Source organism: Polyangium sp. y55x31 (assembly GCF_029946505.1).
Classification (GTDB): Bacteria; Myxococcota_A; Polyangia; order Polyangiales; family Polyangiaceae; genus Polyangium.
Genome location: NZ_JARZHG010000019.1, coordinates 115343 through 202662 on the forward strand (window position 1 = coordinate 115343; position 87320 = coordinate 202662).

Annotated in this window: 70 protein-coding genes; 31 read left to right on the forward strand and 39 right to left on the reverse strand. The window is 67.9% G+C overall.

Annotation, left to right across the window (positions count from 1 at the left end; all coding sequences use genetic code 11):
• Positions 1–398 precede the first annotated feature (398 nt).
• The 3 genes from QHF84_RS29080 (at position 399) to QHF84_RS29090 (ending at position 4073) form a co-directional block, all read left to right on the forward strand.
• On the forward strand, positions 399–1049 hold the full coding sequence (locus QHF84_RS29080; RefSeq protein WP_281316700.1) for a hypothetical protein: 651 nt from the start codon (positions 399–401) through the stop codon (positions 1047–1049).
• 100 nt (positions 1050–1149) lie between these two features.
• The gene (locus QHF84_RS29085) at positions 1150–1941 is read left to right on the forward strand and encodes an ABC transporter ATP-binding protein (RefSeq protein WP_281316701.1); all 792 of its coding nucleotides are present in this window, start codon (positions 1150–1152) and stop codon (positions 1939–1941) included.
• Positions 1938–4073 carry an ABC transporter permease subunit/CPBP intramembrane protease gene (locus QHF84_RS29090; protein ID WP_281316702.1) on the forward strand — a complete coding sequence of 712 codons (2136 nt, stop codon included), beginning with the start codon at positions 1938–1940 and terminating at the stop codon, positions 4071–4073. The genes QHF84_RS29085 and QHF84_RS29090 overlap by 4 nt, the downstream gene beginning before the upstream one ends.
• A gap of 9 nt (positions 4074–4082) precedes the next feature.
• Here QHF84_RS29090 and QHF84_RS29095 read toward each other — a convergent pair whose 3' ends face one another.
• Positions 4083–4982, reverse strand: coding sequence for a bile acid:sodium symporter family protein (locus QHF84_RS29095; RefSeq protein WP_281316703.1), 900 nt, complete (start codon positions 4980–4982; stop codon positions 4083–4085).
• Positions 4983–5095: 113 nt separating this feature from the next.
• On the opposite strand from QHF84_RS29095, the gene QHF84_RS29100 reads away from it, so the two are divergent.
• Entirely contained in the window at positions 5096–6070 is a 975-nt protein-coding gene (locus QHF84_RS29100) for a PAS domain-containing protein (RefSeq protein WP_281316704.1), read from the forward strand.
• Between the two features lie 161 nt (positions 6071–6231).
• Positions 6232–8112, forward strand: coding sequence for an ATP-binding protein (locus QHF84_RS29105; protein WP_281316705.1), 1881 nt, complete (start codon positions 6232–6234; stop codon positions 8110–8112).
• A gap of 110 nt (positions 8113–8222) precedes the next feature.
• Here QHF84_RS29105 and QHF84_RS29110 read toward each other — a convergent pair whose 3' ends face one another.
• On the reverse strand, positions 8223–9428 hold the full coding sequence (locus QHF84_RS29110; protein WP_281316706.1) for a cytochrome P450: 1206 nt from the start codon (positions 9426–9428) through the stop codon (positions 8223–8225).
• A gap of 250 nt (positions 9429–9678) precedes the next feature.
• Between QHF84_RS29110 and QHF84_RS29115 the strand changes: the two genes are divergently transcribed.
• Positions 9679–10809: a sterol desaturase family protein gene (locus QHF84_RS29115; protein ID WP_281316707.1), complete on the forward strand. Its 1131-nt coding sequence runs from the start codon at positions 9679–9681 to the stop codon at positions 10807–10809.
• Here the strand turns inward: QHF84_RS29115 and QHF84_RS29120 are convergent.
• The 4 genes from QHF84_RS29120 to QHF84_RS29135 form a co-directional block, all read right to left on the reverse strand.
• Positions 10790–11809: a radical SAM protein gene (locus tag QHF84_RS29120; RefSeq protein WP_281316708.1), complete on the reverse strand. Its 1020-nt coding sequence runs from the start codon at positions 11807–11809 to the stop codon at positions 10790–10792. The genes QHF84_RS29115 and QHF84_RS29120 overlap by 20 nt on opposite strands.
• The gene (locus tag QHF84_RS29125) at positions 11806–13182 is read right to left on the reverse strand and encodes an aminotransferase class III-fold pyridoxal phosphate-dependent enzyme (protein WP_281316709.1); all 1377 of its coding nucleotides are present in this window, start codon (positions 13180–13182) and stop codon (positions 11806–11808) included. Before QHF84_RS29125 ends, QHF84_RS29120 begins: the two co-directional genes overlap by 4 nt.
• A gap of 46 nt (positions 13183–13228) precedes the next feature.
• Positions 13229–14176 carry a bestrophin family ion channel gene (locus QHF84_RS29130; RefSeq protein ID WP_281316710.1) on the reverse strand — a complete coding sequence of 316 codons (948 nt, stop codon included), beginning with the start codon at positions 14174–14176 and terminating at the stop codon, positions 13229–13231.
• A 62-nt stretch (positions 14177–14238) separates the two neighbouring features.
• Entirely contained in the window at positions 14239–14577 is a 339-nt protein-coding gene (locus QHF84_RS29135) for a hypothetical protein (protein WP_281316711.1), read from the reverse strand.
• Between the two features lie 108 nt (positions 14578–14685).
• On the opposite strand from QHF84_RS29135, the gene QHF84_RS29140 reads away from it, so the two are divergent.
• Positions 14686–15468, forward strand: a complete 783-nt coding sequence (locus QHF84_RS29140) for a YkgJ family cysteine cluster protein (protein ID WP_281316712.1) — start codon at positions 14686–14688, stop codon at positions 15466–15468.
• On the opposite strand, the gene QHF84_RS29145 is transcribed toward QHF84_RS29140, so the two are convergent.
• Complete coding sequence (locus QHF84_RS29145; protein ID WP_281316713.1) at positions 15448–16518, reverse strand: alpha/beta hydrolase; 1071 nt, start codon at positions 16516–16518, stop codon at positions 15448–15450. The two genes, QHF84_RS29140 and QHF84_RS29145, sit on opposite strands and share 21 nt — an antisense overlap.
• 102 nt (positions 16519–16620) lie before the next feature.
• Here QHF84_RS29145 and QHF84_RS29150 point away from each other — a divergent pair, with 102 nt between their 5' ends.
• Positions 16621–18195: a thioredoxin family protein gene (locus QHF84_RS29150; RefSeq protein ID WP_281316714.1), complete on the forward strand. Its 1575-nt coding sequence runs from the start codon at positions 16621–16623 to the stop codon at positions 18193–18195.
• A gap of 18 nt (positions 18196–18213) precedes the next feature.
• Here the strand turns inward: QHF84_RS29150 and QHF84_RS29155 are convergent, their stop codons facing one another.
• The 3 genes from QHF84_RS29155 to QHF84_RS29165 all read right to left on the reverse strand — a co-directional run bounded on the left by QHF84_RS29155 (position 18214) and on the right by QHF84_RS29165 (position 23740).
• Positions 18214–19365 (reverse strand): DVUA0089 family protein, encoded by a 1152-nt coding sequence (locus tag QHF84_RS29155; RefSeq protein WP_281316715.1) that lies wholly within the window; start codon positions 19363–19365, stop codon positions 18214–18216.
• Complete coding sequence (locus tag QHF84_RS29160; RefSeq protein ID WP_281316716.1) at positions 19362–22685, reverse strand: vWA domain-containing protein; 3324 nt, start codon at positions 22683–22685, stop codon at positions 19362–19364. Before QHF84_RS29160 ends, QHF84_RS29155 begins: the two co-directional genes overlap by 4 nt.
• A 188-nt stretch (positions 22686–22873) precedes the next feature.
• The gene (locus QHF84_RS29165; protein ID WP_281316717.1) at positions 22874–23740 is read right to left on the reverse strand and encodes an NAD-dependent protein deacetylase; all 867 of its coding nucleotides are present in this window, start codon (positions 23738–23740) and stop codon (positions 22874–22876) included.
• A gap of 70 nt (positions 23741–23810) precedes the next feature.
• Here QHF84_RS29165 and QHF84_RS29170 point away from each other — a divergent pair, with 70 nt between their 5' ends.
• Entirely contained in the window at positions 23811–24143 is a 333-nt protein-coding gene (locus tag QHF84_RS29170) for an ATP-dependent Clp protease adaptor ClpS (protein ID WP_281316718.1), read from the forward strand.
• A gap of 9 nt (positions 24144–24152) precedes the next feature.
• On the opposite strand, the gene QHF84_RS29175 is transcribed toward QHF84_RS29170, so the two are convergent.
• From QHF84_RS29175 to tssI, 4 genes are all read right to left on the reverse strand, one after another.
• The gene (locus QHF84_RS29175) at positions 24153–24944 is read right to left on the reverse strand and encodes an alpha/beta hydrolase (protein WP_348652891.1); all 792 of its coding nucleotides are present in this window, start codon (positions 24942–24944) and stop codon (positions 24153–24155) included.
• 68 nt (positions 24945–25012) lie between these two features.
• A complete protein-coding gene (locus tag QHF84_RS29180; protein ID WP_281316720.1) occupies positions 25013–26089 on the reverse strand; it encodes a PAAR domain-containing protein in 1077 nt (358 codons plus the stop codon).
• A gap of 8 nt (positions 26090–26097) precedes the next feature.
• Positions 26098–26544: a DUF1795 domain-containing protein gene (locus QHF84_RS29185; protein ID WP_281316721.1), complete on the reverse strand. Its 447-nt coding sequence runs from the start codon at positions 26542–26544 to the stop codon at positions 26098–26100.
• A 15-nt stretch (positions 26545–26559) separates the two neighbouring features.
• Positions 26560–30438: a type VI secretion system tip protein TssI/VgrG gene (tssI, locus tag QHF84_RS29190; RefSeq protein ID WP_281316722.1), complete on the reverse strand. Its 3879-nt coding sequence runs from the start codon at positions 30436–30438 to the stop codon at positions 26560–26562.
• A 71-nt stretch (positions 30439–30509) separates the two neighbouring features.
• On the opposite strand from tssI, the gene QHF84_RS29195 reads away from it, so the two are divergent.
• From QHF84_RS29195 to QHF84_RS29205, 3 genes are read left to right on the forward strand one after another with little or no spacing between them, the layout of a single operon-like run.
• The gene (locus QHF84_RS29195) at positions 30510–32141 is read left to right on the forward strand and encodes a hypothetical protein (protein WP_281316723.1); all 1632 of its coding nucleotides are present in this window, start codon (positions 30510–30512) and stop codon (positions 32139–32141) included.
• An 11-nt stretch (positions 32142–32152) separates the two neighbouring features.
• Complete coding sequence (locus QHF84_RS29200) at positions 32153–32785, forward strand: glutathione S-transferase family protein (protein ID WP_281316724.1); 633 nt, start codon at positions 32153–32155, stop codon at positions 32783–32785.
• A gap of 13 nt (positions 32786–32798) precedes the next feature.
• Positions 32799–33218: a DUF1801 domain-containing protein gene (locus QHF84_RS29205; RefSeq protein ID WP_281316725.1), complete on the forward strand. Its 420-nt coding sequence runs from the start codon at positions 32799–32801 to the stop codon at positions 33216–33218.
• Between the two features lie 58 nt (positions 33219–33276).
• Here the strand turns inward: QHF84_RS29205 and QHF84_RS29210 are convergent, their stop codons facing one another.
• The 8 genes from QHF84_RS29210 to QHF84_RS29245 all read right to left on the reverse strand — a co-directional run bounded on the left by QHF84_RS29210 (position 33277) and on the right by QHF84_RS29245 (position 41989).
• Positions 33277–34197, reverse strand: coding sequence for a glycoside hydrolase family protein (locus QHF84_RS29210; protein WP_281316726.1), 921 nt, complete (start codon positions 34195–34197; stop codon positions 33277–33279).
• A gap of 36 nt (positions 34198–34233) precedes the next feature.
• Entirely contained in the window at positions 34234–35295 is a 1062-nt protein-coding gene (locus tag QHF84_RS29215) for a hypothetical protein (protein ID WP_281316727.1), read from the reverse strand.
• Entirely contained in the window at positions 35292–36413 is a 1122-nt protein-coding gene (locus tag QHF84_RS29220) for a FecR domain-containing protein (protein WP_281316728.1), read from the reverse strand. The genes QHF84_RS29215 and QHF84_RS29220 overlap by 4 nt, the downstream gene beginning before the upstream one ends.
• Complete coding sequence (locus tag QHF84_RS29225; RefSeq protein ID WP_281316729.1) at positions 36410–36991, reverse strand: RNA polymerase sigma factor; 582 nt, start codon at positions 36989–36991, stop codon at positions 36410–36412. The genes QHF84_RS29220 and QHF84_RS29225 overlap by 4 nt, the downstream gene beginning before the upstream one ends.
• Before the next feature lie 103 nt (positions 36992–37094).
• Positions 37095–38438, reverse strand: coding sequence for a DUF2403 domain-containing lipoprotein (locus tag QHF84_RS29230; RefSeq protein WP_281316730.1), 1344 nt, complete (start codon positions 38436–38438; stop codon positions 37095–37097).
• Between the two features lie 11 nt (positions 38439–38449).
• Positions 38450–39796 (reverse strand): hypothetical protein, encoded by a 1347-nt coding sequence (locus QHF84_RS29235; RefSeq protein WP_281316731.1) that lies wholly within the window; start codon positions 39794–39796, stop codon positions 38450–38452.
• A gap of 34 nt (positions 39797–39830) precedes the next feature.
• On the reverse strand, positions 39831–40742 hold the full coding sequence (locus QHF84_RS29240; RefSeq protein ID WP_281316732.1) for a glycoside hydrolase family protein: 912 nt from the start codon (positions 40740–40742) through the stop codon (positions 39831–39833).
• An 8-nt stretch (positions 40743–40750) separates the two neighbouring features.
• Complete coding sequence (locus QHF84_RS29245) at positions 40751–41989, reverse strand: DUF2403 domain-containing lipoprotein (protein WP_281316733.1); 1239 nt, start codon at positions 41987–41989, stop codon at positions 40751–40753.
• Positions 41990–42547: 558 nt separating this feature from the next.
• Here QHF84_RS29245 and QHF84_RS29250 point away from each other — a divergent pair.
• The 3 genes from QHF84_RS29250 to QHF84_RS29260 are packed head-to-tail and all read left to right on the forward strand — an operon-like array spanning position 42548 to position 49027.
• Entirely contained in the window at positions 42548–43276 is a 729-nt protein-coding gene (locus QHF84_RS29250; RefSeq protein ID WP_281316734.1) for a hypothetical protein, read from the forward strand.
• Positions 43277–43292: 16 nt separating this feature from the next.
• Positions 43293–46427: a serine/threonine-protein kinase gene (locus QHF84_RS29255; protein WP_281316735.1), complete on the forward strand. Its 3135-nt coding sequence runs from the start codon at positions 43293–43295 to the stop codon at positions 46425–46427.
• Positions 46428–46483: 56 nt separating this feature from the next.
• The gene (locus QHF84_RS29260; protein WP_281316736.1) at positions 46484–49027 is read left to right on the forward strand and encodes a DUF2169 domain-containing protein; all 2544 of its coding nucleotides are present in this window, start codon (positions 46484–46486) and stop codon (positions 49025–49027) included.
• Between the two features lie 106 nt (positions 49028–49133).
• Here QHF84_RS29260 and QHF84_RS29265 read toward each other — a convergent pair whose 3' ends face one another.
• The gene (locus QHF84_RS29265) at positions 49134–49532 is read right to left on the reverse strand and encodes a hypothetical protein (RefSeq protein WP_281316737.1); all 399 of its coding nucleotides are present in this window, start codon (positions 49530–49532) and stop codon (positions 49134–49136) included.
• 332 nt (positions 49533–49864) lie between these two features.
• On the opposite strand from QHF84_RS29265, the gene QHF84_RS29270 reads away from it, so the two are divergent.
• The 5 genes from QHF84_RS29270 (at position 49865) to QHF84_RS29290 (ending at position 55417) form a co-directional block, all read left to right on the forward strand.
• Positions 49865–50437, forward strand: a complete 573-nt coding sequence (locus tag QHF84_RS29270) for a hypothetical protein (protein ID WP_281316738.1) — start codon at positions 49865–49867, stop codon at positions 50435–50437.
• A gap of 37 nt (positions 50438–50474) precedes the next feature.
• Positions 50475–51686, forward strand: coding sequence for a heparan-alpha-glucosaminide N-acetyltransferase domain-containing protein (locus QHF84_RS29275; RefSeq protein WP_281316739.1), 1212 nt, complete (start codon positions 50475–50477; stop codon positions 51684–51686).
• 21 nt (positions 51687–51707) lie between these two features.
• A complete protein-coding gene (locus QHF84_RS29280; protein WP_281316740.1) occupies positions 51708–52544 on the forward strand; it encodes a lysophospholipid acyltransferase family protein in 837 nt (278 codons plus the stop codon).
• A gap of 302 nt (positions 52545–52846) precedes the next feature.
• Positions 52847–53509, forward strand: a complete 663-nt coding sequence (locus QHF84_RS29285; RefSeq protein WP_281316741.1) for a hypothetical protein — start codon at positions 52847–52849, stop codon at positions 53507–53509.
• A 222-nt stretch (positions 53510–53731) separates the two neighbouring features.
• Entirely contained in the window at positions 53732–55417 is a 1686-nt protein-coding gene (locus QHF84_RS29290) for a hypothetical protein (RefSeq protein ID WP_281316742.1), read from the forward strand.
• Between the two features lie 578 nt (positions 55418–55995).
• Here the strand turns inward: QHF84_RS29290 and QHF84_RS29295 are convergent.
• The 5 genes from QHF84_RS29295 to QHF84_RS29315 all read right to left on the reverse strand — a co-directional run bounded on the left by QHF84_RS29295 (position 55996) and on the right by QHF84_RS29315 (position 61873).
• On the reverse strand, positions 55996–56907 hold the full coding sequence (locus QHF84_RS29295; RefSeq protein WP_281316743.1) for a metallophosphoesterase: 912 nt from the start codon (positions 56905–56907) through the stop codon (positions 55996–55998).
• 312 nt (positions 56908–57219) lie between these two features.
• Positions 57220–58725, reverse strand: coding sequence for an aldehyde dehydrogenase family protein (locus tag QHF84_RS29300; RefSeq protein WP_281316744.1), 1506 nt, complete (start codon positions 58723–58725; stop codon positions 57220–57222).
• 45 nt (positions 58726–58770) lie between these two features.
• A complete protein-coding gene (locus tag QHF84_RS29305; RefSeq protein WP_281316745.1) occupies positions 58771–59505 on the reverse strand; it encodes an SDR family oxidoreductase in 735 nt (244 codons plus the stop codon).
• Positions 59506–59617: 112 nt separating this feature from the next.
• The gene (locus QHF84_RS29310) at positions 59618–59938 is read right to left on the reverse strand and encodes an antibiotic biosynthesis monooxygenase (protein WP_281316746.1); all 321 of its coding nucleotides are present in this window, start codon (positions 59936–59938) and stop codon (positions 59618–59620) included.
• Positions 59939–60316: 378 nt separating this feature from the next.
• Positions 60317–61873, reverse strand: a complete 1557-nt coding sequence (locus tag QHF84_RS29315) for an ATP-binding protein (RefSeq protein ID WP_281316747.1) — start codon at positions 61871–61873, stop codon at positions 60317–60319.
• A gap of 194 nt (positions 61874–62067) precedes the next feature.
• On the opposite strand from QHF84_RS29315, the gene QHF84_RS29320 reads away from it, so the two are divergent.
• Positions 62068–62448 (forward strand): response regulator, encoded by a 381-nt coding sequence (locus tag QHF84_RS29320; protein WP_281316748.1) that lies wholly within the window; start codon positions 62068–62070, stop codon positions 62446–62448.
• Positions 62449–62454: 6 nt separating this feature from the next.
• Here the strand turns inward: QHF84_RS29320 and QHF84_RS29325 are convergent, their stop codons facing one another.
• The 5 genes from QHF84_RS29325 to QHF84_RS29345 form a co-directional block, all read right to left on the reverse strand.
• Positions 62455–63066: a response regulator gene (locus QHF84_RS29325; protein WP_348652887.1), complete on the reverse strand. Its 612-nt coding sequence runs from the start codon at positions 63064–63066 to the stop codon at positions 62455–62457.
• A 584-nt stretch (positions 63067–63650) separates the two neighbouring features.
• Entirely contained in the window at positions 63651–64064 is a 414-nt protein-coding gene (locus QHF84_RS29330; RefSeq protein ID WP_281316750.1) for a PQQ-binding-like beta-propeller repeat protein, read from the reverse strand.
• Between the two features lie 6 nt (positions 64065–64070).
• Positions 64071–64352, reverse strand: a complete 282-nt coding sequence (locus QHF84_RS50290) for a PQQ-binding-like beta-propeller repeat protein (protein ID WP_348652888.1) — start codon at positions 64350–64352, stop codon at positions 64071–64073.
• Entirely contained in the window at positions 64276–64881 is a 606-nt protein-coding gene (locus QHF84_RS29340; protein ID WP_281316752.1) for a hypothetical protein, read from the reverse strand. Before QHF84_RS29340 ends, QHF84_RS50290 begins: the two co-directional genes overlap by 77 nt.
• A 159-nt stretch (positions 64882–65040) precedes the next feature.
• Positions 65041–65826 carry a PQQ-binding-like beta-propeller repeat protein gene (locus QHF84_RS29345; RefSeq protein WP_281316753.1) on the reverse strand — a complete coding sequence of 262 codons (786 nt, stop codon included), beginning with the start codon at positions 65824–65826 and terminating at the stop codon, positions 65041–65043.
• 620 nt (positions 65827–66446) lie between these two features.
• Between QHF84_RS29345 and metG the strand changes: the two genes are divergently transcribed.
• Positions 66447–68516 carry a methionine--tRNA ligase gene (gene metG / locus QHF84_RS29350; RefSeq protein ID WP_281316754.1) on the forward strand — a complete coding sequence of 690 codons (2070 nt, stop codon included), beginning with the start codon at positions 66447–66449 and terminating at the stop codon, positions 68514–68516.
• 33 nt (positions 68517–68549) lie between these two features.
• Here metG and QHF84_RS29355 read toward each other — a convergent pair whose 3' ends face one another.
• The 5 genes from QHF84_RS29355 to QHF84_RS29375 all read right to left on the reverse strand — a co-directional run bounded on the left by QHF84_RS29355 (position 68550) and on the right by QHF84_RS29375 (position 75060).
• Positions 68550–69068, reverse strand: a complete 519-nt coding sequence (locus QHF84_RS29355; RefSeq protein WP_281316755.1) for an HIT domain-containing protein — start codon at positions 69066–69068, stop codon at positions 68550–68552.
• A gap of 8 nt (positions 69069–69076) precedes the next feature.
• Positions 69077–70240: a hypothetical protein gene (locus QHF84_RS29360; protein ID WP_281316756.1), complete on the reverse strand. Its 1164-nt coding sequence runs from the start codon at positions 70238–70240 to the stop codon at positions 69077–69079.
• A 46-nt stretch (positions 70241–70286) separates the two neighbouring features.
• Positions 70287–72098 carry an IgGFc-binding protein gene (locus QHF84_RS29365; RefSeq protein WP_281316757.1) on the reverse strand — a complete coding sequence of 604 codons (1812 nt, stop codon included), beginning with the start codon at positions 72096–72098 and terminating at the stop codon, positions 70287–70289.
• Positions 72099–72198: 100 nt separating this feature from the next.
• Positions 72199–72834, reverse strand: a complete 636-nt coding sequence (locus tag QHF84_RS29370) for a YkgJ family cysteine cluster protein (RefSeq protein ID WP_281316758.1) — start codon at positions 72832–72834, stop codon at positions 72199–72201.
• Positions 72835–72876: 42 nt separating this feature from the next.
• On the reverse strand, positions 72877–75060 hold the full coding sequence (locus QHF84_RS29375) for a M4 family metallopeptidase (protein WP_281316759.1): 2184 nt from the start codon (positions 75058–75060) through the stop codon (positions 72877–72879).
• Positions 75061–75332: 272 nt separating this feature from the next.
• Here QHF84_RS29375 and QHF84_RS29380 point away from each other — a divergent pair, with 272 nt between their 5' ends.
• The 6 genes from QHF84_RS29380 to QHF84_RS29405 all read left to right on the forward strand — a co-directional run bounded on the left by QHF84_RS29380 (position 75333) and on the right by QHF84_RS29405 (position 81412).
• Positions 75333–76436, forward strand: coding sequence for a hypothetical protein (locus QHF84_RS29380; RefSeq protein ID WP_281316760.1), 1104 nt, complete (start codon positions 75333–75335; stop codon positions 76434–76436).
• 48 nt (positions 76437–76484) lie between these two features.
• The gene (locus QHF84_RS29385; RefSeq protein ID WP_281316761.1) at positions 76485–78845 is read left to right on the forward strand and encodes a VCBS repeat-containing protein; all 2361 of its coding nucleotides are present in this window, start codon (positions 76485–76487) and stop codon (positions 78843–78845) included.
• Positions 78846–78894: 49 nt separating this feature from the next.
• A complete protein-coding gene (locus QHF84_RS29390) occupies positions 78895–79659 on the forward strand; it encodes a DUF6065 family protein (protein WP_281316762.1) in 765 nt (254 codons plus the stop codon).
• A complete protein-coding gene (locus QHF84_RS29395; RefSeq protein ID WP_281316763.1) occupies positions 79656–79931 on the forward strand; it encodes a hypothetical protein in 276 nt (91 codons plus the stop codon). Before QHF84_RS29390 ends, QHF84_RS29395 begins: the two co-directional genes overlap by 4 nt.
• A 68-nt stretch (positions 79932–79999) precedes the next feature.
• A complete protein-coding gene (locus tag QHF84_RS29400; RefSeq protein WP_281316764.1) occupies positions 80000–80254 on the forward strand; it encodes a hypothetical protein in 255 nt (84 codons plus the stop codon).
• Between the two features lie 54 nt (positions 80255–80308).
• Positions 80309–81412, forward strand: a complete 1104-nt coding sequence (locus QHF84_RS29405; RefSeq protein WP_281316765.1) for a sterol desaturase family protein — start codon at positions 80309–80311, stop codon at positions 81410–81412.
• A 114-nt stretch (positions 81413–81526) separates the two neighbouring features.
• On the opposite strand, the gene QHF84_RS29410 is transcribed toward QHF84_RS29405, so the two are convergent.
• Positions 81527–81868 (reverse strand): hypothetical protein, encoded by a 342-nt coding sequence (locus QHF84_RS29410; protein WP_281316766.1) that lies wholly within the window; start codon positions 81866–81868, stop codon positions 81527–81529.
• Between the two features lie 312 nt (positions 81869–82180).
• Between QHF84_RS29410 and QHF84_RS29415 the strand changes: the two genes are divergently transcribed.
• The 3 genes from QHF84_RS29415 to QHF84_RS29425 all read left to right on the forward strand — a co-directional run bounded on the left by QHF84_RS29415 (position 82181) and on the right by QHF84_RS29425 (position 87032).
• Positions 82181–83866 (forward strand): serine/threonine protein kinase, encoded by a 1686-nt coding sequence (locus tag QHF84_RS29415; protein ID WP_281316767.1) that lies wholly within the window; start codon positions 82181–82183, stop codon positions 83864–83866.
• A 371-nt stretch (positions 83867–84237) separates the two neighbouring features.
• A complete protein-coding gene (locus QHF84_RS29420) occupies positions 84238–86706 on the forward strand; it encodes a sodium-translocating pyrophosphatase (RefSeq protein WP_281316768.1) in 2469 nt (822 codons plus the stop codon).
• Positions 86707–86825: 119 nt separating this feature from the next.
• The gene (locus QHF84_RS29425) at positions 86826–87032 is read left to right on the forward strand and encodes a hypothetical protein (RefSeq protein ID WP_281316769.1); all 207 of its coding nucleotides are present in this window, start codon (positions 86826–86828) and stop codon (positions 87030–87032) included.
• The last annotated feature ends 288 nt before the right edge of the window (positions 87033–87320 follow it).

Consider the following 87320-nt stretch of genomic DNA (forward strand, 5'->3'; position numbering starts at 1 on the left):
GAACCACGGGAGCGGCCGGGTTCGTCGTGAACGTACGGCAACCCCCCGCGGAGGTGTTTCACGTACATGGACCCGCGGCCGAGGGAAAACTCATCGGTCCTCCGTGACGAAATCGTGCGTCCCGAAACTGTGGTTCCGCGCACTCCGTCCGGGCAGCCTCGGAAGCGAGGACGTTCCGTGACCACGTCGCCCGCCTTGGCGAGCTAGTTCTCTCCACTTCCAAGCGGGGCGAGACGGGCGCGCCAGCCCGTTGACGCGGCTGCGATTTCGTGTTGGAATGGTCGGAATCGGCCGGCCACGAATTCGGAGATGAGAGCCCGAGGATGTCTCGCGCTCTTCTCGTGACTGGTCGTGGGTTCCTCATCGAATCGCGCCGCGTCTGCGGCGGGGAGAACGTCATGAGCAAGAGCTTTTTCGCGCAGCCTGCGGCCTGCGCCGTCATGCTTTTCTTGGGCCTCGGCGTGCAGGCTTGCGTGGTCGAGCCTTCGGAAGAAATGTCCGATTCCGACGGCGCCGTCGGGACGCCGGTGCCGCACGACGGCCTGCAGCCGCTCGGCCTGGTGGCCGAGAAACTCCTCTGTGTGTACACGTGGCCCACAGGCACGTTCCAGGCCGCGTGTGACGAGGCGTGCTACAGCGGCGGATATTGCCCGCCCGGATACGCGTGCGGCACGAACAATGGTCAACCGTGGTGCTGGCCCGATGCGCCGCCGCCTCCTCCGCCGCCCACGGGAGGTGGGGGGAACACGCCTCCGAAATATTGCGACATCCCGCCGGGGATCCTCGATTTCCTCGGCAAGTTGTGCGGGGCGATCCCGATAAGCCAGTGCGAGCAGGCGATCACCATCATCAACGCCTACACGTCGGCGGATTGCAACAAGAACCAGGCCCTCGAAGTCTGCACGGCCGAGATGCAGGACTGCGCCGAGTTCCCCGACAACTGCCTCGCGGCCTGCACGGTCTGCTGCGAAGCGCTCTCCTCGGTCGCCAACAACTCCGGCGGCGCCCACTTCATCTGCCCGTCCGCCTGCGCGCAGGCCGGTTGGTGAACCCCGGGGCGCGCTTGCCCCCGTCCCCGCCTCCGCGCTCTCGAGCCCGCGCGCCTCGACCCCGTTGAACTGCCGCGCGGTCGCTGCCAGAGTCCTCCCGATGTCCCCGGAACCCTCCGCCACGGACGCCGCCCTCGCCGCCGAGGGCCTCGTCAAGCATTACGGCGCCACGATCGCCGTCGCCGGCCTCGATCTCGTGGTTCGTCCCGGCGAGGTCGTAGGCCTCCTCGGTCCGAACGGCGCGGGCAAGACGACCGCGCTGCGCATGCTCGCCGGCATCCTCCGGCCCACCGAGGGGCGCGTCCGCATCGGCGGCATCGACATGGCCGAGCGCCCCCTCGAAGCCAAAGCCCTGATCGGGTTCCTCTCCGGCGACACGCAGCTCTACCAGCGCCTCTCTCCGCGCGAGACGCTGCAATATTTCGGCCGCCTCCACGGCCTCTCCGAGGCGCGCCTCGCCGCGCGCATCGACGACCTCGTGCGGGACCTCGAAATGGCCTCGTTCGCCGATCGCCCCTCGGCCACCCTCTCCGCCGGACAAAAGCAGCGCGCGAACATCGCGCGCGCCTTCCTCCATGAGCCCTCCGTCCTCATCCTCGACGAGCCCACGAATGCCCTCGACGTCCTCTCCGGCCGATTCATCGTCGAATCCATCCGCAAAGAGCGCGCGAAGGGCCGCGCCATTCTTTTCTCCACGCACATCATGAGCGAAGCCGAATACCTCTGCGATCGGATCGCCCTCATTCACGAAGGCCGCATCGTCGACGAGGGCGAGGTCCCGGCCCTCTGCGCGCGCGCCGGCGGCGCGAACAACCTCACGGATGCATTCCTCTACCACGTCGAGCGTGGCGCCCCCCGCGCGGACGGCGCTGCTTCCGGAGGTGCGGCGTGAGGCTCTCCATCGTCCTCGTCATTCTGCGCAAGGAGCTCGTCGAGACGCTCCGGGATCGCCGCACGTTCGTGAGCCTCGTCCTCCTGCCGATGCTGCTCTATCCGCTCTTCGCGCTCCTCATGAGCCGGATGGCGGGTGCGGAAATGGATGCGCTCGAAGCGCGACCCTCGAAGATCGCCGTCTGGGGCGAGCTCTCCCCCGACGTCTCCGCGGCGCTCGCGACCGACGAGAACAAACTCGAAATCCTGCCCTGGCACGGCGCCCCCGAGGCGCTCCGCCGGGACCTCGAAGCCGGCGCCATTCCGCCGCCCACGCCCGCGCCCCCGCGCCCGCCCGGGCCGCCCCGCAAAGGCCCCGGCGCCGAGGCGAACGCGGACACGAAAAAAGGCGACGCTGACCGCCCCGACGTTGCGGTCGCCCTCGCCGCCCGCGCGCTCGTCGGCGCCCGCGAGGCGCACGCCGTGCTCGTCCCCTGGCGGGGTTTTTCCGAGGACGTCCGCGCCGGCAAGGCCGCCCGCGTCACCATCTATTACGACTCGGTCTGGGGCAACTCCGATTTCGCGGCCGACCGCCTCGATTACGCGCTCGCGCGCGCTCGCGACGGCCTGCTCGTCTCGCGCGAGGGCGAAAAAGGTTTGCCCAAGGGGTTCACGTCGGGCCTCGAGGTCGTCTCGCGCAACGTCGCGCCGGACGAGCGGCGGGTCGGCAAGGTCCTCGGCACGCTCATGCCGATGATGCTGATCCTCATGTCGCTGCTCGGCGGCTTTCTCCGCGCGGCCGACATGACCGCCGGCGAAAAGGAGCGCGGCACCATGCAGACGCTCCTCTGCGCGCCGCTCTTGCCGATCGAAATCATCACCGGAAAATTCCTCGCTGTCTTCGTCGTCTCCCTCGTCACGGCCCTCGTCAACGTCGCGAGCCTCGGCCTCACGCTCCGCCGCATCCTCCCCGGCGAAATGGACGTGCCCTTTTCGGCCCACGCGCTCACCTTCGCGCTCCTCGTCCCGGTCACGCTCACCTTCTCGGCGCTTTTTCTGGCCATCGCGGCCTTCGCCCGCGATTTCAAGGACGCGCAGAACCTGCTCACGCCCGTTTATCTGCCCGTCATGCTCCTCTCGATGCTCACGTCCTTGCCCGGGATGGAGCTCTCCGTCGCCACGTCCCTCGTGCCGCTCCTCAATGTCGCGCTCCTCATCAAGGCGATTTACCTCGGCGACGTCGCGCCCGATCTCGTCCTCTTCACGCTCGGCTCGTCCACCTTGTTCGCCGCGCTCACGCTCGTCTTTGCCGCGCGTGTCTTCGAGCGCGAGGACGTCCTGCTCGGCGGCCGCGGCTCCTTTCGCGCCGTCTTCACGTTCGAGCGGCAAAAAGGCGGGATCCCGAGCCTCGGGTTTTCCCTCGGTGCTTTCGCCGTCATCTTCGTCGTGATGTTTTACGCGAGCGTCCTCCTCGAAAAGACCACGAACAAGACCGCGCAGCTCGCCGGCACCCAGCTCGGCCTGTTTTTCCTGCCCGCCCTCGCCGCCATTGCCGCGTCGGGCGCCTCGATGCGCGAGACCCTCGGCCTGCGTATGCCGCGCCCGCGCGCCCTCGTCGGCGCCGTCCTTGCGGGCCTCTCCGGGGGCGCCGCCGTCAGCGCGCTCGCGACCCGCCTCGTGCCCGTCCCCCGCGAGTTCGCGGACAAACTTGGCGACGCGCTCCTGCTCGACGGCCAGCCCCTCTGGGTGCTGCTGATCGTCATTGCCGTCCTGCCTGCGCTCTGCGAGGAGACGCTCTTCCGCGGGCTCCTTTTCTCGGGCCTCTCGCGCGCCGGATTCGCCGTCGCGCTCATCGCGTCGTCCTTGCTCTTCGGCCTCGCGCACGGCTCGATTTACCGATTGCTCCCCACGTTTTCGCTCGGTCTGTTGCTCGGTTACGCCCGGCACGAGACGCGATCGCTCCTGCCCGGCATCGTCGTGCACGGGATCAACAATGCCCTCGCCATCACGATCCTCGCCGTGCGGCCGGCGTGGCTGGAGAAGCTCTTGCAAACCGATCAGGTGCCCGTCGGGCTCGGGGCCGCCGCGGCGCTGGTGCTCGCGCTCGGCATCTATCTCATGCGCGAGCCGCGCGAGGCCAAGACGCGCGCCTGAATCGCGGGCTCACGCCGTCTTCGGCTGCTCGGCGGGCGCCGCGTCTTCCGCGTTTCCGCGCGCCACGAAACTCCCGAAGGCGGCGGCCGTGAAGAACATGATCAGGCTGTAGATGGCCGGCGGAATGGCCATCGTCGAGTTGTTGAGCAGCGTGGGCGCCGAGGCGATGGCGATCGCCAGCGTCCCGTTGTGAATGCCGATCTCCATCCCGATCGCGGTCGCCTGCCGCTTCGGCAGCCGCACGAGCAGGGGGACGAGATACCCGATCCCCATGCTGACCAGGTTGAACACGAGCGCGGCCAGGCCCACCTGCCGGAACGACGTCAAAAGGTTCGCCCGCTCCTTGAGCACGGCCGCGGCGATGATGAGCACGAGGAACACGGCCGAGGTGATCTTCACCGGCTTCTGCAGCCGCTCCGAGGCGGCCGGGCGTTTCGCGCGGATCAGCATCCCGATCCCCACGGGCACGAGCACCACGGCGAAGACCTGGATCACCTTGTCGAATTGCAAGGGAATGCTCTTTTCGGTCCCGAGCAACGCCACGAGCGACATGTTCACGATGAACGGCAGCGTGAACAGGCTGAGGAGGGAGTTCGTCGCGGTCAGCGTGACGTTCAGCGCGACGTCGCCTTTCGCGAGGTGGCTGAAGAGGTTCGCCGTCGCGCCGCCCGGCGAGGCGGCGAGCAGCATGAGCCCCACGGCGAGCTCGGGCGGCAGGCCGAAGCCCTTCGCGATGCCGTAGCAGGCGAGCGGGAGCAGCACCGTCTGGCAGAAGAGCCCCACGAACACGGCCCGCGGATACACCACGACGCGGCGAAAATCCTCGAGCGTGAGCCCGAGCCCGAGGCCCAGCATGATGATGCCGAGCGCGAGCGGCATGAACACGGCCGTGAAGACATTCGATTGCATGGTGATACGAGAGGGTGTCACGAAAACCACCATCGACTCAACGAAGGAGTGCTGCGAAGACGCCGGCGCCTTGCGTTTCGGCCCCGGTTGTAGGAATACACGTAGGGGGAACCATGGGAGACCAACGAACGGCGGGAGGCGCGGGCGTCGACGTCGTGGCGCTCGAGGCGGAGATCGCGGCGCTGCGGCGCGAAAACGCCTCGCTGCGCGCGCAGGTCGTCGCGCTGGAGGGAGCGCTCATGGACGTGCGCGTCGAGGCGCCGCCGACCCGGATGACGACGATGCGCGCCGCCGTGGCCGAGCGCGCCGACAGCGAGCGGAGGCGCCTCCTCCACGCGGTGATCGACCATTCGCCGAGCATCGTCTTCGTGAAGGACCCGGAGGGCCGGTACCTCCTCGTGAATCGTGAAGCCGAGCGTCGCTTCAGCCTGTCACGAAAGGATCTGCTCGGCCGGAGCGACGCCGATTTCTTCCCGCCGGAGGCCACGCGGGCCATGCGCGAGAAGGACGAGGAGGCCGTTCGCCGGGGTGAGCCCATTCAATTCGAGGAGACGATCGTATTCGCGGGCGAACTCCGGCATTTCTTGACGCTCAAGTTCCCCATCCTGAACAGCTACGGCGCGCTCATGGGCGTCTGCGGCATCGCCACGGACATCACCGAGCAAAAGCGCAAGGAGGAGGAGCGCTTGCTCCTGCGCGAGCAGGTGATCTCCGCGCAGGAAGAAGCGCTCCGCGAGCTCTCCACGCCCCTCGTCCCGATCGCCGACGGCGTCGTGGCCATGCCGATCATCGGCAGCGTCGATCAGGCGCGCGTCGAGCGGATCATGACCACGCTCCTCGACGGAATCGGCCATCACGGCGCGCACACCGTGATCCTCGACGTCACGGGCGTGCGCACCGTGGACGCGAACGTCGCGAGCGCTTTCGTCTCGGTGGCCCGCGCGGCGCGGCTCCTCGGCGCGCGCGTGGTCGTCACGGGCGTGCGGCCCGAGGTCGCGCGGACGCTCATCGAGATCGGCACCGATCTCGAGGGAATCGTCATGCGGGGCAATCTGCAGAGCGGCATTGCGTTCGCGCTCCGCCGTTAGCACACAGGTCCGCTCGCAGCGGCTCGCCCGACCCGACCTTGCGGCGGCCGGCGGCCCGTTTCCTCCCGCGCTCCCTCGTCGAGCCCCCTCGGCGGGCAGGAACCACACAGGTCGGCAATGGCACCCTTCTTGGTTGCCTCCCGTCGCGTCGCGGCAATCAAGTGAAAATCGAGACCCAACGTGCGGACTGGCTGCTCTTCCTGATCATGCTCGTGCCGATCGGTCTGAGCACGTGGTTTGGTTTGTCCCAGGTCGACGCGATTCACCGCCGCCAGGCCGCGACGACCGTACAGACGGTGCTCGCAGCGACCCGCGAGGGCCTGGTGACCTGGGAGCGGCACGTGGAGGCCACAGCGAAAACATGGGCGGGCGAGGCCGGCGTGCGGCGCGCGGTCCTCGCGCAGTCGGAGCGCCGGAGCAGCGGCGGGGCGCTCCACGAGGGCCCGTACCTCGGCGAGCTGCGGCGCTTGCTGCGGGATGCCGTCCAGCAGAAGCAGTACATGGGCTTCGACATCATCGCCCCGGATGGCATTGATATCGCTTCCGATCACGGCGATGCCGTCGCGACGAACATGCTGAGCCGCCTGGATCCGGAAACCATCACCGCCGCGCTTCGTGGCTCGACCGTCACCGGAGCGCCCTTCCTCATGCGCGACCAAAACCTCGAGGTCGACGTCCCGACGATGCTGGTCGCGACGCCCGTGCGTGACGAGGACGGGGCGATCGTGGCGGCGCTCGTCTTCCGTATCGATCCCGCCGGAGAATTCTCGCGCATCACGCAGTCGGGCCGGGTCGGCGAGACGGGTGAGACGTATGCATTCGACCGTCATGCGCGCCTCGCGACCGAGAGCCGGTTCGAGCCGCTCCTCCGCGACATCGGATTGCTCGCGGCCGGCCAGCACTCGAGCCACGTGATCGAGCTGCGTGATCCGGGCGGCAACATGCTCCGCGGCTTCCGCTCCGATGTACCCCGCTCGGAGCAGCCCTTGACGAAAATGGCCATGAGCGCCATCACCGGGAAATCTGGGCTCGACGTCGACGGCTATCGCGATTATCGGGGCGTGGAGGTGATCGGGGCCTGGGTATGGGATCCGGAGCTCGAGCTCGGGATCGCGACCGAGCTCGACAAGGCCGAGGCTTACGGCGCCCTCACCGCGACGCGCAAGGTCGTCCTGTGCACGTTCCTCGTCGGACTCGGCATTACGCTCGCGCTGACCCTCATTTTGCAGCGGCGCGCGCAGGCCCTCGCCTGCAGCTTGGCTCGGGAGCGGGAGCTCCGGACCGAGCTCGAGGAGCGCATCGGCCGTCTCCAGCGCGTGGAGGGCGAGCTCGAGAGCGCGGTTCACGCGCGCGAAGAGTTCTTGCGGTTCGCGTCGCACGAGCTCCGCACGCCGCTCACGAGCCTGCGACTCCTTTACGAATACATGCTTCGAGCCCGCCCCGAGGACGCGACGCCCGTGATGAGCCCGGCGGACGTCGGCCGATTCTTGAAGGTCTCCACGCGCGAGCTTCGCCGGATGACGCAGGTCATCAACAACATGTTCGTCCTGTCGAGCGTCGCCGCGGGCAACGCGGTGCTGAACCTCGAGCGCGTGGAGATCGACGAGCTCGTACGGAACGTCGTGCGGAAGATGCAGGCGGAGCTCGCTGCCGAGGGGTGCACCGCGGAAATCCAGAGCGAGGGCCCCGTGTACGGCCACTGGGATCGGACGCACCTCGAGCAGGTCTTCGTGAACCTCCTGTCGAATGCGGCGCGATTCGGCGGCAAACAGCCGATCACGATATCGATCGGCCGGGAGCCGGGCTTCGCGGTCGTCTCGGTGCGGGATCGCGGCGTCGGCATCGCGCCGGAGGAGCAGGAGAGGATCTTCATGCCATTCCGGCGGAGGCAGGACGCGCACGCCGGGCTTGGCGCGGGGCTCTTCGTTTGCCGCGCGATCGTCGAAGCGCACAAGGGCACGATCTCCGTCTCGAGCGCGGAAGGAAAGGGCACGACCTTCTGCGTGAAGCTCCCGCTGCCGCCCGGCAGCGACCAGGTCTAGCCCCGAGGGAGACGCCTCGCGTCCCCCTCTCGTCCGGGCAAAGCCCGGCCGATTCACCCCCGAGGCGAGCTCGCGTCGCGACCTCGCAGAGCGCCGAGCTGTTCGGCGCTCTAGAACGTGATGGGCAATCGCTTCTTCGCGTGCAAGAGGAGCAGCATCGAGCTTGGTTCGAGGCTCTCGCGCGGGACGGCCAGTTTCATTTTCGGCAGGCGCCGGAGCAGCGTCTCCACGGCGATGACCGCTTCGAGCCGCGCGAGCGGCGCGCCGAGGCAGAAATGGATCCCGTAACCGAACGCGATGTGCTTGTTCGGCTTTCGCCCCACGTCGAAGCGATCGGCGTCCGGGAAGCGTGCTTCGTCGTGATCGGCCGAGAGCAGCGACGCCAGCACGAGCTCGTTTTTCCGGATCGTCACCCCGCCGATCTCCACGTCCTCCAGCGCGAAGCGATACGTCGTCGTCTCCACCGGCCCGCAATAACGCAGCATCTCCTCCACGGCTGATTCGAGGAGCGACGGATCGGCGACGAGGCGCTCGCGCTCCTCGGGGTGATCCATCAGCGCGAGCATTCCATTCGTGATCAGATTGACCGTGGTCTCGTGGCCTGCGACGAGCAGGAGGAAGAGCATGCCCACGAGCTCGTGTGTGCTCAAACGATCGCCGCCTTCCTCGGCCGCCACGAGTCCGCTCACGAGGTCGTCCCTCGGCTCGACCCTGCGGCGCTCGATGAGCGCCATGAAGTACTGGAAGAACTCGAATCCGACGGCGCGGAGGTGCGCGAGCTGCTCCTCGGTGTCCGCGGGCGTGAAGAGCGTCGTCGTCCAGCGCCGGAAATCGTCCTGATCGGCGGCCGGCACGCCGAGCAGCTCGGCGATGACCGTGACGGGCAGGGGATACGAGAACTGCGAGACGAGGTCCATTCCGCTCGGATCACGCGCGAGGGCGGCCGAGACGAGGTTCTCTGCAATCGTGGAGATGCGGCCGCGCAGGCCCTCGATGATTTGCGGCGTGAAGGCCTTGGCCACGAGGGAGCGAAGCCGCGTGTGGTCCGGCGGATCGGCGCTCAGCATGTGCTTGCCGAGCGCCTCGAACTCGCTCGATACGTGCAGACGCTCCCGCTCCTCGGGAGACCATTTGGTGAAGTCCTTGCCGAAGCGAGGATCTCGCAGCATGTCCGAGCAATCGGCGTATCGCGTGAGGAGCCAGAACGGCGTCTTGCGATAGGGCTCGAGGATTTGCGAGATGGGCTCTTCGGCCCGGAGGCGCTTGTAGATGGGGTGGGGGTCCTTGCGGCCCTCCAGCGTGAACAAGGGGTGCATGGGGGACCCATGGTAGGGGCGCGTGAATGCGCGCGGCAAGGGCGCGTGGTGTGCCCGCAAGCTGCCAGAAGTGTGACGTCTGGGACGCTAGACTCTCCGAGCGACCTTGCTTATGCCTGGCAGCTTGAAAAAGGTGCTCCCATGGTAATGCGTTCTTCTCGTATCGTATGACCCAGGCTTCGCCGCGTCGACGATCGATGCACGGAACCACGCCCTTTACGCCCCGGGCGCGGTTCCGTAGTCTCGGCGCATGGGCCGCCTCGAGACGAATGGGTACTACGCGCTCGGGGTACCCTTCTACCTCGCCATCATCGCCCTGGAGATCGCGCTCTCGCGCCGCAAGGGAAAACGCGTCTACGGGTTCGCCGACACGCTCGGGAGCTTCTCGGCGGGGCTCGGTGAGATCGTCCTCGGCCTCTTCCTCGGCCCGCTGCTCCTCGGCCTCTACGATTTCGCCTACGATAGGCTCGCCCTCGTGCGCTGGCCCGAGGGCTCGATCGTCCCCTGGGTCCTCGCGTTCGCGCTCGGCGACCTCGGGTATTACTGGTACCACCGCGCCGGCCATTCCGTGGCCGTGCTCTGGGCCGTCCACGGCGTCCACCACCAGTCCGAGCATTTCAACGTGTCGGTCGCCACGCGCCACCCCTGGTTCTCGGACACGTACGCGTTCATCTTCTACGCGCCCATCCCCATGCTCGGCGTCCCGCCGCTGCATTTCTTCGTGGCGATCTCGATCATCTCCTTTTACGCGCTCACCGTCCATTCGCGCGTCTTCCAGAGGCCGGGCCTCTGGTTTCTGGTCACGCCGGCGACGCACATCGTCCATCATTCGAGAAACCCGCGGTACTTGAACAAGAACTTCGGCGCGATGTTCACGGTGTGGGACCGGATGTTCGGCACGCACGTGGAGGTCGATCCGGCCGATCCGCCCGCCCTCGGCACGACGTTCGGCTACCAGACGCACGACGGCGCGCGGGCGCAATGGGTGTTTTTCCGCGACCTCCTTGCGGTTGTCCGGCAGGCGAAGACGTTCGGCGACAAGGTCCGGACCTTCGTCCGTCACCCCGGCTGGACCCCCGAGGGCATCACCTTCCCGCGCCACGCGCCCGCGCGACCCGACGCGGTCATTCCTACGCGCACGAAGGTTTATGCGGCGCTCGCGTTCGCCGCGACGCTCGCATTCGCGCTCTACCTGCTCTGGCTGCGTGATCGGCATCCGTTCTGGCAGCTCGCGGCCGGGGCGCTCGTCGTCCTCTGGGGCCTGTCCACGATCGGCGGCCTGCTCGACGGACGCGACGGCGCGGCGAAGCGCGAGGGCGTGCGGGTCGCCGCGACGGCCGCGCTCGGCCTCGCCATCGCCTTCAGCTCGTCCGCATCCTAGTGCTCAGATCGAAGAGGCTCCGCGCCGAGCCGCCATTGCCGAGGGCCTGGTTGATCCCGCGGCAAGCCGTCCAGCATTGCTGGCACCCTGCGATCTCGGCCTGCTTCTCCTGCAAGCGCCGATGGAGCTCGCCGAGGCTCGCCTCCCGCACGTTGCCCACGCTCTCGTCGATCCGCTCGATGCAAGGCGAGACGTTGCCCACGTGATCGATGTTGAACCCCGTCTTGCCCGCGCTGCACGTGGGCATCTCGCGCTGCGCGAGGAAGGCGTCGATGCGCGCGAAATAATCGCGGAAGTAGCGGAGATGCGGATACTTCTCCCAGAGCGCGAGCACGTGCGCCGACACGCCCACGGGCGGCAGTTTGTCGGGGCCCTCCTTGCCGCGGCGATACCCCGCGATGCTGAGGAGCGTGAGCTGATGGCCGACCCCGCGCGCCTCGCTTTGCCGGAGCAGCGCCTCCAGATCACGCCAGTTGTCCTCCATCAGCACCGTCATCACGTGCACCTGTTTGCCCCCGCGCGGCGCCGTGTCGCGAAGGAGATCGACCGCCCTCCAGGCGCGATCCGTGGTCCCCGCGAGCCTGCGTTTCCCGTCGTGCCGGCTCGCCTCGGGGTAATCGATGCTCACGTTGCCGTGCACGAGCCCCGCGTCCCAGAGCGCCTTCGCCTTCTCCTCCGTCACGAACCAGCCGTTCGTGAACAACGCGGTGATGTGTTTCTCCGAGAGGATCCGGACGATCTCCACGATGTCGGGCCGCGCGAGCGGCTCGCCGCCCTCGATCGAGAGGACGAACGTGCCGAGCTCGGCGAGCTCGTCCGCGATACGCCGGTATTCGGCGAGCGAGAGCTCCTGCTTCGGCGGCGCGGGGTTCGGCCAGAAATCGCAGAAGCTGCATTCCATGTTGCAGCGATTCGTGACCTGGATCAGGCAGGAAAACGGGCGTTTGCGGAGGAGCGTCGTGGCGAACGCGGCCTCTTTTTTCCACGTGGCGAAGCTCATCCGAACCTCCATCCGCCGGCGAACTGCTGGCCGAGCCGCGTCGTCGCGTCGCGCACGATCGGGCCGACCTCGCGGTATTCGTCGAGCAGCGCGCCGATCCGATCCACGACGCGGTCGATCTCGGCGTCCGTCACCGTGAGCGGCGGTTCGAGCTTGAGCACGTTCCACTGCTGGCTCGCGGGCTGCGCGACGATGCCGTCTTCGAGCAGCCGCACGGCCAGCCATTGCCCGAAGATGCGGCGCGAGACCGCCTCCACGAGGCCCGGCAAGGCCCGGTGCAAGAGCCCGCCCTTCTCGGTCGGCCCGAGTTCGATCCCCACGAAGAGCCCGCGGCCCCGCACCTCGCGCACGAGCGGGTGCTCGCCGATGCGCGCGCGGAGCGCAGAGATCATCCGCTCGCCTTTGTCCCGGCTCGCGTGGACGAGCCCATCTTCTTCGAGGATTTCGAGGATCGCCCCGGCCGTGCGGCAAGCGAAGGCATTGCCCGCGTACGTCGAGCCGTGCAGATCGAAGCGCTCCGCCGTGCCGAACGCGCGCTTGCACAGATCGGGCGTCGTGAGCGTCGCGGAGATCGGCACCATTCCGCCGCCGAGGGCCTTGCCGAGCACGAGGACGTCCGGGAAAAACCCTTCGGCCTCGCAAGCGAAGAGCGAGCCCGTCCGACCCATGCCGGTCTGCACCTCGTCGAGGACGAGCAGCGCGCCGCGCTTCTTGCAGAGCTCCTGCGCGGCGCGAAGGTAGCCTTTCGGCGGCACGATCATGCCGCCCTCGGCCTGGATCGGCTCGACGAGGAACGCGGCGGCGCGGGTTTTTCCGAGGGCGTCGTCGAGCGCGTCGAGATCCCCGAACGGGACCTCCTGGCACGCGGGCAAGAGCGGCTCGAAGAGCTCGCGCATGCGCGGGATGCCGGACGTCGACAGCGTGCCGAGGTTCAGCCCGTGATACCCATTCTTGCAATAGAGGAGCGTCTTCTTCCCGGTCGCTGCGCGCGCGAGCTTGAGCGCGGCTTCCACGGCCTCGGCGCCGGTGCACGAGAAGAGGCACATGGTGAGCGGCCCCGCGCGGCGCGCGAGCTCGGCCGCGAGCTCGGCCGCGTGCACCGGCGGGCCGACGTGCACCAGGTTCGGCACGTCGTCGGCGAGGAACGCGGCCATTTTCGCCCGGAGCTTCGGGTGGTTGTGCCCGAGGCTCTCCGCGCCGAAGCCCGAGAGGAAATCGAGATATTCGCGCCCCTCGTGGTCCCAGAGCACGCTTCCGCTCGCGCGGACGAAGACGCGGCCGTAACCGAAGGCGCCGAGGAGTTTCACGAAGGCGGGATTGATGTGCTCCGCGTACTTCGCGACGGCAGGGTGGGAGGAGGGCGAGGAGGGCATCCGCGGACGATTGTCGCCCCCGGACGCGCGGAGAAGCAAGCGCCGATCAGGTCAGGAGGCCAGCCTTCGGCTTGAGCAGGGGCGGCAGATCCGTCTCGCCGAGCCGCTGCCGGAGGTTCACCTCGATCATGCGCGAGAGGCCCGAGAGCGGCAGATCGTTCGCGTCCGTGCCGAAGGGATTTTCGATCTCGTCGCCGATCGCGTCGAGGCCGTAGAACGCATACGCCACGATCCCCACCACCACCGGCGCGAACACCCCGACCGTCTTCACGAGCCCGAACGGGAGCGCGAAGCAATAAATGGCCACGAGCTGGTGAATGAGCGAGGTGTACGAGAGCGGGATCGGCGTGCTCTTGATGCGTTCGCAGCCGCCCTGGAGGTCCGTGAGGACCGTGAGGCTCTGCTCCAGCACGGACAGGTGGTAGGGGTGGATCCAGCCGCGTTGCCAGGCGTCACGCAGGCGGAAGGCGGCCGATTGGAGGATCGCGGTGGGCCGATTGAGCTCGCCTCGCAATGCATCGATCTCGGTCGCCGCGAGGAACGGCTCGAGCTCTTCCAGCCGATCCTGATCCCGGAGGTGCAGCCGGAGCGCGTGGGTGTAGCCGATGATCCGGTAGACCATCTCCCGGCGGAACGCCGCGACAGCCTCGCTCTCCGTGGTGCGATCGGCCGGCTCGTTCACGAGCGTGAGGATCTGCCGCGTGATCGAGCGGGTCGTGTTGACGAGGCCGCCCCAGAGCTTGCGGCCCTCCCAGAAGCGGTCGTAGCTCGTGTTGTTCCGGAAGCCGAGGAAGATGCTGAGTGCGAGGCCGATCAGCGTGAACGGGATCGTCGTGAGGTCCGGGTGGAAAAAACCGTAGTTCAGATCGGACACGGTCACCACGACGGCGAGCAGCGTGGTGAGCGCCATGCGGCCTCGGATCCGCTGCAGCGCCGTCCCGCGGTACTTGAGGAGCAGGCGCAGCCAGGAGTAGCGTCTTTCCGCAACCATCATGGGGCACGATCCCGAACGAGGCGGCGGGCCTTAGCACGATGCCGTTGGAGCACCAACGGCAATCAGGCGTGCCCGAGCGGACGGGCGGCGGCGAGGAGCGCGTCGTCGATGAGCCGCTTCTCGGAAGCGTGGAGGGCGGCGCGCAAGGCCGAGACGCGGCCCGGGAGCTCGTCGAGAACGGGCGGGAGCTTGTCCGCGGGGCCGAGCTCGCGCAGAGATGCCTCCGCCGCGTCGAGCCGCGCGCGCGCCGCGGCGTGCGCCTGCTCCGCGGCCCCGAAGAGCGGCATCTGCCAGGTCGAGCCGGCCGCTTTCTCCGCGCGGCCGAGCCAGACCTTGGCGGCGTCGAGGTGCTGCCCGGCGTCCCGGAGCGCCGAGATGATCGCGTCGAGGTAATGGGTCATGGCAGCAGGACCTCGGGCCAGTCTACACGGGAAGTAGGGGCCGCGCTCGCCCGCCGCAGATTCTGCCTGACTTGGCGCAGCACGCGTGGTGCTGATATCCCCTGCTCCATGACGGACGAACGGCGCTCCTTGCCGCTCGCGCGCCCGAGCCGGTATTCGCCCGAGATCTTCATCGGCATCGCGGAAGGCGAGAGCCAGGCGCTCGCGCCACTCGTCGCGGAGGGGCCGGATCGCGCGATGGAAGCCGCCCGGATCGCGAGCGAGCGCGCCGAGGCGCTCACGTCGGCCGCACACGCGCACGAGCCGCCCGACGCGCCGATCGCATGTCGTCGAGGCTGCTCGACGTGTTGCCAGGCCAAGGTGCTCGTCGTGGCGCCCGAGGTCCTCCGCATCGCCGCGCACCTCCGGGCCACGCGTTCGCCCGAGGAGCTCGCGGATTTGCTCGCCCGCGTGCAGGTGGCCGACGCCCGGACGCGTGGGCTCTCGCGCGCCGTGCGGGCCGAGGCGCGCGTGTCCTGTCCGCTGCTCGACGCGGAGGGCGGCTGCGGCGTGCATGCGGTGCGGCCGCTCGTGTGTCGGAGCTGGACGTCCTACGACGCAGGCGCTTGCGAGCGTTACTGGGAGGCGCCGGCCGGAAAGCAGACGCCGCCGCAATGGCCGATCGGCTACGAGCTCGCGCAGGCCGTGCTCGCGGGGCTCGGCAAAGCGTGCTTCGACGCGGGCCGGGACGGGACGCCGCTGGAGCTCATCGCGGCGCTCCGGATCACGCTCGAAAGGCCCACGGCGGGCGAGCGCTGGCACAAGCGGCTGCCCGTGTTCTCGGCGGCGAAGGACGCCGAATGGGTCGAGACGAACGTGCGAGCGGGTTCCTCAGGAAAAACCGTTCCGTAGCGCCGCAGAAGCTTCGCGGATGATGCGCGAGGTCTCCTCGCGGCAAGCGGGCGCGGCGCCGCCCATGAGCACGAAGCCGTGGATCATCGATTCGTGGCAGACAGCGCGCGCGGGGATGCCCGCGGCCGTGAGGCGCTCGACGTACGCGGCGCCCTCGTCCCGCAGGGGATCGAAGCCCGCCGTGAACACGAGCGCAGGCGGCGCGCCCTCGACGCTCGGCGCGAGCAGCGGCGAGGCGTCGGGATGGCGGCGCACCGCGGGATCGGGGCCGAAATAATGCTCGTGATACCAGTCGAGCATCCGCTTCGTGAGCATCCAGCCGTTCGCGTAGACCGCGTGCGAGCGGTGCGCGCAGGTCGCGTCGAGCGCGGGATAGACGAGCACCTGCAGCGCGGGTCGATACGCCTCGCCGCGCGTCTTCAGCGAGACGACCGCGGAGAGGTTGCCGCCGGCGCTGTCGCCCATGACGGCCATGCGCGCCGGATCTATGCCGAAATCGGCCGCGCGCGCGGCGACGTCGCGGAAGGCGGCGACGGCGTCGTCCACGGCCGCGGGGAAGCGGTGCTCGGGCGCGAGGCGGTAGTCGACGGCGATGACGCGCACGCGGCCCTCGACGGCGAGCTGCCGGCAAAACGTGTCGTGCGTGTCGAGGTCGCCCGTGACGAACCCGCCGCCGTGATAGAAGACCACACACGGCGAAGGCGCGGCGAGGCCCTCGGGCACGTACCTCCGGGCCGGGATCGGCCCGGCGTCGCCGCGCAGGCGCTCTTCCGCAACGGAGACGCCTTCGAGGCGCGGGATCTCCACCATGCACACGGACTCGGCCATCCGCGCGCGGGCCACGGGCGGCGCGAAGCCGCGGAGGTCGCTCGATTTCAGGACGTCGTCGAGCGCGAGCATCAGCGCGACGTCCGGATCGACGGTGCAGCCCTCGACAGGCCGCGCGCGGAAGCCGAGGAGGCGCGAGGAAATTCCTTTCGAGCTGCGAATGGCGTCCGCGAGGGTACGGGCGACCTTGACGCGGGCGCGTGCCAGCGGAGAGAGGAGCATCGCGGGCGATGGTAGCGGCGGTCGTGGCGGCTGTCATCCGGGGCCGAGCGTGGACGCGCTCTCCGGCCCGCGATAGGCTCCGTTCGGGATCGGACGAACGTCATGCGAGACGGCCGCGCTGCGCTTCGAGGTGCTCTGTTCATCGCGCTCGCGCTCGTTGCAGGTTGCAGCAAGCGCGAACCCGCGCGGGAAGAGCGTCCCGCGGCCGTGACGACGCCGCCTCATTCCCTTCCGGGCCCGTGGGCCGATCTCACCCCCGACCGTGCGTTCGTCCGGGCACGCGCCGAGGGCAAACTCGTGTTTCTGTACTGGGGCGCGGCGTGGTGCCCGCCGTGCAACGATCTGAAGTCGGAGGTGTTTTCGAAGCCGCGTTTCGCCGAGATGATGCGTGATTTCGTGCCTGTCCACCTCGACGGCGACATGGAGGACGCGCAACGCGCGGGCGAGGCGCTCTCCGTGTCGAGTTATCCGACGATCCTGGTCCTCGGACCCGATCGCGACGAGCTCTTGCGCTTGAACGGCAGCGTCGACATCGACGAGCTCGATCGCGCGCTCGGCGCGGTGCGCGGCAAGGCGCAGAGCTTCCGGGCGGCGGCCGCGCGCCTCGACGAGGGCAAGCCGAGCGCGGAGGATTGCAGCACGCTCGCCCACGCGGCGTGGGAGCTCCTGCCCGAGGAGACGTGGAGCCGGACGCGAATCCTCACGACGTTGCGCAAGGCGATCGATGTTTGTCCTTCCAGCATGAACCGCGAGCGCGCCCTGCTCGCGGGCACGCTGCTCGGCCTCGCCTCGTCGTATCGACGGGATCCGACGCTCGCCGAGGCAATACGCGCCGTCGAGGCGAGCGCTCCTTCGTACCTCGATCTCATTTTCTCGAACGCCGAGACCACGTGGGCCGCGCGCGCGCTCGTCAATCACAGGGCCGAAGCCCTCGCGGCTTGGCTCGCCGCGGACCCCAAGGACGCGGCTTACCTCTCGTGGAAAGCGAAATGGCTCGCGGCGGCGTCTTCGCTCCGGGCTCGCGAGGGCGCATCCGTCGACATCCGGCTCGCGGCCGTGGGGCCCTCGATCGATTTCTTCCGGCACGAAAACCCCGGTGGCGCCGTGCCCGAGTCGCTCCGGGCCGACGTCCTCGCCGCCGCCCTGCGCGCCGATCGCGAGGCGAAGACGTCCGGGGAGCGATATTCGGTGATCTCGACGGCGTCGTACCTCCTCAGGCGCGTGGGCGCGCACGACGAAGCCCGGAACATGCTGAAGGCGGAGGCCGAGCGGTCGGACACGCCGCATTACTGGTACTCGATGCTCTCGGCGCTCGAAAAGGAGCTCGGGCGTATCGAGGAGGCGCGGGCCTATTCGCAAAAAGCCTGCGAGGGCGCGGGCGGGCGCGCGACGCGGCTCCAGTGGATCACGAACGACATCCTGTTCCACGCCGAGCTCGAAGGCCCGCCGCCGCGCGCCTACCTCCTCGCCCAGGCCGAGGCGTTTTACGAGCTCGCGTTCTCGCTCCCGGACGGGTTTCAGGGGCGAAACCGGACACGCGCCGAGCAAGTGAAATCCGCGCTCGCCGCGCTGAAGGACGACCCTGAATTCGCGAAGCTCGTGTCGCGTCTCCGCGATCGGTGCGCGTCGCTCCCAGGGGACGGCGCCGAGCGCTGCCGGGTTTGCCTGCCGCGCTGACGCCCTCGTCGGAAGAACCTACTGAATGACGATCTGAAGGCCGTACGGGCTCGGGTTCGCGGCGAGGGAGCCGCCGCGCATGCGCACGAAATACGTGCCCGCCGCGAGGTTCATCGCGAGCGCCGATCCGCAGTTGCCGACGATGTCGTCGCCCGTGGCGAGCACGGTCGTCCCGTCGGGCGCGAGGATGTCGACGATCGTGTCGAGTGTCTTCGCGGCGCAGGCATTCGTGCCTTGATCGGTCGTGGTCGCCGTGAGGCTCGCCGCCGGCGCGTCGAGGACCACGGACACCACGTCGACGTCCCCGAGCGGCGTGAGCACGCCGTTCCACGGCTCCGAAAAGGCGTTGGCCGCCCCCGGGGTGTCGTTGGGCTCGGTCTCCGTGATTTCGATCGTGCAGGTCGGGCTGCACCCGTCGCCCGCCGCCGTATTGCCGTCGTCGCAAGCCTCGGCGGGCGTCTTCTGCCCGTCGCCGCAGACATCGACGACCTGGTCGATGCGCAATCGATACAAGAACGTGGGGCTCGACGCGGCGGGCGAGGCCACGACACGCGCGAAATAGGACCCGGGCGCGAGGCTCGGCAGGACGGCGCGCGAGCACGCTCCTTCCCCGGCGTCGTCGTCGCTCGCGAGGACCGTCGTCCCGTCCGCCTCGCGGACCTCGAGGATCGTGTCGATCGCGCCCGTGGCGCAACCACCGTCGCCGACGTCGAGGATACGCGCGATCACGCTCGTATTCGCGGCGGCGACCGTGAAGGAGACGAAATCGACGTCGCCCTCGGGGCTCATCTTCGCAGGAAAGGGGTCCTTGTAAGGGGTCGCCTGGGCTGACGTGTCGTTCGGCTCGATTTCACCGAGCTCCACGGTGCATTGCGACGAGCAACCGTCGCCGGCGTCGGTGTTTCCGTCGTCGCACTCCTCGCCGGGATCGAGCGCGTCATCGCCACAGACGGGCGCGGGTTTGCCACCGGCGCCGCCTTGTCCACCGGCGCCGCCCTGCCCGCCGAGGCCGCCTTCGCCGCCTTGACCGCCTTCTCCACCCGCGCCCCCCGGCCCCGCGCCGGACGAGCTGCTCGATGCCGTATTGCTGCGCGGCGGGAGGCCCGCGCCCTCGCTGCAGGCAGCGAGGGCCGTCCCGACGAGACCAAGCACGAGGATCGTTCGTTTCATTCGGATTCCGGGCAGGAGTAGCTGAGGTCCCAGCTCTTCACGATGGCCGCCGCGCTCTTGTTCGTCGCGGGGTTCAAGGTGATCGAGAGCTCGAGGTGGCTCTGCCGGGCGTCACCCGCGCCCAGTTTGTCGTAGAGGGAGATCGGGCACGGCGCCGGACCGCCCATCGGGCAAACCTGCGTGTCGGGCGAGGCCTTCGCGGTCGCGAGGGGCTTGTACGTCGCGCCGGCGAGGCCCGCCAGCGTGGTCGCCGTGCGCGCCTTCCAGACGACGTTCGTATCGGCGGCCGTGAGCGTATCGTACGCGAGGAAGCCCCATTGCACCGTGGTTCCCTGCGGACAAACCGCCTCGTATTTGTACGTGAACGTCGCGGGATCGTACCCGCCGGGGCAGCCGAGATCGACGGAGAGCTTGGCGCCTGCGTCGTTCAAGACCGTCTGGCAGGTCGAGGGGCAAAGCTTGAGCTGGGCCGGATTCGCCGGGTCGTCGTAATACCAGCCCGACCCGCACGCCGCCCCGGAGGCCACGTTGCCGAGGACCACCGGCGCGCCCGAGGTCGGCGTGAAGGTGACCTTCGCGGCGCTCGGATCGTAAACGCCGCCGCTCGGGACCACGAAATCGCAGGAGAGCGTATCCCCCTTGATCTGGATCAGCGCCGAGAGCAGCTCGTTCTCGACGTTGCCGCCGGGCGCAACGAAAAAGCCCTTTTTCGTGCCGCCCTTCGTCGCGATCTGGTTCATGAACGCCTGGTTCGCGCCCTGGATGCCGATCGCGTACGTCTTGATGCCCTTCGTCGAGAACGCATTGCCCGCGATGTCGGAGATGTCCGCCTCGTTCTCGTTGCAGCCGACGGGATCGCCGTCGGTCGCGAAGACGACGATGGCGTCCTCGTTCGGGTTCGCGTTCTTGTAATTGATGGCCCATTGCGTCGCGCCCGAGAGCGCGGGGTACATGGGCGTGTTGCCGTTCGGCGATTTCGCGTTCAGGGCGTCGACGAGCTTCTTTTCCTGAGCATCGGCCGGCGCCGATTGGAGCGTCAGGATGCCGACGTCGACGAGCGGCGACCGGCAGGCCGTGGCGCTGCAGAGCGAATCGTTGCAGCCCGAGACCGGCGCGTTGTCGGGCCAGAACCGGAGCGCGACGCCGAGGCCGGCTGAGCCGGGATCCTGGAAGAATTTCTTGAGCGCCTTCACGGTCGCCGACCAGCGCGTCTCGCCGCCGCCGATGTCCGTGGTCATCGAGCCCGAGCGGTCGAGCGCGACGAACATGTTCACGCGCTTGACCGTCGCGGTCGTCGTATTCGAGCAGCTCGGCGCGCCGCAGGCGACGTTCGGCGCGAACGACGCCCAGTTGTCGAGGCACTGGCATTCGGCGAGCTGCGTGTAGCCGCCGTAGCTCGGCGGGTTCACCATGATCTCGCGCTTCGCCGAGCCGAGGCCGCAGCTCGCGGCCGGGACGTTGATGCATTTGCCGGGCGGGATGGCGCTCGGCGTCGTGCAGCTCCCGATGCCGGAGAGCGCCTGGTTCGGGGTGCATTTTCCGAACTGGCCGGAGCCCGCCGCGTAATGGATGAGCTTCACGCCCGCCGGGACCGTGGCGTTTCCGTGATTGCACACCGGCACCGACCCGCTGCAGGGGACGCCGATCGAAAGGTCGTAGCCGGCGCACTCCGGATCGGTTTGTCCGGGGAGCCATGGCACGCAGTCGCCCTTGACCGGGCAGCCCTGCCCGCACAGCGTCTTCACGCGGTCGACGCAGAGGTTCGTCCAGGCGACGTTGCAACAATCGGGCAGCTCCTGGCAGATCGTGGCGACGCACGAGTCGCACGCCGGATTGAGCTTCTCGCCCGAGTCGCACTTGTTGTGCGAGCAAGGCGGATCCTGGTAGCACTTCGCGCCGCAGACGCTGTCGACCATGCCCACGCAGGCGGAGTCCCACGCGAACGGCCCGCACGATTTGCCGCAGACGCTGCCGACCTTGTTCACGCACTCCGCGGTCCAGCTCGCCGGATCGCAGGATTTGCCGCACAAGGCGGGGACCTTGTCGACGCACCGCTGCGTCCAGCCCGCGGTGCACGAGTTGCCGCAGACGGTCGTGACCTTGTCCACGCAGGACGACGTCCATTTCGGCGAAGGGCACTTGTCGTTCTGCTGGCAGACCGAGGCGACGAGGTTCACGCAGGACGACGTCCAGCTCCCGCTGCAGCAGCTCGGCTGCGCGGCGCACACCGCGGCGACGCACGGATCACAGGCTGCCGCGAGCTTCGAGCCCGTGGAGCAATAGTCGTGCGCGCAGGCGACCGTGCCGGGCGTGAAATCGCAGCACTTCGGCTCGGCGGCGCAAATCTCGGCCACGCACGAATGGCACCCCGGGACGAGCGGGTTGCCCGTCGAGCAATACCCGTGCGAGCACGTGCCGGTCGTGCCCAGGTTGCAGCATTTCGGATCGTCGGCGCAGACGGCCGTCGCGCACGGATCACAGTTGGTCGTGAGCGAGCCGCCCGTCTTGCAATAGTCGTGGCCGCAGGAGCCCCACGACGGCAGGCCACAGCACTTCGGATCGGCGCCGCAGATCGCGGTGACGCACGGATCGCAGCCGTCCGTGAGCTTCGCGCCGACCTCGCAGTAATCGTGCGCGCACGTCCCGCCGTACGTCGTCTCGCAGCACGTCGGGTCGATGGCGCAGATCTCGTCCACGCAAGGGTCGCAGCCATACCCGAGCGGGTCGCCGACGGCGCATTTGTTGTGGTTGCACGTGCCGAACACCGGCGCCGAGCAGTATTGATTGAACTGGCAGTCCACGCCCTCGTCGCAAGGCTGGCCCACGCCCTGCGCGACGAGGTCCGCCGGATAATTGCCGAGATCACCCGTCTGCCACGAAAAAATGGGCGTCTGCGCGAACGGCTTCAGACCCCCGGGCGGATCCTCGTCGAAGACCTGGCAAGAAGGATCACAAGGGTTGTTCGCGCAATTCGCGAGGACATTGCTGCCCGGAGGGGCGGGCTTTTCGCTGGAGGCGCCGCCCGGGGCGAAGGAAGCCTTGTCCTCCTGACACGGACCCCACTTGCCATTGCTGCAGACGTGGACGCCCTTGAAGCACGACTTCACGCCGTTGTGCTCGCCGAGCTCGACCGTACACGTCTTCTTCTGGCCCTCCTGGCAAAGCGCCGGCGCGCCGCCCGAGCCGCCGTCGCCCCCGGTTCCGCCTTCGCCCCCCGTGCCCCCCGCGCCATTGTCGCCGCCCACCGACGCGTCCGAGCCCCGCGGCGGCAGATCGTCAGCCCCCTGGCTGCAGGCCAGGAGCAGAATGAAAAAAGGCACCACGAAAAGGGGGAGTAACCCCCGGAATGACGGGGTTCTCGCCGGTCCGGAACCATAAGCCATGACTGAGCGCCTCCAGTGCCAACCTTCCATGATGCATGAAGGCTGTCTGGGATCAAGGCGTTTTGGTCACTGGATTTACCGGGCCCGGTTTTTGGCATTACCAGCGCGTCGCGTCGCGCGGGCCCTCACGCGCCGAGCATCGCCGCGAGCGCGGGCAAAAGCTCGCCGAGGCGTGCGTCCACACGCACGGCCGCGTGTTCGTCGCCGCGCGTCGAACCGAGGTTCACGATGGCCACGGGCACGCCCCGCTCGCTCGCGCGACGCACGAATCGATAGCCGGAGTACACCGTGAGCGACGAGCCCACGACGAGCAGCGCCTCGGCCTCGTCGAAGAGCGCCCACGCGGCCTCGGTGACGCGCGGCGGCACGTTCTCGCCGAAAAAGACGACGTCGGGCTTGAGCGTGCCGCCGCAGCCCAGACAAACCGGGACGTGGAAATCGGCGAAGGCGTCGTGATCGAGGTCGGCGTCGCCGTCGGGCGCGAGGGCCGTGCCCCACCGATAGAACGAAGGGTTCTCCGCAATCAGGCGCTCCTGCAAAGCGGCGCGCGGCTCGATCACGCCGCAGCCGAGGCAACGAACGCGGGCGAGCGCGCCGTGCAGCTCGACCACGCGTTCGCTGCCCGCGGCCTGGTGCAGTCCGTCGACGTTTTGCGTGATCGTGCCCGCGAGCCGGCCCGCCCGTTCGAGCGCGGCGAGCGCGACGTGCGCCGGGTTCGGCCGGGCCGCCGCGATCCGCGGCCAGCCGTTCATGCTGCGCGCCCAGTAGCGCGCCCGCGAGGCAGGCTCGTGCAGGAACTGGCGGGCTTGCATGGGATTGCGGGCGCGGCGTGCGGTCTCGGGGCCTCGATAATCGGGGATGCCCGACTCCGTGCTCATGCCCGCGCCGGCGAGCGCGACGATACGGCGGCCGTCGAGCAGACGAGCGAGGCTCGACGCGGAGGCGAGGTCGTTCGCTTCGGGGCTGGAAGACGCGGAGAGCGACGAGGTCACGCCCGAGCGTAGCGCACGCAGTCCAGCGAGGCTTGTGGAGGGCGGGCGCGCGGATAAGATCCTCGCTCGCATGGCGAACGACCCGAAGCGAAGGCGCGACGATACGGATTCCGACCTCGCCGTGGAGCAAAAGCGCAAGGTCGAAAAGGCGAAGCGCTGGCAGGTCGTCTTCCACAACGACAACTACACGACGAAATGGTTCGTGGTCGACGTGCTCGTCCGCTTCTTCCACATGGATGAGACGTCGGCGCTGAGCTTCATGCTCGTCGTGCACACCACGGGCCGCGGCGTGGCCGGCGTCTACACGAAGGACGTCGCCGAGACGAAGGCGAAGCTCGTGCAGGAGCACGCGCGCGAGTACGGGATGCCGCTGCGGCTCACGGTCGAGCCCGACGACGAATGAAGGGCGCGCTCAGGGAGCGTCGTCGCGTTTTCCGGCCAAGAACGGGATGGCCTCGGCTTCGACCTCGTCGAAGAGCCAGAGATCGTTGTGGTGCGCGCCCGCGATGGGCATGAACCGGCCGCGCGGGAGGCGCGCGGCGAGCGTCTTGCCGTGATCCACGGGGATGAGCTCGTCGTCGGTGCCGTGCACGACGAGGACGGGCACGTTCACGTTCGAGGCCCGCGCGGCGGAGTCGAATCGGTGCTGCAAGAGGAGCCGCACCGGCAAGAACGGGAAGATGCGCGCGCCCACGTCGGGCAGTGACGTGAAGGGGCAGAGGAGCAGGACGCGCACGCCATGGCCTCGCGCGGCCATCTCCGTCGCCACGCCCGTGCCGAGTGATTGTCCCGCGAGCACGAGGTCGGTCCGCAGGATGCCCCGGTGCTCGACGAGGTGCCCGATCCCGCGCTCGGCCGCATCGAAGATCGCTCGTTCGCTCGGCTCGCCGAGCCCGCGCGCGAGCCCGTAGCCGGGATACTCGATCGCCGCGAACCCCGCGCCGGCGCGGGCAAAGAGATCCGCGAGCCATGCGCTGTCGGCGATCTGCTCGCCGTTTCCGTGGAAATACACGACCACGGGCCCACGCGCCGGGGGCGGCCGGAACAACATGGGCGTGCCGCCGTCGATCCGTATGAGCTCAAAATTTCCGGCGGGCGTGCGTCCGACCGTGGGCGCGGGGAAGACGATGCGGCTCTGGGACGCGTAGACGAACCAGCAGACGAGGAGGTACACGACGACGATCGCCCCGAGGACGACGGCCATCACGCGACGCGCCCGGTGTTTTCTGGCTGGACGAGCGACATCGGTCCCCTCGGCCACGGAAGGCGCGCCTATTTTCCGCCGCCGAAGAGGAGCGCGCCGCCGAGGATCGATTCGAGCGCGCCGCCCACGGAGCCCACGAGATCCCCGACCTTGCCGAGCGCCGCGCCCGCCGCGCCCGCGACCTTGTCCACCGCGGCGCCCGCCTTGTCGGCCGCCTTCTCCGCGGCGCCGAGGGCCGTTCCGAGCGTCTTGTCGACCGCGCCCGTGGCTTTGTCGAGCGTGCCCGTCACGGCGACCGTGGCCTTGTCGATCGTGCCCGTGACCGCGCCCGTGGCTTTATCGAGCGCCTTTTCGTACTTCGCCTCGGCCTTGTCGAGCGTCGTGCCGATCGCGCCCGTCACCTTGTCGATGGCCGCGTTGACCTTCGTGTCGACCTTGTCGAGCGCGGCGTTCGCCTTGCCCTGGGCCTTGTCGAGCGCCTTGTCGACCTTTGCCTGCGCCTTGTCGAGCGTCTTCGACACCGCGCCCGTGACCTTGTCGGCCGCCGCCGAGACCTTCTCCGCGCCCTCGACGAGCGCCGCACCGAGCTCGTTCATCCGCTCGATCGCGCCCGTCTTCGTGAGCACCGCGCCGAGCACGACCGCGCCGAGCGAGCCCGCGAGATCGGAAAGCGTTACCGGCTTCGGCGCCGCGGCCGCGCCGCCCACGACGACGGTCTTCACCCCGTCGCAGACCGTGGCCCCGCAGCTCGTCTTGTCGCCGACCCGCACGAGCTGCATGCCGTGCACGAGCACACTCGGGCTTCCCGCGACGATGGGCTGCGCGACGTGCGGCCCGCACGGCTGGGGCAGGGAAGGGGCGAGCACGGCCATCTGCCCCGGCCCGAGCATCACATCCTGCGCGCCCGTGGCCACCACGCCCGTCGTGAGGATGGGGACCATGTCCACGATCGAGATCATCGTCCCGGCGGGCGCCGCTCCAATGCCTGCGCCGAGGCTCGCGGCGCCCGCGCCACCGAGCCCCGCCGGGCCCACGACCTCGCTGCCGAGCGTCGCCGCGACCATCGCCTGGCTCGGCGTGACGAGCGGCATGGCCGCGTGCGCGAGCCTCGAACCGACCTTCGCCGCGAGATGACCCGTGCTCATTTACGCCCTCACGTCTCCTCCCCCGGGCGGGGGAAACGCACCGTGGACAGGATCCGATCGAAGAGCGGGTTCATTTGATCCGCGTCGACCTTGGCCGCGGTCGCATTGAAGCAAAAGACCGTGCGCCGCCGCCCGAGCGCCATCGCGAGCCTCTGCTCGAGCTCGCCCGACTGCGCGCGCCAGGTGAAATGCAGCTCGATCCCCGGCTGCCCGCCGAGCGTGCGCTCCTTCCGCTCCTTGAGCTCGAACCCTTCGAGGCGCTTGCCGAGCTCCGCGAGCTGTTTGTCCGCGTAGGACACGAGTGTCTCCTCGGGGGAGAGCACGTCGCGGGTCATGACCACGTTCGGCGCCGTGGTTTGTCCGGGCCGCGGGGTGGCGGCGAACGCCACCATCGTGCGGTCCTCCCAGTGGCGGGGTACGTCGAAGGAGACGTCTCGGCTCTCGTATCGCGACATTCGCTATTTCTCTCCTCAGATGACCGCCGCGCGCTTCACGAAGGCCTCGGCGAGCTCGCCCCAGGGCCGCTCGTAGACCACGTATCCCTTCTTCGTGAGGGTGTGAACGAACGCGTCGCTCGATGAAAACCCGTTCATCTGCGCCTCGACGAGGTTCGCCTCGAGCTCGGCGCCCGAGACCGGCATCGCGCCCTGCGTCTTCATCACGAAGAGCTGACCTTCGCCGGGGCTCTGCAGGATCGTCGCGCCCTTCGAACCACCGTTGATGGCCGAAGCGACGTCGTCGCCCGTGAAACCACCGGCGCGCGAGAAGACCTGCCCGAGGGATCCGCCGTCCGGCGCGGCGCCCTGGCCGAGGCTCATCTGCGGGCCCGAAAGCGCATTCGAGCCGTTCCCGCCGAACGCGTTTTGCAGCGCGCCCTTCACGTCGCCGAGCGCGCCCTGGCCCTCTCCCTGGGCCGCGCCGAGCGCGTCCTTCGTGCCCTCGGCGGCGTCCTTGCCCTGGCCCTTGAGCTCGCCCCAGAAGTCTTCGGCCTCGTTCTTGAGGTCGCCCCAGGCGTCCTTGGCGTCGCCCTTGATGTCCTTCCAGGCGTCCTTCGCCTCCTGGCCCGCCTGCTTGAACTCGTCCTTCGTCTGGTTCCAGGTCTCCTTCGCCTCGGTCTTGGTCTGTTTCCAGGCCTCCTTGGCGTCCTCGACGGTCTGCTTGGCGTCGGCCTTGGTCTGGTTCCAGGTCTCTTTCGCGTCGGCTTTGGTCTGCTTCCAGGTCTCCTTGGCCTCTTCCCAGGTCTGTTTGGCTTCGGCCTTGGTCTGGTTCCAGGTCTCCTTCGCGTCGGTCTTGATCTCGTTCCACGCGGCCTTCGTCTCGGCGACGAACTCCTTCGGGATGGCCTTGATGTCGGCGACCATCTCCTTCGCGTCCGCGATGGTCTGCTTGACCGTCTCCTTCGCGCTTTCGATCTGGCCCTTCACCTCATCGACGACGGCCTTGGCCTGGCCCTTGATCTCCTCGACCTTGGCCTTGGCCTGGGCCTTCCACTCCTCGACCTTGCCCTTCCACTCCTGGACCTTCTGCTTGACCTCTTCCTTGGCGCCTTCGATCCGGGCCTTGAGCTCCTGCACGCGGGCCTTCGCGGCCTCGACCTGCGTCTTGGCCATCTCGATGATCTCGCCCGCCTGCTTCTTCATCTCCTGGAAGCGCTCGACGGCCTGATCTTTGAGCGCGATCACGCGCTCCTTGATCTCCTGGACCTTGGCCTTGGCCTGCTCCTTGATGTCGTTGATGCGGCCCTTGATCTCCTCGATCTTGGCCAAGGCCAGCTCCTTAACAGCCTCGATGCGGCCCTTGATCTCGTCGATCTTGGCCTGCACCCGCGCCTTGGCCTCGGAGAACTTCTCCTTCACCTCGGCCACCTTGCCGAGCACGGCCGCCTTCGCCGCTTCGAGCTTGCCCTTGAACTCCTCGACGATCGCCACGGCGCGCGCCTTGGCCTCTTCGAGTTTGCCGCGGAGCTCCTGGATCTTGGCCTGCACCTGCGCCTTCGCGGCTTCGAGCTTGGCTTTCACCTCCTCGAACTTCGCGATGGCCATCTGCTTCGCGGCTTCTGCCCGCGCACGCAGATCCTCGACCGCGCCGCGGATCTTCTCCTGCACGTCGCCCGCGATCTCGCCGGCCCGCGCGCGGATCTGATCGATGCGCTCCTGGAGTTTTTTCTGTTCGAGCGCCACGCGATCGAGGATGTCGTCGACGATCACGCCCGGCACGTTGAGGACCTTGTCGATCGCCGCCTGGAGCTGCTCGTTGATGGCCTCGGGCACCATCAGATAACCCGGCGCATCCGCGATCGAGGCGGGCGGCTCTTCGAGCAGGCGCCGGAGCGCGCCCTCGACGGCCTGTTCGTCGAAGCCGCCCGGGATCTCGTCGAAGACCTTCGCCGAGAGCGCCTTCGCCGCGTTGTTCACGGCCTCGGGGAACGAGAGATCGGCGAGGTTGATCTCGGCCGCGCCGAGGGACATCGGCACGGGCGAGCTCGCGCCCGCGGTGTTGAGCAGGACGTTCGGCGCGCCGTCGATGTGCACCTCGCGCCCCGCGAGCCCCGCGAGCCCACCGGCGCTCACCTTGATGCTGCCGCTCGCGTCGAGGAAGATGTCGCCGCCCGCGAGCGTGAGCGAGGCCTTGCCCGTCGAGAGCACGACCCGATCGTTCGAGAGCGATGCACCGGTCTCGCCGACCTGGATGTGGCACTCGCCGCCGACGACGAGGACGTCGCTCTGCTCGATGCGCGTCGTGCGGCTCCCGACGACGTGGAGCGTCTGATCCGCGCCGATTTTCCGGCTCTCACGCTCGCCGACCTGCACGTCGAGATCGGTGCCGACCTGGAGCGTGTGTTTCTCCCGGACGACCTCCTCGCGGTCCTTCTGCGCGTGCATGAACACCTTCTCGCGCCCCTTGGCGTCCTCGAAGGTGATCTCGTTGAAGCCGCCGGATCCGGGCGAGCTGTCGCTCTTCCACGAGGTCTTCGTCTTGTGATCGGGCAGCTTGTACGGGTGCGGCGAGGTGCCGTTGAAGACGCGGCCGACGATGATCGGCTGGTCGGGGTCGCCTTCGAGGAAATCGACGAGGACCTCCTGCCCGACGCGCGGGATCGCGACGTTTCCATATCCGCGCCCAGCCCAGACTTGGCTCACGCGGATCCAGCACGAGCTCTCGTCCGTGTACTTGCCCTCGCGATCCCAGTGGAACTGCACGCGCACGCGGCCGTACTCGTCGACGTGGATCTCCTCGCCGGGCGGGCCGACGACGACCGCGCTCTGCAAACCGCCCATGCGCGGCTTCGGCGTGACGGGCACGGGCCTGTACGGATCGTCGGCAAACACGGCCGTGCCCGTGCTCGACCAGTCGCCCTCGCTCGTCCCTTCGAGCGTGCGTTGCACGAGGAGCAGGCGTTTTTCCTTGGCGAGGTCGTCCCGCGGATGCCCTTCCATGCAGAACACGTCGCCGGGCGAGAGGCCGAGCGCGGTCGTCTGGAAGAGGACCTTGCGGCGACCTTGCCGCGTACCGTCGAGCCTACGCGCCGCGAGCGCCTTGGCCTCGCGTTCGTCGACGCGCCCCGGATCCACGACGAACGCGCCGGGGACGTAGCTGTAGCTCTCGTATCGATCTTCCTGATCGAACGTCGACTTCGCCTCGGCGATGAGCTGGAAGTCGGGTCGCCTGCGGAAATCGTGATCCCGCAGCGTCATGCGGCCCTGCCGCACCTGGTGCGAGACTTTTACGTGCGTGATCGCGTCGCGCGACTTCGCGTGCTCGAGGTTGTTCACGTAGAGCAGCGGCGCGCCGGCTTCGCGCACGGTGGGATCGGTGACGAGGACGAGTTTGCTCGGCGATTCGCTGCCCGGATCCGGCGGGCGGAAATGGTAGCTGATGCCCGCTTCTTCGAGCAGCCGCGAGAGGAACGCGAAGTCGGTCTCGCCGTACTGCACGCGGTACTCGAGCTTCGGGAACGTGCCCGCGTCGAGCTCCAGCACGGGCTCGATCTCCCAGTCCGCGAGGAGCTTCTTCGTGATGTCGGGGATCGACAGGTGCTGGAAAATGCGCTGGTTGCGGCGCTGCGAGGTGCGCCAGAGCGCCGGCACGATCCGCAGGAAGTACGTCGAGAGCCCGTCCGGCTCGACCTCGATCTGCTCGGCATACTGCACGACGCCGGTCCAGGCGAGGCCGCCCGCGACCTTGAATCCCGCGCCGTTTCCGACGAGGGCGTCGAGATCGATGTCCTCGTCCGAAGAGCGCGCGACGAGCGAGACGTCGAAGAGCGTCGACATCTCCTCGACGACCGAAAAGCTCCGCACGGAGAGGTTGATGTCCTTCGCTGCGAAACGAAGCTCTAGGTTTTCCATGGGACAGCGTGCGAAACGATACGCGAGCGCAAGGCGGGCGGGAAGACGGAAGCTTCGTGTACGATGGCCCCGTGCGAAGGCCAGGGTTCCTATGGCTCCTCCCGCTCGTGCTCGCCGCGTGCAGCACGCGGTGCGGCGAAACGCGCGTGGAGGGCCTCGCGCCGGCGGGCTCGATCACGCTCGTCAGGGCGCCTGCCGAAGGCCCGGAGACCCCATTGCCGGCGCCGGCGGGCCGCGAGGGGGACGTCGGCACCGCGCACCCTTTGCTGCTCGAGGCGCATGATCCCGCGGGCCGGTGGGTGATCCTTTGCCAGCCGCGCGAGGACACGAATGGTGATGGCCAGGTCGAGGCGCACCGGGGTATGCACGGCGCGACGTTCGGCGACGACGTCGACCCCTATCTGATCCTCGAATCGGGCCCGGGTCAGCGGATCGACCAGTACGTGGCGCATGCGGGCTCCCACGTCGCCGTGATCCGTGACGGCAAGCTCGTGATCGTCGATGTCGAGGCGCGGACCGAGACCGTCTTGCCGCGCGTCGACGTGACCGACGATGGCGACCCCTTCGAACCGCACCGGGCCGCCGTCTTCGACGCCGCGGGCAAGACGCTCGGCTACCTCGCGAAGAAGGGCGAGCGCACGATTGCGATCGTGCGGGACCTCGAGGCCGGCGTGGAGACGGAGGTCGATCCCGGGCCCGGACGGCTCTGGCGCATCGATCTCCCGGGCGACGGCAGCTCGATCGCGATGCGGGTCGTCGTCGCCGATACGAACGGCGACGGTATCCTCGGCTGGCCGATTCCCGAGACCACGCGCAGCCATCGCCGCTGCCGCACGAGCGGGTCGTACAGCGTTCATCCAGGAAAAACCGATACCATGGCGACGCGGATCGTCTCGCTCGCGACGGGGCGGATGACGCGCGTGCCGGGCATCGAGGCCGCACTCGGGAATCGATGGGTCGTCCGGGAGGAGGCGCCGGAAAAGAGCCCGGCCGCGCTGTTTCTGGTGTCGGCGGAGGGAATCGCGCGGCCGTTCGTCTCCGCGGCATGTGACGGAGAACTGTTTTACCTGGATCACGGGCGCAAGCTCGCGCTCGTGGCTTGCCAGAACGGCGCTGTGCGCTTCGGCGGAGGGCTGGAGCGGACGCGCGTCGAGCTCCACGGCGAGGATGTTCATTTGCCGCTCGGCGTATTCGTCCAGGATCCGGGCTTTTATACGAAAAAGGTGGGGACGGGGAGCGTGGTGTTGCTCCGTTCCGTGAGCCCCGAGGAGGGCAGAGCGGACCCGCCGGACGTGCTCGTCGACATGGAGCACCACGGCGTGCTCCACCCCTTCCCCGAGGGAGCACGCGCGCTCTCGGCCCACGACAGGTATGCGCTGTACATGTCCGCAGAGAACAAACTCATGCTGCGTGATAGGAGCTCCGGCGTCGATTCCGTTCTTCGTCCTTCCGAGCGCAGCGAGCACCTGGATCAGGTCGAGCGGTTTGCCTATTCGGGCCCCGAGGTCTTCGACCTCGAGCGTGGTGTCGTCGGCAGAATATCCCTCTTTTACGCGATGATCCTGACGACGGACGGATGGGGGCTCGGCGTGCCGCACACGTCGGAGGACAAACTCCCGGAGAGAAACGAGCTGTGGAGAGGGCCTTTGCGCTGGGCGAAGCCAACGCCGGAACCGTATTACGGCCGCTTCGGTTTGTGGTAACTTCCGCCTCGATGCTGCGTCTCCACACCTTTCCTCCGTCTTCCAACGCCCTCAAAGTGCGGTTCGCGCTCGCCGAGCTTGGCCTTCCGTACGAGGCCGTCGAGGTGAATCTGCTCCGCGGCGATCAGCGGGATGCCACCTTCCTCAGCAAGAACCCCCACGGAAAAGTCCCGGTCCTCGAGGACGGGGCGCTCGTGCTCCGTGAATCCGACGCGATCGTGGCCTACCTCGGCGATGCGTACGGAGCGGCGCTCTGGCCGAAGAGCCCGGCCGCGCGGGCCGAGGCGCTGCAGTGGCTCTTCTTCGACGCGGCGAATTTCGGTTATGCGGGGCGCCTCTGGTGGGCCGACGTGCTCACCCCGAAGACCGGGCGCACCGGGCCCGCCGCCGGGCCGGAGCTCGTGGGACAGGTCGCGATCGACGTCGGCCGGGCGCTCGGCGTGCTGGAGACGCACCTCGCGTCCTGCGATTACCTGCTCGGCGATTTCACGCTCGTTGATTGCAGCGTCGGCGTGATGGTGAACATCCTCCGCGGCACGCGCCTCGATACGCCGGAGGCATTTCCTGCCGTGACCGCCTACCGGGATCGAATTCGCGCCCGCGCGTCCTGGACGGCGGCGGGCGGGAAAGCCATCGAGCTGTGACGAGGAGCGTCCCGTGACCACGAAAGCGCCCGCCAAGAAGACGACGAAACGGTCGGCGCCCGCGCCCGACGACGTGGAGGCGTTCCTCGCCTCGCTCGATCATCCCTTCGAGAAGGAGATCCGCGAGATCCGGAAGGCGATCCTCGGCGCCGATGCGCGTATCGGCGAGGGCATCAAGTGGAACGCGCCGAGCTTTCGCACGTCGGAGTTTTTCGCGACGTTCCATTTGCGAGCGAAAGACGGCGTGCAGGTCATCCTGCACCTCGGCGCGAAAAAGCGAGAGTCACCGGGGTTCGCCATCGACGATCCCGAATCACTCCTCGAATGGCTCGGCAAGGATCGGGCCTCGGTGAAGTTCCGGGATGCAAACGATGTCGAGGCGAAACGCGCTGCCTTCGTGAACGTCGTTCGCCAGTGGATCGAGCACGTGTAGCGCTGCGAGCAGGGGGCGAGTCGCGGACCTCGGCCGTAGGGTCGCCCAGCTCATTCGATCACGGCTTGCAGCTCGCAGGGGCGTTCACGTACGTCTGGCCGAGCGGGGTGAGCTCGCCGCCTTCACCCAGCAGATCGATGCTGGAGGTGAAGTCGCTCCGCCCGGTGAACCAGGCATAACGTTCGACCCTGGGATCGGCCTCGAGGATCGCGAGCGCGGCCTTCATGTAGGCTTGTTGCGCGGGCTCGGAGGTGTCGCTCCCGTCGAGGCACGAGAACTCCGTGAGCCATAGCTTTTGCGTGTACTTGCTCTCGAATTGCTGGAGGTACCAGGTGAGAGCGCCACCGTCACACGCGTACCAGTGCATCGCAATGTAGTCGACTTTGCAGCCCTGACACGCGGCAAAAAACTGGTCGAGCCACTCGAACGGGTCCGCCACGTTGCAGGTGCCCCCGCAGAAGTTGACGGCGGGCGAGACGATCGCGAGGTCGTGCTGCTTCGCGAAGTCCTCGATCTGAGGCCAGAGCGCGGCCGCCTGCGTCGGCGTGAGGTTCGCCTGTGAGCCGAAATTGGGCTCGTTGAAGCCGAGGAGATGGCGCGCGTCGGCCGGGACCTCCGCAGAAAGCGCCGAGAGGGATGCCTCACCCCACGCCATGGGCACGTACTCCACGCCGAGCCCGGCGTAGGCGGCGGCGACGTCGGCGTTGTCCGGTTTCGCCGCCCAGTTGTACCACCAGCCGATCCCGTTCGAGAGCGCGGTGAGGTCAGCCACGGAGTGGTAGCCGTACGCAATCCCGCGCTTGCACGCGGCCGGGGCAGCGCCGCCGGTGCCCGACGAAGCGCCGCCGGACGACGCGGCGTCCGCGCCGGAGCCCCCCGTGCCCGTGTGCAGCACCTCGACGCTGCTCGAGCCGCAGGCGGTGAGGGCCGCCGCGAGGCCGATGGAGACGCAAGCGAGGAGAGGCAGAGTGCGTTGCATCGAGGGGTAAGTGGGTCGAGCGCCGGAAACGGCTCGTCAGCGGATGTCGAAGGAGATCCCCGCGTCGATCTTGCCCCCGACGCCCTGGATCGCGGTCACCGCGGCGCCATCGTCGGTCGCCGCGACCGTGTGCAGCGCGGCGACCGCGCCGACGCCGAGGGTCCAGGCGATCGGGCCGGTCCGCGCCCAGCCGCGGACCGTCGCGCCGGCGAGACCGGTCCAGCGTGATCCGTCGGTCGCCGTCGCGGAGCCCGAGGCCGATCCGACGAGGTGGACGCGCACCGCGTCCACGTTCGCCTCGAGCCGCATGCCGAACGGCGCGTCGGGAGGCAGGAACGCGAAGGCCAACCCGAAGCCCGGGCCAAGGGTGTCCGCGCGGGCCGAGCCGTGCAGGGACGCGCGGGGGAGGCCGAAATCTGCCGCGAAACGAAGCTCCACGAGGAGGCGCGACAGACACCAGGCGCCGACCCACGTCGCGCCTCCGAACCCCACGCGGTGGCCGAAGAAGTCGACCGCGGTCCCGACGACGCCGATCTCGACGAACGGCGGCCGCGCGCGCGCAGGCGGTGCCGGGGCCGCGATCGCACGCAGGACGGGCGGCGGCGGCGTGACGATCGGCGCCGGCGCGTCGGCGATCGTCAGCTCCATCCAGCTCGCGCGGAGCAACTCGTCGGTCGACGCGGCGACGGCGAGAGCCCGGCCGTTCGCGGGGATTCGTCCCAGATCGATGGTGCGCTCGACGCGCTTGTCCATGATCAGATCGCCGACCCGGATGGTCGCGAGGAAAGCACCGCTCTCCTGGTGCTCGACGTGAAGGGTGATCCGAGCGATGGGGCGCGGGCCGGAGGACGGGAGAGCCGGCGCCGCGCTCGGGACGACGGCGACGTCGATGTCGCGCGCGCCGAGCTCGGCGCGGAGATGCCGCTCCAGGGCCGTCCCGATGATGCGATCCGGAGGCTCGACCTCCAGCACCAGCTCGACCACCGCGCGACCGCTCGCGCTCTGCGGCTGCGGGGGCGCGGCCTCGGCGCGGGACGAGAGCGCGCCGAGCGTGAGCAGCAAAGCGCCGGCGATGCGGCGACGAAGCCCTGTCCTCATGGGCCTCCGCAGAGCCTTGCCACGCGCCCGGTCTGCGGGCTCCGCGGGTAACGCGCGAGGAACGCGTCGCGCGCGCGCGCGCAGGCCTCCCGGTCGTCGAGGTTCGCCAGAGCCTCGACGCGGGCCGCTTCCGCGTCTTCGCGAAACGGATCACTCGGGCGATCGAGGACGGCCTCGAACGCCGCGGCCGCGCCCTCGGGATCGCGCAGCGATCCGAGGCGGATTCGACCGAGCTCGTACGCGGCGAGCCCGGCGCGCGGATCGTCGGGGAAGCGCCGGTAGAACCGCTCGAAATCGGCGGCCGCGTCCGCGTGGCGCCCGGCGAGCCGCGCCTCGGTCGCGCGATCGAACAGCGCCTCGGGCGAGAGAGCGCGCGCCGATCGAGCGGACGCCGGGTGCGCCGGCGCGCTGGCTGGCACGCTCGGCGCCGGGGCCGACGCGCTCGGCGCCGCCGGCTCGCCGCTGCCGAGCGGGGCGAGCGGCTGCTCCATCCTGAGCGGTTCGGGGCCGCCGCTCTTCCAATCCTGCCCCGGCTTGAGCGTCGCGACGACCGACTGCGCCGAATCGCGCACCTCGACCGCGCCGCGCTCGACGCGCACCTCGACCACCTCTCGATTCGCTTCCGGGTGCACGTCGACCGCGAAGCGCGTGCCTCGATCCTCCACCTCGACGTCACCCGCGGCGACGACGAAGCGGCGCTCCTCGCGGTGCACGACGTCGCAGATCACGCTGCCGCGATCGAGGCGCAGGCGGACCTCGTGGGGGGTCGCGGAGAGCACGCGCAGGCGTGTCGCCGCGGCCAGGCTCAAGATGCTCCCGTCGGGCAGCGACACCTCCTGGACCGCCGCCCCCGTGTCGATCACGAGCCCCGTCATCGCGGGGCTCGACGGCGATCGGAGCCGCAGACCGAGGAAAAGCGCCGCGGCCACGAGCGCCGCGGCCAGGATCGGGGCAGCCCGCCAGCGCATCGTCCGGCGCGCTGCCGAACGCGGACTCTCCGATCCCTGGAGCCGCGCTCGCTCGGCGTCCGCGATGGCCGACCACATCCGCGTGATGCGCGCCTCACTCAGCGCCGGGCTCACGAAGTCCGCGATGCGGCGACGCGACACCGATCTCATCCCCCCTCCTCTCCGCGCGAACGTGAAACGTCGAGCAAGCCCTCCGCGCGGACCAGCGCGCGCTTGACGGTCGCGAGCGACCACCCGGTCTGCGCGGCGACCTCCTCCAGCGAGAGCTCCTCGACCCGCCGCAGGATCAACACGACGCGCTCTTTCACGGGCAGCTTGGCGATGAGGCCGTAGACCGCCGTGAGCTCGGCGACGACGTCCGGGGGCGCCGTCGACGCGATGAGCGTCTCGAGGTGCACCGGCTCGCCGCGCAGGAGCCCCAGGCGCGCCAGCAGCCGCCGACGCCGGATGGTCGCGATCGTGACGCGGGTCACAATCGACGAGAGCCACGCCGCGAACGCCTGGGGCCGCTCGAGCTTGTGGAGCGCGCCGAAGGCCTGGGCGAAGCTCTCCTGCACGATGTCCTCGAGCTCCTCGTCGCGCCCGAGCAGCCGGAACGAGAGCCCGCTCACCATACCCACGTACCGGCGAAACAGCGCCTCTTTCGCCCGCTCGTCACCTTCGAGCGCAGCCGTGACGAGCGCCGCGTCGCTCCGCCGCGGGTCCAGTCTCGTGACGGGCTCGGCCATGAAGGGTCCACGAGCTAAGTGGCTCGATCGCACGAAACGGCTCACCCGGCACGCGATTTTTTTCCGGGCTCACCGGTCGTGTGCGGCAGATTATATCGACGAGCTACTGGGGTAGGCGGAGGCTCGCGAATCCGTCGATCACGGATCGCGCGACCGTGTTGGGGAGCGCGGGGACGATCGCCTGCGCAGCGTCGGGGATCTTGCCCGGATGAATCACGGCCACCTGCACCGTGCGCGAGAGCTCGTCGAGCAGGAACAGGTAGTAGCGATCATCCAGGGCGCGCCGCCACGCCGGGCCTTCCTTCGTCGCGGGGTGATCCGCGTCGATGACCGCGCCTGCATTCATCGCGGTCAGGCTGTTCACGTCCAGGAGATCGGCGTCGGCAGGGAACTGTTCGATCCCGCACGACTGAATGCCACACGTCACGCCACCGAGCGAGCCCACCTGGTACGAGCGAATGCCCGTGCTGATGACGTCGCGGTTGCCCCACTGAGGCCCGGACGCCTCGGCGATGACCTCGAACACGTTGATCTGGCCACAACCGTCTCCGAGCTGACCGTTGTTCGTGTTGTTGAAGCAATGGCACGGGTGGTATCCCGACCAGCCGTCGCGATTGAGCTCGGAGGGAGAAATACCAATCCACGGCGAATCCTGCTCTCGCTCGTCCTGGTCCGCCGCGATGCAGCTCAACGGCTTCATCGAAGGATCGTCGGCATACGGCATCGACGCCAGGAGGACGACCAGCTTCGAGCCGGGCCACCCGTCGTAGTCGAGATCCGACCCCGGACAGTACGGGTCGCTGCCGGGCCCGCACGGGAACTTGTTTTGCTGCATCGCGAAGAAGGTGCAGCTATTGCCCAGGTCACCGCCGAAGACCGATGCGTTTTTCGGTCCGGAGAAGTGGAAATTGTACGGCGTGTCCGGCGTCCGCCGGTCCCAGAACGAACGGATCGCCCACGGGCCTTCTCGATCGGCGAGCGGCTGATAGACGGCGAATTGCTTCACGCGCAGCGGCCCGTCGAGCACCATCGTGAGCTGCTCGTTGAACGGGGTCAGGAGGTTCGACGTGACCTCGTGCTTGGTCCGGCAGCAGAACTCGCTGCCCCACCCGTAGTCGATGGTCTCCGACTGCACGTCGCAGCGGGGGTCCCCGGGCTCGGCTTCGATGCGACGCCCCCAGTAACCCTCCGCCCCGATGTTGGTGAACGTCAATGTCCCGCCGCGCGTGACGACGCCCGTGTTCGTCGGGACCGCCGGCTCGTGCGGCGGCGCGTGCGTGTTGCCGAGATCGAGCCAGTTCCCCGTGTCCGGATCGCCCGGCGGCGGGCCGCCTCCAGCCTGGCCGGAGCCGCCGCCGCCATGGCTCGAGCCACACGCCCCGACCGTGATCCCGCCCGAGAGGACGAGGAAACCCAGCCCGAGGAGTCGACGCGACGAAAACCTCATGGAGCCCATTCTCAAAGATCCTCGAGGATCGCGAAGACATGATCCCCGCGGTCCTGGAAGACGGGGCCATTGATGATCCAACGTCCGTTCTTGTCGTTGAGCGGATGGGCCTCGGGCCCGGATCCGGTGGGGATCCATTCTCCGTTGTCCTGCTGCTCGTACGAGAGCGTGCCGAGGAGCTCGGTCGTCTTGTCCTTGCCGAGGAACCTGTAGAGCGTGATCTTGTAGAGCTGATCCTTCGTCGGGATGTCGCCCATCTGCGTCCGCGCCGCGCGCAGCTCGGGCCAGGTGAAGCCCTCGGCGTGGGCGAAGTTGTAGCCGGCCTTGTCACACCCGCCCGAATAAGGCTTGTGGTAGTTGCCGGGCGAGTTGAGGCCGGGAGCGCCGTCGTCCTCCCAGATGGCGACCTCCTCCATGGGCCGGCCCTTCTGACCCCAGTACTTGTGTCCGGGAGCGCCGGGCGCTGCGTAGCCGGGCAGGAAGGTCTCGGACGCGTAATACGACTCGTTGCCGGGGAACTGGGTCCGTGTCGTCGGGATGGGCGCGTTGGCTTTGTTGATGGTCACGCAGCCGTGGTAATCGTCCCAGCCTTCGTCGTGGCTCGCGAGCTTGGCCTTCTCCGGCCTGGGCACGTAGACGCGGCCCGTGGGATCGACGTAGAGCCCGAAGTTGAGCTCCCAGTTCGCGCCGTGTCGAGGCCACTCGAACCCCTGCGAATCGGGCGCCTCCGGATTGAGGAAGAACATCCTGTAGCCGTCGCCGTCGGGGTGCACGACCCACGTCGGCCGGAAGCCCGTATAGTTGATCGGGTCGTTGGGGAGCGGGTCCTTGTTGTAGGTGGAGTATCCGTACTCGTAGCCGCCGTTCACGTGATAAATGAAGGGACGCATCCCTCCGTTTTTCTGGACGAGCTCGCCGGGATCGTCGTTCGATCCAATCGACCAGCCCTTGTTCTTCTCGCCGGGCGTCCACGCGACGTCGTCCATGACGCCTTTGATGTACGGGAGCTCGAAGTTGCTCTCCACGATGTAGTGGGTATCGGTCTCCACCACCGGGAACGCCTTGCCGCATTGGACCGCCTGAAGGGTGTAGGTCCACGGCATCGAGGCGACGATCTCGTACGGAGTCCCTTGGAAGGTCGTGTCCCCGATGTGCTTGACCCGGTACGTCTTGGAGAACGGAGTGGAGTTGTCGATACCTTCCGCGAGGCAGGCGTCCTCGGGGCGGTTGTCAGGACCGTTGTCGACCCAGGGCCCTCCGGTGTCGCCGTCCGATCCCTCGCCCCCGCCGCAGCCGGCGAGGACGCCGGACAGGAGGCCCATTCCGATGCCGATTCCGATCGTGATTGCGCTTTTCATCGAGAGCACCCTCCATTCCAATCAAGCGGTCCTGTCACTCGCAGGGTTTTTGGGGCGCGGCCACGTACGCTTGGCCGAGCTCCGTCAACACGCCGTCGTCCCCCAGCAGGTTCGCGTTCGCCACGTTGTCGGCGCGACCGGAGAACCACGCGTACCGCGCGATGCGCGGCTCGTTCTCCAGGTAATCGAGCGCGTCGATCATGAAGGCTTTTTGCTCGGCGAGCGAACCTGCATTGTCGCAAGCGAACTCGGTCAGCCAGATCGGCTTGTCGAACCGCATCTTGTACGTCTCGATGTGGTTGATGAGCCACCGGGCCTTGTTGGTCCCGTCGCCCTGGCAGGCCGTATAGATGTGGATGCCGATGTAATCGACGCGGCACCCCTCGCAGGCGGCGAAGAAGTCGTCGAGGTACTTGAAGGGATCCGTCTCCTGGCACGATCCTCCGCAGAAGTTCACGGCGGGCGATACCAGCGCGAGGCCACGCGCGTCGGCGACTGCCTCCACGTGGGGCCAGAGCGCTGCGGCTTGGGTCGCCGATAGATTGGCCTGCTCACCGAAGTTCGGCTCGTTGAAGCCGAGCAAAAAGTTCACCCCGTCGGGGATCTCGGCCGCGATCTGCGTGGCGCGATTGCTGTCGAGGCCGCCGCCGCCCCACACCATGGGCACGTATTCGACGCCGAGCGTCTTGTACACGTCGGGCTTCACGCCCTCGTCCGGCACGTGCGCCCAGTTGTACCACCACGACACCGCGGGTGAGAGCACCTGCATGTCCGCCTTCGTGTGGTAACCGTAAGCGACGCCGCGCTTGCAGCCGGTGGAATGGTTGATCGGCGGCCCGCCGCCGCCGCCCGGGTTCGGAAGCGGCTCGCTCGAGCCACATGAGACCGAGACGAGCGCCGCCATCGCTGCGCCCGCCAACCATCGCGTTCGTGTATTGTGAATCATGGTATCGATCACTCGGGCAGGCGCATCGAGAGCAGCGCGTCAATGGTCGTGCGGGAGAGGCCGCCGGGCAGCGACGGGAGCATTTCCGCGGCCGCGGCGGGGATCTTGTCGGGGTGGATCACCGCGACCTGGATTTGTCGCTGCTTCTCGTCGAGCAGGATCATGAAGTAGCGATCGCCGATGGGCCGGCGCCACACAGGGCAGCCGTCCGAAGCGCCGCCGACCGCGATCTCGGGCCCCGTCGTGTAGGCCTTTTGCGCGCAGGCATCGACGACCTCGACGTCGTCGGCGAACGCGTCGCGATTGCAGCCCTCCCCGCAGACGTTGCCGCCGACGTGGCCGGCCTGGAACGAGCGGACGCCGGTGCTCACGAATTCGCGGTTCGAGTATTGATTGTTGTCCATCACCACCTCGAACACGTTGATCTCGCCGCAGCCGTCGCCGACCGTGCCCGTCTTCGAGTAACAATTGCAGAGCCCGTTCCACTTGCGGCCGCCGTCGCGGATGAGCTCGGAAGCCACGAACGCGACCCACGGGCCCGGGTGACCTTGCCCGCCGCCGTCGCACTTCTGCACGCCCGCGTCGTCGAACGTCATCGACGCGAGGAAGACGATGAGCTTCGAGCCCGCCCAGCCGAGGTGGTTGATCCCCGGATCATTGGGGCAATAATAATCCTTCCCGTCTCCACACGAGAACGGCGTCTCTTGCATGAAGTAGTTGACGCAATCCTTCTTCGTGAAGTCGCCCGTGAAGTCGGCGGACGTCGTTTGCCCCTCGGTGACGACGAGGTTTTTGCCGTGGCCGCTCTGCGCGTCCCACGAGGAGACCAAAGGCCACGACGACGGATCGGCCCCCGGCTGGTAGATGGCGAGCTGCTTGAGGCGGATGGCCTTCATGATCAAGGTCATCTCCTCGTCGAAGGGCGCGAGCGTGTCGCTCGTGGTGTACTGCTCTTTCATGCAGCAGTGCCCGCCCCAGGTGTCCGTCCCGTCCTTGTAGGTACACGCTGGATCGCCGGCCTCGCGGTCGATTCGACGCGGCCACCACCCGGGCGCGCCGACGTTGGTGAACGTCATGGTCCCGCCCCGCGTCGGTGTGCTCGGCTCCGGGGTCTGCGGGCCGGAGCCCGTCGATCCGCCGCTCCCCCCGGCCCCGCCCGAGGGCTCCGTGTTGCCTGGGCCTCCACCTCCGCAGGCACAGGCGAGCATCACGAGAGCAGCGCGAACGAAGAGCGAAGTGAGCCTCATCGAACAGCAAGTGGATCGGCGCGCGAAAACGGCTCACGGGGGAGACGAGATCGTTCCCACCTTCGCCTACCTGTCGCGCTCACGTGAGCGCCGGCCCCCCAGGCGTCGTGCAGAGACTCCCGCCGAAGCAGGTGGGCACGAGCACGCCCGAATACGATCGGCTCAGGCTTCGGCGACTCCCCTCGAAGACAAACCATGCGCCGGCGGGCGCCTCCCCCGGCAGCGGCGCACGTGCCGGGCATGTATCCCGCTTCCGCTTCCGCAAGGAAAAGCCGTACGCCTCATGGGGACCAATCTCTCATGGCGCCCCCTCCCGACCCGACGCTAGGCTCCGATGTCGCGGAGGTGCGCCCGGCGACGCCGCCGCACCTCCGAAAACACGATTCAACGTGCAGGCATTGGCGTTGTTTTGATGTCCGGGGCAGCAAAAGCACCCGGGCGAGGGGAGGGGTCATGTCCTTGGTTCGGGGATCGCGGGCACTTGCCCTGGGCGCTATCCTTTTCTCGATCGGCTGCGGCGAAGCGACTCCCGACGCCGAAGGGCTCACGGAGGCCCCCATGTTCGAGCCCCTGGGCGGCCCCGCGGGATCGGGCGGCATCAACGGCGCGAGCCCGCTCGCATATCACGCAAACGTGATGAAGCTTTTGACCGCCCTCGCATTCCCCGCAACGGATCCATCCGATCCATTGGCCGTGAATCCCGCGATCGAAGCCACGGGCCTCCTGGATACCTGGGGCGGACGGCACGTGTTTCGTTATGCGGTGCGCTGCGCCCTGCCCGCGGGGACGCAAATCACGAGTGGAAATGAGGTTTACCAGGGGGAAGGCATCCTGAGCACCACCTCCACGTGGCTCACGGCCGGCCTCGGGACGTCGGCGCAGGAGGACGTGCTCGCGTGCCTCGTCGCGCATCTCAATCCCCTCGGCTTCTCCGTGCCCATTTTCCTCTCGGGGCCCAGCGTGGCCGGGACGGAGAGCGCGGGCGAGCTCGGATTCGCGGTCGCGGAGGCGCTCTGGCAGGTCCGGATCCAGGGCCCCGGCCAGGCCCCCGTCTATCACGCGTGGCCCCGCGTCAACCTCCTCTCGACCTGCGGTCTCTTCACCCAGCTCTCCTGGATCACACGGCTCTGCGGCTCCTTGCTGAACACGTGCGGCGTCTCGATCCGATACGACATGGCGAGCGCCTGCGTGGGCTCGGACGGAAGTTTTTCCTGCAATGGCAAACCGGTGATCCAGACGATGCTCGAACCGGCGGCGCTATGCGATCTCCACCTTTCCCTCCTGTAACGCCGCGAGGAATGCCATGCGGACCGAGGACATCCTCACGTCGTGCCCGTCGCCCGTGGAGCCGCCCCGCGTCCCGGTCGCGCTCCTCGCGCGATTCGAAGGCCTCGAGCTCCTCGGCCGCGGGGGGATGGGCTCGGTGTACCGGGCGCGGGACAAGCAGCTCGGGCGCGACGTGGCGCTCAAGTTCCTGCACGCGTCGGACGCGGAGACGAACCGATTGCTCCTCCGCGAGGCGCGTTCGCAGGCGAGGCTCGAGCACGAGAATGCGTGCAAGGTGTACGAGGCGGCCGCCCTCGGCGACAGGCCGTACATCGTGATGCAATACATCGACGGCGAGCCGCTCGACGTCGCGAGCGCCCGGATGACGCTCGAAGAAAAGGTCCGCGTCGTGCTCGAGGTATCCGCGGCCCTCCACGAGGCGCACCGGCTCGGGATCATCCATCGCGACGTGAAGCCCCACAACATCATGGTCGAGCGAGGCGAGGACGGGGCCTACAAGCCGTACATCACCGATTTCGGCATTGCGCGGGACACGCGCGAGGCGACCCATTCCACGATGGGTTCGTTCGCCGGGACGCCCGGATACATGGCGCCGGAGCAGGCGGGCGGCGACGTGCATGCGCTGGATCGGCGGACGGACGTGTATGCGCTCGGCGCCACGCTCTACGATTTGCTCGCGGGACGGCCGCCCTTCGAGGGAAACCTGATGGAGGTCTTGCAAAGCCTCCTCCTCGACGAGCCCTTGCCGCTCCGCAAAGTGCGCCCCGAGGTGCCGGAGGACCTCGAGGCCGTGGTGATGAAATGCCTCGAACGGGAGCCGGGGCGCAGATACGAATCGGCGCGGGCCTTCGGCGACGATCTCGCGCGTTTCCTCGACGGCGTCCCCGTGAAGGCGCGCCGGGCGTCGCTCGGGTACGTCCTCTTGAAGACCGCGCGCAGGCACAAGGCGCGCGTGGCGCTCGGGGCGGCGCTCGTCGCGGCGGCCGCCGTGCTCCTCGTTTTGTGGTTCGGCGAGCGGCGCGCCGCGGCCGAGCGGGCTGCGATCGCGCGGGAGCTCGGCGAGGACGTGAAGGAGATGGAGCTTTTCCTTCGGCACGCGCAAGTAATGCCGCTGCACGACATCGAGCGCGAGCGGGACATCGTGCGGGGGCGGCTGCGAGGCATCGAGCGCCGAATGACGTTGCTCGGGCCCGCCGCGGAGGGGCCGGTGCACGACGCGCTCGGGCGAGGGTATCTCGCGCTCCACGAGCCCGAAGAGGCGTTGTCCCATCTACGCCGCGCATACGACGTCGGATACACCCAGCCGGCGCTTCGTCATGCCATGGGGCTCGCGCTCGTGGAGCTGCATCAAAAAGCGCTGGAGGAGACCAAGAGGATCCAGGATCGCGAACGCAGAGACGCGAGGATCGCCGCCCTCGCCGCCGAATACAAAGAGCCTGCGCTCGCGCACCTGCGCGCGTCGCTCGGGGCGCGGTTCGAGTCGCCGGCGTTCGTGGAGGGGCTCATTGCGCTGCAAGAGGGCAAGAACGACGTCGCGCTCGAAAAGGCGCGCGAAGCGTTCCGGCAATCGCCCTGGCTCCACGAGGCGAAGAAGCTCGAAGGAGACGCGCTCTTCGCGGAGGGCAGCCGATTCCGTCGCGACGCGGCGTTCGATCTCGACAAAATGATGCAAGCCTTCGAGCCCGCGGCGGCGGCGTACGCGGCGGCCGCGGAGATCGCGCGGAGTGATCCGGCCGTACACGAGGCCGAGTGCGAGCTCTGGATCCAGGTCGTCCTCGCGTCGGACGCGCGCCCATCGCTCCTCCGCCCGAGCTTCGAGAAAGCGAGGCGCGCCTGCGGCCGGGCCATCATGGCCGATGCGCAGCGCTCGTCGGCGCGGATCAAGGTGGCGCTCCTGCACAGCATTTTTGCATTCCGCACCGTGCACGGGCCGGAGACGGCGGAGCCGGAGCCCATCATCCGAGAGGCGATCGATCGTGCCGAGGACGCCGCGCGCGCCCGGCCGGGCGACGCCATGGCGCATTACCTCGTGGGCGCTGCCTACAGGACGCGGTTCCTTTATCTGATGAGCCGTGGGCTCGACGCGCGGGAAGCCATGGGCCGCGCCATTGCCGCTTACGAAGAGGCCATCCGGCTCGATCCCGGCTTCCTCTGGCCCTACAACGAGGTTTGTTCTTCTTATGCGGAGCGGGCCCGGATCGAGGCCTCACGCGGCGTCGATCCGGGCCCCTCGGTCGAGCGCGCCGTCGCGCGTTGCGACGAGGCCATCGCGCGGGATCCGAGCTTCACGTACCCGGCCATCAACAAGGCCCTCGCGTTTTTCCGGCGCGCACAATACCTCGCGTGGCGAGGCCTCTCGCCGGAGAGCGCCGTGGCGAGCGCGCTCGCGTCGGCGGCCGCCGTGCACGAGACGAACGCCCTCGATTCGGCGAACCTTTCGGCGTGGGCGCTCTGGATCGAGGCGACACACGCCGCCGATGCGGGCCGGGATCCGGGGCCATCGCTCGAGCGCGCCGCGGCGTTCGTCCGGGGAATGGAGCGGCTCGGGCCCCCCTCCGCGAGCCGCGAGATCCAGGGACTCCTCGCCATGACGGAGGCGTCGTGGCTCCTCGGGCAAGGGAAGGATCCGACGGCGGCGCTCGCGACGGCGCGCGAATCGTTCCGCGCGCTGGTCGCGGCGGCGCCTTGGGACGTGGACGCGCGCCGGAACGAGGCGCGCGTAAAACTCCTCGGCCTGCGCTGGGCCGTCTCGAAAGGTCGCGCGGACGCCGCCTCCTTCGAGGATGCGATCGAGCCGCTCCGGCGCCTGCTCGCAGAAGAGCGCGCCGATCCGCATTTGCACCAGACGCTCGCCGAGCTTCACGAGGTACGCGCCGCCTGGCTTTCCGCGAGACATGAGCCCGCCGATCGAGATCGGGCGAGCGCAATCGCCCTGTGCGACGCCGCGCTCGCCCGAAACCCTCGCATGGCGACGGCGCTCGCGACGAAAGGCGCGCTCCGGCTCGCGCAGGCGCGCGCGTCGGGCGATGAGAAAGCCGCGAGCGAGGCCAAGGCCCTCCTCGAATCCGCGCTCCGCGAGAACCCACTCCTCGCGTGGGAGCGCGCCGCGGCGCTCGCGGAGGCCGAGGCGAAGCCGACCTCGGCACGTTGACCGGCCCCGCCGCCTTCGTCCTCACCCCTTCCGTCCGTTGTGGTACTGTCGGCGCGATGGAGGTCGTTGCGCTCGGCCCCTTCTACGTGGCCTCTCTCCCTTGGCAAAGGCAGAGCCGCGAGTGGGTGCTCACCGTCGTCTGCAAGGCCACGTTCGATCTGGTCCCGGGAGAGCTCCGGCTCTCGTCGGGCCAGGAGCCGATCAACGACGCCGACAACCACTGGGACGACGATCCCCGGCGCAGCGTCTACTCGCCGAGCGACCTCGTCCCTTTCCGCAAAGGCGCGGACGTCACGCTCGTCGGGCACGCGTTCGCCGCGCATCACAAGCCCTGCCGCTCGCTCCTCGCGCGGATGGTCGTGGGCTCGCTCGACAAGGCCATCGAGGTCCACGCCGACCGCACCTGGTCCGGCGAGGCGCAGATCACCGACGGACCCGCGTTCACCCACATGCCGCTGCGCTACGAGCGCGCGCAGGGCGGGCCCGGGACCATGAACCCGGTCGGCATCCCCGTCACGCCCGGACCCTTGCCGAACCTGCACCCGGCGCGCCGGCAACACACGTTGAAGGACGACGGCTCGCCCGTGGGCTTCGGTCCGATCGCCGCCGGGTGGCCGCAACGCGAGACCCGGCTCCGCCGCCACCGCGGCAGTTTTTCCCACGCCGATTGGCACAGCCGGCCGCTGCCCGACGACATCGAGATCGAGTACTTCAACGCCGCGCCGGCCGATCAGCGCCTCCCCGAGATCACGCCCGAGCTCGAGATCGTCCTCGAGCACCTCCACCCCGATCATCCGCGCCTCACGACCCGCCTTCCGGGCCTCCGCCCGCAGGCGTTCGTCGAGCGCCCGCGCGGCGGGCCGCAGGAGCTCAACCTCGTCGGTGATGCACTCTGGATCGACACCGACCGCGCCATCTGCACGATCACGTGGCGCGGCCAGATGCCGCTCCTCTCGCGCGACGAGCGCGGGCGTGTCCTCGTGGCGATGGGCAACCTCCGCCAGAAGCTCGCCTGGGACGACGTGCAGATGTTGAGCCGCGCGCTCGCCCCGCAAAAGACGTCCGCGCCTGCGCCCGCCGCGCCCGCGCCGCCCATCGCGCCGCCGGCCCCCGCCACGCCCGCGCCCGCCGCGAAGGCCGCGCCGCCGAAGCCGGTTCGTCCCGCCGAACAGCACATCTTCGAGGAAGAGTCCGTCGAGACGGAGATCATCTCCACCGAGGAGCTCGCGCGCGCCGAGGGCGGCAATGTGCCGGCGTGGCTCGCGCGTGGTCGGACCCGCAGCGGTGTATCCGCGCCTCCCCCCGCGCCCGCTGCCTCCACGCCCGCCGCCGCTCCCGCCGCCGCGACGGCCGCCGTCACGGCGCCCCGCGTCCCGACCCAACCGCCCCGCGCGCCGCTGCCTTTCCCTGGCGCGCAGCCGCCCGCGGCCGCGCCGGTCGTCCCCCCGATGCCGCCCGTGCCGGCGATCCCCGCGGTTCCTCCCGCGCCCCCGGTTCCGGCCGCTCCTGCGATGCCCCCCGCGCCGCCCGTCGCGCCTCCGATGGTCCCGCCGGCCGCGGTCGTGGCGGCCCCGCCGAGCTTCACGGCCCCGCAGGCGACCCCCGTGCCTCCGGCCGAGGTTCCTCGCCGCGAACCCCTCGACGTCGCGGCCGCGCCCGCTGTCCCGCGCGAAACCAGCCCCTGGGCGGCCGGCGCTTCGGCGAACGTCATTGGCGCGCCCACGCATACGCCCGTCGCGGCGCCCGTCACCACCACGCCCGCCGTCCAGGACGACACGCGTCCTCGTGTCCCGCCGGCGCGCCCCTCGCGTCGGCTCGGCCCCGAGGTCGTCGATCTCCTCTGGTTCGATCCGCAGGGCGTCGCTCGGATTCGTGCCGCGTTCCCGTCCATCGTGGACGAGCTCGAATTCGAGCCGCTCGATCCCAAGCATGACCTGCCCACCGACGATCCAAATGCCTCGCGGGATCGGCACGACACCTTCGGCGTCCTCACGCGCGCCACGCCCACGGACGGACGGGGCATTCAGCGGGCGATGCTCGAATCGATCAGCGAGACCGGCCGCTTCACGCCGCCCGTCGTCATGCTCACGGGCGAACTCCGCTTTCCGTTCGACGAGGTCGAGCACCTGAAGGCCGCGACCGCCGCGATCACGCCGCTCGTGACCGAGGACAACAAGAAACTCAAGGACGCGCTCGAAGCGGCAAACGAGGTGCTGAAGACGCCGCTGCTCCAGGCGCCGTCCAATGTCGAGGTCGTGACGAGCGAGCTCCGCGACGCGCTCCGCCAATCGAAGCGCAGCGTCACGGTGAGCCAGCTCGACGCCCACATCGAGCGCGTGCTCCTCGATCAACGCAAATACCAGAAACGCACCGTCTTCGGCGACGAGCAGATCCGCGCGCTCTGCGTCCCCGCGGGCGAAAATACGGCCGTCCCCGTGTACATGCCGCTTTCGCTCGCGATGAAGCTGCCGCTCATGCTCAGGATGAAGGCGCGCCTGCTCGCCGAGGCCCACGCGCAGCAGGACCAATACGAATCCCACCCGAATGCGCTGCGTGTCCTCGCGCTCGGCCGCGTGGTATCCATCGACGGCTGGCGATAACCAGGTTTTTCCTTCTCGTACCAAAAAGTGAACCCGACCGGCTCCCAGGGGGCCGATCGGGCTCACGTTCACGTTTCGCTTCGATTCGAGGGCGCGCGGCCTCGCATCACCGGATCCGGCCGTGGGCGTATGCCCAGCCGGCGTGCCCGTAGCCGTAGTAGCCGCGCCCGTAGCCGCCGAGAGGCCCATAGTACGGGCCGCGCAGGAAGTGGCGGCCACCGATCAGGCAGTCGTATCCGCGGCAGCCGTAGTCGTATCCGTAGCTGAAGCCGGGCGCGCCGATGCCGCAGCCGCCCCCGAAGCAGCCGCCGTTCGTCGAGAGCGCGTCCTCGCTCTCGGCCGTGGTCTCGTCCACGCTCACGGCGAGCTCCGCGCTGTCGTTCGCCTCGTCCGTGAGGGCCAGCTCGGACGCGGGATCCTCGACCTCGGCCGCGCAGCCGGCGCCGACGAGCGCCACGGACGCGGACAGACCGAGCAGCGCGAAAAACTTCGAGAATTGATTCATCGTTGGCCTCCCGAGTTATGTCCGTTCGTCGATGGTCGTCTCCACCACGGCAATCACGGCGAGCCGCGATCACCGGAGCACATCTGACCACCGCGCTTTCTCTTTGGCCCGGGCGAGCCCTCGTCGAGCGGGGCGGCCACGCGCTCGCCGATAAACATTGGAAGTTCTGCCAAGGACGGGGGGAAACCGACTCGGCCGCGAACATCCGTGCCGGGCGGCGCTTCCGCTCTCATGCGGGCGGTCTCATGGGAAGGGGGCGACGAAGCGGGCGCGGGCCTGCCTTCGTCCGTGGAGAGCCGCGCGGGATTCGCGCGTGCAAGGAGGAATGCGCCATGGGACGAACGATTCGAATCGTCATGCTCGCCGCGCTCGCGGCCGCGCCGCTCCTCGCGGCATCACCCGCGGACGCGCAGCGCCGCGATCGGAATCCCGTCTTCCGGAGCACCACCGTCGACATCAATCGCCAGGGCGATCTCGACGTCGACTTCCGTGAGTTTGGCCTGGCACAAAGGGAGACCGTCGAGGTTCGCCTCCGGGCGGAGGTCCGCGCCGTGTACCGTTGCGCCACCCGGGCCGGCGTCGTCACGGGAGGGCAGGGCGATCGGCGGATTGTGCGCCAGTACGTCGTCGAGCGGGCCTCGTTCCGCGCGGATCGCGAGGGCCGCATCAACGGCACGATCGGCCTCGAGGCCCCGGATCCGGCGGCCTTCTGCGGCCGCGATCGTATCCCGGTGCTCGTCCGCGTCACCTACGACGACATCACCCTCCGCGACGCGACGAACGACGTGGGGGTGCGGCTCGAGGGCCGCTACAGCGAGCGTATCGCCAATCGGTACAACCCGTTCACCGTGTTCGATCGGCGCGACGACGACGGCCGCCACGGCGATCGGTTCCGCATCCAGTGATCCGCCATCGCGCCGGATCCCTGGTAAGCTCGCGCCGGTGACGACCCGGACTCTCGAAGATGGCGGCGCGGCCGTGGCCGAAAGCCCCGCGAAACCCGCCGAAAAAGCGCGCCTCGACGCCGTCGACGTCCTCCGGGGCCTCGTCATGATCCTGATGGCGATCGATCACGTGCGGGACTTCGTGGGCCCCGAGGTCGGCTTTCGCATCGACCTCACGAAGACCAGCGCCGCGCTCTTCTTCACGCGGTGGATCACGCACTTCTGCGCGCCCGTCTTCGTCCTGCTCGCGGGCACGAGCGGCTACCTCCAGGCCGCGCGCGGCAAGAGCCGGGGCGAGCTCTCCCGGTTTCTCCTCACGCGGGGCGTGTGGCTCGTCCTCCTCGAAATCACGGTGATCCGGATCGGCTGGACCTTCGATCTCGGCTACCACGTCACGCCGCTCCAGGTCATCTGGGCGATCGGCTGGAGCATGATCGCGCTCGCCGGCCTCGTGCACCTGCCCGTGCGTATCGTCGCGGCGATCGGCGTCGCCATGATCGCCGGGCACAACCTCCTCGATGGCGTCTCCTTCGCCAAAGGCAGCGCCCTCGACGTCGTCTGGTCGATCCTCCACGAGTCGAAACCTTTCGAGCCCGTGCCGGGCCACTACGTGTTCATCGCGTATCCGCTCGTGCCGTGGATCGGCGTCATGGCCGCGGGATATGGCCTCGGCGCGCTCTTCGAGGCCGCGCCGGCCGAGCGCCGCGCGCGGCTCTACAAGCTCGGCGCCGCGCTCACGCTTTTGTTCTTGCTCGTCCGGGGGCTCAACGTCTACGGCGATCCCTTGCCCTGGACCTCGCAGGGGAGCGCGGTCGCGACGGTGCTCTCGTTCCTCAATTGCCGCAAGTACCCGCCGTCGCTCTCGTACCTGCTCATGACGCTCGGGCCCGCGCTCCTCGCGCTCGGCGCGCTCGAAGGGCGCGAATTCCCCGGCAAGCGAATCCTGCTCGTGTTCGGCCGGGCGCCGCTGTTTTATTACATCCTCCACCTCTTCCTGATCCATGCGTCCGCGGCGATCCTGCACTACGCGATCCACGGCGACGAGGTCTTCACCTGGCAGCACATGGGTTTGCCCGCGAAGGCGCAGCATGATTTACCGTTCGTCTATGGATACACGCTCGCCGTCGTGGCGGCGCTCTACCCGCTCTGCCGAAGGTTCGCGGAGCTCAAGCGAAGGCGGCGGGATCTCGTTTTCCTCAGTTATCTTTGACGTCAAAAGGTGAGACGCACGATGACCCCGCTGACTGGCCTGTTCGAGGTGCTGGATCGACGGATACCCCGGGAGCTTTCGGAGATCGTGGACGAGGTCTCGCCCGCGGTGAACGCGCTCGGGTACGACAAATGGGGCTTCTCCACGGCGGCGGCGAAGCGCACGCTCTACGTCGCCGCCTGGTTTTACCGGCGTTATTTCCGGGTCGAGGTCCACGGAATCGATCGCGTGCCGCCGGGGCGGGGCCTGCTCATCGGCAACCACTCGTCGCAGCTCGCCTACGACGGCATGATGGTGGCGACCGCGATGATGCTCGACGCGCACCCGCCGCGGGCGGTGAAGGCGATGATCGAGAAGGTCTTCCAGAAGCTCCCGCTCGTGAACGTGTGGCTGACGCGGGCCGGCCAGGTCACGGGTTTGCCCGAGAACTGCGAGCGCCTGCTCGAGGACGACGAGCTCATCATGGTCTTCCCGGAGGGCGCGCGCGGCAGCGGCAAGCTCTGGAAAGATCGGTACAAGCTCGTCGACTTCGGCACGGGCTTCGTGCGCCTCGCGATGAAGACGCGCTCGCCGATCACGCCGTTCGCGTTCGTCGGGGGCGAGGAAGCGTGCCCGGCGTTCTTCGACATCAAGCCGCTCGCCCGCGCCCTCGGCATACCGTACTTCCCGATCACGCCGACGGTCCTGCCCCTGCCCTTGCCGGCCCGCTGCTCGATCTGGTTCGGCGAGCCGATGTGGTTCGAGGGCACGGGCAACGAGGAAGACGCCGAGGTGATCCCCAAGGTGGAGGCCGTGAAGGCGCGGATCGCGGAGCTGCTCGACGAGGGCAGGGCCGCGCGCACGAGCCTCTACCTCTAGTCCCGAGGGGGACGCCTCGCCCTCGGGCCCGTTCGGGGCGAAGCTCCGGCGTCGGACTGGGCGAGCCTGCGGGGGCTGGTCCCCTGACGAAAAAAAAACTGCTGACGTTGTCAGACCGGGAAAGCGCTCGGCGTAGAGCAAGCGGAGAGCAGACAACGAGACCCGGCGCCGCGGGGCGTGGTGCGGCGTATGGCCGCGCGCCGCGTGATCGTGGGCGGGGCTCGACGTGGATACGCTCGAATGCGCCTCGCCGGCGCTCCATGACCGGGAGTTTGTGCTCCCCAAGGGGTATTCCCATGAACATGAAATCGATCCTCCTCGTTCTGGTGGCGTCCCATTCCCTCCTCGGCTGCGTCGCAGGGGGCGAGCCCATTGCAGAGCGCGATCTCGGCGAGGTCCACGAGGCCCCGGCGTCCTTGCAGCGACAGGGCGTGGCGCGTTATGCATCCGACGCCGTCGGGGACATCGCGGAGATCACGCTTCTCTCCGACCGTGACGAGGTGCTCGGCACGCTGTCGGCCGTCAAGGACGAGGCGAACGAGTCGCTCGAGATCACGCTGGCCTTGCCGGGGCATGACCTCACGATCGCGAAATGGAAGGGCGAGGCTACGATCATGCGGAAGGGTCGTCCCGCGTCGTCCTCCGAGGCGATGACGGAGCTCGAGATGGCGCGGGATCTCCTCGTCGAGGAGGGCTTCCTCCCGCCGTCGGACGGGCAGGCCCGCGTGGCAAACACGGCCGCGCAGGCGCTCCAGAGCCCGTCGTCGGGGACGGAGAGCGCCTCCTGCGGCCCGATGAGCGGCGGCTGCTACCGGTCGTCGAACCAAGCGTGGGCGTGCTTCAAGGCGAAGCCCACCTGCCTCCTTGGTTATTGCTCCGAGTCCGCGTGCTCCTGCGTCGACGACACGAAGTGGTACGACCTCTTCCGCGTGTACATCTGCTGCGCGTCGGCGAGCTGCAACTGAAGGATGCCTTGCCCCTCGTGAGGCTTCCCTTCGAATTTTTCTGATCAAAACGTCCAGCGCCGGGCATTCATGGGAGGGCCCGGCGCTGGGCTCGGGCCTGAAAAAACGCCGCGCCGGGTCGTCAGATCAGGGGGGCACCCCTCGTAGAGAAGGTCGAGCGCAGCGGCGGTGACACCTTCCTTGTTTCGCGCGATTCCACCGAGATACACGCACGAGAATCTCATGTCCCGCATCCTCACCCTCGTAGCATTCGCCTCCGCTGCGTTCGTCCTGGCCATGGGTTGCGTCGGCGGCGACGACGAGGGCCCGATCGACGAGCCGATCGACGCCGACGAGCAGGGCCTCACGGTACCCACGCACCAGTTCGCCAGCTACTACCTGAAGAATGTCCCGACGGTCGACGGGCGCACGCAATGGTCCAGCGTCATCATCAACAACCCGAACTCCGTGCCGGCCCATGTCATGCTCACCATTCACCGCAATGACGGGCTCGGGACGCTCGGGACGATCTCGAAGACGATCCCCGCGGGCGGGTGGTACAACTCCTACGGCGACCCGGCTTGGCTCGGCGTGACCGAGACCGACCCCGTCAATCACCGTACGGTCGGCTGGGTCGAGCTCGACTCCGACGCGGAGGTGGCCGCGAACAACCGGATCGACGTGCGGACGGGCACGACGTTCGACGCCCCGGTTTCGCTCTTCAATGACACGCGGTTCCTGAAGTCGCCCTCGACGCAGCTCTTCTCCACGTTCTTTCTGCGAAACTGGCCCACCGGGATCAGCGGCGTCACCCAGTGGACGGACATCACCGTGAACAACCCCAGCGCCGCGCCGGCGAACATCGCGGTGCGGGTGCACAAGAGCGACGGCAGCGGAGTACACGCGATCCTGAACCGCACCATACCCGCGAAGGGCGCGTGGTCGTCCTACGGCGATCCGGGGTGGCTCGGCATCGCGCCCACCGACCCCGGCAATGGTGGCGCGATCGGCTGGCTGGAGGTGCAATCGGACGCCCCGGTCGTCGCCTCCAGCCGGACCGCTCTGCGTAGCGGCAACACCTACAATGCCTCGCCCCTCCTCCTCGACGACGCCGGCTTCGACGCCACGCTCTCCGGGGACCTGCGCGCGCCGCTCTTCGTCAAGGGCGCGCCGGCGGGCGGTACGATCACGCAATGGTCGCACCCCATCATCGTCAACCCCAACCCGACGCCCGCGACCCTCACGGTCTTCGTGCGTCGGAGCGACGGAGCCTGCCAGGATCTCGCCCAGTTCTCGAGGACGATCCCGGCGATGGGCTGGTGGAACGCCTTCGGCGACGCGAGCTGGGCGAGCGCCACGGGCAGCCAGGGTTGGGCCGAGATAACTTCGACGCAGGAGGTCTTCGGGATCAACCGGGTGATGTTCCGCAATGGAAGCACGGCGACCTCGCCCTTGACATGGCTCGACGACGAGCCGCTCGCACAGAAGCCCTCGTCGATGCAATTCGCATCGCTTTACCTCAAGAGATGGCCGAGCACGGCGGGCTATACACAATGGACCGACCTCGTCGTCAACAACCCGGGCGCCAGCGGCCCGGCCACCATCACCGTACGGATTCGCAAGGTGGATGGCTCCGGCTACCTGACCTCCTTCGTGCGTCAGATCCCCCGCCGCGGCGTGTGGCGCTCGGCCGAGGATCCCGAGTGGTTATCGATCCCGACCTCGGATCCCGCGAACGGACGCTCGGTCGGCTGGGTCGAGATCACCTCCACGAGCCCGATCACCGCCCTGAACAGAGTCAACCTGCGGAGCGGCGATACGTCGACCTCGCCCATCACGCTCTTCGAGGACACCCTGCTCGATGGCAGCATTTCATTTGGGACGGGTGGTGACACTCCGTCCGATCCCCCGTGCGGCGCGTGCCATTAATTCCTGCCAGTCGCTCCGAACGCGGGCGTTCGCCCTGGCTGTGGGCTGCGTCGGCAACGACGGGAGCGAGCGCACTTCGATTCCCAATCTCCAACCGAGCCCAGGTGGTCGGGAGGCTGCGGCGCCCCCGCCCTACACAGTACCCAGGGAAGCCGTCGATGGGCAAGCACGTGGCGCCGCTCGATGCAAGTGCGGACGCAGGCGAGCACGTACCTCGCGTGGTGGATTTTGCTAGCAATGGTCGGTTTCGAGTGCTTTCCAACGTCGAGCCCTCGAACGGACTCCTTCCTGCCAACACCGTTCGTCAGGTGGCTCGCAGCACGATGTGCGTGATCTCTGCAGGAGCCCCGAGACGCATCGGAGGCCCCGAGTGCCCGGTCCCGCGGCTGACGTAGACTTGCGTGTCGCCCAACCTGCCGAGGCCAGCGACGAATGGATCACTCAGCCGCAAGAGCCAGCGCAGCGGCCACAGTTGTCCCCCGTGCGTGTGCCCGGATAGCTGTAGATCGACCTCGTATCGAACGGCCTCGTGGATTGCCTTGGGTTGGTGCGCGAGGAGGATCAGAGGCCCTCTCGCGTCACGCCCTGCGGTGGCTCTCGCGAGATTGGCACCGTGACCGATGTAAGTGGGTCGCCTCGTAATCGTCGATGCCCGCCAGGTCCAACCCATGCCCGTCACGGTCGAGCACGACGTGCTCGTTGCGGAGAACACGGACGCCGAGCGTCGGAAGATGTGCGCACCATTCCGGCGCGCCTGCGTGGTACTCGTGATTTCCCGTCACGAAGAACGTGCCGAACGTCGACTCGAGGCTGGCGAGCGGAGCGACGTCATGTGCGAGGTCCTCGACGCTTCCATCGACCAGATCGCCGGTGATGACCACGACGTCCGCGTCGAGGTCGTTCACCTTCGAGACGACGCGCTCCAGGAACCTACGTCCGACGATCGGACCGACGTGGACGTCCGAGATTTGAGCGATTCGGAACCCATCCAGCGCTCGCGGGAGTTTCGACAGAGCAACTTCCACATGCTCGACACGAAGCGTGCGCGCTTCGAGCACGGCCAACGTCGCGGCCCCTACGCCCCACGTCACGATGAGAAATGCGCCCGCCTCGGGACCGATGCGCTCGATCTCCGGTTGTTCGAACGCCACGAGCTCGAGCACGAGGCGTAAGAGGTCGATGATGCCTGCGGCGAGCAGGAGATAAAACGCAGTCCCGATCCAGACGTAAACAGGCGCGAGCCACCAGACGGACCAACGCGGCGAAACCAGACGGCTCGCGACCACGCCCGTCGGAACGCTTGCTGCGGCGAGGACGAGCATCACCGTCAGCGCGTGGTCGATCGAGGTCGGGAAGCCGACGTCGCGGACGAGACGCATCCACAGGTAATAGTGAATGCCGCTCACCACGGCGACGCCGATCGGCAGGAACGTGACGAGTGGACGCCAACGCCCGAGGGGCGCCTGTGTCGATTGTCGCGGTGCAGCCACTCCCGCACCGACTCGAGTCTCATCCGTATGCATCGTGCGCCTCGTACTTGCGGTCGTTTCCTTGCAATTCATCTGAGCAGGCGTGCGATCGCCGTGCGTGACTCCGACGAGACCGCCAGACGGACTCACGAAATCACGCGGGCGCCGCGTGACCACTGCCCGACGCTTCCGACACGTCCCCTTCCTTCGTTGGGGTCGGCGGTGTCGGGCAGCGGCCATGCGCGATCCGACGTACTCGCACGCTGACGCGCTCGCGTTGGAGCGCGAACGTCGAATCGTCGGACGACGCGAGCGGCGTCCGATAGGCAGCCGTTACGGCGAGGCGTGGGCGATCGTGGCCGTCGGAAACTCGACCGGAACCGCGATCGTCTTCGTCTCCAGATACTCTTCGAAGCCTTCGATCCCCATCTCGCGGCCAATGCCCGATTGCTTGTAGCCGCCGAAGGGAGCGTTGGCAGAGAAGAAGAACGCCCCGTTCACGTTCATGGAACCCGTGCGGATACGGCGGGCAACCTTCATGGCGCGTTCGGGAGAGGCCGAGATCACCGACCCGGAAAGGCCGTAAATCGAGTCGTTCGCGATCCGGATTGCGTCTTCGTCATCTTCGAAGGGGATGACGACGAGGACGGGACCGAAGATCTCTTCTTGCGCGATCGTCATCGTGTTCTCGACGTCGGCGAAGAGAGTGGGCTCGATGTAGTAGCCTTTCGCGAAGCGCTGAGGCTTGCCCCCGCCCACCACGAGCCGCGCCCCCTCGGCCTTTCCCTTCTCGATGTAGGCGAGGACTCGCTCACGCTGTGCGGCGTTGATCATCGGCCCCATGATGTTCTTCATGTCGGTCGGGTCGCCGTAGGGCACATTGCGATAGATCGACTCCAGAATGGAGATGGCCTCGTCGTAACGCGAGCGCGGAACGAGAAGCCGCGTGTTCAGCACGCAGCCCTGGCCGGCGTTCGCGCACACGAAGCTGGCGCCCATTAGGGCTCGAGAGAGCTCCGCATCGTCGAGGATGATCATCGCGGACTTACCACCGAGCTCGAGCAGCGTCCTCTTGATGGTTTTCGCGGCGCTCTCCATAACGCGACGTCCCGTGGCAGTCGACCCCGTGAACGAGACGACGTCCACACGAGGGTCGGCGGTGAGCATGGCGCCGAGCGATCCGTCGGCCGACGACGTCAGCACGTTGAACGCCCCCGGCGGCAGGTCCGGGCACTGCGCCGCGACGCGCCCCAACATCGTCGCCGCCCACGGCGTGTCGTGAGCGGCCTTGAGCACGACCGTGCAGCCGGCCGCCAGCGCGGGAATGGTCTTCTGCAGGTTCGTTTGCACCGGCGCATTCCAAGGCGTGATGGCCACCACCACGCCAGCGGCCTCCTTGCACACCAGGCGGCGCGCGGCGCCGCCCATGGGCGAGCCCAGGTCCTCGAGCTCGCGCTCGAACGGATAGGTGGCCAGCAATCGGAGCGAGTAGTCGATGTCCGTGACCGAGCTGTCGAGCATCGGTCCGTGCGTGAAGGCGATCGGGCATCCGCTCTCGGCGACGATCTGACGCCGCCACTCGTCGGACGCGGCCTTGAGGCCATCACGAAGCTGGCTCAGCGCTCGGATGCGCCGTGCCTTGTTGGTCGACCAATCCGACGTATCGAAGCAGCGACGGGCGGCAGCGAGCGCGCGATCGGCATCGGCCAAGGAGGCCGCGGCCACGACCCCCGCGATCTCTTCGGTCGCTGGATTGATGACGTCGTAGGTTCGCCCCCCCTCCGCGTCGACCAACGCGCCATTGATGAAGAGCCGACGTTCCGCATTCAGGTTTTCCATGGTTCGTATCTCACTTTGTCGAGTTGTCTCTTTCAATTGCGATCGCTAGACGAGCGCCAAAGCGTCCGCGCCCGCCGGAAAGCGGAGTTGACTGGAAACGTCGTTCGCGGCTCTCCACACCGCGTCGGCCACGTCCGATGGATGGGTCACCGCGGGCGGATTCGCGAAGCCTGCGAAGATGGGTTCGGCGAACGCGGCGTAGGCCGCGGGAATCAGGTTCGCGACCGGGATGTCCGTGTTCTGAGCGAAATTCGTGGACGGGCCGTATCCGGGTTCAACGAGCTTGGCGCGCACGTTGAATGCCTGAAGCTCCAGCGCCAACGACCCCGTGAAACCTTCGATCGCCATCTTGCTGGCGGTGTAGGCCGACGCGAGCGGCATTGGGGTGAGCGTCACGCTGGAGGTCACGTTCACGATCACACCCGACTTGCGCGAGCGGAACTGCGGGATGACGGCTTGCGTCATCGCCATCACGCCGAACGTGTTCGTCTCGAAGACCTTGCGGACGTGCGACATGGGCGTCGCCTCGAACGCTCCGACGACGCCGATGCCGGCGTTGTTGACGAGCGCGTCGAGGGGTCCGCTCGCGTCGATCGCATTCGCGATGCTCGCTGCGCTCGTCACGTCGAGCGCGAGGACGCGCATACGCTCCGAGCGCGGAAAGAGGTCTTCGCGGGGGGTTCGCATCGTCGCGATGACCCGCCACCCGCGCTCGTGAAAGTAGCGCGCCGTCTCGAGCCCGTACCCAGACGAGCAACCCGTGATCAGTACAGTCTTCATACTCATTCTCCGTTTCGGACGTGGTTGGAAGTGGACGACCCATGCGGGTCGCGTTGCGTCGTGCGTCGCGCTGCTGCTCCGTCGCGGTGCTCGCAGCGGTTCGCGAGAACTGTCATCCGCGTACGATCCCGCCGACGGGCACGACGTCCTGGTATCGCGCGGCATCGACGAGCAGTGGGCCGATCTTGGCGACCAGGGCCTTCGTCTCCTCTCGCGCGAAGTGCTCGGCGTGGGCGTCCCTCGTCGTCCAGCCCTCCATAACGTGGATCTCGCTCGGGTCGTCGACGGAGCGGCAGACGAGGTAGAGAACGCAGTCCGGATTGCTCGTCGGCGTGCCGCTGAGGAGGAGCTGGATCAGCTCATCCGACTTTCCGTCGCGGGCTCTGATCGTCGCCCGGAAGCCGTGATTCGCGCTCATTCTGCGTTGGGACATCTTCATTCTCCTTATTGGTGGGCGAGGGCCCCCGGCCGCGTTCTCGCCATCCCTACGTAAGCCCGAGATCCAGACGAACCATGACGCGCAGTCCATCATTCATTCGCAATCGTCCAGAGTGTCGAGCGAGATTTGCCGTCGCGGGCGCGCGGGCGCACCCACGGCTCTCGCGTGCAAGCGATTACCGATGAATGATCGCGAGCGGTCCCTGCTCACGGCAGAATGCGACGCCGACGACGATTCGAACGCGCGACACGCGGCTCGCTCGTCGGCAACGACGCTGATTCGTGCTGTTAACCTATAGGCCGAGACGCGCCTCTTCCACCCTCTCTTGGTAGGGTCTGCGTCTCGTCGTGCTCGTCGCAGCGCGAGAGGGGCTCAGAGGCGAGGCAGGACCAGATGCACGGCCATGCCGAATGGCTGCATGGGCTCCGCCCAGATGCGGCCTCCGTGGGCCAACACGATCTTGCGTGTGATCGTCAGACCGAAGCCGAGCCCATCCACCTTCGTCGTGAACAACGGCTCGAACAGCTTCGCTTGCTGCGCGGGGGAGATCGGATCTCCGACGTCCACGATCGAAACCCGCACTCCGTCACCGTCTACCGCGCTGCGAACCGTGAGTCGTCGCTCGCGACCCGCCACGAGCTCGAGCACGTCGATGGCGTTTCGGATGAGATTGAAGATGGCCTGCTGCAGCTGCGTGACGTCACCGTCTACCTCCGGGACGTCTTCCAGCTCCACCTGCGTTCGAATGCGCGCCCGGTCGAGCTCCACGCGCGTCATGGCCAGCACGTCGCGGAGCAGGTCGTTGATTCGAACTCGGCTCCGTTGAAGGTCGCTGCCCCTCACGAGCGACCTCAGACCGTTCACCACGGCCACGACACGGTGGACGTCCCGGACCGCGCCTTCCGCGGCTTCCCTCGCCTCGTCGAGCTCCGGAGGCGAGTGGGCGAGCCAGCGCAGGCTGGCCTCGGCATTCGCCGCGATCGCGGTGAGCGGCTGATTGATTTCGTGAATGATGGAACCCGCGAGCTCCCCGAGCGACGCTAGACGAAGCGCGTTCTCGAGCTCGGACTGCTGCCGGCGGAGGGCCGCCTCGGTCTCCCGCCGCTCCGTCACGTCGGTGAGCACGCCGTAGTAGTAGAGGTCGCCGTGGTGATCGCGGTCCACGTCACCCATGCACTGGAGCCGGCGAATCTGCCCATCGAGAACGATCCGATACTCGAAGTTCATGGGCAGCAGGTTGGCGACGCTCGTGGTGAGCTCGTCCACCGTGCGTTGTCGGTCTTCGGGGATGATCTTCTCGGCCCATACCTCGAAATCGACCACCGCGAGCGTCGGATCCAGACCGAAGAGCTTGTAGCACTCGAGCGAAGCGAACGACTGCCGCGTGCGCGTGTTGTACCGGAAGTCTCCCATCCTCCCGACCTGCTGATGCTTCACGAGCATGCTCGTGGTCTCGCGCAACACGGTCTCGGTATCGAGCCGTGCGCGTCGCTCACGCTCGAGCATGGCGCCGAGGCGTGCTCTCTCGTGAGCGGCAGCAAATCGTTCGACGAGCGGTAAGAGTGCGGCCAGCGTTTCGTTTCCCACCGAACGGCCGTGCTCGAAGACGACCTGCAACACCCCGATCGGCCCGAGTTGGTGGCGCAGCGGAATCAGGAGCTGCTCACCGACCTCGCCTGCCGTCGCGAGCCGCAGGGCCTCGCTCCCGTTCCACACGAGCTCGAGGAGCTCACGCGGGAGCTCTCCGTCGACGCGCTCCTTCGCCATCGCGGGTGGCTCGGGCGCTGCGAGGTACACGGCCCCGCCGAACGCGTTCGCTTGGTCCAGAGCGCGCTCGAGCAGCTCCTCGGCCAGGCGAGCGACTTCCGCTTCGGGTGGCGTCCGAAACTCCGCGAACGAACTACGTAGCGCGATGCGCTCGAGAATCATGGTCGCCATCCCTTACTCCCGAACTGCGCGGGCCGCGCACGGCTCCGCTCCGGCCCCGCGAGTTCTGCGGAGCCGCACCTCAACCCTACCTTGGTGGGGTGGAGCGGCAGCGACGGATCGCCTAACCTGCACCAGGTGGTGGCCTCGCACGAACAGCCCGTGCCGGCGTTGACACGCTCGAACGTGAGGAATACGTGCGCGCGTCTGCCCGTGAACTGATTGCCGTCGTCGACGACGATCCCGGAATCCTGAAGTCTCTCAGCAGCCTGTTGAGGTCCGCCGGCTTCCGCGTCGCGACGTTCGGGAGCGCCGAAGCCTTCCTCGCGAGTGCGGAGCGAGACGAGGCTCACTGCCTGATTCTCGACTTGGAAATGGACGGAATGGGCGGGCTCGCGCTCTTGGCGCAGCTCGGAAAGCCACTCACGATTCCGACGGTCGTGCTCACGGCGCGGCAGAACGAAGAACTGCGCACCCGCGCCCTCGACGCCGGGGCGCACGCCTTCCTGCTGAAGCCGCCCGTGGCGGCCGTGCTCTTCGACACGATCGCCGAGGCGGTCGCGCGCGCCACGCCCTAGCGGCATTCAGCGCCCCAGCCGGGCGGACATGCGCACGAGCTCGGCCAGGGACCCCGCCTTCATCTTGCGCATCACGTGACCGCGCTGCTCCTTGACCGTGAACTCCGCGGTGCCGAACTCCGCCGCGATCTGCTTGTTGAGCAGTCCGTCGACGACACGCGCCATCACTTCGCGCTCACGTGGCGTGAGCGCTTCGTACCGCCCACGCAACTCCAAGAGCTCTTGCCGACTGGCGCGTGCTTGCCTGTCCCGCTCGATGGCGGTCGCGACCGCGGCCGCGAGCTCGTCCGCGACGAACGGCTTGGTCAGAAAATCGTCGGCGCCCGCCTTGATGGCTCGCACCGAGGTCGGAATGTCCCCCCGTCCAGTGAGGAACACGATGGGGAGCGGACGATCCTGCGCTAGGAGCTGACGCTGAAGCTCGAGCCCATCGATGCCGGGCAGTTGCAGGTCCAGTAGCAGGCAGGATGCATGATCCTCCAACTTGGCCCTGAGAAACTGGTCCGCGTCTTCGAAGAGGGTGACGCGGTACCCGAGAGAACGGAGCAACGTGGAGAGCCCCGCACGGACGCTCGCGTCGTCGTCGACGACGTAGACCGTCGCGTCGTCTCGACTCACGTGGCACCGCCGCGGTCGCCCTGGTTGCGCATGCGATCCCAGTGAAGGTCGGCTTCCCCGATGCGCGCTCCCCGTAGCGATACGAACGTCATGCCCCGAGAGCATACCGCGAGGACGCGACATCGTCCATTATCGGTCGTCCATGATCCATTCGCGATCGTCCAAACCAACGGAGACGATCGCCGGACCTCCGAGGGACTGGCGCGGTTCGCGTCCATTTGACGTCCGTTCGCCGGAGCTTCCACGGATCGAGATCCGCGAACTACCTAGGCTCCGTGCATGCGACGCACCGACTGGATCGTGGTGGGAACGGACCTTTCCGACGGCGCCGCGTGTGCGCTCGCACAGGCCGTCGTCCACGCCGCTTCGGTCTGACACGCGCCCGCTCTTGCGCGCGCAGCTGGAGGAAGCGGGTTTCCTCGGCCATAGGAAGGACCTGGCATGCGACCCCTGGATTTTTGCGGATCTTGCTCGGGTCGGAGACGCCGGATCGCGAACAACGCAAGCGCGCTCTCGAGCAGGTGGTCGCGCTTTGCAGCGACAAGAATCCGCTCCCTCGGCGCCACGCGGCGCATCCCGATCGTTCAATACGGCACGGACGGGGTCGGCGTCAACGTGAGCACGACGGAAGCCTCTTCACTGCTCTGACCTCCGTGCCGTGCGCCCACGAGGATCTTGCCGTCCACCTCGACGGGATTCGCATGGGACACGTTATATTCGCCCTTGGAATCGTAGATCCATCGGAGTTCTCCTTTGGAGGGTTCGATGGCGACGAGGAGGCTCTTGTATCGGGCGGTGATCAACCCACCGACCATCGTCGGCGTCACCTGGCCCGCGCCGCCCAGTTTGTATTTGATTTTCGTGGTCCAGACCGCCTCGCCGGTCTCGGGATCGAATGCGTGGATGGCTTCCCAGCAGGGCACCACGAGCTTCCCATCGACGACCGCTGACGCCGGCTCCTTTCCCGTGCAACTGTTCTCTACCGGCGCCTTCCACAAGACCCGTTACATCGGCGGCTCGTATTTCTTGTCGGTCGCGTCGAGCGCGTATACCTGACCATCCTGCCCGACGAGGAATACATGTGTGCTCGTGGCGACGAGCTTGTCGTGATAGAAAGCGGCCGGTAGGTTCAGGGAGAAGATGGGCTCGCCTGTATCGGCTTTGAACCCCATGACGGATTTGCCGCTCGTCCATACGAAGACGCGACCATCAGCGCTCCTGGCCGGTCTGGGCGTCGATGGCGAGCAAGGCGACCGGTTTGCCGGTACTCCCCTCGTGCATGCCAACGAGCGCGCCGCCCGCGAACACGCGCCGACTCCAGTCGGCCTCGGTCGCCTTTTCAATCTGGTACGACCACGCCGGGCGTTTGGTCTTCCGATCGTACGCCGTGAGCGTGCTCGGTTTCGTGTGCGAAATGAGCAAATCGTCGGTGACGAACAATGCCCGGACGTCCCCGGGCTGCTCGAACGTCGACACCTCGATCATCTTGGCGTAATCTCGATGATATCCGCGGTTCTTTGTTTTCCCGTACTTGTCCGGCGATATCTGGGCGGCTTGCCTCCAGAACTGCAAGGCGAGCTCGTGTTTCACCTGGGCCGAAGCAACCTCGGCGCGCCGCGCGAGCGCATTGTCGTAAATGTCTACGCTGTCCGGGATGCTCGCAAAGAGCTCGTCCGCTTGCGGCCATCGCTGGATGCGCATCTCGCGCTTCCCTTCTTCGTAAATGGCGTGATAGTCGACGAATGCGAAGCAGCCCGTTCCCAGCACGGCGAAGAGCGATCCGACGACAGCGCGAAAGAACCTGTTTCGTGACATGTGTGCTCCGTGAACTTCAATGGTTCCATGAACCAAATGGGAATCGGAATCAGAAGGGGTTCGCCGGCTTCGGGTCGAACCCCACGAGCGCGTACTTGCCGTCCTCGATGTACGCTCCCGCGAAGAGGAGCCCTCGGGCCATCACGGGTGCTGCGTGCGTCAGCTTCCGGGTGCGGTTGTTCGCATTGCGGTACAACCAGCGCACGTCGCCCGACTCGTCGAATACGGCGAAGAACGAGGCGTATTTCGCCCAGATGAGCGAATCCGCCGCTCCGGCCACCACCTTCCTCGTTCGTGACTCGTCCTGCCAATTTCGCGCCCTGCGATGGATCCGCCGACTCCCAGCGCCCGCTCCAGGGGCCGCTCGTACTTCTTCTCCGTCGCGTCGAGGGCGTAGACCTTGCCGTCTTCGGGAATCAAGTAAACGCGTTTGTCCGACGCCACCAGATGATCCGTCGCGAATGCTGCTGCGGGCAGCGTGACCGACCACGACGCGCGACCATCCGCAGCATTGACGGCATACACGGTGCCCTTCTTGGTCCGGACAAACGCGCGCTTGTGGGCCACCGCGACGGGTCCGCCTGCACCGTCGAGCGCCAGCGTCAAGGCCACCGTGCCCGAGGTTGCCTGGAGCGCGACGAGTTGATGGGGCTTTTTTTCGCTGCCATTTTCCGTGGCGAAGATGACGCGCGTCCCGTCCGAGCCCGGCTCGATGCTCAGCGTGGTTCGACCCGTTGCATACGACCAGCGGACCTTGCCCGTCGCGAGCTCGATCGCCTTGACCTCGGTCTTGTCCTCACCATCGTGGCGGTCGGCTGCGAGGACCAGGTCACCTATCAGCGTCGGCGTGTCTCTTCCCAGCTCGACCAGGCCGAGCGGCATGGTCCAGAGAGCGCTCTTCGTTTCCAGGTCATACGCAACGAGCGTTCGTTGTGGGTCGGCCATTCGGCCATTTCGCGTGAGGCTTCGACTCGCGACGCTCGCCGCGCTCCGATCGAGGGGCGTGGCGCTCGACGTGCGCCTCGTGCTCGTCACCCTGCTCGCCGGCCTCCCGCGTCGCGAGCGAGCCTTCGGTTGAACGCAAAGCACCGACGAAGGAGGACGCCGATGGAACGGTACATCGCGTCGCGAGCGTCGCGACTCGCAGGTGCCGCGGATCGAGGGACCCGCCACGGAGAGGCATGCGTCCTCCACGTTCCCGTCGGGGTGGATCTGAGCACGCACGTCGAGCGTCCCGCCGACCCCTGCGGAGAGCTTCGCCGGTCGGCAGCGCTCGGGCGCCTCGGTCGGCAGGGGCCAGCGAGGCCTCGTCAACGCGGCTGGGCTCGCGCGACGAGATCACGAAAGGTGGCTTCTCGTGGGACGAGGATCGGACCGGTCGAGGTTGGCTGGTCACGTGCAGGTGGCGGAAGGGCGGCGACGTCGAGCGTGCGCGGCGGGGCGGGTGCCGTCGCGCCTCGATCGCGTCGCGATCTCCGAGGTTCGGTCGCGACGGACGGACGAACGGCACGTTTGCTGGTCAGGGCTTGGCATTTGCCGCCGCGATGGTGCACATTGCGCCCGCCATGAAGCCTCTCCTGATAACCAGCGCGCTTCCCTACGCCAACGGCCACATTCACCTCGGCCACATGCTCGAGTACACGCAGACGGACATCTTCGCGCGGTACCAGCGCATGACCGGGCGCCGCGCCATCTACATCTGCGCGGACGACACGCACGGCACGTCGATCATGATCCGCGCACGCAAGGAGGGGCGCTCGGAGGAGGCGGTGATCGCGGACATGAGCGCCGCGCATCAGCGCGACTTCGCCGACTTCATGATCCAGTTCGATCACTACGGCAGCACGAACTCGGCCGCGACGCGCGAGGTTTGTCACGAGATCTGGGCCTCGCTGCAGAAGAACGGGCGGGTCGCGAAGCGCGACGTGACGCAGCTCTTCGATCCGCAGGCGGGCACGTTCCTCGCCGACCGCTTCGTCAAGGGCACCTGCCCGCGCTGCGGTGCGCCCGATCAGTACGGCGACAACTGCGACAAGTGCGGCTCGACGTACAGCGCGACCGAGCTCGTGGACCCGAAGAGCACGCTCTCGGGCGCGCGGCCGGAGCTCAAGAGCGCCGAGCACCTGTTCGTCTCGATCGAGCCCGACCACGCCTTCCTCACCGAATGGACGTCGTCCGAGGGCCGCATGCCGAAGGAGATCGCGAACTACCTCGCGGGCCATTTCCTCGCCGAGCCCTTGCGCGACTGGGACGTCTCTCGCCCCGCGCCTTATTTCGGCTTCGAGATCCCGGATGCGCCGGGGCATTACTGGTACGTCTGGTTCGACGCGCCGATCGGATACATCGGCACGACGCGCGAGTGGTGCGACAAGCACGGCGAGCGCATGGACGACTGGTGGCGCTCGGACAAGACCGAGATCGTGCACGTCATCGGCAAGGACATCGTCTATTTCCACACGCTGTTCTGGCCCTCGATGCTGAAGAGCGCGGGCTATTCGTTGCCTTCCCGGGTGCAGGTGCACGGCTTCTTGACCGTGAACGGCGAGAAGATGTCGAAGACGAAGGGCACGTTCGTCATGGCGCGGACGTACCTCGACCACCTCGACCCCTCGTACCTTCGTTATTACTACGCGAGCAAGCTCGGCGCGCGCGTCGAGGATTTCGATCTCAACGTCGACGAGTTCGTGCAGAAGGTGAACGCGGAGCTCGTGAACAAGATCGTGAACCTCGCGAGCCGCTCGTCGCGCTTCGTGGCGAAGACGGGCCTCTCCGCGAGCTACCCGGACGACGGCGGTCTCTTCGAGGCGGCGGCGAAGGCGGGCGCGGAGATCGGCGAGGCGTACGCGGCGTTCGATTTCGCGCGGGCGATCCGGATCATCGTGGGGCTCGCGGATCGGGCGAACGAATACGTGGATCGCGTGGCGCCGTGGGCGCTCGCCAAGCAGGCGGGCAAGGAGCAGGAGGTGCAGAATGCGTGCACGGTGGCGCTCAATCTGTACCGACAGATCGTGCTTTACCTGGCGCCGGTCTTGCCGAAGCTCGCGGCGGAGTCGGGCGTGCTCCTGAATTGCGCGATGGATCGGCACGAGCTCGCGCAGAAGCCGCTCGTGGGCACGCCCGTCGCGCCGTACCAGCATTTGATGAAGCGAATGGAGGTCGAAGCCGTGCAGAAGATGATCGAAGCGAGCCGCGCAGGGGACCCGGGCGATGCGCCGAAGGCCGCCGCGGCCCCGGAGGCGGGCGCGGGAGAAGCGGCCCCGACGAAGTGGGAGGATCCCGGCGACGCGCTCGCCAAGGAGCCGCTCGCGCCGCAGTGTTCGATCGACGATTTCACGAAGGTCGACATGCGCGTCGCGCGGATCATCGCAGCCGAGGGCGTGCCGGGGGCGAAGAAGCTCCTCAAGCTCACGGTCTCGCTCGGCGGCGATACGACGCGGCAGGTGTTCGCGGGGATCAAGGCGTATTACGATCCGAAGGATCTCCTCGGCCGGCTGGTGATCGTGTGCGCGAACCTCGCGCCGCGGCAGATGAAGTTCGGGATGAGCGAAGGCATGGTGCTCGCCGCGGGTGATGGCGAGAACGTATTCGTCCTGTCGGCCGACAGCGGGGCGAAACCCGGGATGCGGGTGCATTGAGAGGCGAGGGGGGCGGTCGTGAAAGACCGCCCCTCATTCCCTCGCCGGCCAGCTCGCCCGGAGCGCCTCCCCGAGCGCTTTTGCCTCCCCCTCCTCGTACACGTGGACGCCGAGCTCCCAGGTGAGCACCTGCGCGGGCCTGTCCTGCGTGTCCGACGCATCGATCGGAATCACGTGCACGTGGTGGTGCGGGAACGAATTCACCCGCGCCGTCGCCGCGCCGAGCGCAGCCACGAACGTCCGGCGCGGCGACAGGGCTCGTTCGAGCGCGCGTGTCGCCTCCCAGGCGAGCTTTTGCACGTCGGCATATTCGTCCCACGACAAGGCCGCGATCGACTCGGCGTGACGCCGCAGCACCACGAGCACGTGCCCCCGCCGCGCCGCGAATCGATCGAGCACGGCCACGGCGTGTGGGCTCTCGGCGAGCTCTACCGTTTCCGCGGGAAAACCCCGGGCGAGCGCGCACATCACGCACCCCTCGTACAATGCAGGCAAACGCGCCCGCTCCGCCTCGACGAGCGCGAGCGCCTCGGTTTTTCCGATCCGGGGCATGTCCCTCGTCAATGCCTCTTGTACCACGGCACGATCCGCGGCGGCGGCGACGGCTTCCTCTCGGACGGGGGCGGGAACTTCGCCGTGGGCGTGTGCGTGAGCGGCGGGCCTTTTTGTTGCTCCTCGTTTTCCTCGACCCGGGCGGCCACGATGTTCAGGCGATTTCCCTCCGGCTCGTATACAACGGAAGGAAAGGCGAGCGACGCTTCGTACATGCCGAGGACCGTCGGCACCGGCTCGGCGAGGGGAAAGGTCTCTTTCACCACCTGCACGTTCCACCGGACGCCCGTGAATCTCCGCTCCGGCGGGTGCAGGAAAAGGTATCGGGCGAGCGCGCGGAGCGCCGCCGCGCCGTCGAGGAGCTCCTTTTGGATCTCGGGCGTCCGGATCGACCAGGATTCGATCATCGACTCGTTGCAGAGCACGTACTCGCGATAGCCGACACGCTCCTCCGGTCCGGCCATCGACGCTTCATACCCCGTCACGGGCGTGTCGTGCACGAAATACACCGCCGCGATGCGCTCCGGGTGGGCGAGCGCGTCTCCGATCGACACCGGTTTGCCCGCGAGATCACGCACTTCGAGGTCCTTCTTCGAGGTCATGAGCACGGCGATCCACGCCTCGGGCTTCAGCGTGACGCGAAGGAGCCGATCGCCGTAGGACTCGCCGCCGGGGCCAAACACCGTCGCCCAGGGCGTGGTCCAGGCGTAACGCGCGCGGGCGAACGGCGTCGTGCGGAGCATTTGCGCGAGCGGCTCCTTGGCGAGGGCGCGGGCGTGGAGCTTTTGATCGAAATACGACGCGCCGTGCTCGGGGGATTCGGTGCGCGTGAGGAGCACGTGGTCTTTTTCGAGCGCCGCGATCTGCTCGCGCGTGGTCCACGTGTAGAGCACCCGGCGCGCCATCGAGCCATCCGTGACCGTGTAGGGCACGAATTTCTGGACGATCTCCTCTTCGCCCTGGTTCGGGCTGGTCCATACCGGCGCGGATGCGGACGGCGCGGGCGCGGCGGCGTGGGTGGGGGCGGCGTGGGTGGGGGCGGACGAGGAGGGCGCGGGGGCGGGCGCGGGGCCGCAGGCGAGCTCGGAGAGCGCGAGCGAGAGCAACGCGCCTTTTTCCAGCGTGGACTTGGCCCGTCGTCGATGGCCCGCGCGATCGTCGTCTCGTCCCATGGAGGGCGAGGCTACCAGCTTCCTCGCGGTCGCGCAGGGATTCCTCTCACTTGAGCGGAGGCGGCTCGTACACGCGCTTCACGTCCGCGCCGCCCGCGAATGCGTACGATCCCGCGCTCCCGTAGCCGTACGCGATGATCCCGAAAGGTTTGTCGCCGGAGAGCTTGTGCACGCCAGTTTGCAGCGGGCATTTGCGGGAATGGTACGTCTTGCCCTCGACCATGCCTGCGGGCTCGATCTGGCAGAGGTTCGTCGTGGCACCGTCGAGCATGATCTCCGAGCCGACCTCGGCCGCGATGACCACCCAGTTCTGCGTCCACGAGGGCGGCGTCGGAATGACGTATTCCGTGCGGAACTGCTCGATCGGCGGGAAGACGGTGAGCGAAGGATCGCCGATCGCGGGGCCGTCGACGTATCCGTTCGAGACCTGGAGCTGCCCCACCATGACCGGCTTCGTCGCGCCGACGACGAAATTGTCCTGCGCCCACGTGGTCTTGACCTCGCCTGCTTTGAGCACGAACGAGTCGAAGGGCGGGGGCAGGTTCGTCGTGACCGTCGCGTCCTCGGCGACGCCGAGGAATCGAATGATGTCGGGCTCGCGGTAGCCTGACGTGGATCGCACCGGGCTGCGCGTGATCACGTACCGCGAGCCGACCGATTCGACCGGGAACATCTGCTCTTCGAGGTGATCGAGGCAGCAGGTGCTGTCGCTCGTCCAGCCCCCGTACGTGGGGATCTCGACGACGCCGCCGGGCGCGCTCGTGGTCTCGACGCCCGAGAAGACGGCGACCGGCAGCGTGGCCGTGACGATCGTGGACGAGAGATCGGCCACCGTCTTGGGGTCGTCCTGGAACGTGGCGTCGTCGGTCTCGAGGTTCAAGACGTCGAAGGGATTGAGCGTGACCTTGATCTCGCCGCCGGGCAGCGTCGCGGCAATGGGCGGGTTGCCCTTGATGCGCCAGCTCGGCTTGACCGTGACGACGGTGTTCGGCTTCGTGCCGACGACGGTCACGTACGAGCGATCGATGATCTTGCCGATGCCCGGAAAATCGAGCGGGACCGGGTGCCCGGCGGGCCAGTTGATGATGCGGTAGATCTTGCCGAGGCCGGGCGTGGGCAGGAGGAGCGACGCGTCGTTCGAGTAGGCATTCTCGAAGACGTTGAACTGATACACGACGATCGGCGTGGACGAGGTGATGCGGAACGCATTCGACGACAAACACGTGCCGGGGGAGAGGTAATCGTTCGGCTTGACGCCGCAATCGAGCTCGCGCGTGGGCAGCTTCGCCGTGAAGAGCGCGCCGGGCTGCACGTCGACCGCGAGCACGAGCTTCGGTATCGCGGGCATTCCGAGCGGCGCGTCGTTCTGCTCGATCACGATCTTCGCCACGGCCTCGCCGGTATTCGAGAGGACGACGCCCCAGGGCGCGCTCGCCGGATCGTTCAAGCCGTCCTGTTGATCGAGATCGACGGCCCAGAACTCGCAGCCCACGTTGGAGGGCTGATCGGCGGCGACGTCGCAAGCGCCGGTGCATTTCCCATTGGAGCAGCCGAACCCCGCGGTCGCGTCGCAGACCTCGACGACCTCGCTCGCGTCCTTGCCGTCCTCGGAGCAGCGGCGCACCTCGTTGCCGACGCAGGAGAGGGCGCCGGGCTGGCATTCGACGCAGCCCACGTTTGGCGCGCACACGCCGCTCGGACACGTGACCGACGCGCCGGGGGTACCGTCGGAATTGCAGGGCGTGTAGACGGCCCCGAAGCATTGGCCGCAGGCCCCGCCGCCGCCGCCGGCCCCGGCGGCGCCGCCGGCGCTCGTGGAGGTGTGATCGCCGCCGGCCGAGCAAGCGAAGGGGAGCATGAAACATGGGAGGAGAAAGAGAGCTAGCAGAGTGCGCATGCGCCGGAGAATGCCACGGTTCTGCGCGTTTGCGATCGCCGGATCTCGGGCGCCCGCGGAATTACGGCGCCGTACCTTCGAGCACGCGGAGGAGCCCGAGCTCCAGCCGATGACCCGAAGCGTCAATCCCCGCGGCGAGGAGCGCGTGATCGTAGCCCGCCTCGACGGCGTCGGCGGCGCGCGCGAGGAGCGCCGCGCGGGGGGGCAGCGCGTCGGTGCGGCCTTCGAACGCGTCGCGACAATCGTCGGCCGAGCAGGAATGAAAGGCACGGCAGCGGAGCGGTCGCGCCTCGTGCACCGAGCAGTATCCGCGTTCGTCGAGCAGCGCGCAGGGGATCCGCGCGGCCCAGCGCTCCTCGTCGGAGAGCGGCTCGACGCGCGCCACGTGCCGCGCGAGCCGCTCTCTCAGGGCGAAAAGCGCCTCGGGCGCGAGTGAGCGGCGGAGCCACGCGGCGACGGCGAGGATCTCGGGCAGGGTCGCGTGCGCGTGCACGTGGCAGCAATACGAACAACCGGCCGAGCAGGCTGGGGCGCTCGAGTCCGCGCCTCGGGCGCGCGTGGTCTCCCGCTCCATCGCCGCGTGGGCCGCGAGGGCCAGCGATTCGAGGTTGTCCTCGGCGAGGCAGTCTTCGACCTCCCGCGCGACACGCGCGCGGATGGCCTCGTCTCTTTGCTGGAGGACGCGGAGGGCACGCACGGCCCGAGGATTACGCCTCGGGCCATGCGAGTCAACTGCCCATCATTTGACTTCGGCGGTATCGACCCGGAACGTGGTGATGTCCAGGCTATCGTTCGTCGTGCGGAACTGGACGCGGACGGTCTGGCCGCCGTAGCCCGCGAGCGAGAGGCTCTTCTGCACGTAGGCGCCGGCCGCCGCCTTGTTCAGGTTGCTGTAGGTCGCGAGCGTCTTCAGCAACGTGCCGGAGGTGTTCCGCAGCTCGACGAAGAGCTGGTCGTATTGCGTCGTCGTCGTGGTCTCGGCCGAGGTCACGTTGAGGTAGAACGTGAGCGTCGGCGAGGCGCCCGTGGGGATCGTGATCTGCTGGTACATCGAGCCCGAGACGCTGACGGCATTGCCGAAATACGGGTACCCGGTGCCCGAATGCGGGTAATTGCCGTTGTTCGTGTAGAGCGCGCCCGTGCCGCTCAGCACCCAGGGGCTCACGCTGCTCTCGAACGTGCCGTTTGCGAGCAGATTCGTCCCGCTGCCGCCGCTGCCGCCGCCGCTCGATGCGGGGCATTCGCCGACGCCGACGGCGCACCAGGCGGTCTGCGTCGAGGTGTATTGCGCGCTCGACGCGCCGAACAGCGCGCTCGCCGCGCTCAAGGTGGCCTGGCGGGCGCCCGCGAAGTTCGTGCTCGAGGTCATGTAATCGGCGAGGGCCTTGTACCAGATCTTGCCGGCGTCGTCGGCGCCGATGCCCGTGACGTTGACGCCGCTCAGGTGGTGCGTGCCGCCCTTCGCGAGCAGGTAGAACGCGTGGTTCGGGATGCCCGAGTTGATGTGGACGCCGCCGTTGTCCTCGGTGCCCGTGTACCGCTCGCTGTAATGGTCGGGGTCGTCGTTCGACGTGAACCCGTTGTTGGTCGCGTTGTGCGGGTTATCCATGTAGCGGAGCGCGTCGCCCGTGGTGCCCGGCGTGTAGCAGTCCTCGCCGATCTTCCACGTGTCGGTGCTCTCGCCATAGACGTACCGCTCGACGAGCGCGCCGAAGACGTCCGACCACGACTCGTTCAGCGCGCCGGATTCGTTCTGGTACGTGAGGTTCGCCTCGTATTGCGTCACGCCGTGCGTCATTTCGTGCGCGGCGATGTCGAGCGAGACGAGCGGTGAGAACGTCGAGCCGTCGCCGTCGCCGTACGTCATCTTGCTGCCGTCCCAGAACGCGTTGTTGTAGGACGTGCTGTACCGGACGATGGAGCTGATGAGCCCCGCGCCGCCGTTCGCCGCCGCATACGCCACGGGGCCGCCCGCGCCGTCGATGCCATTGCGGCCGTGGACGGTCTTGTAATAGTCGTAGACCATCGACGCGCCGAAATGGGCGTCGACCACGATCCTCTGATCGCTGCTGTTCCAGATGTCGTCCGTGTCCGAGACGCGATACACGGTGCTCGTGCCATTCGCGTAGCTGAACGTGCCGACCTTGCGGGTGAGATCCTCGGGGTAATACTTGCCGCCCGAGCTGCTCGTGCCGATGGTCACCGTGCCGCTGTAGAGGGACGTGCCCTGCGCGGTCTGGAGGTTGTCGTAGCGGTGGATCTCCTTGCCGCTGTGCGCGTCGATGAAGATCACGGGCATCGCGGTGTCGCGCGTGTTGTCGATGCGGCGGAGCTGCACACGATAGGCGAGGTGATCCTCTCCTCCATGGCGCATCACGAGCAGATCGACCTCGGGCGCCGCGCTCAGGCACGATTCGCAGACGTATCGATCGAGCGCCGCGCGGATCGCCTGCTTTTCGGTGAGCGTGGGCGAAACCGAGAGATCGCGGCGAATGCGCTTCACGAATCCATCCGTGACGTCGCTCAGATTGCCATTGCGATCGAGGTGCACGATCGCCTCGCCCTCGAAGACGGGCAAACCATTGAATTTTTGCTGCATTCGCGTGTGGGCGAGCGAGAGCTCGTCGATGCGCACGCGCTTCACCTCGATGTCGTCCTCGCCGTCGAGGCCGAGCGTCTCGAGGTTCACCGCGATGTGCGCGCGGCTGATCGCCTCGGCCAGCGTTCGTTGATCGGCGTTGCCGGCCGGCGTGAATACGGGCCTCGATCCCTGCGCGGCGGCCTCCTCCATTCCTTCGGCGGGAAGGCTCTCCTCCGGCATCTCGGAGACCGCGCAACCGGCGGCCAGAACGAGCGAGAGACCCCCCAGGGTTTTACCGAAACGACGAGCGCCAAGCATGGAGTTCGGTTGCTTCTTCGACATGACCCTTCTTCCGCAAACAGGTGGAGGTTTTCCGTAAGCCGAAAGTATGGAGAAGCGATGCGATGGGAATTCCAAACCCTCTCCCTGTCAAGCGCCAAGCGGCGATCGATTCCGCGCCAAGGGAGTCTCGCTTCCAGTGAACCAAGAAACTTTCAGCGGTCGGCGAACGTAGGATGCACGACGGCGATGACGCGTGGCGACATGAACAACGAGTGCTTTCCACGTTGTCGCGGGTCGTTGTAAGATTTTCGATCGGACATCCGGAGCGTAACGTGAACGAGCGATCCATCACCTGTCTGTTGTTGCTTCTCACTTCTCTCGCGGCGTGCGGGGGAGAACCGAATCCATCCCCCGGCGCGGGAGGCGCCGGGGGCACGGGGGGGACCGGCGGGGCCGGCGGAATGGGAGGTGCCGGGGGCGCCGGCGGAATGGGCGGCACCGGAGGCATGGGCGGCGCGGGCGGAATGGGCGGCGCGGGCGGCGCGGGTGGCGTCGGCGGAATGGGAGGTGCCGGGGGCGCCGGTGGAATGGGCGGCGGCGGGAGCGAGGCGCGCGTGGTCGTCGGCTTGATCAATGCGCCGGACGAGTTTTTTTGGCAGGCGGCGTCGGTCCACGTGGTGGCGAAGGCGGACGGCGCGGTCGTTCATGACGAGCTGTGGGGCACGGGCGTGCCGGAGCCGATCGTGCTGCCCCGGGAGATCCCGATCGAGGGGCTCGCGGACGACGCGCTCGTGGAGGTCTCGCTGGAGAGCGACGTCGACGGCAAAGGAACGGACGTGAGGCAGCGCCTCGCCAGCACCCGCGCCCGCGCGGGCAAGACGCACCTGCTCCGCGTCACGCTGAGCAGCAATGATTGCAACGGGGGGTGTGGCCCGGGGCTCACGTGCAACTGGGGTCGCTGCCTGGATCCTTATCTCGCGCCCGAGGTGCTCGAAGACTACACGCCCGATTGGGCAAAATATAGCTGGTGCAAGCCGAAGGAGCCGGGCGCGCCGACGATGACGCTCGGGCAGGGGGACAAGATCTGGAGCCCGCTCGCGGATCAGGACACGCTCCAGGTCTGGGCCGGCGATCAAGGGGGGCACCATATCTTCGTGTCGCTCCGCACGCGCGGATTGAAGCAGACCGCGGTCGTGAAGCTCACGGCGACGCTGGTCGGCTCGGGCGAGGTCATCGGGCCGTCGCAATCGGTGCGCGTGTTCCCCGACAGACCGGCGCAGGGGTTTTGCGAGGCGAAGGGGATCCTCTTCCGGATCGATTCGCAGCTCGACATGGAGGCGCTCGTGAACCAGCAGGTGAACCTGAAAGCCGAGGTCTCCGACGCCGATGGAGCGGCCGTCACGGAGCAAAAAACGGTGGTGTTTGGTGCGCCCTGACGAACGGACGGGGATGGCCTTTCCAGCGGAGGATCGGAGGACTTGGGGATGAAGCGTAGCAAGCTTGCGATTTGGGTCGCCGTCGGGCTCCTGCTCTCGGCGTGTAGCGATGAGGGCACGGGGACCCCGTCGGGGACGGGCGGATCCGCCGGGACCGGCGGAATGGGCGGCGTCGGCGGAATGGGCGGCGTCGGCGGGACGGGCGGCGTCGGCGGTCAAGGCGGCGATGGAGGAATGGGCGGCGCTGGAGGAATGGGCGGCGCCGGAGGAATGGGCGGTGCCGGCGGTCAAGGCGGCGCCGGTGGAATGGGCGGCGCGGGCGGCGGGGGCTCGATGGGCCTGCACTTCGTCGTCGACGGCTCGTATCCCGCGTCCGTGGGCGCGGGCAATACCGCCGTTCGTACGGCCGACATGGACGGCGACGGCAAGCTCGATCTCGTCGTGACGAACACGAGCGGCGGTTTCATCGGCGTTTTGCGAGGCAAAGGGGACGGGACGTTCCAGGAGATCGGCCGCGCCCTGTTCGAATCGATAAGCACGTACGTCGCGGTCGCCGACATGAACGGCGACGGCAAGCCCGACGTCATTGCGACGAACAGCTTCTCCGGGACCCCGAACGGCGTGTTCGTCGCCCTGAACCAGGGGGACGGCTCGCTCATGGCGCCGAAGCGATACGAGACGGCCGGCTTCTCGCCGGGCGCGTTCGCCGCGATCGACGTCGACGCGGACGGCGACGTCGATATCCTGGTTTCCCGCGGGGCGAACGGCTTCGACGTGCTCACGAACGCCGGAGACGGCACGCTCACGCTCGTGGCGTCGTACATGACGCCGGCCGGCAGCACGCACAACATGTTCGGCCTCGCCGCGGGGGACGTCGACGGTGATGGATTCGTCGACGTCGTGGCGAGCAGCACGGCGAGCGCGAACGTGGCCTTGCTCTGGAAGGGCACGGGCGGCGGCGCGTTCGGGCTCGGCACGACGCTCCCGGCGCAGCGATCCGAATCGATCGCGCTCGCGGACCTCACCGGCGACGGAAAGCTCGACGTCGTCGTCGGCCCGCGGCAAGCGTTCACGAACGGTTATGGCGTCCTCGTGAACAACGGCAATGGCACGTTCGCGCCGATGGTGAAATACGCGAACGGGATGGACGCCGAGATCGAGGAGATCAAGGACGTCGACGGCGACGGCCAGCTCGACGTGCTCCTCGCCCATCGCTTCGGCACGGCGTACGTCCTGAAAAACACGGCCGGCGCGCTCTCCGATCCGATCGAGCTCGAAGCGGGGCGAAACCCGAAGGCGCTCGCCGCGGGCGACGTCGACGGAGACGGGGATACGGACATCGTCGCCGGCAACGACGGCCCCGGGATCTCGGTCCTCCCGGGCGACGGAATGGGCAGCTTCCTCGCGCCGCTCGGCGTGCCGTACGGCGTCGGCGCCCGTCGATCGGTGGCCGCCGATTTCGACGGCGACGGGCAAAAAGACATCGTGTTCAGCCATGTCGCGGCGGTGAATACGATACTACGAGGAAAGGTCGGCGGCGGGTTCGAATCGGCGGGTTCGAACGACGTCCTCGAGGCGCCGCTCGGGCTCTTCGCGTTCCCGGCAGACGAGAATCCGAGCCTGGACCTCGTCGCCGTGCTGCCGGGCGGGAATGACGAGGGCTACATGGTACAGGCCTTCCCGAATACGGGCGGCGTTTCGTTCGGCCCGTCGATTCCCTCCTATCCCGGATTCTTCGGCGCCGGCAGCACGGACATCGGCGACACGGACGGCGACGGGGATCTCGACATCCTCGTGGTGGCCGACACGAACAACGGAGGCATTTCGCTCCTGAACAACGGCGATGGTACGTTCTCGGACGCGGAATACCTTTATACGGACGCCGTGGCGATCGCCGATTTCAACGAAGATGGGAAGCTCGACTTTGCTGGCGCAGGCGAATTCGTGGTCTTCGTCCAGCCCGGCAACGGAGACGGGACGTTCGCGAATGCCCTGGAATACCTGCTCGTCGACGACATCATCGCCGACATGGCGGCGGGCGACGTGAACGGCGACGGGCACGCGGACTTCGTGGCGACCCACCGGCAAGGAGACGGAATCGTCCTCATGCTCGGCGTCGGCGATGGCACGTTCATCGGGACGACCTTCAAGCTGGGCCTCGGGCTCGCGCAGAATCCCGTGATCGAGGATCTCGACGGGGACGGAGACGAGGACCTCGTCGTCCTCGCGGGCGGACGGGTGAACGTGCTCCTCTGGGACGGTGATTTCTTCACCGCCGGGCCGACGATCGGCGAGATTACGCGACCGACGTCCGTCTCGGCGTCGGACGTGACGGGGGACGGGCGGCCCGACCTGCTCGTCACGTCGAATACCACGAACTCGCTCGTGGTCCTCCGGAACGCGAACTGAATTTTCGTCCCCACCGGGCCGGGGAGCTTTGCTAGGATCGTCCCGGCCGATGTCCGCGAAGTCCGAAAAGCTCCCCTTCCTCGCCTACCACACCAGCACGGGACAGCCTCCGGAGCTCGTCCCCGGGCCCATCCAGCGCGAATGGATGAACGAGACGCGCGACGCGTTCGCGAACCGGTGCCTGCCGCTGCTCATCGCGAACCAGGCCGGCTGGCTCGTCCTTTCGCCGCACACGGTGCGGGCCATCTGGGACGGGACGGACTCGTTGAAGAGCGTGTGCATCGAGAACATCGAGGGCCCGGAGCCGTACCTGGCGATGAGCCATTTCGGGCACGGGATCCTCACGTTCTCGATTCCGTTCCTGTTCCGCACGCCGCCCGGGTACAACCTGCTCGTCCGGGGACCGGCGAACATGCCGAAGGACGGCGCCTATCCGCTCGACGGGATCGTCGAGACGGACTGGACCACGGCGACGTTCACGATGAACTGGCAGCTCACGCGGCCGCAGCACCCGGTGACGTGGAGGAAGGGCGAGCCGATCGCGATGATCGTGCCGATGCGGCGCGGCGAGCTCGAATCGTTCGAGCCGGAGCTGCGCGGTCTCTACGACGATCCGGAGGTCGCGAAGGCGTACCTCGAATGGCGTAACAGCCGGTCGCAATTCATCAAGGAGCTGCCGATCGAGGGCTCGAGCGCGAACCAGGCGGCCTGGCAAAAAGACTACGTGCACGGCCGCGCGCCGGACGGGACGGTGGCGAAGGACCACCAGCGCAAGCTCGCGCTGAAGCAATGGAAGAAGGGGAAGAAGCCGTGATCAAGCGGCTGGCCGACGCGATCGTGCATGGCTTCGGGTTCAGCGCAGGCAAGGCGCTGTTCGACGAGGCGGTGGAGAAGGTCGAGGAGGCAACGCGGGAGCCGACGGCCAAGGAGCGCGAGGCAGCGGCGAAGGAAGCGCAAAAGCGCGCCGCGGCAGAGGAGAAGGCGCGTTTGGCGGCGGCGAAGCAGGTCGAGAAGGATCGGAAGAAGGCGGCGGCGGAGATCGATGCGGAGCTTGCGGCGCTGAAGAAGAAGATCGGGACGAAGTAGCGGGCCGGGGTGGGGGCGCCAATGCGGCGGGGTTCCGGGACACGCATTGCAATGCCGATCATGCAGCAATGCCTCGACGCTCCCCGGACGGAGACGCCGAGGTGGTGCTGCCCCTGCCGAAAGAAGAGGCCGACGCGCTGATGTCGAGCCTGGAGAAGCTCTGGCAAGGATCGGTCGAGAGCCACGAGAGTTGTCGTGACGGGATCAGCACGCTCGTCCGCGCGCGGAGGTCGGGCGCGTGGAAGAGCATCGTCGTCAGCGGTTGTAGCGGCGTTCCTGGGCTCGCAAAACCGTTGTGGCGCTGGCGAAGGCCCAAGCGCTGAGCCCAGGAGAGGCCCCGTGACGTCCCCCTCCCACCCCGCTACCATGCCCCCGCCGTGGACGTCATCACCCTATCGATCCCAGGATTCTTCCTCCTCATAGGCATCGAATGGCTCGTGGGGCGCGTGAAAAAGCGGCGCGTCTATCGCGGCCCGGACGTCCTCGCGGATCTGCTCCTCGGCTCGGCACAGACCCTCTTCGGCGTCGTCGCGGCGGGCGTCCTCCTCGGCGGGTACCTCTTGCTCTACGAGCGCCGCTTCTTCGACGTCTCGCCGAGCTCGGCGCTCGCCTGGGTCGGTTTGCTCGTCGGCCTCGATTTTTCCTATTACTGGTTCCACCGCGCCTCGCACCGCATGAACCTCGCGTGGGCCGCGCACGCGCCGCACCATCAGAGCGAGGATTTCAATTTCGCCGTCGCGCTCCGCCAGGGGCCCGTCCAGCCGCTCGTGTCGCGCGTGTTTTACCTGCCCCTCGCCTTGCTCGGATTCCCGCCGGCCATGTTCGCGACGGCCCTCGGCCTCAACACGGTTTATCAGTTCTGGATTCACACCGAGCTCGTCGGCAAGCTCGGCCCGCTCGAATGGGTGCTGAATACGCCCTCGCACCACCGCGTGCATCACGGTTGCAATGGGCGGTATCTCGATCGCAATCACGGCGGCATGCTCATCATCTGGGATCGCCTCTTCGGGACGTTCGAGCCCGAGGCCGACAAACCCGTGTACGGGACCGTGAAGCCCGTTGCGTCGTGGAACCCGCTCGTCTGCGCATGGGCGCCGTTCCGCGACATCCTCGAGACCGCCGCCCGTGCGCCGCGCTTCCTCGACAAACTCCTCGTCTGGATCATGCCGCCCGAGTGGCGGCCCCGCGGGATGACGCCCGCCGACCTCACCATCGCGCCGGATCGGCCGAAGTACGACCTGCGGCCGACGCGCGGCGCGGGCATCTACGCAGCGGTGATGCTCGTCGTCACGCTCGCCGCGACGGTGTTTTTCCTCTTGAAAGGCGCGTCGGCCCCGCTCGCGACGCAGCTCGTGTTCTCGGCGTGGTTCGTGGCGTCGCTCGGCGGGCTCGGGGGCGTGCTCGAAGGGCGCGCGTGGGCGAAGCCGCTCGAAGCCGCGCGGATCGTCGCCACCCCGTTCGTGCTGGTGATGCTCCTCTGACGAGGACGCACGGTAGCGCCCTGGGCGTTTGACCAGGAGCCACCGTACTGGAGCGCCGAACCCGTGCGGGCTCTCGGCGTCGCGTTCGTGCTCGGCTCGTTCGAGGGGGGTCCGTCAGCCGACGCGGACCTTGGCGTCGCCGCGCTGCCGGCCGTGGAGGGAGCGGATCTCGATGCGGTACACGCCGGGGGACGACACGACGAACTCGATCGGCGCAGGGCTTTGCGGCGCGCCCGTCGGGGCATCCCGCACGAGGGTGTCGAGGATGTTCGCGCCGGACGGCGAAAAAACCTTGAGCGAGTAGGGCGGGACCGACGTCTCGCTCGGGACGAAGACGAGCGAGAGCCGCTCCCCCGGCGGGATCTTTTCGAAGAACGGCACGGTGCCGCGGGTCGAGGATCGGGCCGGATGGCAATAGATCTCGATGTCGCCTGAGCTCTCGATCGGTCCTGACATTGTTGGCGGTGTCGCCCCCCGCGGCGTTTGTGAGGGCCTGGGGCGACGAGAGGACGCTAGCAGCCTTGGGGCGGCGCCATCAAGCCCCGTCGACGCGGCGCGCGCTCCCCTGGTAGTATTCGCGATGATGCCGCAAGGCCTCGCCTCCGCGGGCGCACGACAGAACGTCGGGCGCATCCGCGGCAGATCGAGCGGGCGGCGCGTGGATCGTCACGCGAGCCAGCCCCGTACCCGAGGAGAACACGAAGGAACATGGATCAGCGCGCTCTCCAGCGATCATCGTTAGGCCCGAAGACCGCGAGCGCGGACCCGATGATCGGTAAGGTCGTCGCAGGTCGTTACCGCCTCGAGACCCGGATCGGCGAGGGCGGTATGGGCGTGGTGTACCGCGCCCGCCACGTGCTCATCGATCGGGTGGTCGCGCTCAAGCTCATCCGGCCGGATCTGCGCGGCGAGACCCACCTCCGCGCATGGATGCTCCGCGAGGCCCGCGCGGCGAACCGCGTGGATCACGCGCACATCATCGACATCCACGACATCGGCGAGACCGAGGAAGGCGAGCTCTATCTGGTGATGGAGTACCTCGTCGGCACGCCGCTCTCCGCGGAGCTCGCGCGCGGGCCCATGCCCATCGCGCGAGGCGTCGACATCCTCGAGCAGATGTGCGCCGCCCTCGCGCGCGCCCACGACCTCGGCGTCGTGCACCGCGATCTCAAGAGCGACAACATCCTCCTCACGCAACGCGGCGGCCGGAAGGACTTCGTCAAGATCCTCGGCTTCGGACTCGCCGCGATCGCCCGCGACCCGCGCCTCGCCCCGAAAGGCGCAGTCTTCGGAACCCCCGAGTACATGTCGCCCGAGCAGGCGCGCGGCGAGGAGGCCACGCCCCACGCAGACCTCTACGCGCTCGGCGTGCTCTTCTACGAGATGCTCACGGGGCAACTTCCTTTCCGTGCAAACGATCGCGAGACGTTGCTCGAGATGCAGCGGACCGCGATCCCGCGGCGCCCGCGCACGGTGCGCCCCGACGCGCATCCGCAAGGCGAGATGATCGCGATGCGGCTGCTCGAGAAGGACATCCGCAAGCGCTACCGCGACGCCCACCATCTCCAGGAGGAGCTCAAGGCGCTGCAGCGCAGCCTGCCGAGCACGCCCTGGGAGATGGAGACGGGCGAGGCCGTGCCCGCGCCGCCGCCGCCCCCGCCGCCGCAGTCGGCCGGCGTGACGGAGTGGGCGAACCGGACGGCGCTCTTCGCCCGCATGGTGGCCCGCGCGCATCCGGCCGGGAACGCGCCGCCCGACATCCAGGGGGCGCTCGCGCAGCTCTGGGATCTCGCGGCGAAGGCGAACCGGCTGGAAGGCGAGGTCGCGAGCCACACGCGCAAGGTCGAGGCCCTCGAGCGGCGCGGTCGCGCGCTCCGCGCGGAGATCGGCCGCAAGGTCGAGGAGCTCGCGCACGAGGAGTCGCGCGTGATGCGCGAGGCCGCGGCCGACGGCGAGGACGTGGACAAGGTGCGCGGCGAGCTCGCGCAGGCGGAGAAGTTCGCGATGGAGGCGAAGCAGCTCGCTGACGGCGCCGCGCGGCAAGGCGCGTTCGATCGGACGGTGTTCGAGCGCGCGGGCGCGACGGCCGCGACGGTGCAGGCGAAGCGCGAGCAGCTCGCTCGGTACGAAGCAAAGAAGAACACGCGCGAGACGACGGCGCGGGATCTGCGGCGGCAGATCGACGAGCTCCGCGGGCAACTGACGCGGTACGCGGAGGCGCTCGAGGAGGACCTCGGGCAAGGGCGCGAGAAGGTCACGCAGCGGACGCGTGAGGGCCTCGCCTTCGAGAAGGCCTTCAGCGACGCGTCGAACCTCCTGCTCGCGCACCTGCGCAACAAGCCGGAGTGCCGGGATCTCGTGGCAGAGCTGCTCACGGCGAACAAGGACGCGAGCCCCGCGTCGACCGAGAGCGGTGAGCCCAAGCCCTCGCTGGAAAAACGTCCGGGCAACTGAGCGGAGGATGGGGGCTCCGCTCGGGCGAGCGAGCCGAGCCACGCCCCCAAAACCGCCGCCCGAACCGACCTGCCGAGGGGCCGGGCTCGTCCGGCCCAACTCCAAGCAAAAGAAAGATGACGGGGAAGACGCGTTGTGGTAGTCAGCGCGCGCCTCGGCGGGGAAAACCGTCGAGGGCGAGGCTGTGCTGAAGCGTCGGCGTCAGGGCTAGCGGGTCGATTTCGACGGAGCCTGCGCCGCGGGGGCGAACCCCGTCGGTGCCCGCTCATCCGCGACTCACGCAGGCGGCCAACCCCTCGGAACCTGGGAGATCGCCGCGGCGGCGTAAGCCTACCGTCGGCAGTCTCCTCGTTTGAAGGAGGCACACCGTCATGAACGTAGAGGGTTCTTCGCGCCCGAGTTGGGCGCGAGCGTGGCCCGCGCGCGCCTTGGCCGTCGTCGGCGCGCTGTTCGCTATCGCCCTGGCTCGTCCCGCGCACGCGGACGAGGCTTCGCTGAAGCTTCCCGATCTGGGCTCTGTTTCCTTCGCCGGGAACATGGACGGACGCACCCTGCTCCTCGCGGGCATGGGCGTCTGCGCGCTCGGTTTGATCTTCGGGATGACGATCTACATGCAGCTCAAGAAGATGGCCGTGCATCGCTCGATGCTCGAGATCTCTGAGCTCATCTACGCGACCTGCAAGACGTACCTGATCACGCAGATCAAGTTCATCGTGCTCCTCGAGGTCCTCATCGGCCTCGTGATCGCGGTGTACTACGGTTATTTCAAGCACTTCGACGTCGGTCGTGTCGCGCTCATCCTGTTCTGCAGCCTCGTCGGCATCGCGGGCAGCACGGGCGTCGCCTGGTTCGGCATCCGCATCAACACATTCGCGAACTCCCGCACGGCGTTCGCGTCTCTCCGCGGCAAGCCCTTCCCGACCTACGCGATCCCGCTCAAGGCGGGCATGAGCATCGGCACCGTGCTGATCAGCGTCGAGCTGCTCGTCATGCTGATCATCCTGCTCTTCGTCCCCGGCGAGTACGCAGGTCCGTGCTTCATCGGCTTCGCGATCGGCGAGTCGCTCGGCGCCTCGGCGCTCCGCATCGCGGGCGGCATCTTCACGAAGATCGCCGACATCGGCTCCGATCTCATGAAGATCGTCTTCAACATCAAGGAAGACGACGCGCGTAACCCGGGCGTCATCGCCGACTGCACCGGCGACAACGCGGGTGACTCGGTCGGCCCGAGCGCCGACGGCTTCGAGACGTACGGCGTCACCGGCGTCGCGCTCATCTCGTTCATCCTGCTCGCGGTCGCGGACGTCAAGACGCAGGTCCAGCTCCTCGTCTGGATCTTCGTGATGCGCATCATGATGGTCGTGGCGAGCGTCGTCAGCTACCTCGTCAACGAGGCGATCGCGAAGGCGCGCTACGGCACCGTCGACAAGATGAACTTCGAGGCGCCGCTGACCTGGCTCGTGTGGCTCACCTCGTTCGTCTCGCTCGGCCTGACGTTCGTCGTGTCGTACCTGCTCATCCCGAACCTCGGCGACGGCACGCTCTGGTGGAAGCTCTCGCTCATCATCAGCTGCGGCACGCTGGCCGGCGCGATCATCCCCGAGGCGGTCAAGATCTTCACCTCGACCGAGAGCAACCACGTGCGCGAGGTCGTCACCTCGTCGCGCGAGGGCGGGCCTTCGCTGAACGTCCTCTCCGGCATGGTCGCCGGTAACTTCAGCGCTTACTGGCTCGGCATGGTCATCGCGGGCCTCATGGGCATCGCGTACATGGTCGCGCTCCAGGGCCTCGCGTCGGTCTTCACGTCGACGATGGCGGCGCCGGTCTTCGCCTTCGGCCTCGTGGCCTTCGGCTTCCTCGGCATGGGCCCGGTGACCATCGCGGTCGACTCCTACGGCCCGGTGACCGACAACGCGCAGAGCGTCTTCGAGCTCAGCGTGATCGAGTCGATCCCCGGCATCAAGGACGAGATCAAGAAGGAACACGGCTTCGACGTCGACTTCGAGAAGGCCAAGCACTATCTCGAAGAGAACGACGGCGCGGGCAACACGTTCAAGGCGACGGCGAAGCCGGTGCTCATCGGCACCGCAGTCGTCGGCGCGACGACCCTGATCTTCTCGATCATCCTCGAGCTGCAGGCGGAGTTCGGCGTGGTGGAGGCGATCCAGCGCCTCTCGCTCATCAACGCGCCCTTCCTCCTCGGTCTCATCGTCGGCGGCGCGGTGATTTACTGGTTCAGCGGCGCCTCCTGCCAGGCCGTCGTGACCGGCGCCTACCGCGCGGTCGAGTTCATCAAGGCGAACATCAAGCTCGAGGGCGCCGAGAAGGCGAGCATCGAGGACAGCAAGAAGGTCGTCGAGATCTGCACGCAGTACGCGCAGCGCGGGATGATCAACATCTTCCTCGCGGTCTTCCTCGGCACGCTCGCCTTCGCGTTCCTCGATCCGTTCTTCTTCATCGGCTACCTCATCTCGATCGCGCTCTTCGGCCTGTATCAGGCGCTCTTCATGGCGAACGCCGGCGGCGCCTGGGACAACGCGAAGAAGCTCGTCGAGGTCGAGCTGAAGGAGAAGGGCACGCCGCTCCACGCGGCGACCGTCGTCGGCGACACCGTCGGGGATCCCTTCAAGGACACCTCGTCGGTCGCCATGAACCCCATCATCAAGTTCACCACGCTCTTCGGCCTCCTCGCCGTCGAGCTCGCGATCAAGATCCCGCACGGCACGAGCGTCGTGCTCGCCGGCATCTTCTTCGTCGCGTCGGCGATCTTCGTGTGGCGTTCGTTCTACGGCATGCGCATCAAGACGGACGTGAAGGCAGCAGCGCCGGCGGCGCACTGATCACGTCCTGACGGAGGACCGACGAGAGCGGTCCCCCCTCGAGCGCCCTCGCTCCTCGCGGAGCGGGGGCGTTCGCTTTTTCGAAGCGACCGTTACAGCTTCGAACTATAAATCAGGCCATGCGAGCTCTCTGCCCGTCGTGCGGTTTCCACCACGAGGTCGTCCGCGTGCTCGAAGACGGGCACGGCGAAAGCCGCAGAGACGTCTACCAAGTCGCGCCGCTGGCCGAGTGCGATCGCACGTGGATCAGCGATCAGGAGCTGCTCGAAGCACGCGCACGCTTCGGCGCCGAGGCGATCCTTCAGGAAGACGAGGACGACGTCTGAGAGCGTAGCGCCGGGGTTTCACCCCGGACCCCGTCTGTTCAACGATGGGGCTACGCTCGGCAAGCCGAGCTACGCCCCAAACCCCGGGGTTGTCCACCCCTGGACCCGGACCAGCGCAAGCGCTGGACTCGGGGTCGATGAACTGCGCAACGCGCAGTTCATCGAACAGCCGGTCGACGGACGAGACCCCGTCGCCGTGTGAGACGAACCCTCGTGGTCTTGCCACGGGCCCGTCGGAGAAACTGCGCATCGCGCAGTTTCTCCGCGTTCGGTCCAGGCCGTGGCTGG

Bases quoted from the DNA above. Each gene is read 5' to 3' on its own strand.
- QHF84_RS29080 (WP_281316700.1), top strand. From the start codon at position 399: ATGAGCAAGAGCTTTTTCGCGCAGCCTGCGGCCTGCGCCGTCATGCTT.
- QHF84_RS29085 (WP_281316701.1), top strand. From the start codon at position 1,150: ATGTCCCCGGAACCCTCCGCCACGGACGCCGCCCTCGCCGCCGAGGGC.
- QHF84_RS29095 (WP_281316703.1), bottom strand. From the start codon at position 4,982: ATGCAATCGAATGTCTTCACGGCCGTGTTCATGCCGCTCGCGCTCGGC.
- QHF84_RS29100 (WP_281316704.1), top strand. From the start codon at position 5,096: ATGGGAGACCAACGAACGGCGGGAGGCGCGGGCGTCGACGTCGTGGCG.
- QHF84_RS29110 (WP_281316706.1), bottom strand. From the start codon at position 9,428: ATGCACCCCTTGTTCACGCTGGAGGGCCGCAAGGACCCCCACCCCATC.
- QHF84_RS29115 (WP_281316707.1), top strand. From the start codon at position 9,679: ATGGGCCGCCTCGAGACGAATGGGTACTACGCGCTCGGGGTACCCTTC.
- QHF84_RS29120 (WP_281316708.1), bottom strand. From the start codon at position 11,809: ATGAGCTTCGCCACGTGGAAAAAAGAGGCCGCGTTCGCCACGACGCTC.
- QHF84_RS29125 (WP_281316709.1), bottom strand. From the start codon at position 13,182: ATGCCCTCCTCGCCCTCCTCCCACCCTGCCGTCGCGAAGTACGCGGAG.
- QHF84_RS29130 (WP_281316710.1), bottom strand. From the start codon at position 14,176: ATGATGGTTGCGGAAAGACGCTACTCCTGGCTGCGCCTGCTCCTCAAG.
- QHF84_RS29135 (WP_281316711.1), bottom strand. From the start codon at position 14,577: ATGACCCATTACCTCGACGCGATCATCTCGGCGCTCCGGGACGCCGGG.
- QHF84_RS29140 (WP_281316712.1), top strand. From the start codon at position 14,686: ATGACGGACGAACGGCGCTCCTTGCCGCTCGCGCGCCCGAGCCGGTAT.
- QHF84_RS29145 (WP_281316713.1), bottom strand. From the start codon at position 16,518: ATGCTCCTCTCTCCGCTGGCACGCGCCCGCGTCAAGGTCGCCCGTACC.
- QHF84_RS29150 (WP_281316714.1), top strand. From the start codon at position 16,621: ATGCGAGACGGCCGCGCTGCGCTTCGAGGTGCTCTGTTCATCGCGCTC.
- QHF84_RS29155 (WP_281316715.1), bottom strand. From the start codon at position 19,365: ATGAAACGAACGATCCTCGTGCTTGGTCTCGTCGGGACGGCCCTCGCT.
- QHF84_RS29170 (WP_281316718.1), top strand. From the start codon at position 23,811: ATGGCGAACGACCCGAAGCGAAGGCGCGACGATACGGATTCCGACCTC.
- QHF84_RS29175 (WP_348652891.1), bottom strand. From the start codon at position 24,944: ATGGCCGTCGTCCTCGGGGCGATCGTCGTCGTGTACCTCCTCGTCTGC.
- QHF84_RS29180 (WP_281316720.1), bottom strand. From the start codon at position 26,089: ATGAGCACGGGTCATCTCGCGGCGAAGGTCGGTTCGAGGCTCGCGCAC.
- QHF84_RS29185 (WP_281316721.1), bottom strand. From the start codon at position 26,544: ATGTCGCGATACGAGAGCCGAGACGTCTCCTTCGACGTACCCCGCCAC.
- tssI (WP_281316722.1), bottom strand. From the start codon at position 30,438: ATGGAAAACCTAGAGCTTCGTTTCGCAGCGAAGGACATCAACCTCTCC.
- QHF84_RS29200 (WP_281316724.1), top strand. From the start codon at position 32,153: ATGCTGCGTCTCCACACCTTTCCTCCGTCTTCCAACGCCCTCAAAGTG.
- QHF84_RS29210 (WP_281316726.1), bottom strand. From the start codon at position 34,197: ATGCAACGCACTCTGCCTCTCCTCGCTTGCGTCTCCATCGGCCTCGCG.
- QHF84_RS29215 (WP_281316727.1), bottom strand. From the start codon at position 35,295: ATGAGGACAGGGCTTCGTCGCCGCATCGCCGGCGCTTTGCTGCTCACG.
- QHF84_RS29220 (WP_281316728.1), bottom strand. From the start codon at position 36,413: ATGAGATCGGTGTCGCGTCGCCGCATCGCGGACTTCGTGAGCCCGGCG.
- QHF84_RS29225 (WP_281316729.1), bottom strand. From the start codon at position 36,991: ATGGCCGAGCCCGTCACGAGACTGGACCCGCGGCGGAGCGACGCGGCG.
- QHF84_RS29230 (WP_281316730.1), bottom strand. From the start codon at position 38,438: ATGAGGTTTTCGTCGCGTCGACTCCTCGGGCTGGGTTTCCTCGTCCTC.
- QHF84_RS29235 (WP_281316731.1), bottom strand. From the start codon at position 39,796: ATGAAAAGCGCAATCACGATCGGAATCGGCATCGGAATGGGCCTCCTG.
- QHF84_RS29240 (WP_281316732.1), bottom strand. From the start codon at position 40,742: ATGATTCACAATACACGAACGCGATGGTTGGCGGGCGCAGCGATGGCG.
- QHF84_RS29245 (WP_281316733.1), bottom strand. From the start codon at position 41,989: ATGAGGCTCACTTCGCTCTTCGTTCGCGCTGCTCTCGTGATGCTCGCC.
- QHF84_RS29250 (WP_281316734.1), top strand. From the start codon at position 42,548: ATGTTCGAGCCCCTGGGCGGCCCCGCGGGATCGGGCGGCATCAACGGC.
- QHF84_RS29255 (WP_281316735.1), top strand. From the start codon at position 43,293: ATGCGGACCGAGGACATCCTCACGTCGTGCCCGTCGCCCGTGGAGCCG.
- QHF84_RS29260 (WP_281316736.1), top strand. From the start codon at position 46,484: ATGGAGGTCGTTGCGCTCGGCCCCTTCTACGTGGCCTCTCTCCCTTGG.
- QHF84_RS29265 (WP_281316737.1), bottom strand. From the start codon at position 49,532: ATGAATCAATTCTCGAAGTTTTTCGCGCTGCTCGGTCTGTCCGCGTCC.
- QHF84_RS29270 (WP_281316738.1), top strand. From the start codon at position 49,865: ATGGGACGAACGATTCGAATCGTCATGCTCGCCGCGCTCGCGGCCGCG.
- QHF84_RS29280 (WP_281316740.1), top strand. From the start codon at position 51,708: ATGACCCCGCTGACTGGCCTGTTCGAGGTGCTGGATCGACGGATACCC.
- QHF84_RS29285 (WP_281316741.1), top strand. From the start codon at position 52,847: ATGAAATCGATCCTCCTCGTTCTGGTGGCGTCCCATTCCCTCCTCGGC.
- QHF84_RS29290 (WP_281316742.1), top strand. From the start codon at position 53,732: ATGTCCCGCATCCTCACCCTCGTAGCATTCGCCTCCGCTGCGTTCGTC.
- QHF84_RS29300 (WP_281316744.1), bottom strand. From the start codon at position 58,725: ATGGAAAACCTGAATGCGGAACGTCGGCTCTTCATCAATGGCGCGTTG.
- QHF84_RS29305 (WP_281316745.1), bottom strand. From the start codon at position 59,505: ATGAAGACTGTACTGATCACGGGTTGCTCGTCTGGGTACGGGCTCGAG.
- QHF84_RS29310 (WP_281316746.1), bottom strand. From the start codon at position 59,938: ATGTCCCAACGCAGAATGAGCGCGAATCACGGCTTCCGGGCGACGATC.
- QHF84_RS29315 (WP_281316747.1), bottom strand. From the start codon at position 61,873: ATGATTCTCGAGCGCATCGCGCTACGTAGTTCGTTCGCGGAGTTTCGG.
- QHF84_RS29340 (WP_281316752.1), bottom strand. From the start codon at position 64,881: ATGTCACGAAACAGGTTCTTTCGCGCTGTCGTCGGATCGCTCTTCGCC.
- QHF84_RS29345 (WP_281316753.1), bottom strand. From the start codon at position 65,826: ATGGCCGACCCACAACGAACGCTCGTTGCGTATGACCTGGAAACGAAG.
- metG (WP_281316754.1), top strand. From the start codon at position 66,447: ATGAAGCCTCTCCTGATAACCAGCGCGCTTCCCTACGCCAACGGCCAC.
- QHF84_RS29355 (WP_281316755.1), bottom strand. From the start codon at position 69,068: ATGCCCCGGATCGGAAAAACCGAGGCGCTCGCGCTCGTCGAGGCGGAG.
- QHF84_RS29360 (WP_281316756.1), bottom strand. From the start codon at position 70,240: ATGGGACGAGACGACGATCGCGCGGGCCATCGACGACGGGCCAAGTCC.
- QHF84_RS29365 (WP_281316757.1), bottom strand. From the start codon at position 72,098: ATGCTCCCCTTCGCTTGCTCGGCCGGCGGCGATCACACCTCCACGAGC.
- QHF84_RS29375 (WP_281316759.1), bottom strand. From the start codon at position 75,060: ATGTCGAAGAAGCAACCGAACTCCATGCTTGGCGCTCGTCGTTTCGGT.
- QHF84_RS29385 (WP_281316761.1), top strand. From the start codon at position 76,485: ATGAAGCGTAGCAAGCTTGCGATTTGGGTCGCCGTCGGGCTCCTGCTC.
- QHF84_RS29390 (WP_281316762.1), top strand. From the start codon at position 78,895: ATGTCCGCGAAGTCCGAAAAGCTCCCCTTCCTCGCCTACCACACCAGC.
- QHF84_RS29400 (WP_281316764.1), top strand. From the start codon at position 80,000: ATGCCTCGACGCTCCCCGGACGGAGACGCCGAGGTGGTGCTGCCCCTG.
- QHF84_RS29410 (WP_281316766.1), bottom strand. From the start codon at position 81,868: ATGTCAGGACCGATCGAGAGCTCAGGCGACATCGAGATCTATTGCCAT.
- QHF84_RS29415 (WP_281316767.1), top strand. From the start codon at position 82,181: ATGATCGGTAAGGTCGTCGCAGGTCGTTACCGCCTCGAGACCCGGATC.
- QHF84_RS29420 (WP_281316768.1), top strand. From the start codon at position 84,238: ATGAACGTAGAGGGTTCTTCGCGCCCGAGTTGGGCGCGAGCGTGGCCC.
- QHF84_RS29425 (WP_281316769.1), top strand. From the start codon at position 86,826: ATGCGAGCTCTCTGCCCGTCGTGCGGTTTCCACCACGAGGTCGTCCGC.